Source organism: Streptomyces sp. NPDC001851 (assembly GCF_040297165.1).
Classification (GTDB): domain Bacteria; phylum Actinomycetota; class Actinomycetes; order Streptomycetales; family Streptomycetaceae; genus Streptomyces.
In genome coordinates this window covers 226,432-338,358 of sequence record NZ_JBEOYR010000007.1, presented here as the reverse complement: position 1 = coordinate 338,358, position 111,927 = coordinate 226,432, and the positions used below count along the sequence as shown (strand labels likewise).

Genomic DNA, 111,927 nt, shown 5'->3' with positions numbered 1-111,927 from the left:
TGCCCTTCCCATCCGCCGTCCCCGAACAACGGGTCCTGCGGATGCCACGGTTGGGAGCCTGGGCTCCGGCCATACTCAGTCATCGATCCCCTAGTGCCGCGAGGCCGACCGGTCACGTGGCCGGTGGGCCTCGCTTCCGTTCCGCCTCTCTTGCTGTGCGCCGGCTGTTCGAACACCGGCGCATCGCGCGGAACGTTACCGTATCGCGATCAGATGACCACTTCGACGCCCTCGCCGGGTGCTTTACCTGACACCCGTTCGGATTCGAGGGCCTGCTGCAGGATGATGACGGCGGCGGCCTGATCGATGACGGCCCGCCCCTTCTTGGACTTCACGCCGGAGGCACGCAGCCCCTGACTGGCCGTCACGGTCGTCATCCGCTCGTCCACCAGGCGCACCGGCACCGGCTTGATGCCCTTGGCCAGCTCCTGCGCGAAGGCGCGGACCTTGACGGCGGCCGGGCCCTCGCCCCCCTTGAGGGAGCGAGGGAGGCCCACGACGACCTCGATCGGTTCGTATTCCTCCACCAGTTGCCGCAAGCGGCGGTGGGCGGCGGGGATGTCCCGGCCGGGGACGGTCTCCACCGGTGTGGCGAGGATCCCATCGGGGTCGCACGAGGCGACCCCGATCCGGGCGTCCCCGACGTCGATCGCGAGTCGACGTCCTCTGCGCATGTTCCGACCGCTTCCCTGCTCAGCCGTCACTTGGCGGTCTCGGCGACGAGGCGCTCGACAGCCTCGACGGCCTCACCGACGGCGGCCGGGTTCTGGCCGCCGCCCTGGGCGACGTCCGGCTTGCCGCCACCGCCGCCGCCGAGGGTCTTGGCGGCGGTGCGGACCAGGTCACCGGCCTTGAGGCCACGCTCGCGGGCGGCGTCGTTGGTGGCGATGACCGTGAGCGGCTTGCCGTTGTTGACCGTGAAGAGGGCGACCACGGCGGCCCGGCCGCCCTGGATGCGGCCGCGCACGTCGAGGACCAGCTTGCGCAGGTCGTCGGGGGTGGTGCCGTCCGGGACCCGGCCGGTCACCACGGCCACGCCGCGGACGTCCTTGGCGGACTCGGCGAGACCGGCGGCGGCCTGCAGCACCTTCTCGGCGCGGAACTTCTCGATCTCCTTCTCGGCGTCCTTCAGCTTGCCGAGCATCGAGGAGACCTTCTCCGGCAGCTCCTCGGGGCGGCCCTTGAGCAGCTCGGTCAGCTGGTTGACGACCGTGTGCTCGCGGGCGAGGAAGGTGTAGGCGTCGACGCCGACCAGGGCCTCGATACGACGGACACCCGAGCCGATGGAGGACTCGCCGAGCAGCTTCACCAGGCCCAGCTGGGCGGTGTTGTGCACGTGCGTGCCGCCGCACAGCTCCTTGGAGAAGTCGCCGATGGTCACCACGCGGACGCGCTCGCCGTACTTCTCGCCGAACTCGGCGATGGCGCCCTGCTTCTTGGCCTCGTCGATGCCCATGACCTCGGCGTGCACGTCGAGGTCGCGGGCCAGCACCTCGTTGATCTTCTGCTCGACGTCGGTCATCACGGCCGTCGGGACGGCGGACGGGGAGCCGAAGTCGAAGCGGAAGCGGCCGGGCTGGTTCTCGGAGCCGGCCTGGGCGGCCGTCGGGCCGAGGGCGTCACGCAGCGCCTGGTGGGTGAGGTGGGTGGCCGAGTGGGCGCGGGCGATGGCCTTGCGGCGGCGGGCGTCGATCGAGGCGTGGGCCTTGGCGCCGACGGTCACCTCGCCGACCTGGACGACGCCCTTGTGGACGTACACGCCCGGCACCGGCTTCTGGCAGTCGCGGACCTCGATGACGGCACCGGAGTCCACCCTGATGCGGCCGGTGTCGCCGATCTGGCCGCCGCCCTCGGCGTAGAACGGGGTGCGGTCGAGGACGATCTCGACCTCGTCGCCCTCGGTGGCGGCCGGGGAGGAGACGCCGTCGACCAGGATGCCGACGATCGTGGTCTCGCCCTCGGTGTCGCTGTAGCCGATGAAGTCGGTCTCGCCGGCGGTGTCGGCGATCTCACGGTAGGCGCCCATGTCGGCGTGGCCGGTCTTCTTGGCCTGGGCGTCGGCCTTGGCGCGCTCCCGCTGCTCCTTCATCAGGCGGCGGAAGCCGTCCTCGTCCACCGAGAGGCCCTGCTCGGCGGCCATCTCCAGGGTGAGGTCGATCGGGAAGCCCCAGGTGTCGTGGAGCAGGAACGCCTTGTCGCCGGGCAGGACGGTGGAGCCGGCCTGCTTGGTCTCGGTGACGGCGGTGTCGAGGATGTTGGTGCCGGCCTTCAGCGTCTTGAGGAAGGCGTTCTCCTCGGCGAGGGCGACCTTCTCGATGCGCTCGCGGTCGGTGATCAGCTCCGGGTACTGCTGGCCCATCATGCCGATCACGGTGTCGACCAGGTCCTTGACGACCGGACCGGTGGCGCCGAGCAGGCGCATGTTGCGGATGGCGCGGCGCATGATGCGGCGCAGGACGTAGCCACGGCCCTCGTTGCCCGGGGTGACGCCGTCGCCGATCAGCATGGTGGCGGTGCGCATGTGGTCGGTGACCACGCGCAGGGACACGTCCGAGGCGTGGGCGTCGCCGTAGCGGACGCCGGTCAGCTCGGTGGCCTTCTCGATGACGGCCATGGAGGTGTCGATCTCGTACATGTTCTGCACGCCCTGCAGAATCATGGCGAGCCGCTCCAGGCCGAGGCCCGTGTCGATGTTCTTGCTCGGCAGGTCCCCGAGGATCTCGAAGTTGTCCTTGCCGATGCCCTCGCCCCGCTCGTACTGCATGAAGACGAGGTTCCAGATCTCCACGTACCGCTCGTCGTTGACGGCGGGGCCGCCCTCGACGCCGAACTCGGGGCCGCGGTCGTAGTTGATCTCGGAGCAGGGGCCACAGGGTCCGGGGACGCCCATGGACCAGTAGTTGTCCTTCATGCCGAGGCGCTGGATGCGCTCCTTCGGCACACCGACGACCTCGTGCCAGATGCGCTCGGCCTCGTCGTCGTCCTTGTAGACGGTGATCCACAGGCGCTCGGGGTCGAGGCCGTAACCGCCCTTGTCCTGGGGCGTGGTGAGCAGCTCCCAGGCGTACTTGATGGCGCCTTCCTTGAAGTAGTCACCGAAGGAGAAGTTGCCGCACATCTGGAAGAACGTGCCGTGGCGGGTGGTCTTGCCGACCTCTTCGATGTCCGGCGTGCGCACGCACTTCTGCACGCTGGTGGCGCGCGGGAACGGCGGCTTGACCTCACCCAGGAAGTAGGGCTTGAAGGGCACCATGCCGGCGGGGACGAGGAGCAGAGTCGGGTCGTCCGCGATGAGCGACGCCGAAGGGACGACGGTGTGCCCGCGCTCCTCGAAGAAGCTCAGCCAGCGGCGGCGAATCTCGGCCGACTCCATCAGTGGTCCTCATTCCGGTTGTACGAGTACATCGGGGCTTCGATGTACTTCGGGTTGCTGCTGTTGTCGCTGCGGTGGTTCTCGACGGCGGCGTGCCGCCAGGGTGCGGGGAGTTCGGGGTTCTCGTGGATCCCGAGGACCTCCGCCAGCTCGGCCTCCCGCTGGGCCATGTTGTCGCGGACGTCGAGCGCGAAGCCCACCGCGCGGTCCTTGAGCCGCTGACCGGTCTCCAGCGCCTTGTTCGCCGCGGTGGCGGCGAGGCTCTCCGGGGTCAGCTGCTTCAGCTTGCGGTTGACCTTGGTGGTGGCCCACACACCGGCGGCGACACCGGTGGTGAACCAGAACGTACGGCGGAACATCGCTCGGTCTCAGTCCTTACTTCCGCTTGCGTCGTGCGGCGGGAACCGTGCGGCCCACGATCACGGTACGCCGGGGCGCCTTCGCGGGCACGTCCTCCCTGCGGCCGCCCAGCGCCCGGCGGACGCCGTAGCCGAAGGCCGCGACCTTGACCAGCGGGCCGCCGAAGGTGGAGGCGACGGTGGTCGACAGCGCGGAGGCGTTCGACGTGACCTCCTGGACGTCGGAGGCGATCGCGTCGACGCGGTCGATCTGGGTCTGCGCGGAGCGCACCGCCTGGGAGGCGTCGGCGAGCAGCGGGACGGCCTGGTCGGTCACGTCCGCCACGAGCTTGGTCGTCGCCTTGAGCGTCTGGGCCAGCCTCGCGAGGGCCACCGCGAGGAAGGAGACCAGGATCGCCCAGAAGACGGCCACCAGGATCCCGGCCACCTCTCCACCGGACACTGTGCGCACCCGCTCCCTGAAACGTGCCTCACCATCGAAAAGTCGAGTCCGAGCCTATCGCGCCGGGGCGGGGGCTCCGTACCGGATTACCGCGGTCGCGGGGAGCGGAGTGGCGGGAAGGGATTGTACGCGCTGAACACACTTCAGTACGCTCCGTGTCCCATGCGAGGTCCTCAGCGCCCAGATCCCCTCTCCGACGGCGATCCGCCCCTGGAACTGACCACGTTCGTCGGGCGCTCGGCCGAACTCGCCGGGCTGGGCGCCGCCCTCGGCCAGGCCCGGCTGGTGACCGTCACCGGGCTCGGCGGTGTCGGCAAGTCCCGGCTGGCCGCGCGGGTCGCCGCCGGGTGGGAGCCGGGGTGCGGGCGGGTGGAGCTGGCGCCGGTGCGCGATCCGCAGTTCGTGGAGTACGCGGTCGCGGAGGCGCTGGGCCTGACCGACCACACCGCCCGGCCGCCCCGGCAGACGCTGCTGGAGCATCTGGCCGGCCGTCCGGCCCTGCTGGTGCTGGACGGGTTCGAGCATCTGGCGGAGGCCTGTGCCGAGTTGACGGCCGACCTGCTGCGGAGGCTGCCCCGGCTGCGCGTGCTCGCCGTGGGCCGGCGTCCGCTGGGGCTGGCGGGCGAGCGGCTGTTCCCGCTGGCGCCGCTCGGCGAGGACGAGGCGGTGGAGTTGTTCACCGACCGGGCCCGGGAGCAGGGCCTTGGGGTGTGCGACGGGGCCGAGGTGCGCGAGCTGTGCCGGCGCCTGGAGGGGATTCCGCTGGCGCTGGAGCTGGCGGCCGGGCGGCTGCGGGCGCTGTCCCCGGCGCAGCTGCTGCAGCGGCTGGACGACCGGTTCCGGTTGCTGACGTCGGGCTCCGGGCCGGCTTCCGTTCCGGGCGGAGCTCCGGCCCGCCACCAGACGCTGCGCACGGCGATCGGCTGGAGTCACGAGCTGTGCACGCCCGCCGAGCGGCTGCTGTGGGCGCGGCTGTCGGTGTTCGCGCAGACCTTCGACCTGGAGGCGGCCGAGTACGTGTGCAGCGGGGACGGGCTGCCCGCCGAGGACGTCCTGGACGTGCTCTCGGAGCTGCTGGCCCAGTCGGTCGTCACCCGCGAGGAGACACCGGCCGGCCCGCGCTACCGGATGCTGGACACCGTGCGGGCCTACGGCGCCGACTGGCTGGAGGGGGTCGGGGACGCGGGGCGGCTGCGCAGGCGGCACCGGGACTGGTACCTGGGCCTGGCGACCTCGTGCGAGCTGGACTGGTTCTCGCCCCGGCAGGGCGAGGTCGCCGCGCGGGTCGAGGCGGAGCTGCCCAACCTGCGGGCGGCCATCGAGTGCTGTCTGACCGAGCCGGAGGGAGTCCACCTCGGCCAGTACCTGGCCGGGTCCCTGTGGTTCTGCTGGGTCGGCTGCGGGCGGCTCGCGGAGGGCCGCCGCTGGCTGACGCGCTGCGTGGAGCTGGAGTCGGGGTACGAGCGGTCGCGGCTGAAGGCGCTGTGGGTGCTCGGCTATGTGGCGATCCTCCAGGGCGACACCGTGCCGGCCCTGGCGGCCTTGCGGGAGTGCCGGGAGCAGGCGGAACGGGCGGCGGATATGACGGCGGTGGCATACGCGGAGCACCGCACCGGCTGTCTGGCCCTGGTCACCGATGACATGGGCCGTGCCGAAACGCTGCTGCGGTCGGCGTTGCACCGCTATCAGGAGCTCGGCGAACTCAACAGCAACGTGCTGATGGGCCAGGTGGAGCTGGCAATGGCGCGGGCCTTCCAGGGGGACCTGCCGGACGCGGTGCGGCTGTGCGAGGACGTGCGCCGGGTGTGCGAGGACCACGGGGAGCGCTGGGCGCGTTCGTACGCGCTGTATGTGCTGGCGTACGCGGCCTGGCAGGACGGCGTCCAGGACAGGGCGCGGGAGTTGCTCGGGGACTGTCTGCGCAACGCGCACGCCTTTCAGGATCTGCTCGGCTCGGTGCTGTCCCTGGAGCTGCTGGCGCTGGTGACGGCGGCCCAGGGCGAGCCGGCCGAGGCGGCACTGCTCCAGGGGGCCGCGGGCCGGATCTGGCCGTCGGTGGGGCTGCCGCTGTTCGGCTCGGCGTACTTCAACGCCCCGCACGAGCGCTGCGAGGCGATGGCGCGGCAGGCACTGGGGGACGCGCGGTACGAGGAGTGCGTGCGGGAGGGAGCCCGCCTGGACCGTGCGGCGGCGGTCACCCGTGCGCTGGGGCAGGGCGGGGTACGGCCACTGGACGCGGTGCCCGGCCCACGGGAGCCGGGGTCGCAGGAGGGCGGGGGGAGCAGCCGGGGCGAGGGCGGAGAAACCGCTGATCAGGCCTCCGGGGCCGGGCGAGACGGTGCCGCGGGGCGGGGAAGCCGCTCGGGAGGCGGGCGACGGGAGACGCGGCGCGGCCGTTGAGGGCTGGACGGGCACGGAGGGGTGCGCCACGCCGGCCGGCACCGGCTCTGGCTGCCCGACCTCCGCCGGGCCCCACGGCGGGGGACGTCGGAAACGCAAACCCGCCGTCTCCCCGCCCGGCAGGGCCGGGGGGGAGACGGCGGGCTGAGTGGCTGCGCCGGGGCTGGGGTCAGCGGGCGTAGTACTCGACGACGAGCTGCTCGTCGCAGATGACCGGAACTTCCTTGCGGTTCGGCTCGCGGTCCAGGCGGAACGCCAGGGCCTTGAGGTTCACCTGCAGGTAGCGCGGGGTCTCACCCTCGGGGGCGAAGCCACCCTCACGGGCGATCTGGAAGAGCGTCTTGTCCTTGGAGCGGTCGCGGACCTGCACGACGTCGTCCGGGCGGACGCGGAAGGACGGCTTGTCGACCTTCTGGCCGTTGACCTGGATGTGGCCGTGGACGACCATCTGACGGGCCTGGTAGATGGTGCGGGCGATGCCCGAACGCAGGACCAGGGCGTCGAGACGGCGCTCGAGCTCCACGATCAGGGCCTCACCGGTCTTGCCCTGGACCTTGGACGCGCGCTCGTAGGCGCGGACCAGCTGGCGCTCGGAGATGTCGTACTGCGCGCGCAGACGCTGCTTCTCCAGCAGACGGACCTTGTAGTCCGAGTTCTGCTTGCGGCCACGGCCGTGCTCACCCGGCGGGTAGGGACGGGCCTCGAAGTACTTGACGGCCTTCGGGGTCAGCGCGATGCCGAGGGCACGCGACTTCTTGACCTTGGGGCGGGACTGGTTCGCCACTGTCTTTCGTCTCTTTCGTAGTGTTCGGCTCGTCAGGGTTAGGGAGGTCGCATCCGCAGCCGGGAAAACCCGCCGGGTCCCAAGGGGACCTGTCGGGCAGCCGCTTCCCTGGTCTGGGCACATACGTGCAGCACGCGAGTGGCCCACCGACCGCTCCCGGAACCCGGGTGGTGGTGGGCTGCCCGCGACACCGTTCGACGGTGCGCGACGCTCCTGGAGTCCGTCCGCGGAGGATGGCGCTCCGGCTGGCTGTCCCGCTCTGACAGCACGGGACTCAGCACTTCGGGGAAGTCTACAGGGCGCTCAGGGCCGTCTGCGACCGAGGTGCTTCCTGGTCCACTCCACCGCGTCCGCGTACCGCGCCTCGGCGCCGTGCCGGCCCGGGGTGTAGTACTCGCGGTCCTTCAGGGCGTCCGGTGCGTACTGCTGCGGGGCGATGCCCTCGGGCAGGTCGTGCGGGTACACGTACCCCTGGGCGTGGCCCAGCTTGGCGGCGCCCTGGTAGTGGCCGTCGCGCAGGTGCGGCGGGACCGGGCCGGCCAGGCCCTTGCGTACGTCCTCCATGGCGGCGCCGATCGCGGTGGTCGCCGAGTTGGACTTGGGGGCGAGCGCGAGGGCGATGGTGGCGTGGCTGAGGGTGAGGGCGGCCTCGGGGAAGCCGATCATGGCGACGGCCTGGGCCGCGGCGACCGCGATGGGCAGGGCGTTCGGATCGGCCAGGCCGATGTCCTCGCTGGCGGAGATCATCAGGCGGCGGGCGATGAAGCGGGGGTCCTCGCCGGCCTCGATCATGCGGGCCAGGTAGTGCAGGGCCGCGTCGACGTCGGAGCCCCGGATGGACTTGATGAGGGCGCTGGCGACGTCGTAGTGCTGGTCGCCGTCGCGGTCGTACTTCACCGCGGCCCGGTCGACCGTCCGCTCCAGCGTCTCCAGACTGATCGCGCTCTCGCCCTTGTCGAGGGCCGCTCCGGCGGCGGCCTCCAGGGCGGTCAGGGCCCGGCGGGCGTCACCGCCCGCGATGCGCAGCAGGTGTTCCCCGGTGTCCTCGGGGAGGGTGACGGCGTTCTTCAGACCGCGCTCGTCGGTCAGGGCGCGCTTGAGGAGGCCCCGGATGTCGTCGTCGGTGAGGGGTTCGAGGGTCAGCAGGAGCGAACGGGACAGCAAGGGCGAGATCACCGAGAAGTACGGGTTCTCGGTGGTGGCCGCGATCAGCGTCACCCAGCGGTTCTCGACCGCCGGGAGCAGGGAGTCCTGCTGGGCCTTGCTGAAGCGGTGGATCTCGTCCAGGAAGAGGACGGTCTCCTTGCCGAAGCCGCCGGTGGCGCGGCGGGCGCCGTCGATGACCGCGCGGACCTCCTTGACGCCCGCGGTGATCGCAGACAGCTCCACGAACCGCTTGTTCGTCGCCTTGGAGACCACGTAGGCGAGGGTGGTCTTGCCGGTGCCGGGCGGGCCCCAGAGGATCACCGAGGAGGGGCCGGCCGGACCGCCGGAGCCCTCGCCGACCAGCCGGCGCAGCGGGGAGCCGGGCATCAGCAGATGCTGCTGGCCCACGACCTCGTCGAGGGTGCGCGGGCGCATGCGCACCGCCAGGGGGCTCGCTGCCGGATCCTTCTCCTGGCGTTCTTCTGCCGCGGCGGTGAACAGGTCGGGTTCCACGTCCCACACAGTAATTCACCGCACTGACAACGCGGCCGGGCCGGGGTTCAGGCCCAGAGCTGGCTGCCCCAGCGGGTCAGGATCAGCATGGCGATGACGCCGCAGTGGGTGACCGGGACGACCCAGGTGAACTCGGCGAGGAACCGCTTCAGCCAGCCCGGCGCGGGCAGGAAGCCGTTGCGGACGTTGAACGAGGTCACGTACCAGAACATGGTGATGGTGGCGACCCAGGCCAGCGAGCACCACAGGCACAGCGCGTTGATCTCGTACAGGGACTGGTACTGCAGCCAGGTGACGAAGCAGACGCCGAAGAGCGTGCCGGAGTTGAAGGTCAGCCAGTACCAGCGGGGGAAGCGGGCACGGCCCAGCAGGCTCATGCCGACGCAGATGACGATGCCGTAGCAGACCAGGCCGAGCCAGGGGTTCGGGAAGCCGAAGGCGGCCGCCTGCTTGCTCTCCATGACGCTGCCGCAGGACACGATCGGGTTGACGCTGCACCCGGGTGTGAACGTCTTTCCGGCGATCTTCGCTTCGAGGATCTTGTTCTTGTCGAGCGTGATGACCCAGGCGGCCAGCAGCCCGGCCGCGCCGGTGATCACCAGGAGGAGAGCGAAGGCACGGCTGCCGCCCACCGTGCGCGGGCCGTCGGCGGCACGCTCGGGACCGGACTCCGCCGAGACGTCGTTGACTGTCGTCTTGCTCATCACGCCGATTCCGTCATTTGAGAGTTGGACCATCTTCGGGCACAGCTCATTGTGCCGCACCCGCGTCCGTGTCCACCGTTCGAAGGACATAAGGAGGTACGCACGGTGGTCACGGATCGTTCGGTTCCGGCCGATGCTCGGGGGCATGACAGCACACGCGAACGAACTCGCGGTGGACGTCCGGGGGCTGCGCAAGCGGTACGGGGACGTCACCGCGGTGGACGGCCTCGACCTCGGCATCCGGCGCGGTGAGGTGTTCGGCCTGCTCGGACCCAACGGCGCCGGCAAGAGCACGACGGTGGAGATCCTTCAGGGCAATCGGTCACGGGACGGGGGCGAGGTGTCGGTCCTCGGCGCGGACCCGGCGACGGGCACGCGCGCGTGGAGGTCCCGTGTCGGAATCGTCTGGCAGGACGAATCGGCGCCCGCCGAGTTGACGGTGGGCGAGACGGTACGGCACTTCGCCCGCTACTACCCGCGCCCGCGCGACCCGCAGGAGGTCATCCGCCTGGTCGGCCTGGAAGCGACGGCGAACAGCCGGGTCAAGGCCCTCTCCGGCGGCCAGCGGCGCCGCCTCGACGTGGCGCTCGGTGTGATCGGCGATCCGGAGCTGCTCCTCCTCGACGAGCCGACCACGGGCTTCGACCCGGCCAGCCGGCGCCAGTTCTGGGACCTGATCCGGCTGCTCGCCGACGACGGCACGACGGTCCTGCTCACCACGCACTACCTGGAGGAGGCCGAGAACCTCGCGGACCGGCTCGCGGTCGTCGCGGGGGGCCGGGTCGTCGCCGAGGGCACACCCGCCGACCTGCGCCGACGGTACGGGGGTGAGGTCACCGTGGCCTGGACGGAACCCGACGGCTCCCCGCGCGCGGAGCACACCGCCACGCCGACGCGGACCGTCGCCGCCCTCATGCGCCGCTTCGACGGCGAGATACCCGGACTGACCGTGACCCGCCCCACCCTGGAGGACGTCTACCTCCGGCTGACCGGACAGGAGGCCGTGCGATGACCACGACCGCCGTACCCACCACCGCCCGCACCCCGGCCGGCTCCCCGCCCGGCGCCTGGTCGGTCGGGCTGCTGCGGGGCGGCCTGGAGATCAGGCAGTTCTTCCGCCAGCGCGAGCAGGTGGTCTTCACCTTCGCCTTCCCCGTCGTGTTCCTGTTCCTGTTCGCGTCGATCTTCCACGACGACGTCCGGGGCGCCGGGATCACCGCCTCCCAGCTGTACGTGCCCGCGATGACGGCGTCCGGGATCATGTCCACGAGCTTCCAGTCGCTCGGCATCTCGATCGCGGTCGAGCGGGACGAGAAGGTGCTGCGGCGCCTGCGCGGCACGCCGATGCCGCCCGCGGCCTACTTCCTGGGAAAGATCTGGCTGGTTCTGTTCACCGGCATCCTGGAGACCGCGCTCCTGCTGACCGTCGGCACGGTGTTCTACGGCGTCCAGCTGCCCTCGGACGCCGGGCGCTGGTTCGACTTCGCGTGGATCTTCGTGCTCGGGCTGACCGGCTGTGCGCTGCTCGGCATCGCCATCAGCTCCGTGCCCAGGTCGGCGAAGAGTGCCAGCAGCGTCGTCGTACTCCCCTTCCTGGTGCTCCAGTTCATCTCCGGGGTGTACATCGCCATCGGTACCATTCCGGGCTGGATGCTCGACATCGGCGCCGTGTTCCCGCTCAAGTGGATGTGCCAGGGGCTGCGGGGTGTGTTCCTGCCCGACTCGGCTCAGGTCCTGGAGCAGGCCGGGAGCTGGGAGTTCGGGCGGATCGCGTGGGTGCTGGGAGCGTGGTGCATCGGAGGACTGGCGCTGTGCTTGCTGACGTTCCGGTGGAAGGACCGGCGCGACGGGTGAGGGGGGACAGGGCGCGCGGTGTGCACGCCTGGGACCGCTCGCTCCTGGGCCGGACATCGTGCTGATGGACCTGCGCATGCCGGGCGGCTCGGGCGTGGACTCCATCGTGCGGATGACCGCGGCCGGGCTGCCGTGCCGGGTGATCGCGCTGACGACGTACGAGACGGACCGGGACATCCTGCGGGCCGTGGAGGCGGGCGCCGCGGGCTATCTGCTCAAGGACCTTCCGCGGCGCGAACTGGCGGACGCGGTACGGGCGGCCGCGCGCGGCGAGACGGTGCTCGCCCCGTCGGTGGCGGCCCGCCTGGTGGACCGGCCGCGGACCAAGCCGGAACGCCCCCGGCTGTCGGAGCGGGAGACGGCGGCACTGCGGCTGGTGGCGGAGGGCTGCACGAACGCGGAGACAGGCCGGCGCCTGTACATCGGGGAGTCCACCGTGAAGACCCATCTGCTGCGGGCCTTCGCCAAGTTGGGAGTCGACGACCGTACCGCGGCCGTGACCCACGCGGTGCGGTACGGCTTGCTGGAACAGTGAGCGGGCGCCGGGGGGCCGTCCCCGGCGCCCGCTCGTCGCCCCACTAGCCGAGCCGGGACTCCAGCTCCGCCACGATCTCGTTCACGCCGATCGCCGTCTGCTCGCCGGACTCCATGTCCTTGAGCTGGACGACGCCCTCGGCGAGGTCGCGTTCGCCTGCGACGATCGCGTACCGGGCGCCCGAGCGGTTGGCGTTCTTCATGGCCCCCTTCAGGCCCTTGCCGCCGTACGAGAAGTCCGCCGAGATGCCGACCTTGCGCAGCTCGGTGACCTTCGCGAAGAGCACGCGCCGGGCCTCCTCGCCGAGCGGGACCGCGAAGACGCTGGTGGTCGAGGGGAGCTGTAGCTCGACGCCCTCGGCCTCCAGAGCCAGGACCGTGCGGTCGACGCCCAGGGCCCAGCCGACGGACGGCAGCGCCGGGCCGCCGATCATCTCGGACAGGCCGTCGTAGCGGCCGCCGCCGCCCACCGCGGACTGGGAGCCCAGACCGTCGTGCAGGAACTCGAAGGTGGTGCGGGTGTAGTAGTCCAGGCCGCGCACCAGCTTCGGGTCGTCCTCGAAGGACACGCCCGCCGCCGTGATCAGCTCGCGGACCTCCTCGTGGTACGCCTTGCACGCGTCGCACAGGTAGTCGCGCAGCAGCGGGACGCCGGTCAGCTGCTTCTGGACCGACTCGCGCTTGTCGTCGAGGACCCGGAGCGGGTTGATGTCGACGCGGCGGCGCGTGTCCTCGTCCAGGTCCAGACCGCGCAGGAAGTCCTGCAGCGCGGCCCGGTACACCGGCCGGCACTCCTTGTCACCCAGGCTGTTGAGCAGGATGCGGAAGTTCCGCAGCCCGAGCGAGCGGTACGCCTGGTCGGCCAGGATGATCAGCTCGGCGTCGAGGGCCGGGTCCTCCGCGCCGATCGCCTCGGCGCCGACCTGGGAGAAGTGCCGGTACCGGCCCTTCTGCGGGCGCTCGTAGCGGTACTGCGAGCCCGAGTACCAGACCTTCACCGGGAGGTTGCCCGTCTTGTGCAGGTTGGCCTCCAGCACCGCGCGCAGCACGGGTGCGGTGGTCTCCGGACGCAGGGCCAGCCTGTCGCCGCCCTTGGTCTCGAAGACGTACATCTCCTTCGTCACGATGTCGGTGGACTCACCGACGCCGCGCGCGAACAGCTCCACGTTCTCGAAGCCGGGCGTCTCGATGTAGCCGTAGCCCGAGCTCCTGAGCGGCGCGGCGATCGCCTCGCGGACCGCCAGGAACTTGGCGCTGTCCGGCGGCAGCAGGTCGTACGTGCCCTTGGGGGCCTTGAAAGTGCTCACGGAAATCTCTCGTCACATTCCTCGTCGGGGAGCCGGTGAGGCTGCCTGGCCGGCGGCCACCTGCCGCAGATAGGGATTGGTGGCGCGCTCCTGGCCGATGGTCGTCTGGGGGCCGTGGCCGGACAGCACCACGGTGGAGTCGTCGAGCGGCAGGCACACGCGGGCCAGCGACTCGAGCATGTCCTCCATGGATCCGCCCGGCAGGTCGGTGCGTCCGATGGAGCCGGCGAACAGCAGATCCCCGGAGAAGAACACCGACGGGACGTCGGCGGTCTCGGGCATCCGGAAGGTCACCGACCCCTTGGTATGGCCCGGCGCGTGCGCGACGGAGAACTCCAGGCCCGCCAGTCCGAGGGTGGTGCCGTTCGTCAGCTCCCGGACGTCGTCCGGCTCCCCCACGGTCAGCTCGCCCATCAGGGGCATCCCGATGGACCGGCCGAGCGCCTTCTCGGGGTCGCTCATCATGTACCGGTCCTCGGGGTGGATCCAGGCCGGCACGTCGTGCGCGCCGCAGACCGGGACGACCGAGGCCACGTGGTCGATGTGCCCGTGGGTGAGGACGACGGCGACGGGCTTGAGCCGATGCTTCTTCAGTGCTTCCTCGACGCCTTCGGCGGCCTGGTGGCCGGGGTCGATGATCACGCACTCCTCACCGGCGGCGGGGGCGACGAGATAACAGTTCGTCCCCCAGGCCCCGGCGGGGAACCCGGCAATGAGCACGATCGTCCTTCGTTGTGTCGACACGGATGGCCACTGGCTGTGGTCCAGAGCCTACCGGCGCTGCCGTTTCCTCAGCGAACCCATATACGGTACGGGGCTACACACAGCGGTCGGCTCACGAGGACGCACGCGTACCGGTCGACACACGACACGCATGAGGAGAGAACCCGGTGGTCAGCCAGGAGCAGCGGCGGCGTCAGCTCGCCCGGGAGAAGTTCTTGCGGCAGCAGCAGCGGCGCACCAGCGCACGGCGCAAGGCCCGTGTGCGCAACTCCGCGATCGCGTCGGTACTGGGCGTGGTCGTGATCGGAAGTGTCGCCCTGTGGACGACCGGAGTGCTGAAGAACAGCGGCGACGACAAGGCCAAGGCCGGCGCCGACATCACGCCCAGTGCCTCGCCGACCAGCAAGGCCCCGGACCCGTGCACGAAGCCCGCGGCCGGCTCGGCGAAGAAGCTGAGCTGGAAGAAGGAGCCGGCGATGACGATCGACACGTCGGCGAAGTACACGATGAAGCTCGCGACGACGTGCGGTGACATCGACGTCGCGCTGAAGACGGCGGCGGCGCCGCACACCGTGAACTCGTTCGACTTCCTGGCCGGCAAGGGCTACTTCGACCACACCAAGTGCCACCGTCTGACCACGACCGGTATCTACGTGCTCCAGTGCGGCGACCCGCAGGGCACCGGCATGGGCGGACCGGGCTACACGCTCCCGGACGAGAACCTCAAGGACACGAGCCTCAAGGCCAACACGTACCCGGCGGGCACGGTGGCGATGGCCAACACCGGTCAGAAGCACACCGGCGGCAGCCAGTTCTTCCTGGTCTACAAGGACAGCCCGCTGCCGCCCCAGTACACCCCCTTCGGGACGGTCTCGGACGCCGGCATGAAGGTGCTGCAGAAGATCGCCGCCGCCGGTGCCCAGCCCGCCGACCCGACCACGCAGAACACCGCTCCGAACGCGACCGTGGTGATCAACAAGGCGACGGTGACGAAGTCCTGACCCTGCCCTGATGCCCGAGACGGCCAGCTGTGCAATTTCGGTCGCGCTGGATGCGGACAGGCAACCCGCTGGTCGCCTATGTTGGCCGTGACGAAACTGTGGACGATGCCCGGGGGTGCTGAGGCCCCCCGCAGGCATCATGTGGAGGAGGCGCTGTGAGCAGCGACCCGTGGGGCCGCGTCGACGAGACGGGGACCGTGTACGTGCGTACGGCCGATGGCGAGCAGGTCGTCGGATCCTGGGCGGCCGGCTCCCCTGAGGAGGCGCTTGCCTACTTCGAGCGCAAGTACGAGGGCCTGGTTGTCGAGATCGGCCTCCTCGAGAAGCGAGTGCAGACCACCGACCTGTCGGCGAAGGACGCCCAGGCCGCCATCGCCCACCTGCGCGAGCAGGTGGACGCACATCACGCGGTCGGCGACCTGGACGCCTTGCGCAAGCGGCTGGACAAGCTCGTGGAGACGGTCGAGGCGCGCCGCGAGGAGCGCAAGGCTCAGCGGGCCCGGCAGTCCGACGAGGCCCGCAAGGCCAAGGAGGACCTGGTCACCGAGGCCGAGCAGCTGGCCCAGTCCGACCAGTGGCGGGCCGCCGGTGAGCGGCTGCGCGCGCTGGTGGACACCTGGAAGGGGCTGCCGCGGCTGGACCGCAAGTCCGACGACGAGCTGTGGCACCGCTTCTCGCACGCCCGGTCGGCGTTCTCCAAGCGGCGCAAGGCGCACTTCGCGCAGCTGGACGCGCAGCGCGAGGAGGCGCGCCGCATCAAGGAGCGGCTGGTCGCCGAGGCCGAGGCGCTGTCGGGTTCGACGGACTGGGGCCCGACGGCGGCGCACTACCGCGAGCTGATGGCGCAGTGGAAGGCCGCGGGCCGCGCCCAGCGCGAGCACGAGGACGACCTGTGGAACCGCTTCCGCGGCGCCCAGGACGTGTTCTTCGCCGCCCGCAGCTCGGTGTTCGCCGAGCGGGACGCCGAGCAGTCGGAGAACCTGAAGCTGAAGGAGGAGCTGGCCGAGGAGGCCGAGAAGCTGCTGCCGATCGGCGATCTGAAGTCCGCGCGGGCCGCCTTCCGTTCGATCAACGAGCGCTGGGAGGCCATCGGCCACGTCCCGCGGGACGCGCGGCCGAAGGTCGAGGGCCGGATGCACGCGGTCGAGCGGGCGATCCAGGAGGCCGAGGAGGCCGAGTGGCGCCGGACGAACCCGGAGGCACGCGCGCGTGCCGAGGGCCTGACCGGTCAGCTTCAGGCCGCCGTGGACAAGCTGAAGGCGCAGATCGAGCAGGCTCGCGGCCAGGGCAACAACGCCAGGGCCGACAAGCTGGAGCGTGAGCTGGAAGGCCGTCAGGCGCTGCTGGACCAGGCTCTGAAGGGCCTGCAGGAGTTCGGCGGCTGAATCCCCCGCACCGCATGGGAGTGGCCCCGTACGCGCGCGTACGGGGCCACTCCCATGCGCGCATTACGACCGGCTGCGTCCCGACGTCACGCGGTACACGTCGTACACGCCCTCCACGCCCCGTACGGCCTTCAGGACGTGGCCGAGGTGCTTCGGGTCGCCCATCTCGAAGGTGAACCGGGAGGTGGCCACCCGGTCCCGGGAGGTCTGGACGGCCGCGGAGAGGATGTTGACGTGCTGGTCGGACAGGACGCGGGTGACGTCCGACAGCAGACGCGAGCGGTCCAGGGCCTCCACCTGGATGGCGACCAGGAAGACCGAGGACTGGGTGGGCGCCCACTCGACGTCGAGGATGCGCTCCGGCTCACGGGACAGCGAGTCGACGTTCAGGCAGTCGCTGCGGTGAACCGATACACCACTGCCTCGGGTGACGAAGCCGATGATCGGGTCGCCCGGGACGGGCGTACAGCAGCGGGCCAGCTTGACCCACACGTCGTCCACGCCCTTGACCACGACGCCCGGGTCGGCGCTGGAGCGGCGCTTGCGGCCCCGGCCGCGGGTCGGCGGTACCGATTCGTCGATCTCCTCGGTGGCGGCCTCCTCGCCGCCGAGGGCCTGGACCAGCTTCTGCACGATGTTCTGTGCGGAGACATGGCCCTCGCCGATCGCCGCGTACAGCGCGGAGATGTCCGAGTAGCGCATCTCGTGCGCGAGCGTGACGAGGGAGTCGCCGGTGAGGATGCGCTGGATCGGCAGGTTCTGCTTGCGCATCGCCCGGACGATCGCGTCCTTGCCCTGCTCTATCGCCTCGTCCCGGCGCTCCTTGGAGAACCAGGCACGGATCTTGTTGCGCGCCCGCGGTGACTTGACGAAGCCGAGCCAGTCGCGGGACGGCCCGGCGCCGGGCGCCTTGGAGGTGAAGACCTCCACCAGGTCGCCGTTGTCCAGGGTGGATTCGAGGGGTACGAGCCTGCCGTTGACCCGTGCCCCTATGGTGCGGTGGCCGACCTCGGTGTGCACGGCGTACGCGAAGTCGACGGGCGTGGCCCCCGCGGGCAGCGCGATGACGTCGCCCTTGGGCGTGAAGACGAAGACCTCGTTGCGGGACAGGTCGAAGCGCAGGGACTCCAGGAACTCGCCGGGGTCCTCGGTCTCCTTCTGCCAGTCCAGCAGCTGCCGCAGCCACGCCATGTCGTTGATGGCGTCCTTGTCCTTCGCGGACGTCTTCGGCGCGTCCGTACGGACCTTGGAGGCGCCGGCGACGGCCTCCTGCTTGTACTTCCAGTGCGCGGCGATGCCGTACTCGGCGCGGCGGTGCATGTCGAAGGTGCGGATCTGCAGCTCGACCGGCTTGCCGTTGGGTCCGATGACCGTCGTGTGCAGCGACTGGTACATGTTGAACTTGGGCATCGCGATGTAGTCCTTGAACCGGCCGGGGACCGGGTTCCATCGCGCGTGCACGGTGCCGAGGGCGGCGTAGCAGTCGCGGACGGTGTCGACCAGGACACGAATGCCCACCAGGTCGTAGATCTCCGCGAAGTCGCGACCCCGCACGATCATCTTCTGGTAGACGCTGTAGTAGTGCTTCGGACGCCCGGTGACGGTCGCCTTGATCCTCGCGGCGCGCAGGTCGGCCTGCACCTCGTCGGTCACTATGGCGAGGTACTCGTCCCGCTTCGGCGCCCGTTCGGCCACCAGCCGTACGATCTCGTCGTACATCTTGGGGTAGAGGATCGCGAACGCGAGGTCCTCCAGCTCCCACTTGATGGTGTTCATGCCGAGCCGGTGGGCGAGCGGCGCGTAGATCTCCAGCGTCTCGCGCGCCTTCTTCTCCTGCTTCTCGCGCTTGAGGTAGCGCATGGTGCGCATGTTGTGCAGGCGGTCGGCGAGCTTGATGACCAGGACGCGCGGGTCCTTGGCCATCGCTACGACCATCTTGCGCACGGTCTCGGCCTGCGCGGCCTCGCCGAACTTGACCTTGTCCAGCTTGGTGACGCCGTCGACGAGCAGGGCAACGGTGTCGCCGAAGTCGCGGCGCAGCTGGTCGAGGCCGTACTCGGTATCCTCGACGGTGTCGTGCAGCAGCCCCGCCATGAGGGTGGCCGGGTCCATGCCGAGCTCGGCGAGGATGGTGGTGACGGCGAGGGGGTGCGTGATGTACGGGTCGCCGCTCTTGCGCTTCTGCCCTCGGTGCCAGCGCTCGGCGACCTGGTAGGCACGCTCGATCTGCCGCAGAGTCGAGTTCTCGATCTTCGGGTCGTTGCTGCGCACTATCCGCAGCAGCGGTTCGAGAACCGGGTTGTAGGGGTTCGCGCGCTGCACGCCGAGGCGGGCCAGGCGGGCGCGGACGCGGTTGGAGGAGCCGGTACGGGTGGGCGGGGTGGCGGGCTGGCGCACCACCGGGGGCTGCACCGGGCGCTCGGGCGGGACCGGCTTGGGACGCGAGGCCTCGGCAGCCTTTTCGACGGGCGCGGACTGGGCGTGCTCGATCGGCCCGCGGGTGTCGTTCTTCGCGTTGGACGCGTGGGGCGCGGGCTTCGCCGCGGCGGCCGAGGCGGACTCGGGCTTTGCGGCGGTCAGGTGCTGGGCCTCGTCTGGCAAGAGGGCTCCTCGTGCGCGATCCGGGTCCCCCGGTCAGGCTCCGGAGACCCCATGGTAGCGATCCTGCGGCTGGTCATCGCCTTCAGGCGGACGTGAGGACCGTCCACCTGTGAAACACGGGGGGCTTCCGCCGGATTCCAGGAGGTGGAATCGAGGTGGTCGGGGGCCGTGCGACGGGTGTCCTGCGAGTGGCCTCGGCTGCGCCTTCGGCCGGATTCGTCAGGACGCCTCTCACAGCCGCCGGCGCCGAACCTTGCCCGAATGGTGCCGGGGGGAGCAGGGCGGGCGGAAGTGAAGGGGAGGCCGGCCGCTGGCGCCCTTGCGCAGCCGTCGGCGGCGAAGGCGCCCTGGCAGGGGCCACCGCACCCGGCGCCGAATCCTGTGGGGTGTCCTCGGCGGCGCTGTGGGAGGTCGGGGCGGGGACCCGGAGGCACGGGCCGTCGGCCGTGGCTGCGGGTGGTCGATCGCGGCTGGGAGGCGGGGCCGGCTGAGGATCGACGGGTGTTCCAGTCGGTGGGCGGTGAGGGGGCGTCGAGCGCCGCCCGCGGGGGGCGCGCGTGCCAGACGGCATGCCGTATGGCCGGTGCGGGTGGGAAGCACAAAGCGGCCTGCGGCGGAGCCGAGGCCGCTTTGTGTGGCGAGCGGGTCAGACCTGGAGCAGTGCCTCCAGCGGCGCCGAGCCGAGCGCCGGCTCCAGGCGGGCCCGGCCGCCCAGGAAGCCCAGCTCCATCAGCACCGCCAGGCCCGAGACCTCGGCGCCGGCGCGCTGGATGAGGTGGATGGCCGCCTCGGCCGTACCGCCGGTGGCCAGGACGTCGTCCACGATCAGCACCCGGTCACCGGAGGCCAGGTCCTCCGCGTGGACCTCGATCTCGGCGGAGCCGTACTCCAGGTCGTAGGCCTGGCGCAGCGTGGCTCCGGGCAGCTTGCCCGCCTTGCGGACCGGGATGAAGCCGAGGCCCGCGCGGACGGCGACCGGGGCGCCGAGGATGAAGCCCCGGGCCTCCAGTCCGACGATCTTGGTCGCGCCGGTGTTCGTCGCGATCTCGGCCAGCGCGTCGGTGAGCGCCGTGAACGCGGCCGGGTCCGCGAGCAGCGGGGTGATGTCCTTGAACATCACGCCCGGCTCGGGATAGTCGGCGACGTCACGGATGCGGCTGAGCAGCAGCTCCTGGATGTCGGTCATCGGCGCTTCCCGGAGGTGCGGCCGCGGCCCCGGTTGCGGGACGCGGGCTGGTTGCGGGGGCCCACGACGGCGGGGGCGGTGTCGTCGGAGTCGTCGTCGGTACCGTCGGCCACGAGGTTCTCCTCGGCGGCGGCCTGGGCACGCTTGGCCAGAACCCGCTTGGTGAGGGCCTTCATCGCCGGCTCCCGTTCCTTGAGGTCGGCGACGAGCGGCGTGGCGATGAAGATCGACGAGTAGGCACCGGCCGCGAGGCCGACGAACAGCGACAGCGAGATGTCGTTCAGCGTGCCGGCGCCGAGGAAGCCACCGCCGATGAACAGCAGGCCGGCGACCGGCAGCAGGGCGACGACCGTGGTGTTGATCGAGCGGACCAGCGTGCCGTTGATCGAACGGTTCGCGATGTCGCTGTAGGTCCAGCGGGTCTGCTTGGTGATGTCCTTCGTCTGCTCCTTGAGGCTGTCGAAGACGACGACCGTGTCGTAGAGCGAGTAACCGAGGATCGTCAGCAGACCGATGACCGTACCGGGCGTGACCTCGAAGCCGACCAGGGCGTAGATGCCGGTCGTGATGGTGATGTCGTGGATCAGCGCGACCAGGGCCGCGACGGCCATGCGCCACTCGAAGGCGATGGCCAGGTAGATCACCACGAGCACCATGAAGATGCCGAGGCCCTCCCAGGCCTTGTTGGCGATCTGCTCGCCCCAGCTCGGGCCGACCAGGTCGGCGGCGAGCTTCTCGGGATTGAGGTTGAGGTCCTTGGCCAGCTCCTGCTTGATCTTGTCGGACTGGCCGGTGTCGATGCCGGCGATCTGGATGCGCAGGCTGCCGTTGCCGAGCTTCTGGACGATCGCCTCATGACCGGAGGCGTCCTTGGCGTACGTCTCCGCCTGGGCCACCGAGGTGCTCATCTTGGTCGGCGTGGTGAAGACCGCGCCGCCCTGGAACTCGATGCCCATGTTCAGCCCGCGCACCGCCAGGCCGACGATGGCCGTGATGGTGATCAGGATGGAGATGCCGTACCAGATCTTGCGCTTGCCGACGAAGTCGTACGAGATCTCGCCGCGGTGCAGTCGAGCGCCGAGGTTGCCGAGTTTCGACATCGCTCACCCCTCCTTCGGGTCGACAGAGCCGGCGGCAGGACCGGCGGGACGGCGGGTGCGGCGCAGCGGCGGCTTGGCACCCAGGCTCTTCGGGTCGAGGCCGGACCACTTGTGACCGTTCGCGAAGAACGCGCGGCGGGCGAGCAGCGTCATCAGCGGCTTGGTGAAGAAGAAGACGACGACGACGTCGAGCAGGGTGGTCAGGCCGAGCGTGAACGCGAAGCCCTGGACCTTGCCGACGGTCACGATGAACAGGACGGCGGCGGCGAGGAACGACACGAAGTCGGAGACCAGGATGGTGCGCCGGGCGCGCGGCCAGGCCCGCTCGACGGCGGGGCGCAGCGAGCGGCCCTCGCGGATCTCGTCCCGGATGCGTTCGAAGTACACGATGAACGAGTCCGCGGTGATACCGATGGCCACGATGGCACCGCAGACGGCCGGCAGGTTCAGCGCGAAGTGGATGGCCGGGCCGAGCAGCGACATGATCACGTAGGTGAGCATCGCGGAGACCAGCAGCGAGGCCATCGCGACGATCGACAGGCCCCGGTAGTAGACGACCAGGTAGATCACGACCAGGGCGAGGCCGATCGCGCCCGCGAGCAGACCGGCGTGCAGCTGCTCACCGCCGAGCGCGGCGGTGACGGTGGTGACGGACTGCTCCTGGAAGGAGAGCGGCAGGGCGCCGTACGACAGCATGTTGGCGAGGCTCTGGGCCTCCTGCTGGGTGAAGCTGCCGGAGATCTCCGCCTGGCCGCCGGTGATCGCGCTCTGCACGAACGGGCTGGAGACGACCTCGCCGTCGAGGACGATGCCGAACTCGTTCTGCGGGGACTGGTTCTTCGCCAGCTGGCCGGTGATGTCCGCGAACTTCTTGGAACCGCTGGAGGTGAAGGTCATCTGGACCTGCCAGCCGGCGGCGCCCTGGGTGTCGAAGATGGCCTGCGCCTTCTTCACCTCGGTGCCGTCGACGGCGGCCGGGCCGAGCACGTACTTGTACCAGGCGTCCTTGACCTGGCCGCAGGCGACGGTGGGCTCGCCGGGCTTGGAGGCGCCTCCGACCTTGGCCCGCTCGGCGGGCTTGGTGCAGTCCAGGGTGGCGTACTGGGCCTGGAGCTTGGCGGCGGCCGCGTTGCCGGAGGCGGAACCGGACGGCTTGGCGGACGGCGTGGCCGACGGCTTGGAGCTGCCGCTGGAGGTCGCGCTCGGCGAGGGAGTGGAGCCGGCCTTCAGCGCGTCGGTGACGGCGCGGCCCTGGGAGGTCGCCGACCCCGTCGGGGACGGGGACCCCGAGGAAGAAGAGGACGCCTTCTCCTTGGCGGAGGAAGAGGCGGAGGGGCTCGTGCCCGGCTTCGGCGAGGAGCCGCTGCCGGAGGAGGCGCTCGGCGACGGGCTCTTCGCGGCGGCGGGGACGCTGGGCTCGCTGGCCAGGACCGGGCGGAAGTACAGCTTGGCGGTGGTGCCGACCTGCTGCTGGGCTTCCTTGGAGTTGGTGCCCTTGGGGATGTTGACGATGATGTTGTCGGTCCCCTGGGTCTGCACCTCCGCCTCGGAGACGCCGAGGCCGTTGACACGGCGGTTCATGATGTCGACCGCGGTGTCCATGTTGGCCTTGTTGATCGCGGACCCCTGGTCGGCCTTCGCCTTGAGCGTGATGCTCGTACCACCGGCGAGGTCGATGCCGAGACGCGGAGTCGTGTTCTTGGAAAGGAACATGCCTCCGGTGAGCGCCACGATGGCGATCAGGATGAGGGCCAGCGAGCGCCCCGGCTTGCTCTGGGCACTCGCGCTCCGGCCCCTCTTAGGTGCTGCCACCTTCTCGTACTCCCTCTCGGGCCGCCCCGCGCCCGGTCGGCGCGGTCGGCCATGACATGGTGTCGGGCTGTTCCGTGCGGGAAACAGACGCCCGGTGGTGCGCGGGGCGTGATTATGCCGCGTAGCGCACCACCGGGGCGTGACTACTTCGCGTCGGAGTCGCCGTCGGTCTTCTTCGGCTCGTCCTTCGCCTCGTCCGTCACCTTGGCCTCGGCGGCCTCGGCCGCGTCGGCGCCGTCCTCGTCAGCGTCCTTCTTACCGAGGTCGACGGCCTTGTCGTCGGAGGCGGCGGCAGCGGGCGAGTCGGACTCGTCGGTCTCGGTGAGGGAGGAGGCGTCGTCCGGGACGATGTCGGCGTCGGACTTCAGGTCGTGCTCGATGCCGTGGACGATGCGGTTGTACTCGTCGTCGGTGAGGACGGCGCCGATCGCGTTCTTGGCGAAGAGGAGCTCGACGCCCGGGCCGGCGTCGAGGAGGACCGTCTCCTCGTGGACCTCCTTGACCGTCGCGTAGACCCCCCCGATCGTGCGGACACCCGAGCCGGGCTGCATCTCGTTCCGCATGTTGGCAGCCTGCTGCTGCTTCTTCTTGGCCGAGCGCGTCATCAGGAACATGGCCGCGATGAGCACGATGAAGGGGAGAAGGGTAAAGGCATTCACGGGACGGGGTTTCCTTCGCGCGACCGCGACGGAGAGCGGCCTGTTTTCGGGGGTGTGGGTCGGCGCCACCCGCAAGGGCGGCATCGGCGGAGTCTAAGCGAGTCCGCGTGCATGGAACAACGCTCAGCATGGCACCTGGGTTCCTGCTGGTGCCAATGCCTTCGCCGTCCCGTATCCATCTTGGCGCCGTCAGGCCCCGAACAGGTCCTGTTGTCCGTTTCCCCCGGTCGCCGAGCGGGGCGGGGTGAGGCCGAGGTGCTCCCAGGCGGCCGGCGTGGCGACCCGGCCGCGGGGGGTGCGGGCGAGCAGTCCCTCGCGGACGAGGAAGGGTTCGGCGACCTCCTCCACGGTCTCCCGCTCCTCGCCCACCGCGACGGCGAGCGTGGACAGGCCGACCGGGCCGCCGCCGAAGAGTTTCAGCAGGGCTTGCAGGACGGCACGGTCGAGGCGGTCCAGACCGCGCTCGTCGACCTCGTAGACGGCGAGGGCGGCCGCGGCGATCTCGCGGGTGATCAGGCCGTCCGCCTTGACCTGGGCGTAGTCGCGGACACGGCGCAGCAGGCGGTTGGCGATACGGGGCGTGCCACGCGAGCGGCCGGCGATCTCGGCGGCGCCGTCCGGTTCGATCTCGACGTCCAGCAGGTTCGCCGAGCGGTGCACGACCCGCTCCAGTTCGTGCGGCTCGTAGAACTCCATGTGCGCGGTGAAGCCGAAGCGGTCGCGCAGCGGAGGCGGCAGCAGGCCCGCGCGGGTGGTCGCGCCGACCAGGGTGAAGGGGGGCAGCTCCAGGGGGATGGCGGTGGCGCCGGGCCCCTTGCCGACGATGACGTCGACGCGGAAGTCCTCCATCGCCATGTACAGCATCTCCTCGGCGGGCCGGGACATGCGGTGGATCTCGTCGAGGAAGAGGACCTCGCCCTCCTGCAGGGAGGAGAGGATCGCGGCGAGGTCGCCGGCGTGCTGGATGGCGGGGCCGGAGGTGATGCGGATGGGCGCGCCCATCTCGGCCGCGATGATCATCGACAGGGTGGTCTTGCCCAGGCCGGGCGCGCCGGACAGGAGCACATGGTCGGCGGTGGCGCCGCGCGCGCGTGCGGCCCGCAGGACGAGGTCGAGCTGTTCGCGGACTTTCTCCTGGCCGATGAACTCGCCGAGGTCCTTGGGGCGCAGGGCGGCCTCGACGGCCTGGTCCTCCCGGTCGGCGGACGCACCGACGAGCCGCTCGGGGGCGGGGGTGTCGGTGGTGTCGTCCCAGTTCATATGCGTGTGCCTCGATCGTGGTGGGGTCAGCGGGCGCGGTTCAGGGTCTGCAGGGCGGTCCTCAGCAGCTGGCCGACCTGCGGGTTGTCGCCTGCTGCCTCGGCCTGCGGGGTCACCGCGGCGACGGCCTCGTCGGCCTCGCGGGTGGCGTAGCCGAGGCCGATGAGGGCGGCGTGCAGCTGGTCGCGCCAGCCCTGGGTGACCGGGGCGCCGACCGCGGGGGCGCCGACGGGTTCGCCGAGCCGGTCCTTCAGCTCCAGGAGCAGTTTCTGCGCACCCTTCTTGCCGATGCCGGGCACGGCGGTGAGGGCCTTCTCGTCGCCGGTGGCGACGGCGCGGCGCAGCGCGTCCGGGGTGTGCACGGCGAGCATCGCCTGGGCCAGGCGCGGCCCGACGCCGCTCGCGGTCTGGAGCAGCTCGAACACCTGGCGCTCGTCGTCGTCGGCGAAGCCGTACAGGGTGAGGGAGTCCTCGCGGACGACCAGGGAGGTGTGCAGCTTGGCGGGCTGGCCCAGGCGGAGCGTGGACAGCGTGTTCGGCGTGCACTGGACGGCCATGCCGACGCCGCCGACCTCGACGACCGCGGCGTCGGGGGCGAGCGCGGCGACTGTGCCGCTGACGAAGGCGATCATGCCGTACGGCCTTTCGTTGTGCTGACGGTGTGGCGGGCGACCGCCTGCTGGAGCCGGTTCTGGGCCGGGGCGCGCCAGATGTGGCAGATGGCGAGCGCGAGCGCGTCGGCGGCGTCGGCCGGTTTCGGCGGTGAGGACAGCCGGAGCAGCCGGGTGACCATGGCGCCGACCTGGGCCTTCTCGGCGCGGCCGGTGCCGGTGACGGCGGCCTTGACCTCGCTCGGGGTGTGCAGGGCGACGGGGATGCCGCGCCGGGCGGCGCACAGCATGGCCACGGCGCTGGCCTGGGCGGTGCCCATCACCGTACGCACGTTGTGCTGGCTGAAGACGCGCTCGACGGCGACGTACTCGGGCCGGTGCTCGTCCAGCCACTGCTCCAGGCCCTGCTCGACGGCGAGGAGGCGGTGGCTGAGATCGGCGTCCACCGGTGTGCGTACGACACCGACGCCGAGCATGGTCAGCGGGCGGCCCGCGACCCCCTCGACGACACCGACACCGCACCGGGTCAGCCCGGGGTCCACCCCCAGTACACGCACGCCGCCCCTCCCTCTTCGCGGTGATCCACGGACGACGCCAGGCTAACGGCTGCCACTGACAACGCCGGCGGGCCGGTGGGACGTGTCCCACCGGCCCGCCGGAAAGCTCGCCGAATCCGTGGAGCGTTACGCGTCGACCTTCTCCATGATCTCGTCGCTCACGTCGAAGTTCGCGAACACGTTCTGCACGTCGTCGCTGTCCTCCAGCGCGTCGATGAGCTTGAAGATCTTCTTGGCGCCCTCCTCGTCCAGTTCGACCTGGACGGACGGCACGAAGCTGGACTCCGCGGAGTCGTAGTCGATGCCGGCTTCCTGGAGGGCGGTGCGGACCGCGACCAGGTCGGTGGCCTCGCTGATGACCTCGAAGGTCTCGCCGAGGTCGTTGACTTCCTCGGCGCCCGCGTCCAGCACGGCACCGAGGACGTCGTCCTCGGACAGCTCGCCCTTGGGGACGATGACGACACCCTTGCGGGAGAACATGTACGACACGGAGCCCGGGTCGGCCATGCTGCCGCCGTTGCGGGTCATGGCGACGCGGACGTCGGAGGCGGCGCGGTTGCGGTTGTCGGTGAGGCACTCGATGAGCACCGCGACACCGTTCGGGCCGTAGCCCTCGTACATGATCGTCTCGTAGTCGGCGCCGCCGGCTTCAAGACCACCGCCGCGCTTGATCGCGGAGTCGATGTTCTTGTTCGGAACCGACTGCTTCTTGGCCTTCTGGACGGCGTCGTAGAGGGTCGGGTTGCCGTCCAGGTCCACGCCGCCCATCCGCGCCGCGACCTCGATGTTCTTGATCAGCTTCGCGAAGAGCTTGCCGCGCTTGGCGTCGATCACGGCTTTCTTGTGCTTCGTCGTGGCCCATTTAGAGTGGCCGGACATCTGCCTGTCTCCTTCGCGTAACCAATCTCTGTCCGAACGTCAGAGATCCTACAAGGACTCTCACGCTCCGTTGGCGCGCACCATGTCGACGAACAGGGAGTGCACGCGGTGGTCGCCGGTCAGTTCCGGGTGGAACGACGTGGCGAGCGCGTTGCCCTGGCGGACGGCGACGATGTGGCCGTCGTGCTCGGCGAGCACCTCGGCCCCGGCGCCCACGGACTCCACCCAGGGAGCGCGGATGAACACGCCCTCTACAGGATCGCCGTCGATGCCCTGGACGTCGACCGCGGCCTCGAAGGACTCGTTCTGGCGGCCGAAGGCGTTGCGGCGCACGATCATGTCGATGCCGCCGATGGTCTCCTGGCCCGAGCGCGGGTCGAGGATCTTGTCGGCCAGCATGATCATGCCGGCGCAGGTGCCGTAGACGGGCATGCCGTCGTACACGCGCGCGCGGAGGGGCTCCATCACACCGAAGAGGATGGCCAGCTTGGAGATGGTGGTGGACTCGCCGCCGGGCAGGACGAGACCGTCGACCTCGGCGAGTTCCTCGGGGCGCCGCACCGGCCTGGCCACGGCGTCGGCCGCGGCCAGGGCGATGAGGTGCTCCCGTACGTCGCCCTGGAGGGCCAGGACGCCTATGACGGGTGCGTCAGTCATCTGTTTCGTGCAGTCCTCTGGAGGTGGGCTTACCAGCCGCGGTTCGCGTAGCGCTCGGTCTCGGGGAGGGTGTCGCAGTTGATGCCGACCATGGCCTCGCCGAGGTTGCGGGACGCGTCCGCGATGATCTTCGGGTCGTCGTAGAAGGTGGTGGCCTTCACGATGGCGGCGGCGCGCTTGGCCGGGTCGCCGGACTTGAAGATGCCGGAGCCGACGAACACGCCCTCGGCGCCGAGCTGGCGCATCAGGGCGGCGTCGGCCGGGGTGGCCACGCCACCGGCGGAGAAGAGGACGACCGGGAGCTTGCCCAGCTCGGCGACCTCCTTGACCAGCTCGTACGGGGCGCGCAGCTCCTTGGCGGCGGCGTACAGCTCGTGGTTGTCGAAGCCGCGCAGCCTGGCGATCTCGTTCTTGATCTGGCGCAGGTGGCGGACGGCCTCGACGACGTTGCCGGTGCCGGCCTCGCCCTTGGAGCGGATCATGGCCGCGCCCTCGGCGATGCGGCGCAGGGCCTCGCCGAGGTTGGTGGCACCGCACACGAACGGGGTGGTGAAGGCCCACTTGTCGGAGTGGTTGACCTCGTCGGCCGGGGTGAGGACCTCGGACTCGTCGATGTAGTCGACGCCGAGGGACTGCAGCACTTGGGCCTCGACGAAGTGGCCGATGCGGGACTTGGCCATGACCGGGATCGAGACGGCGTCGATGATGCCCTCGATCATGTCCGGGTCGGACATACGGGCCACGCCGCCGTCCTTGCGGATGTCGGCCGGGACCCGCTCCAGGGCCATGACGGCGACGGCGCCCGCGTCCTCGGCGATCTTCGCCTGCTCCGGCGTGACGACGTCCATGATCACGCCGCCCTTGAGCTGCTCGGCCATACCGCGCTTCACGCGGGCGGTGCCGGTCTCGGGAGCCTGGTTCTCGATGGTGGACACGGGTGACCTCACTGATGGGAAAGAGGGTTTCTGCACCGATGAGGAAACGCGAGTGGACCAGGCCACAGCAAGGGCCAATGGCAAGCCGGTGGATCCTTTTCGCCGGCCGGCCCTCAGGAGACCCGCTCGACCAGGGCGGTCGGCGGCTCGTCGTCCATCTCGAAGGCCAGCGGGAACGGGGCGTGGCCGGCCAGCCGGAACCAGCGGACCTTGCGGTGCTCGCGGAGTCTGCGGGCGGCGCCTACGGCGTCGTTGTGGAAGCGGCGGGCCATCGGGACCCGGCGGACCGCCTCGGCCAGCTCACGGGCCGCCTCCTCACCGCCCGGGGCCGCGCGTACGGCCTCCACCTGGCCCGGGTCCCCGAAGACCGCGCGCAGCGCCTGGCTCAGCTCGCTCTCGGCGACCTCCCGCTGCTCCTCCTCGGCCTGCCGGGCCGCGTGGGCGGCCTCGTACAGCACGATCGAGGCGGCCGGGTCCAGCACTCCCGAGGTGGCGAGTTCCTGGGCGACGGAGGCCCGGCGCAGCAACTGTGCGTCGAGCGCCGCCCGCGCGGCGTCCATCCGCACGTGCAGCCGGTCCAGCCGCCCGGCCGTCCAGCTCAGGTACACGCCGATCGCGAGGAGCGCGACGACGATCCAGATGAGGGTTGCGGTCACGGCGGAAGGCTATCGGCTGCCGGAACACGCCCCCGGCGTCGGCCACGGGCCGGTCCGGAGACCCGCGGCCTCAGGCCCTGTCGTCCGGATCAGGCCGGCGTCGCGGGGTCTGCGGCCTAGTCCCGTGCCAGACCGAACCGTGCCCGCAGTCCCGCCGTCCGCTCGTCCGCGCCGACCGCCGCCGCGCCGGCCGTGACCGTCTCGTAGACGGACAGGATGTCCGCGCCGACCGTCGACCAGTCGAACCGCCGCACGTGCGTGCTCCCGCGCCGGCACAGCTCCGCCCGGCGCGCCGGGTCCTTCAGCAGGCGTACGGCCGCCCCGGCGAGCGCGTCGGCGTCCTCGTTGGCGAAGACCTCGCCGGCCTTGCCCTGGTCCAGGACCTGGACGAAGGCGTCGAGGTCGGAGGCGAGCACGGGGGCGCCCGCCGACATGGCCTCGACCAGGATGATGCCGAAGCTCTCGCCACCGGTGTTGGGCGCGACGTACAGGTCGACGCTGCGCAGGAGGCGCGCCTTGTCCTCGTCGCTGATCATGCCGAGGAACTCCACGCGCGCGTGGAGCTCCTTCGGCAGGTCCTCCACGGCCGCCTCCTCGTCGCCGCGGCCGGCCACCAGCAGGCGGGTCTGCGGGCGGGCGGCGAGGATCTTCGGCAGGGCCTTCATCAGCACGGGCAGGCCCTTGCGGGGCTCGTCGATACGGCCGATGAAGCCGATCGTGTCCCCCTGCCACTCCGGCTTGGGCTCGGCCTTGGCGAAGAAGTCGACGTCGACGCCGTTGGGGATGACCACCGCGTCCCCGCCGAGGTGCTCGACCAGGGTGCGGCGGGCGTACTCGCTGACCGCGATCCGCGCGCTGATCTTCTCCAGGGCGGCCTGGAGGATGGCGTACGCGGCGATCATCGCCCGGGAGCGCGGGTTGGAGGTGTGGAAGGTGGCCACGATCGGCCCGGAGGCCGCCCAGCAGGTCAGCAGGCCCAGGGAGGGCGAGGTCGGTTCGTGGATGTGGACCACGTCGAAGGCGCCGTCGTGCAGCCAGCGCCGCACCCGCGCGGCCGACAGGAAGCCGAAGTTGAGGCGGGCCACCGAGCCGTTGTACGGCACCGGGACCGCGCGGCCGGCCGAGACGACGTACGGCGGCAGCGGGGTGTCGTCGTCGGCCGGGGCGAGGACGGACACGTCGTGGCCGAGGCGGAGGAAGTACTCGGCGAGGTCGCGGATGTGGAACTGGACGCCCCCCGGCACGTCCCAGGAGTACGGGCAGACGATCCCGATTCTCACGAGGGCCCCTTCGCGGGGTCGAGGTCGGCGAGCCACAGCCGCTGGAGCATGTGCCAGTCCTCCGGGTGGTCGGCGATCCCGCCGGCGAAGGCGTCGGCCAGCGCCTGTGTCATGACTGACGTCTTCTCGGCCCGCGCACCCGACGCGGGTACGTCGATCGGGGGGTGTACGCGGCCCTGCATGACGGGTGAGTCGTCGTACCAGAGGGTGACCGGGAGCAGCAGCGCGCCGGTCTGCTGGGCGAGCAGGGCCGGCCCGGCCGGCATCCGGGTCCGCTCGCCGAAGAAGTCGACCTCGACGCCGGAGGCGGACAGGTCCCGGTCGGCGACCAGGCAGACCAGGCCGCCGTCGCGCAGCCTGCGGGCCAGGGTGCCGAAGGCGGAGCCGCCGCTGTGCGGCAGGACCTCCATGCCGAGACCCTCGCGGTAGGCGACGAAACGGTCGTACAGCGTTTCCGGCTTGAGCCGCTGGGCGACCGTGGTGAAGGGCGTCTCCAGCTTGGTGGTGACCCAGGCGCCGGCCAGGTCGTAGTTGGCCATGTGCGGCAGGGCGAGGATCACGCCTTTGCCGGCGGCCAGCCCGTCGGTCAGGAAATGGAGGTCCTTGGGGTCGAAGCCCGACTTCACGCGCTCACGGCTCCAGGCCGGCAGCCGGAAGCACTCCATCCAGTAGCGCAGGTAGGAGCGCATGCCCGCGCGGGACAGCTCGCGCAACCGCTCGGGGCCGGCGCCGGGCAGCACGCGCGCGTAGTTCGCCTCCAGCCGCTGTACGCCCTTGCCGCGCTGCTTCCACGTGACGTCGGCGATCGTGCGGCCGAGGCGGACCGCGGCCGGTTCCGGGAGCCTTTTGACGGTGCTCCAGCCGGCGCCGTACAGCGCGTCGGCGAACCGGTCGGCGGCGCTCACTGCGCGGCCTCGGCGCTCTGCTGGGCCGCCGCCTCCGCCTCGGCGGACTCGCGGCGGACCGTGACGACCCGCTGGACGAGCGTGACGAGGCTGCCGACGGCGACGATCCACAGCGCGATCGGCAGCAGCCACTGGATGCCCGGTACACCGAACTTGTGCAGGCCCGCGAAACCGGCCGCGACCAGCGAGATCACCAGCCGCTCGGCGCGTTCGACAAGGCCGTTGACCGCGACCGGCAGTCCGATGGACTCGCCGCGCGCCTTGGTGTACGAGACCACCTGGCCGCTGGCCAGGCAGAAGATCGAGACCGCGCACAGGACGTTGTCGTGTCCGTTGCCCGCGTACCAGAGCGCGAAGCCGCCGAAGATGGCGCCGTCGGCGACCCGGTCGAGGGTGGAGTCCAGGAAGGCGCCCCAGCGGCTGGAGCGGCCCAGCTGACGGGCCATGTTGCCGTCGACCAGGTCCGAGAAGACGAACAGGGTGATCACGACCGTGCCCCAGAAGAACTCGCCCCGGGGGTAGAAGACCAGCGCGCCCGCGACCACACCGGCCGTGCCGATGAGCGTGACCGTGTCGGGGCTCACGCCCCGGCGGATGAGAAACGCGGCGAACGGCGTGAGGACACGCGTGAAGAATGCACGCGCGTACTTGTTCAGCATGGCCTTCCCGACGGTCGGTGTCGCCGCGGCCCTGGTGGCCTCCGGCTGGCCCATCGTAGCCACGCGCGCGTGTGTGTGACGGGCGGGCACCCGCGGCCCGTGGAACGAACCGGCGTGCGCCGCCGCGCGCGGGCGCGCGGGACGCGATCGGCGTCCGCGGCTGTCGTTCGTATGGACGCAGCGTGACGGGAGTGGAAAGCTCGAATAACCGCGGGCGTCGCCGGAGCCGCCAGTGCACGCGGGTCCCGCGTGTCCGCGCCCACAGTGACCTCACCGTGCACGGGAGGCAGGATCATGGGCGACAAGACTCAGACACACCACCCCGGGGCCGCCGGCAGGGCTCTGGAGGCCGACCAGCCCGCGTCCGTACGGAACGTGGTGCTGGTCGGCCACTCCGGTTCGGGCAAGACGACTCTGGTGGAGGCCCTCGCGCTGACCGCGGGGGCGGTGAACCGGGCGGGCCGCGTGGAGGACGGCGGCACCGTGTCGGACTACGACGACATCGAGCACCGGCAGCAGCGCTCCGTACAGCTCTCCCTGGTGCCCGTCGAGTGGAACGGCATCAAGATCAACATCCTCGACACCCCCGGATACGCCGACTTCGTCGGGGAGCTCAGGGCCGGTCTGCGCGCCGCGGACGCGGCCCTGTTCGTGGTCTCCGCCTCGGACGGCGTGGACGGCTCCACCCGGATGGTCTGGGAGGAGTGCGCGGCCGTCGGCATGCCCCGCGCCATCGTGATCACGCACCTGGAGGCCGCGCGCGCGGACTTCGAGGAGATGACCCGGATCTGCGCGGAGGCCTTCGGCGGCGACGACCCCGACGCCGTGCTGCCGCTGTACCTGCCGCTGCGCGGCCCCGAGGGCCCCGACGGGCACGCCCCCGTGACCGGGCTGATCGGGCTGCTGTCGCAGAAGCTGTTCGACTACTCGACCGGCGAGCGCAAGGAGTCCGAGCCCGGCGAGGACCAGCTGCCGGACATCGAGGAGGCCCGCAACCGGCTCATCGAGGGGATCATCGCCGAGAGCGAGGACGAGACCCTCATGGACCGCTATCTCGGCGGTGAGCAGGTCGACGTCACGACGCTGGTCCAGGACCTGGAGCGGGCCGTCGCCCGCGGCTCCTTCTTCCCCGTCCTGGCCGCCGCGCCCGCCGCCGAGGGCGCCAAACAGGGCCTCGGCACGGTCGAGCTGCTGGAGCTGGTCACGGGCGGCTTCCCGACCCCGTTCGAGCACCCGCTGCCCGAGGTCACCACCGTCGACGGCAAGCCGCGCGAGCTGAAGCCGTGCGACACCGGCGGTCCGCTGGTCGCCGAGGTCGTCAAGACCTCCTCCGACCCCTATGTCGGCCGGGTCTCCCTGGTCCGCGTGTTCTCCGGCACCCTGCGCCCCGACCAGACGGTGCACGTCTCCGGGCACGGGCTGGCCGACCGCGGCCATGAGGACCACGACGTCGACGAGAAGGTCGGCGCCCTGTCCATGCCGTTCGGCAAGCAGCAGCGCCCGGTGACGCAGGCCGTCGCCGGCGACCTGGTGTGCGTGGCCAAGCTCGGCCGGGCCGAGACCGGGGACACGCTCTCCGCGAAGGACGACCCGCTGCTGATGGAGCCGTGGCGGATGCCCGACCCGCTGCTGCCGCTCGCCATCCAGGCGCACAGCAAGGCCGACGAGGACAAGCTCTCGCAGGGCCTGTCCCGGCTGGTGGCCGAGGACCCGACGATGCGTCTGGAGCAGAACCAGGACACCCACCAGGTGGTCCTGTGGTGCCTGGGCGAGGCGCACGCGGACGTCGCCCTGGAGCGGCTGCGCAACCGGTACGGCGTCCAGGTCGACGTCGTCCCGCACAAGGTCTCCCTGCGGGAGACGTTCGCGAACAGGGCCACCGGACGCGGGCGGCACGTGAAGCAGTCCGGCGGGCACGGGCAGTACGCCATCTGCGAGATCGAGGTGGAGCCGCTGCCCGGCGGCTCGGGCATCGAGTTCGTGGACAAGGTGGTCGGCGGCGCCGTACCGCGGCAGTTCATCCCGTCCGTGGAGAAGGGCGTGCGGGCCCAGGCCGCCAAGGGGGTCGCCGCCGGCTATCCGCTCGTGGACGTACGGGTCACGCTGCTCGACGGCAAGGCGCACTCGGTGGACTCCTCCGACGCCGCGTTCCAGACCGCGGGGGCGCTGGCGCTGCGCGAGGCCGCGGCGGACGCGAGGATCCATCTGCTGGAGCCGGTGGCCGAGGTGTCCGTGCTGGTCGGCGACGACTACGTGGGCGCCGTGATGAGCGACCTGTCCAGCCGGCGCGGCCGGGTGCTCGGCACCGAACAGGTGGGCTCGGGCCGGACGGTGATCCGGGCCGAGGTGCCCGAGTTCGAGATCGGCCGGTACGCCGTCGACCTGCGCTCACTGTCGCACGGCACGGCGCGCTTCGACCGCTCCTACGCCCGGCACGAACCGATGCCGCCGCAGATCGCCGAGCGGATCCGCGAACAGGCGGGCGACAACGGCTAGCTGACGACGCGTCAGGGGGCGCACAACCCGGCGCACGGGCGGGCGGCTTCGGCCGTCCGCCCACGGGCTGTCAGTGGCGGCGGATACGCTGATCGCAACGAGCGCCTGTTCAACAGGTGTGCGGAGCGAGGAAGTCGGGAAGGCCGCAGAAGCGACACCGGCGGCGATGGGGGCGGGAATGTCGTTGGGAACGGAGTGGGACGGGCCCCAGGTGCCCGTGTCGGGCGACGAGGGCCAGGCGGCGACCTCCGCGCTGGCCTCCGCGGCCTACCGGGACAGCCCGATCGAGGAGATCAAGAAGGCCGACAACGAATGGCACCAGTCGACCGTCAAGGCCGGCAAGATCGCACTGCTGAGGCCCAATCTCGGTGAGGCGTTCTCCCGGGCCGTGGTCGCCCGGATGCTCGCTCCCGGCCGCAAGCCGCTCATCCAGTCCTTCGGCACCGAGCCGCAGTTCGTGGTCGAGCACTGCCTCGCGGCCAACAACATCCGCCGGGAGCGGGACAACCGCCTGACCGCCGTGACGGTCCTGTGCGGTGTGCTCTTCCTGCCCGGGCTGATCACCTGGCTGCTCGTCTTCCAGCTGCGCACGTTCGTCGCCAAGCGTGACGACAGGCGGGCCGGGACGCTCGCCACCGTGCTGCTCCTCGGCGTCGGCGTACTCGCCGCGCTGTTCCTGGTCAAGATGCCGTTCAGCGGCTTCTGGGCGTGGTACGCCCGGGCGTGCGTCGTGCTGCCCGTGCTCGGCTGGTTCTGGGCCAAGCAGATCTGCGACCGCACGGCCAGGGACCTGCGGGCCCGCTGGGGGGGCCTGCTCTCGGGCACCAGCGTCGGCGCCAAGGTCCCCGAGGCCGTGCCGCGCGGCCCCAACCAGACGGCGGCCGAGGAACTGCGCCAGTCACTGGCCCGGCTCAGCGCCGAACAGCAGTCGAACTCGGTCTTCTACGCCGGCCCCAAGGGCATACTCGGCATGGGCACCCGCTGGGGCGCCTGGCAGCTCGCCGAGGACCTGGTCCCCGCCGACCCCACCCGGGAGATCCACCCCTTCCGCAGCTGGGACGTCGTACGCGCGATCCATGACCAGCTCGCGCTGCTGGAGCGCGGCCCGCTGAACACCGGCGGCTTCCCGAAGCCGTCGATAAAGCACTGGATCGTCACCCCGATCGGCGAGAAGGCCGGGGAGGTGGCCCGGCCCGAGGGCACCGACGTCGAGGCCTTCCAGGTCAAGCCGCACGCCATACAGGAGATCTGCAACAAGCAGCAGTTCGGCAGCGGCGACCGGCACTATCTGGGCGTGCAGTGGACGCTGTGGGACGGACAGCTGGTCCTCACCATGCTGATCACGGTGACGGTGCTGCACGAGACGCTGCGCATCGAGGTCACCGGGCATGCGCTGGGGCCGGTGAACCCGCTGTTCACCTCCAAGCCGGAGCCGCCGAGCAAGGAGGTCGCCAAGTCCCTCAAGCCCTGGGAGACCCGGAAGGTGATGCTGCCGCTGGTCACCACCGACGAGGTGGTCAGGCTCGCCGCGCGCGCCCCGCTGACCTGGTACCCGCCGCTGCTCAACTGGCTCGGCGGCTCACTGGTCCTGCCGGAGCCGTTCGGTCTGCGGCACGCCTGGGCCGACCAGCCGTGGCGGCACCGCTTCATGGCCGACGACGCACTGCGCGCGGCCACCCCGGTGCTGCGGGTGGTGCACTCGGCGGCGATCCGGGTGCTGCGGGAGAACGGCGTGGACACGGAGAAGTTCGGCACCCGGTCGGGCGTCCTCAGCGGACTGGTCCAGGACCCCACACCGCGGAAGGCGGACCTGTACGACGCGTGAGCGGTGCCCTCCCCAGAGGGCACCTCGGACCTACGCCGGCCACGCCTCCGCCAGCATCTTCCTCGTGTCGGCCAGGAGCTGGGGCAGCACCTTCGTGTGGCCCACGACCGGCATGAAGTTCGTGTCGCCGCCCCAGCGCGGGACGATGTGCTGGTGGAGGTGGGCGGCGATGCCGGCGCCGGCGACCGTGCCCTGGTTCATGCCGATGTTGAAGCCGTGCGCACCGGACGCGGTACGCAGGGCCGTCATCGCCTGCTTGGTCAGCTCGGCCAGCTCGGCGGTCTCCGGCGCGGTCAGCTCGGTGTAGTCGGCGACGTGCCGGTACGGCACGGTCATCAGATGGCCGCCGTTGTACGGGTACAGGTTGAGCACGGCGTACACATGCTCGCCGCGCCGGACGACCAGCCCGTCCTCGTCGGACTTGGCCGGGATCGCGCAGAAGGGGCAGCCGTCGTCGGCCCCCGGGCCGGTCGGCTTGTTCTCGCCCTGGATGTACGCCATCCGGTGGGGCGTCCACAGGCGCTGGAACGCGTCCTGCGTCCCCACTCCGATCTGCTGCTCCGGCTCAGTCGTCATGCTGTGCAGCATATGGCGTCCCGCCTGCCGACAGGGAAGGCCCCCGGGGAGACGATCCCCGGGGGCCCTTCCGAGACGGGTGGGTCAGACCTGGACCCGGTCCTCCACCACCTTCGCGATCTTCGCGATGGCCTCGTCGAACGGGATGCCGTTCTCCTGGGAGCCGTCGCGGTAGCGGAAGGAGACCGAGCCGTTCGACATGTCCTCGTCGCCCGCGATGACCATGAAGGGCACCTTCTGCTTCTGGGCGTTGCGGATCTTCTTCTGCATGCGGTCCGAGGAGGAGTCCACCTCGACGCGCAGGCCCTTCTTCCGGGCCGCCGCCGCGAACTTCTCCAGGTAGTCCACGTGCGCGTCGCCGATCGGGATGCCGAGCGCCTGGACCGGGGCCAGCCATGCCGGGAAGGCGCCCGCGTAGTGCTCCAGGAGCACCGCGAAGAACCGCTCGATGGAGCCGAACAGCGCGCGGTGGATCATGACCGGGCGCTGCTTGGAGCCGTCGGGGCCGGTGTACTCCAGGTTGAACCGCTCGGGCAGGTTGAAGTCGAGCTGGATGGTCGACATCTGCCAGGTCCGGCCGATCGCGTCCTTGGCCTGGACGGAGATCTTCGGGCCGTAGAAGGCGGCGCCGCCCGGGTCCGGCACGAGGGGCAGGCCCTGCTTCTCGGCGACCTGGCGCAGGGTCTCGGTCGCCTCCTCCCAGACCTCGTCGGAGCCGACGAACTTCTCCGGGTCCTTGGTGGAGAGCTCCAGGTAGAAGTCGGTCAGGCCGTAGTCGCGCAGCAGGCCGAGGACGAAGGTGAGCGTCTTGTCCAGTTCCTCGGACATCTGCTCACGGGTGCAGTAGATGTGCGCGTCGTCCTGCGTGAAGCCGCGGGCGCGGGTCAGGCCGTGCACGACGCCGGACTTCTCGTACCGGTACACGGTCCCGAACTCGAAGAGGCGCAGCGGCAGTTCGCGGTAGGAGCGGCCGCGCGCGTCGAAGATCAGGTTGTGCATCGGGCAGTTCATGGGCTTGAGGTAGTAGTCCACCCCCTCGTCGAGCTGCATGGGCGGGTACATGCCCTCGGCGTACCAGTCCAGGTGCCCGGACGTCTCGAAGAGCTTCCCCTTCGTCGCGTGCGGGGTGTAGACGAACTCGTAGCCCTCCTCCTCGTGGCGGCGCCGCGAGTAGTCCTCCATGACCCGGCGGACGATGCCGCCCTTGGGGTGGAAGACGGCGAGGCCGGAGCCGATCTGCTCCGGGATGGAGAACAGGTCCAGCTCGCTGCCGAGCTTGCGGTGGTCGCGCTTCTCCGCCTCGGCGAGGAAGTCGAGGTACGCCTTCAGCTCGTCCTTGGACGGCCAGGCGGTGCCGTAGATGCGCTGGAGCATCGGGTTCTTCTCGCTGCCGCGCCAGTAGGCGGCCGCGTTGCGCATCAGCTTGAACGCCGGGATCAGGCGGGTCGAGGGCAGGTGCGGACCGCGGCAGAGGTCCTTCCAGCACAGCTCGCCGGTCTTGGCGTCCAGGTTGTCGTAGATCGTCAGCTCGCCGGCGCCGACCTCGACGTCCGCGCCGTCGTCGTGCGACGCCGAGCCCTTGAGGCCGATCAGCTCCAGCTTGTACGGCTCCGCGGCCAGCTCCTCGCGAGCCGCCTCGTCGGTGACGACACGGCGGGAGAAGCGCTGCCCGCGCTTCTGGATCTCCTGCATCTTCTTCTCGATGGCCTTGAGATCCTCGGGCGTGAACGGCTTCTCGACGTCGAAGTCGTAGTAGAAGCCGTCCTTGACGGGCGGGCCGATGCCCAGCTTGGCCTCGGGGAACAGCTCCTGCACGGCCTGCGCCATGACGTGCGCGGTGGAGTGGCGCAGGATGTTCAGGCCGTCCTCGGACGAGATCTCGACGCCCTCGACCTCGTCGCCGTCGGACAGCTCGTACGCGAGGTCCTTCAGCTCGCCGGCCACACGCGCGGCGATGATCGAGCGCTCGCCCGCGAAGAGGTCGGCGGCCGTAGTGCCCGTCGTCACCACGCGTTCTTCCCGCTCGGAATCGCGTTGGATGATCACACGGACGTCTGACACCGGTCTCTCCTGACTGAAGGTGGGTGCGGCGCCATACCAGGAACGCGCGCACAGGCGATCGTACCGACCCGACGGCACCGACCGCTAAACGGTCACCCTCAGTCCTCGTCCCCGTACCCTCCCGCCTCCCTGTCGCCGCAGGCCTCCTCGAAGAAGTCGAGGTTCTCCTGCAGGGACTTCATCAGCCGGTCCCGCTCGCCCTGGTCCACCTGCACGGGTACGACCCCGGAGGCACCGGTGAGCCGGCGGAAGCCGCCCCGGCGCTCCAGCCGGCCGTGCACGCGCACCGGGAGTCCGACGAGATGGGCGTGGCCTGCGATGCGGTAGTCCTCCTCGTCCAGCGTGACCCGGATGTGCGGGACGTCGGCACCGGAGAGGACGCGCAGCCGTACCGTGCCCTCCCCGCCGGGTCCGGAGCGGCGCATGCGGACGACGGCGCCGGTGACGCGGACCGGCACGGAGGGTTCCTCGCGCAGATAGCGGGCGGCGGCCTCGCGCAGGGCGGGCAGGTCCCCGGGCGAGAACTCGACGGGTTCGGCGGAGGGGGCGCAGCCCTCGGGGACGCCGGCGCCGGGGGCCCAGGCGACGGCGATCCGGGCGCCCTCGGTGCCCCGCACCAGCGCGGCGAGCGCCTCGGTCAGTTCGCGGCTGACCCCGGCTTCGACCGCGCCGTCGAAGGCGTCCATGCCGCCGGTGGCCCGCTGGTAGTCGATGGCCTCGCGGGCCGCGTACAGGGCCTGGTGGAGGCGGACGGCGAGGGGACGGCCGGTGGGCACGGGCACGAACGCGGTGAGGTGGCGGCCCTCGGTGGCGGGGCCGACGAGGACGTCCTGCAGAAGCACGGCGGCGGAGCGGCGGTGGCGGGCGCCGTAGTAGCCGGCACGCGCGCGTGTGGCGAGCGCGGCGGCGAGCAGCATCTGCCGGGCGCCGCCGCGCAGCTGCTCGTCGGCCGTCCAGGGCGCGGCGCCCACCGGTCCGCCAGGGGTGTCGCGCCACCAGCGGATCTCGTCGCTGGGCACGGCGAGGGCGATGAGCACCTCGCGCGCGGCGGCGGTGTCGCTGCGGGCGAGGGCGTCGAGGGCCTCGCCGAGCAGGTCGTCGCTGTCCGGGAAGGCCCGGCTCTCCGGCACGAGGAGGCTGGTGGCGCCGCCGCCCGGGCCGGGCGGGGTCCAGCGGCCGTACCGGCCCGCCGCTCCCCCGCGCCGCTGCCAGCCGTGCCGGTGCAGCAGGGCGCCGAGCACGGCGGGGTCGACCTGGGCGGCGTCGGGGGGCCGGTGCCAGGCGGGGTCGTCGGGATGCGGCCGGACCTGGCGCGGCAGCTCCTCGTACGGACGACTCCTCATGGCCTGCCTCCCGTCCCGACCCGCGTCATGATCTCGCACAGCGCCCGGTCGTCGAAGATGCGCGTGGTCGGGATCCGCACGGTGGTCCGGTGCCGGCCGGTGACGGGGTGGCCGGCGAGGTTGACCCAGTAGCAGCAGTGCCTGAGGTCGAGCCGGTCGTGGCTGGCGCGCAGCCAGTCGTCCTGGGCGCGCGGGACGAGCATGACGACCAGGATCTTGTGCACCGAGACGGGTGTGCGGGCGAGCTTGCGCAGATGGTCGTTGTCGAGGGTGAAGGAGAAGGAGCGTCCCGGAGGGTTCGGCGCGATCTGGTAGGTGGCCTTGAGCTGCACCTTGATGGTGACCTCGTCGTCGACGGTGTGTCCGGGCGCGCTGTGGCTGACGTGCCAGTCGATGCCGTTGTCCGGGAAGGGCTGGGACAGGGAACAGCCGGCCGCGGCGGCGACCGCGTGCAGATAGCCGACCTGCAGTGTCTCCATGCAGGCGGTGGTGGCGAGCGTGCCGCGGACGGTGCCCGGGCGATCGGGCAGCAGCCCGCCCCGCTCGGGCTGCAGAGTGGCCATGACCAACAGCCTTCCAAGCCAAGAGTTTCCCCGCTGTGGGCCGCTGAACTGCAAAGACCCGTACTCCTGTTGTCTCCTCGCGGCGTACGGCGCAAACGGCCCGGGTATCACCAAACGGGCAGAAGACGGAACGTCACCTGCCCTGGGTGAACGAGGAGTTGGGTTGGGATGACGTACTGGTACGAGGGGCCGCTGGCCGCCTTCGACACGGAGACGACGGGCGTGGACGTCGAGACCGACCGGATCGTGTCGGCCGCCGTCGTCGTCCAGGACGCGCCGGGAACCCGGCCCCGGGTGTCCCGCTGGCTGGTGAATCCGGGGGTGCCGGTGCCCGAGGAGGCGACGGCGGTGCACGGGCTGACGGAGGAGCACCTGCAGCACAACGGCCGCTGGCCGGCGCCGGTGATGTACGAGATAGCCGAGCAGCTGGCGGAGCACGCGGCGATGGGCCGCCCGCTGGTGGTGATGAACGCGCCCTTCGATCTCACGCTGCTGGACCGGGAGTTGCGCCGGCACCGGGCGTCCTCCCTGGACCGCTGGTTCGAGTCGGCGCCGCTCAGGGTGCTGGACCCGAGGGTGCTGGACAAGCACCTGGACCGCTACCGCAAGGGCCGCCGCACGCTGACGGACCTGTGCGAGCACTACGGCGTGACGCTGCAGGGCGCGCACGACGCGGGGGCGGACGCGCTGGCCGCCCTGGAGGTCGTACGGGCCCTGGGCCGCCGTTTCGCGACCCGTCTCGAACGCCTCTCCCCCGCCGAGCTGCACACGCTCCAGGCCAACTGGCACGCGGCCCAGGCACGCGGTCTGCAGGCGTGGTTCGCGCGCAGCGGGTCGGAGGAGATCGTCCCCACGGACTGGCCGCTGCGGCCGGAGCTGCCGGCGGCGGCATGAGACCGCCGAGCACGCAGAAGGCCGGTCCGCTGCTGCGGACCGGCCTTTCCCGGTGGGCGATACTGGGTTCGAACCAGTGACCTCTTCGGTGTGAACGAAGCGCTCTCCCACTGAGCTAATCGCCCGGGAACGCACTGAACAATACAGGTCCCGGCGCGGTTCGTTCAAACCGCTTCCAGGTGCCGCAGCAGCCCGCGCCGCCCGGCCCGCATCATCAGGCGGTGGTTGACGCGGAAGACGGGGCGGCCCGGTACCGCGAGCCGGCGCAGCAGCGGCTTGTGCACCCGGACCTCCTGGTCGTACCGGGCCAGGGTCCCGGAGCCCTCGGCGGTGACCGTCCAGCGCGCCCAGCCCTCGATGTCACCGGTCAGGGTGACCTGCAGCACACCGGCGTCGGGGTCGTGGCGGGTCCGGCGTGCCGTGAAGGTGATGTCGTACGGCAGCACGGACCGGATGGTGAGGACGCCGGTGGCGTCGTCCAGCCGGATCACCGACCGCACCTGGGGCCACCAGCGGGGATAGTCCTCGGGCCGCTCCAGCACCGTGTACACGGCGGCGGGCGGCGCGGGCAGGGACCACTGGCTGCGGAAGCGGTAGTGGGTCCAGTCCATGGGTCGAGTGTGCCCGTGCCCGGTGCGGTCCGGTGCGTGAAGCAGTGCACAAGTCTGAGTACGCGTACTCATGCGCCGCGCTCCGGCACCGGCCACACTCGGGGAGCGAGCGCCGCCGCCCGTGCGACGGCGCTCCACTTTTGCCGCCGGCCCGCCATGGGGAAGAACGCCTTGCCGTTCTGGCGGAGGCAGTCGTCCCTGGTCCACCCCGTGTGCGGCTCGACGCCGCCTTCCGGAACACCTTCTTGTCGATGACGAGCGCCATGGTGTCGGAACCGACGGGAATTCCGGGCTGCTTTCCGTCGCCCTCGCCCACCTTCACCACGCCGTCCCAGAAGTGATCCAGGGTCAGATTGCCTGCCCGAACGTGGGACTTGAGGTCGAGGAGAATTCCGCGCTTGTCGTACTTCCGGAGAAAGGTGACGGCCTTTTGGAAAACATCCGGGGGATTTCCGCCGGCGGCCCGGGCCTGGAACTTCTCCCAGAAGCCGTCGTACGTCTGGAAGTCGTCTTGACCCTGATCTTGGGGTACTTCTTCTCGAAGAGCGCGACGGTCCGGTCGATCTTCTTGGCCCGCTCCTCGGGGGCCCAACCGTGAGTAACTGATCGTCACCGTTCCGTCACCGGAACCGCCGGGCCGGTTCGGGCCCGCGTACGCCGACGGCCCACCTGCTGTCCTGCAGGTGGGCCGTCGGTCCGGGTGGGCGATACTGGGTTCGAACCAGTGACCTCTTCGGTGTGAACGAAGCGCTCTCCCACTGAGCTAATCGCCCGGGCGCAGGAAGAACATTACCCCATGTCAGGGGGTGCCTCCGACCACGCCCGGAGCGACGGGCGGCGGACTCCGGTCACTGGTCCTCGATCCGCCACGGCACGACGACGCCGAACTTCCACACATAGGCCCCCACCAGCGCGGCCACGATCACCAGCCCGATACCGGTCAGCGTGATGTTGCGGCGGCGCACCCTGGGGTCGAGGGCCCGCTGGGCGGCCTCGGTCACCTTGCGTTTGGTCCAGCGGAGCACGAGCTGCGCCCAGACGAACTCGGTCGCCCAGATCGCCATGCCTCCGAAGATCACCACCCAGCCGGGTCCCGGCAGCGGCAGCATGACGATGCCGGCGGCGACGACCGCGAGGCCGATCACGAAGACGCCGACCTGCCAGCTCAGATGCAGCAGTCGGCGGGCCTTGACGAATTCCGGCGCCCGGGAGCCGAGGCCGCCGTCCCCGCGCCCCGCTTCCGGTCCGGCTTCCCTCCGGTCCGCCTTCACCCTGTCCGCCGCCCCGGCGACGTCGCCCGGTTCGTCACTCCCCGTATTCATATGGACAAACCCTACCGGAGTGAATCCAGTCACCGGAATGGACGTAGGTCTCGTACGAGTTCTCGGCCGGAAGAGTTACGTAAAGACACGCAAAACGCTCAGAGGGGTTTACAACGGCACCGTAGGTGGCATGTCGATTTCGCCGACGTGCGAATCCCCGAGCGCACACTGAGCGAAAGGCCCTGGCGCTTATGAACACCACGGTCAGCTGCGAGCTGCACCTGCGCCTCGTTGTGTCGAGCGAGTCCTCCCTGCCTGTCCCCGCAGGCCTGCGGTACGACACGGCCGACCCCTACGCCGTGCACGCCACCTTCCACACCGGAGCCGAGGAAACCGTCGAGTGGGTGTTCGCCCGCGACCTCCTCGCCGAAGGGCTCCACCGGCCCACCGGCACCGGCGACGTCCGTGTCTGGCCGTCGCGCAGCCATGGTCAGGGCGTCGTGTGCATCGCCCTCAGCTCCCCGGAGGGGGAGGCCCTGCTCGAAGCCCCGGCGCGGGCCCTGGAGTCCTTCCTGAAGCGAACCGACGCCGCCGTGCCGCCCGGCACGGAACACCGGCACTTCGATCTGGATCAGGAGCTCTCGCACATCCTGGCGGAGAGCTAGGTCGCGGCCTCCGAAAGCAGCCCGGCGCCGTCCACTCGGGGAGACGGCTCGGGCCAAGACAGCCGCATACGGCACGGGCCGGCGCCGTCACCGTGAACGCTCACGGGGCGGCGTCGGCCCGTGCGCGCCCGCCGGCTCCGGGAACCGCCGCGGGCGCGGCGGCGTTCTCCCGGCAGGCGAGTCGGGCCGCGGACGGTGCGGCGGGCGGGGTTGTCGCTACCATCGGCCAGCATCGGCGGGCGTCCGCCCGACCCCCCAGGCCAGGGAGCGAAACGTGCTGATCACCCACGACGCCCGGTGTGCTCTCGACACCGTGGTCGATCTGGTGAACACCGCGCCGGAGGACGACACGGCGGCCGACGGGCTGCCCGATGTCCCGGCTCTCGCGGATTTCGTACGAAACCACGAGATCAGCGATGTCGGCGTGCTGTCGGAGTCCGACCTCTCGGCGGTGCGCAGGATCCGGGGGCGCTTCGCGGCGATCTTCGCCGCACCGGACGCCCGCTCCGCCGCCGGGCTGATCAACGAGCTGGTCGCCGCCGCGGGCACCACCCCGCGCCTGACCGACCATGACGGTTACGACTGGCATGTGCACTACTTCGCGCCCGGTGCCTCCGTGGCCGACCATCTCGCGGCCGACTGCGGGATGGCACTCGCCTTCTTCGTGGTGGCCGGGGAGCAGGAACGGCTGCGCCGCTGCGAGGCACCGGACTGCCGGCGCGCCTTCGTCGACCTCTCCCGCAACCGCTCCCGCCGCTACTGCGACAGCCGCACCTGCGGGAACCGGCTGCACGTGGCCGCGTACCGGGCCCGCCGCAAGGAGGCGACGGGATGATCCCGGAGGGAGCGCCGTAGGGGTTCCAGCTGGGCTCCGAGTGCCGGTGTGGCGGCCCGTGGCGACGTCGGTCCCGGCGGGTGGCGCCGGGACGGACGTGTACGGCTCACAGCAACAGCAGATCGTGCAGCGCAGCCATGAGGAGCAGACACCCGATCACCGCAAGGAAGATCATCAGCGGTGGCTGGGATAGGGCGAAGAGGCACCCGCGCGGCTCATCCTCCGGCGGCGCGGCCTCGCTCTCTGTGTCCAGCATCTCGCGGCCGATGATGGCGCAGAACAGACCCCGTGCGCGATCAACGCGCTCGTGATATGCGGGAGTTACCGCATTCCGCACCGTCTCGTCCGACTTGAGTCGGCTTGTGAACGGTTCTGGACCTCATATGCCGTGCTTCTTGAGGATGGCCTCGATGTCGCTGAAGTCTTCGGCGGAGCCGGTGGCGCGTGGGGCGGTGGCGGATCCGGTCGTGGGCCGGGCGCCCGCGCCCAGGGAGGGTGCGGAGGCTCCCGGGGCCACGGCCTCGGACTGGTCGCCGCGGGCCGCTCTGCGCTGGGCACGGGTGCCGCCGCGCCGGCGTTCGACCGCCCGGGTGCCCGCGAACAGGAGCCAGGCCGCGCCCAGCACGCCGAAGCCGGCCCAGGCGGTGGGGCTGAAGGCGGTGTCGGCGAGCCAGCCGACGGCCCCGGTCATCACCAGGCCGACCGGCACCAGCGAGTAGGCGGCGATGCGGGCCGCCGCGAGGAAACGCCTGCGGTAGGCCGTGACCACCGCGATGCCCAGGCCCGCCGCGGACACGGCGGAGCAGACGGTCTCGGCAATCATCCGGTCCTCCTGGGCGGCTCGGTCGGGGAGAAGGCGCACAGTGCGCGGACGCGGCCACCGCCACGGCGCACCGCCTCCGTCCCCTCCATCCTGCACCGCCATGTCCTCGCGAGGCCACGCTCCCGGGGGACATCAGGGACATCTCCGGGTCACCTCCTACTGGAGTGCCGGTCCGGCGCCGTACCTTCCCCGCGCCCGGGCACGGCGGCCGTGCCGTTCCGATTGGGTCAGCCGCGTCCGGCCTGGGAGACTGGTCGGCATGAGCGACTCCTCCCCCGCACGCACCGACGCCCTCGTTCTCGACGTCTGGTGCGAACTGCAGTGCCCCGACTGCCGTACCGCCCTGGACGACGTCCGCGCCCTGCGCGCCCGTTACGGCGACCGGCTGGAGCTGCGACTGCGGCACTTCCCGCTGGAGAAGCACAAGCACGCCTTCGCCGCCGCGCAGGCCGCCGAGGAGGCGCTGGAGCAGGGCAAGGGCTGGCCGTATGTGGAGGCCGTGCTGGAGCGGGTCGAGGAGCTGGACCGTCAGGGAGAACCCTTCCTGGTCGGGGTGGCCCGTGAACTCGGGCTCGACGCCGAGGAGTTCGACACCGCACTGATCGACGGCCGGCACATCCTGATCGTGGACGCCGACCAGGCCGAGGGCAAGGCGATCGGTGTCACCGGCACCCCGACGTACGTCATCGGCGGCGAACGCCTCGACGGCGGCAAGAGCCAGGAGGGGCTGCGCGAGCGCGTCGAGGAGATCGCCGACCGGCTGCTGGGCGAGCAGGACGCCTGAGCCCCCGGGGCCCCTGGCCCTACAGCAGGGGCTTGGCGAGGGAGCGTTCCGTGGTCTCGTAACCGAGCGACTCGTACAGCCGCTCGGCCGGGGTGTTGCCCGCGAACACATTGAGGCCGAGGACCCGTCGGCCGGCCTCGATGGCCTGGCGCTCGGCGAGCAGCATGAGCGTGCGGCCGTGGCCCCGGCCGCGGTGGGCCGGGTCGGCCGCGACGTCGAAGACGAACGCCTCGCCGTCCCGCAGGGCCACCCACAGGGTGCCCACCCGGGCCCCTTCGTGCTCCAGGACGCTGAAGAGCATGCCGTCGGTGCCGAGCCCGTGCGGCAGCAGTCGTTCGTGGTCGCTGCGGGCCTTGGCGTGGGCCGCGTCCGCGGAGAGGCCGCGCTCGGTCCACATGCGCGCGTACTGCTCGCGCTCGTACTCCTGCCAGGCGTCGAAGTCCGCCTGGGTCATGGGTCGCGCGCTGCTGCCGGGCGGCAGCTCGGGCGGGGCGGTGCCGAGGCGCTTCTCCATGCCGCGGTTGCGCAGGGTGTAGCCCAGGGCGCCGAAGAGCGGCAGGGCCATGTCAGCGGAGGCGGGGACGCGGATCTCGATCTGGGTGCAGCCCCAGCCGCGCGCCACCTCCTCGGCGGCGAGCGCGGCCACCGTGCCCCGGCCGCGCCGCCGGTCGGGCTCGGCGATCCACAGATCGATGACGCGGGCCACCGAGTCGCCGAGGGACGGCGAGGTGCCGAGGTGGATCTCGCCGACGGGACGGCTGTTCACGCACACCTGGTAGCGGCGGGAACGGGTGCCGTCGGCGTTGCGCTGGAGCGGCTCGACCGGCCGCAGGGTCGTGGTCATCACAGGTGTTCTACCCGCAGCCGGCCACCCAGTCAGCCCGTTTTGCGGCGCGCCCCGGCCCAGTCCCGGGCTCGGACCCGGCTCAGGGGTCCAGGTCCTGTCCGGCCCGCTCGTCGAAGATCTGCATCGCCTTCGCGGTCACCGGGCCCGGAGCGCCGGGCAGCTCCCGGTCGTCGACCCGGTGCACGGCCTGGATGTCGCGCAGGGTCGAGGTGAGGAAGACCTCGTCCGCGCGCTCCAGCACGTCCAGCGGCAGATCGGTCTCCTTGGCGCCCGTCCACTCGACGGTCAGCGCACGGGTGATGCCCGGGAGGCAGCCGGAGGCGACCGGCGGGGTGTGGATCTCGCCGTCCAGGACGACGAAGACATTCGACCCGGTGCCCTCGCAGAGCTGTCCGACGGTGTTGCCGAACAGCGCTTCCGAGGCGCCGCGTTCATGGGCGCGGGCGAGGGCGACGACGTTCTCGGCGTACGAGGTGGTCTTCAGGCCGGTCAGCGCACCGCGCTCGTTGCGGGTCCACGGGACGGTGATCACGGCGGTGGTGTCCGGGCGGCGGGTGGTCTCGCCGAGGGCGACCACGAGGGTCGGGCCGTGCTCACCGCGGTCGGAGCCGAGCGGTCCGTGACCGCCGGTGTAGGTGATCCGCAGCCGGCCGAGCGGCATCGGGTTCGCCTCCAGGACGGCCGCGCAGGCCTCCCGTACCTCGTCGTGGTCGGGCTCGGGCAGGCCCAGGCCACGGGCCGAGCGGCTCAGCCGGTCCAGGTGCCGGGTGAGCGCGAAGGTCCTGCCGTGGACCGCCTTCACCGTCTCGAAGACGCCGTCGCCGACGGTCAGCCCGTGGTCGAAGACGGAGACCCGGGCGGACTCCAGGTCGCGCAGCCCGCCGTCCAGCCAGATCCTCATGAGTACACCCCTCCACTTGCCGCGTACGCTCCCGACGCTACCGCGAGCAGCCGGGACGCCTTCAGTTCGGTCTCCCGCCACTCCCCCTCGGGGTCGGACCCCCACGTGATGCCGGCGCCGGTGCCGAAGCGCAGCACGGCCGTACCGCCGTCGGGCCGGTCGATCCAGAAGGTGCGGATGCCCACGGCCAGCTCGCCCGTGCCCCGGTCGGCGTCCACCCAGCCGATGCCCCCGCAGTACGGCCCGCGCGGGGCGGTCTCCAGGGCCTCGATGATCCGCAGGGCGCTCGACTTCGGCGCGCCGGTCACCGAGCCGGGCGGGAAGGCGGCGGCGAGGAGGTCCGGCCAGCCGGCCGTGTCCCGCAGCTCGCCGCGGACGGTGGAGACCAGGTGGACCAGGCCCGGGTGCTTCTCCACGGCGCACAGGTCGGGGACGGTCACGCTGCCGGTCGTACAGACACGCCCGAGGTCGTTGCGGACCAGGTCCACGATCATCACGTTCTCGGCGTAGTCCTTCTCCAGGAGGTCCGCCTCCGTGCGCCCGGTGCCCTTGATGGGCCCCGACTCCACGACACGGCCGCGGCGGCGCAGGAACAGCTCGGGCGAGGCGGTGGCGATCTCCACGCCGTGCTGCGGCAGCCGGATCGTTCCGGCGTACGGCGCCGGGTTGCCGCGGGCCAGCAGGGCGGTCAGGGCGTCCACGTCGGCGTCCGGGGGAACCGGCGCGCTGAGCACCCTGCAGAGGTTGGCCTGGTAGACCTCACCGGCCGCGATGTGCTCGCGTATGCGGCGGACGGCCGTCGTGTACGCGGCCCGGTCCAGGGAGGAGGTCCAGTCCTCCACCGCGGGCCCCCGCCAGCCCCCCGGCACCGGCGCGGGCACCGGCGCCTCGTGTACGTCCGCGAAGCGAGCGCAGGTCAGCCGGCCCTCGAAGTCCGCGCAGACGGCCCAGAAGCCCGCGGAGTCCAGGGCGGCCGGGTCACTCGTGACGTCCAGGAGTCCGGTGGCGACGCGGTCGCCGAAGCGGGCCAGGGCAGGGAGCGGGGAAGGATGGTGGAGCACGGGGTCGAGTCTAGGTCGGGTGTCCGAGAGGTGGCCCTGGGATGACCCCGAGGGGGCCTTGACCACGTGGTCCGCCGGAGGCACCGCAGCACGCTGCGCAAACGCGTTTTTGTGCTGGCCCGGGAATCCGCTAGAGTTCAACACGTCGCCGGGACGCGGAAGCGGACCGAAACGACAAGCGGACGTAGCTCAGTTGGTAGAGCGCAACCTTGCCAAGGTTGAGGTCGCGAGTTCGAGCCTCGTCGTCCGCTCGAAGGAAGAAGGGGTCATCCCGATCCCCTACACTCCTGGTGGAGTGGCCGAGAGGCGAGGCAACGGCCTGCAAAGCCGTCTACACGGGTTCAAATCCCGTCTCCACCTCCAAGGACGATTAGCTCAGCGGGAGAGCGCTTCCCTGACACGGAAGAGGTCACTGGTTCAATCCCAGTATCGTCCACTGGATCTTCTCGCAAGATCCACGGGTCTTCTCGAAGATCCCACCCGCGCGATTAGCTCAGCGGGAGAGCGCTTCCCTGACACGGAAGAGGTCACTGGTTCAATCCCAGTATCGCGCACTGACTGTGACCCCAGGGTCACGGCCCGCGGACGATTAGCTCAGCGGGAGAGCGCTTCCCTGACACGGAAGAGGTCACTGGTTCAATCCCAGTATCGTCCACACAGCAAGGAGCCCCCGGCCGTCTCGTACGGCCGGGGGCTCTTTCGTGCCCCGCGCCGCTCAGCTGGAGAAGAGCATGTGGGCCCAGCTCTTGTGGCCGTGGTGCCCGTGGTGGCCGTACTGTCCGTGGCCGCCGTGGTGACCGCCGTGCGGGGCGCCCCAGGCGGGCGCGGGCGGGGCCGGGTACGGCTGCGGGGCGGCGGGCGGGGCCGGCGGGACGGGCTTGGACCACTGGGACTCCAGCTGGGTCAGCGCCTCCAGCTCCCCGTAGTCCAGGAAGATGCCCCGGCAGCCGCTGCACTGCTCGATCTGGACGCCGCTGCGGTTGTAGGTGTTCATCGGGGCGTGGCACTTCGGACAGTGCATGGTCGGCTCAACTCCTCGCCGGTCGGTCCTGCTTCGTGTTTCCCCAGGACAGACTCCGTCCAGCCCCGGTCGGTTGCAGCCTAGCCCGTGTGTCTGTTCGTGTCTGCGGACGCCAACTGGTGCGGAATCGGAGCCATTCGGGCGCATGCGTCGACGAGTGCCTGTTCCACCTCGTCCAGCGGCCGGCCGGCCGTGAGCGCCTTGGCGAGGGCGAGGGCGGCCGTCTGTACGGTCAGTGCGCGGGCCGGGACGTCCAGGGCGGGCCAGGGGTCGCCGGCCGAGGGTACGGCGGGGCCGCCCGAGCGCTGGTACGCCCCGAGGAGACGGGTCCATGCGTCGGGCGGGAGCAGTCCGCAGGCGTACCAGGCGGCCGGGCGGGCGAGGTCCCAGGCGGGGACGCCGGTTCCCAGGTCATCCACGTCGATCAGCCGCCAGGGGCCGCCCGGAGCCGGGTGGCGGACGAGCTGGCCGAGGTGGAGGTCGCCATGGCAGAGGGCCGGGGTGCCGGGCATGGGGGCCTCGGCGCGGGCCCAGGCGGGCAGGGCGGCCCAGGCGGCGAGAACGGGGCCTGCTGCCAGGTGGAGCCCGGCGCGGGGTTCAGCAGGGGGCTCGGGGCGGGGTTCGGCAGGGTGCTCGGCGCGCAGGGCCGTGCGGAGCCGGGTGACGGCGCGGGCTGCCTTCTCCGGACCGCGCATCGGGGGCAGACCGTCGGGCGGGGAGGCCCGGTGCAGGCGGGCGAGAAGGGTGGCGGTGGCTTCCCAGGGGGCCGCGTCCGGGGCGTCGGGGTCCACGGGGGCGCCGTACGGCCAGAAGGTGACCAAGCGGTCCTGCAGGAGGGTGGGTGTCGGGGTGAGCGGAGGCAGGAGGACGTCCGGGAGACGAGCGGCCACGGCCAGGCGGAGGGTCAGCGCGGCGGGGTCGGTACCGGGGGCGTGGGCCTTTGCGACGGTGTCGGCGTGCCGTACGACGGTGGCGTCGGGGCGGTCGGCGAGCGGGGCGGGTGGCTCGCCGCAGGCGCAGGGGGCTCCGCCGGGGACCGGGTGGGCGGCGGCTCTGGCCTGGGCGGTGAGAGCGGGGAGCAGGGTCAACGGGGGCCTCGGTGGTCGGGTGTCCCGGTGAGCGTACGGGGATGGGGGGCGCGGTGCTTCATCGGTGCGCGGTGTTGGGGCCGGGGGGTGGCTGCGGGGGGCGGTTTCCTCGGCGCCGGTGCCGGTGCCCGGGCGGGGCGGGGGGTGGGGTCGCTTGCCCGCGCCGGCGGGGTGCCGCGTGCGCCCGTCCGTGCCACCGCGGGGTACCTCCTGGGCCCTTGAAGCACGGGCACGACTGCCCGCGGCTGGGTACATGGGTCGCTGAGAGCGAGCGGCGGCCTCACGGCACGACCGCCTGGAGCTGCCGGGTCAAGGCAACCCCCGCCCAGCCGGCACCGGCCCCGGCACCACTGCCCACAGCTGCGACAGGCACGCGGCCCACTGACAGATGCGCGACCTTCTCGCCGCACGACCGCCCACAACCGCCCGGGCCAGGACAGCCACCGCCGAGGCCGCACCAGCCCCCGGCACCACTGCCCGCAGCTGCGACACGTACGCGCACGCCGGGGCTCTGCCAGGCGGCGGGCCGGGGCCGGAGAAAGCAATGCCGGCGCAGCTCCCCAGCTGCGCCGGCATCATGCCGTCCGTCGCACCCCCGTCCCCACGGGGTTTCCTGGATGGATGTCCCCGCCCGGACCGCTCTTCCGGGCCTGGGGCGCCGCTCAGCGCCCCAGCATCGCACCCACGGACGACGCCTGTGTGGCCACCGTCTCCCAGCCGTCGAAGACGAGCAGGAGCAGGGCCGCCAGAGGAAGGGCCATGAGCGTCGCCACCAAGGGGTGGCGGCGGCCCGTCCGGCGCGGCGCGAACGCCGGGCTTCGCGGTGCCGTGTGGGCCATGGTCCCTCTCCTGACCGTGTCTCTTGTGGTCGGCAGCGGCGGGCGCCTGACCTCGGGGGACGAGTGCTGCACCCGCCGCTTGACCTCAAATCTAGGCGGGGGGCGAGCGACGGGCGTCATGCCCTCGTACCGATTGCCGGGCCTCCCGGAGGATGAGCCATGACCTGGGATGTACTCCCCTGGGTGGAGACGCGGGTCCGGGCCTAGGGGTCTTCCCGGAGGGGGGCCCGCTGTGTCCGGTCATGCCGGAAGCGTCCAGCGGGCCGGAAGGAGTGACTTCGATCACTCCGGAGGGGTGGTGGCGGTGTGGTGTGTGCGGGCCGTGGTCCGCACCGCGGCCTGGCCTCTCGTCGCTACCAGGTGTCCGCCGGGTGGAGACATGAACCGGCACCGGCTGCCCCCTCGCACTCTCAACGCCCGTTCGGTGGAGATCGGTTGGGAAAGCGGATGGCTCAATGCCCCGACGCCCGCCGTCTTCCTGACCGCACATCACCTCGTACCGGCGGGCGGCACAATCCGTCGGCCCCGGAGGGCGCGGCCTCTGCGCGCAGGCGGCCGTGGAAACGTAAGCTGTGCCACGTCACAGGGACCGGGCAGCGGGGATGAACATGGCGATGATGCGCCTGAGGCGCGAGGACCCGCGCGTCGTCGGCTCGTTCAGGCTTCACCGACGGCTCGGCGCGGGCGGGATGGGTGTGGTCTACCTCGGCTCCGACAAGAAGGGGCAGCGGGTCGCCCTGAAGGTGATCCGGCCCGATCTCGCGGAGGACCAGGAGTTCCGGTCGCGGTTCGCCCGTGAGGTCTCGGCGGCCCGGCGGATCAGGGGCGGCTGCACCGCCCGGCTGGTCGCCGCGGACCTGGAGGCGGAGCGGCCCTGGTTCGCCACGCAGTACGTCCCCGGACCCTCCCTGCACGACAAGGTCGCCGACGAGGGCCCGCTGGGCGCGGCCGACGCGGCGGCGATCGGCGCGGCGCTGTCCGAGGGGCTGGTCGCCGTGCACGAGGCCGGTGTCGTCCACCGGGACCTCAAGCCCTCCAACATCCTGCTGTCCCCGAAGGGGCCGCGGATCATCGACTTCGGTATCGCCTGGGCCACCGGCGCCTCCACGCTCACGCACGTCGGTACGGCGGTCGGCTCCCCCGGCTTCCTCGCCCCCGAGCAGGTGCGCGGCGCGGCCGTCACCCCGGCGACGGATGTCTTCTCCCTGGGCGCGACCCTCGCCTACGCATCCACCGGGGACTCACCCTTCGGGCAGGGCAGTTCCGAGGTCATGCTGTACCGGGTGGTGCACGAGGAACCGCACCTGCACGGCGTACCCGACGCGCTCGCCCCGCTGGTCCGGGCCTGTCTGGCCAAGGACCCCGAGGAGCGGCCCAGCACGCTGCAGCTGTCGCTGCGGCTCAAGGAGATCGCCGCGCGTGAGGCACAGGGCCTGGCCGACGTACGGCCGCCCGCGCCGCGCGCCGCGGAGGCGGACCGGCCCACCGGACGGCTCGCCGACACCTACCCCGAGCAGCAGCGCACCCAGCGGCGTACGTCCCCCGGCACACCGGTGCCGCGCGGCGGCGCCCCCTCCCGGGGCGGTGCACCGGCCCGTGGCTCAGTCACTTCGCGGGGTGGCAGCGGCGCGCGCGGCGGTGGCACGGGTGCTCCCGCGCGGCCGGGTGCGGCGCGCCCGACCCCGCCGCCGCGCGGCGGCCGGCGCTCGGGCGGTGGGCACCACCCCGCTCCGCGCAACGGTGCCGGGCGGCCCGCGCGGCGTACGGCGGGCGGCGGGCGCCGGCCGGCCAATCCGCGTCTGCTGCGCCAGCGGCTGTTCGTGTTCGTGGTGGTGACGCTGCTCGTCGCGCTCGGCATCGCGGTGGCGCAGGGCTGCCAGGGACCGGCGCGCGGACTCGGCGGCGACGGCGACCGGCAGCAGCGGCACGCCCAGCCGGACTACCGGCCGGCGGACGCCGACCAGCCGGTGTCCGGCCAGCACGAGCCGACCCTGAGCCGCGACTTCGGCAACTGACGGCGCCTTCGGCGAGCAGGACGGCGGTGACCCGGGCGGCCTGGGCCCGGGGGTGGCGGCGTCCCGGAAGGGAACGCGGGGCGGGAGGTCAGGGGCGGGGGCGCCCGGTGGCCACCGCGTAGAAGGCGACCGCCGCGGCCGCGCCCACGTTCAGTGAGTCGACGCCGTGGGACATCGGGATGCGGACCCATTCGTCGGCGGCGACCAGGGCCTGCCTGGACAGCCCGTCACCCTCGGCGCCGAGCATCAGGGCCACCCGGTCCATGGTGTGCGGAGCGGCCTCGTCGAGCGAGCGCGCCTTGTCGTCCGGGGTGAGCGCGAGGAGGGTGAAACCGGCCTCGCGGACCGAGTCCAGGCCCTTCGGCCAGGTCTCCAGCCGGGCGTACGGCACCGAGAACACCGCGCCCATGGACACCTTGACGCTGCGCCGGTACAGCGGGTCGGCGCAGTCGGGCGACAGCAGGACCGCGTCCATGCCGAGCGCCGCCGCCGAGCGGAAGATCGCGCCGATGTTGGTGTGGTCGTTGACCGACTCCATGACCACGACCCGGCGGGCCGAGCGCAGCAGCTCGGCGGCCGTCGGCAGCGGTTTGCGCTGCATGGACGCCAGCGCGCCGCGGTGCACGTGGTAGCCGGTGACCTGCTCGGCGAGATCCGGACTCACCGCGTAGACCGGGGCGGGGAGTTCGTCGATGACGTCGCGCATCACGTCGACCCACTTGGCCGAGAGCAGCATGGAGCGCATCTCGTAGCCCGCTTCCTTGGCTCTGCGGATGACCTTCTCGCCCTCGGCGATGAACAGGCCCTCGGCGGGCTCGCGCTTGCGGCGCAGCTCGACATCGGTCAGGCCTGTGTAGTCGCGCAGGCGCGGGTCGTCGGGATCCTCGACGGTGATGAGATCGGCCACAGAGTGATACTGCCTTGTCCTCGGTGCGGTGCCAACGGCTCGGAACGGGTCGTGTTACCCGGGGTTACGCATGATCAGGGTCGGTGATCAAGCGGCGGGCTGCGGGCCGACCCGTACGACCTCGCCGATGACGATGACCGCCGGCGGCTTCACGTCCTCGGCGCGCACCGTCTCGGCGACCGTGGCGAGCGTGGCGTCGACACGTCGCTGCGCGGCCGTCGTACCCTCCTGGACCAGCGCGACGGGGGTCTGCGGGGACCTGCCGTGCGCGACGAGCGTCTCGGCGATCTTCCCGATCTTGTCGACGCCCATGAGGATCACGAGTGTGCCGGTGAGCTTGGCGAGGGACGGCCAGTCGACCAGGGAGCGCTCGTCGTCGGGCGCCACGTGCCCGCTGACGACGGTGAACTCGTGGGCGACCCCGCGGTGGGTGACCGGGATGCCGGCCGCGCCCGGGACCGAGATCGAGCTGGAGATGCCGGGCACCACCGTGCAGGGGATGCCCGCCTCGGCGAGCGCCTGCAGTTCCTCCATGCCGCGGCCGAAGACGTACGGGTCTCCGCCCTTGAGCCGGACGACCGACTTGCCCTGCTTGGCGTGCTCGATGAGCGCGTTGTTGATGGCCTCCTGGGCCATGAAACGGCCGTACGGGATCTTCGCCGCGTCGATCACCTCGACGTGCGGCGGGAGTTCGGCGAGCAGGTCGCGCGGGCCGAGCCGGTCGGCGATGACGACGTCCGCCTCGGCGAGCAGCCGCCGGCCGCGGACCGTGATCAGGTCGGGGTCGCCGGGGCCGCCACCGACGAGCGCGACGCCGGGTGTGCGGCTGCGGTGGTGGGGCGCCACCAGGGTGCCGTCGCGCAGGCCCTCGACGACCGCGTCGCGGATGGCGGCGGTGTGGCGGGGGTCGCGGCCACGCGCGTCCGTGGTGAGGACCGCGACGGTGACGCCCTCGCTGTGGCCGGTCGCGGGAGTCCAGGCGGTCGCCTGGTCGGCGTCGTCGGAGCGGACGCACCAGACGCGGTGCCGCTCGGCTTCGGCGGAGGCCTGAGTGTTGGCCTCGGGGTCGCTGGTGGCGATGAGGGCGTACCAGGCCTCGGCGAGGTCGCCGTCCTGGTACGGGCGCCTGACCCAGCCGATCTCGCCCGCGTCCGCCATGGCCTCGACGGAGGGGGTCGCCTCGGGGGACACGAGGACGATGTCCGCGCCTGCCGCGATGAGCGCCGGGAGGCGGCGCTGGGCCACCTGTCCGCCGCCGAGGACGACCACGCGGCGGCCGGAGAGGCGGAGGCCTACGGGGTAGGCGGGGTGTTCGGCCATGAGGGCGGCTCCTCTTGAGGCTGCGGTGCGATAGCCCTGACGTGCGGATTTTATGGGGCGCGGAGTTTCGGCGGGTCAGGTGTCCGGTGGCTGGGCATCGCCTCCGGGTGCGGGTGCGTGGGTGCGTGCGCACCCGTTCCGCGGGATGGCTGCCCACGGACCCACGGGTGTCTGCCGGGTGCCCGGAACCGCCGTCCCGGGCGCCCACGCCGGCAAGGGGGCCGGCGCTGCGGCCCGGGACCCCCTGCACAACGTCACTACTTCTCGGTAACTCCCGCCGAATCGAACGTGGCCACCTCGTGCATCGCCCGCGCCGTGCTCTGGACCAGCGGAAGCGCCAGGAGCGCGCCCGTGCCCTCGCCCAGGCGGAGGTCGAGGTCGACCAGGGGGCGCAGGCCCAGCTTGTTGAGGGCGGCCACGTGGCCGGGCTCGGCGCTGCGGTGGCCGGCGATGCAGGCCGCGAGGACCTCGGGAGCGATCGCGCGGGCGACCAGGGCCGCGGCACCGGCGCTGACGCCGTCCAGGATCACCGGCGTACGCAGCGAGGCGCCGCCGAGGAGCAGCCCGACCATGGCCGCGTGCTCGAAGCCGCCGATGGCCGCGAGGACGCCGATGGGGTCGGCCGGGTCCGGCTGGTGGAGTTCCAGGGCGCGCCGGACGACCTCGGTCTTGCGGGCCAGCGTCTCGTCGTTGATGCCCGTGCCGCGGCCGGTCACCTCCGCCGGGTCGGCACCCGTGAAGACCGAGATGAGGGCAGCCGAAGCCGTGGTGTTGGCGATGCCCATCTCGCCGGTGAGCAGCGCCTTGTTGCCGGCCGCCACCAGGTCGCGGGCGGTCTCGATGCCCACCTCGATGGCCTGCTTGGCCTCCTCGCGGGTCATCGCGGGGCCGGTCGTCATGTCGGACGTGCCACCGCGGATCTTGCGGGGCAGCAAGCCGGGGGTGGCCGGGAGGTCGGCGGCGACGCCGACGTCCACGACGCACACTTCGGCGCCGACCTGGGTGGCGAAGGCGTTGCAGACCGCTCCCCCGCCGAGGAAGTTGGCCACCATCTGGGCGGTGACCTCCTGCGGCCAGGGGGTGACGCCCTGGGCGTGCACGCCGTGGTCGCCGGCAAAGATGGCGACGGCTGCGGGCTCCGGGATCGGCGGCGGGCACTGCCGGGACAGCCCGGACAGCTGTGCGGAGATGATCTCCAGCATGCCGAGCGCGCCGGCCGGCTTGGTCATGCGCTTCTGGCGCTCCCATGCCTCGCCGAGCGCCTTGGCGTCGAGCGGGCGGATCTGTGCGACGGTCTCGGCAAGCAGGTCGTGGGGTTCCTCTCCGGGCAGGGCGCGGCGGCCGTACGTCTCCTCGTGCACCACCCAGGACAGGGGGCGTCGCTTGGACCAGCCGGCCTGCATCAGCTCGGGCTCGTCCGGGAACTCGTCGACGTACCCGACACACAGGTAGGCGACGACCTCCAGGTGCTCGGGCAGGCCGAGCGCGCGGACCATCTCCCGCTCGTCGAAGAAGCTGACCCAGCCGACGCCGAGGCCTTCGGCGCGGGCGGCGAGCCAGAGGTTCTCCACCGCGAGCGCCGAGGAGTAGGGCGCCATCTGCGGCTGGGTGTGACGGCCGAGCGTGTGCCGGCCGCCGCGGGTGGGGTCGGCGGTGACGACGATGTTGACCGGGGTGTCGAGGATGGCCTCGATCTTCAGTTCCTTGAACTGCTTGGCCCGGCCCTTCGGCAGCGACTTGGCGTAGGCCTCGCGCTGACGCATCGCCAGTTCGTGCATCGTCCGCCGGGTCTCGGCGGAGCGGATGACGACGAAGTCCCAGGGCTGCGAGTGACCGACGGAGGGCGCGGTGTGCGCGGCCTCCAGGACTCTGAGCAGCACCTCGTGCGGGATGGGGTCGCTGCGGAAGCCGTTGCGGATGTCCCGGCGCTCGCGCATGACCTTCAGGACGGCCTCACGCTCGGCGTCGGCGTAGCCGGGCGCGGCGGGGCCGGTGGACTGTCGTGGCTCGGCCATGGCAGCCGTCTCTGCTTCCTGGTCGTCGGGCGCTGTCTGCAGGTCTTCCGCACGTTGTACGGCATCGGGGGCCGGCTCGCCCTCGCGCGGCGCCGGCACCATGGCCACCGGCTCCTGTGCGCCCTCTGCGGGCAGGACCAGGGGCTGCGGCGGGGTCGGCGCCAGATGCGGGGCGGTGGGCACCTGGCCCTCGACCTGCACGAACTGCCCGAGCGGCTCCTGCGGAGCGTCGTGGCCGGCCGGTGCGGCGCCGGCCTCGGCGGGCTGTGTCTGCGGGCCGGCGGGTGCGCCGGGTCCGGTGGCGGTGACCTGGGCGGTCGGCTGGGGCTGGGCCGACGGCACGACGGCGGCCGGGGCCTGCGGGGCGCCGACTGCGGACGCCGCGGGGTCGGCCAGCTGGGGGCCCTGGGCGGGGTAGGGCTGCGGCTCGGGCACGGCGGCGGCCGGGACCGGTACGGCGTCCTGGGCCGGGGCGGCGGCAGGGGCCTGGGGTTCCGTCGCCTCCGGCGCGGAGCCCGGGGTACCGGACTCGGGCGCGGCCACCGGCTCGGGGGCCGGTACGGCCCCCTCGGCGGGCGCGGGCTGAGCCGCGGGCGGTGCCGCCACCACGCCGGGCTGCGGCTCCACTGCGACCGGGGTGTTCGGACCGGCCTGCGCGGGGGCGGCGGCCTGCGCCGCGTCCGACGCCTCGGGCGCCGGGGCGGTGCTCGCGCTGTCGACGGCAGCACCGGCCGCCGCAACAGCCTGCCCGGCGTCGGCGGCGACGGTCACATCCTGCACCTGCGGCACGGGCACGCCCTCGCCGGGCTGAGCGGCGCCGGTTGCCTGAGCGGCCGCGGACAGCTGATCGGCCTCGGACGGCTGTGGGCCCTCACCCGGCTGCGTAGCTCCAGACGCCTGAGCAACCCCGCTCACCTGAGCACCCCCGGACTCCTGCACCGCCTCGCCCGGCTGTACGACCTGGCCCGGCTGTACGACCTGGCCCGGCTGTACGACCTGGCCCGGCTGAACAGCCTCCGACGGCTGAGCGGCCACGGACGACTCCGAGCCCTCGCCCGGCTGCACGGCTCCAGACGGCTGAGCAACCCCGGACTCCTGCACCGCCTCACCCAGCTGAGCGGCCTCCGACGGCTGAGCGGCCACGGACGACTCCGGACCCTCGCCCGGCTGCACGGCTCCAGACGGCTGAGCAACCCCGCCCGGCTGAGCATCCCCGGACTCCTGCACCGCCTCGCCCGGCTGTACGACCTGGCCCGGCTGAGCGACCGCACCCAGCTGAACAGCCTCCGACGGCTGAGCGGACCCGGACGACTCCGAGCCCTCGCCCGGCTGAGCCGCTCCAGACGGCTGAGCAACCCCGGACTCCTGCACCGCCTCACCCGGCTGCACGACCTCGCCCGGCTGAGCGACCTCGGACGGCTGAGCGGCCACGGACGGCTGTACAACTCCGCCCGGCGCAACGCCTTCGGCCGGCTGTACACCCCCGCCCGCGTGAGCACCCTCCGGCGTCTGCGTCCCCTCCGCCGGCTGAGCGGCCCCGGACGCCTGAACAGCCCCGGACGCCTCGATGGCGGAGTCGGCCTGTGCGTCCTCCGGTGCCTGTTCCGGCACCGGGACGGCACCCTGCTCGCCCGGATGTGCCGGCGCCTCCTCGGCGACGGGCGGTGTGGGTCCGGGCTCGGCCGGTCCGGCCTCCGTCACCGGCGTCTCGGCCGCGAGACCGCTGTTCCCGGCGGCCGTACCGTCGACAGGCTGTACGTCCTCGGCAGCGACCCGGTGGACACCCTCCGGCCCCTGCCCTTGCTCCGGTCCTTGCTCTGCGGCGAACGGCTCGGCGCTCTCGGGGGCCGTGTACACGCCGTCGTGGCCGTGCGCGGGCTGCACGCCGTCGTGGCCGTGCACCACCTGCGCGGTACCCGGTGCCTGCCCGGCCGCCTGGTTCGTGAGGCGGGCGACGGCGGCCTGGGCGGCGTCGGACGGTTCGGCCGGTGCGGCGGCGTCAGCGGGGGCGGCGGGGGCGGCGGCCGGGTCAACCGTTTCGGCAGCCGGTGCCCCCGTGCCGGCCTGGGCCACGGCGGGGGCGGCGGGCGCCGCGCCCCACGGGGCCGCGCTCTGCGGGGCCATGTCGTGCAGCGGCTGGGCGTCGAGGTACTCGGGGCCGGCCGGCGGCGGACCGGGCTGCCGTACCGGCGCGCCGGCCGGGCCGCGGTCGGCGAGGGAGCGGACCGGGCTGGCGGAGGCATCGGGGATCGGCGGCCCCAGGTGCAGTGGACGGCGCGGCGGCTGCGGCGCGGCCTGCTGGTCCTGCGGGGCCGCGAGGATGGGCGACGGCGGCACGGAGGCCGGGGCCTGGTTCGGCAGGCGGACGCCGCTGAGGTCGACGGAGCCGCTGTCCCGGCCGGCCGTCTCGTGCGGGCCCGGCTCGTGGACGGCCTCCAGGACCGGTTCCGGAGCGGGTGGCGGCACCTCGTTGCCCCACGCGCCCTGGGCACCCGGCAGCAGCAGGTCTTCGTCCTCGGCGGGTGCCTCGGAGAGGTAGGCGTACGCACCGTGCGCGGCAACGCCCGGCTGCTCCACCATGCCTGCGCTCTCCGGCTGCCCCTCGGCCGGGACCTGGCCGGTGTCGGTCATGCGTACCCCTCGCCCATCGGTTAGTGCTCCTACGACCAGCTCACCCGGAACGGCGCACCGACCGCCCGTAGTGAAGAACGAGCGTCCGTGCCCAGCGGCACGAACGACCCGCCGGAAAAGGCGACAAAGCCATTCAGTGGCATTGTCCCGGCCGTTCCGCCGTCACGACAGCATGATCCGCGACAGCCCGCTGTGGACTGCGCCACGTTGCGCGTCCTCCGGTTCCGCAGTACCACACCCACCCCAAAGCGGGCGCGCTTTCCGGACATTGGCGAACGAAAGTCCGGGCCACCGGTGCGGTACAACGATCGGCCAGCCTACCGCGCGCGGTACGACAACAGGATCACGGGGCACGGTCGGGGAGAACCCCGCTGAGCAGGAACGCGACGCTCCGCTCGGTCTCGGTCCAGGCGCGGGTGTCGAGTTCGACGGACTGCAGCAGGGCGCACTCGACGCGGTACCCGTGCTCGGTCAGGTCACGGCCGACCAGTTCGGCCGCGTCGCGGGTCGCCGCGTGGGTGACGATGCGCTGCGGGCGCCGGTCGGCGACCGCGGAGACGACGGCCGCTCCTCCGCCGCCCACCCGGACGACGTCCGGCTCGGGCAGGTTCTCCAGGACCTGCGGGGCGGTGCCCTGGACCACGTGGAGCTGTACGCCGTACCGCCGCGCGGCCGCGTCGGTCCGGGCACAGGCCCGGGGATCCCGGTCGACGGCGATGACGGCGGCCCCGGCGCGCGCGGCCTCGGCGGCGAACGCGCCGGAGCCGCAGCCGATGTCCCACACGAGGTCGCCGACTCGGGGGCCGAGGCGGGCGAGTTGGGCGGCGCGCAGCAGTTCCGTCTCGCCCTCGCCGAGGCGGCTGCCGGGCCCGTCGCCGTAGGTCTCGTCGGGCTGCACCCAGCCGCGCGGCCCGGCGCCCGGTTCGCGGCCGGCGATCCAGCCGCCGCCCTCCCCCGCGCCGGCCGGGCCGCCGATGACGATGACGACGTTGGGGTCGCGCCAGGTGTGGTCGGGGGCCTTCTCGGAGGTGACGACCGTGACCTGCTCGCGTTCGGTGCCCAGTTCCTCGCAGATGACGAAGGTCCGGTGCACGCCCTCCAGCAGCAGCCCGAGTTCGGCGGGTCCGGCGCCCGGTGCGGTGAGGACGGCGACCTTGGAGTGGGCGCGGCAGACGTTCACGGCCCGGCGCAGGGTGCGCGGGTGGGCGACGACCACCTGGGCGTCGTCCCAGGGCATGCCGGCGCGGGCGAAGGCGGCGGCCACGGCGGAGACGGCGGGGACGACCTCGACCTCCAGGCCGAACTCCGGTGCGCGCAGGGTGCGTACGACGCCGAAGAAACCGGGGTCGCCGTCGGCGAGCACGACCGCGGTGCCGCGGTGGGCGGCGATGCGGCGGGCGGCGAGCGCGACGCTGCCCAGGCGGACGCGTTCGGCGGCGGGCGGGACCTCGGGCAGCGCCAGGTGGTGGGCGGCACCCGCCACGAGCGTGGCGGCGCCGAGGGCGGCGCGTGCCGCGTCGGTCAGCGGCGAGCCGTCCCAGCCGATCACCGTGACCCGGTCGGCCATCGTCGTCTCTCCAGGTCTTCGCAGGTCGTCATGGGGGTGGGGCCCGTGTGCGGACTCCGTGAGGGTACCTGGTGAGGGCCCGAGGGCTCAGTTCCAGTCCGAGTGGGACGTGAAACCGCGCGTGTCGGCCAGGTCCTCCGGCAGCAGGCTCCAGACGATGACATCGGTGCGGACATCCGCCCATGTGCCGTCGCCGGACCTGCTGCGCGCTATCCAGGCGTTCCGCAGGACGCCCTCGCTGATGCAGCCGATCTTCTGGGCGACCTGCTGGGAGGCGGTGTTGTCGGCGGTGGTGCGCAGCTCCAGGCGTTCGAACTTCTGGGTGTGGAACAGCCACTGCGCGGTCGCCAGGGCCGCCTCGGAGGCATAGCCCTCGCCGCGGGCCCACGGCGCGATGACGTAGGCGATCTCGGCCGAACGCACCCGCCAGTCGGTGTTCTGCAGATGGACGATGCCGACCAGGCGCTGGGTGAGGAACTCGTCGACGGCGAACACGATGCCGCGGCCCTCGGTGCGTTCGGCCGGGGCGAGTTCGGTGATCCAGTGCCGGGCGTCGGCCTCGGTGTAGGGGTGGGGTACGGAGGTCCAGGCGGTGACGAGTTCGTCGTTCATCATCTCGGCGTAGGCCTCGATGTCGGACTCCTCGAAGGGGCGCAGCACCAACCGCTCCGTGCTGATGGAGACGTTGGGAAAGGTGCCAGTCATGCGCCGCTCCGTTACTTCGGTAAATCTTCAGGGCCTGCGAACTGCCCAGCATGCAGCATGAAGCCACTGAATCGCACGACGGGGTCCACCCCGGGTGAGGGGGTGGACCCCGTGCGTCACGAAACGTCGTGTACGTGCCGGCTCAGAAGGACGGGATGACCGAGCCCTGGTACTTGTCCTCGATGAACTTCTTGACCTCGGGCGAGACGAGGAGCTTGGCGAGCTTCTTGACCCGCGGGTCCTTCTCGTTGCCCTTCTTCACGGCGAGGAAGTTGGCGTAGGGGTTGTCCTTGGCGGACTCCAGCAGGATCGCGTCCTTGGCGGGCTTCAGACCGGCGGAGATGGCGTAGTTGCCGTTCACGACGGCGGCGTCCACGTCGTCCAGGGAGCGCGGGGTCTGGGCCGCCTCGACCTCCTTGAACTTGAGGTTCTTGGGGTTCTTGGCGATGTCCTGCGCGGTGGCCTCGTTGCCGGCGCCGTCCTTGAGGGTGATGAGCCCGTTGGCGGCGAGCAGCTTCAGGGCGCGGGCCTCGTTGACGGCGTCGTTCGGGACGGCGATGGTCGCACCGCTCTTCAGCGCGTCGGCCTTCTTGACCTTGTGGGAGTACAGGCCGAGCGGCTCCAGGTGCACCGTGACGACCGGCACGACGTGGGTGCCGTGCTTGCTGTTGAAGTCGTCCAGGTACGGCTGGTTCTGGAAGTAGTTGGCGTCCACCGAGCCGTCCTCGGTCGCCGTGTTCGGCGTGATGTAGTCCGTGAACTCCTTGACCTCCAGGTCGAGGCCCGCCTTCTTCGCCAGGTTCTTCTTGACGAAGTTCAGGATCTCGGCGTGCGGGGTCGGGCTGGCGGCGACGACCAGCGGGCCGCTGTAGTCGTGGGAGGCGGAGGAGCTGCCGGAGCCGCAGGCGGTCAGCCCGAAGGTGAGGGCTCCGGTGGCGAGGACGGCGGTGGTGAGCTTGGCGGTGTTACGCACGAAAAGTGCCTTTCCTTAAGGGTGGTGCGACCCCGTGTACGGGTGAACGGGGAGATCAGGGGTGCTTCAGGCGACCTTGCCGACGTCGGCCGCGGCCGGCTCCTTCGCCTTCAGCAGGCGGAGCTTCGGCGCCGGGCCGGAGCGGCCGCCGCGGCTGTGCAGGGAGCGGGCCGCGAAGTCGCCGGCGAACTGGATGAGGGAGATGACGACGGCGAGGATCGCGACGGTGATCCACATCAGCTGGGTCTCGAAGCGCTGGTAGCCGTAGCGGACGGCGAGGTCGCCGAGGCCGCCGCCGCCGACCGTGCCGGCCATGGCGGAGTAGCCGATGAGCGCGATGACCGTGGTGGTGGTGGAGGCGATCAGCGAGGGCAGGGCCTCGGGTACGAGGACCTTGCGGACGATCGTCCAGGTGTTGCCGCCCATGGACTGCACGGCCTCGACGAGACCGTGGTCCACTTCGCGGACGGCCGTCTCGACCAGGCGGGCGAAGAACGGGATGCCGCCGATGGCGAGCGGCACGATCGCGGCGGTCGTACCGATCGTCGTCCCGGTGACCCAGCGGGTGAAGGTCATCAGGGCGACCATCAGGATGATGAACGGCATGGACCGGCCGACGTTCACTATCTGGCCGATCACCTTGTTGGCGAGGACGTTCTGCAGCAGGCCGCCCCGGTCCGTGAGGACGAGGAGGAGGCCGAGCGGGAGGCCGGCGGCGACGGCGATCAGGGTGGACCAGAGCACCATCTGGAAGGTCTCGGTACACGCCTGCGACAGCAGCGGCTGCATCTCGGACCAGGTCACTTGGCACCTTCCTTCACCAGCAGGGCCTCCTGGCCCACCACGTCGATCTGCAGGCCCTGTTCGCGCAGGAAACCGATCGGCACCACGTTGTCCTCGTAGCGGCCGGGCAGTTCGATGCGCATCCGGCCGATCTGGAGGCCGCCGACGGTGTCGATGGCGGCGCCGAGGATCGAGATGTCGATGTTGTAGGTGCGCGCGAGCTGGGAGATGACCGGCTGGGTGGCGGCCTCGCCGTGGAAGGTGACGTCGATGACGGTGCGGTCGGCGCCCGTGCGCTCCCCGCTCACCGGGAACAGCGCGGCGGCGAGCTCCGAGCCGGGGGTGGCCAGCAGCTCGCTGACCGTGCCGGACTCCACGATCCGGCCCCTCTCCATGAGGGCGGCGGAGTCGCAGATCGACTTCACGACGTCCATCTCGTGGGTGATGAGCAGGACGGTCAGGCCCAGCTGCCGGTTCAGGTCGCGCAGCAGCTGGAGGATGGAGCGGGTGGTCTCCGGGTCGAGGGCGCTGGTGGCCTCGTCGGACAGCAGCACCTTGGGGTCGCCGGCGAGGGCGCGGGCGATGCCGACGCGCTGCTTCTGGCCGCCGGAGAGCTGGGCCGGGTGGGCCTTGGCCTTGTCGGCGAGGCCGACCAGGTCGAGGAGTTCGAGCGCCTTGCGGGAGCGTTCCCTCCCCGACTTGCCGAGGATCTCCAGCGGCAGCTCGACGTTGTCCTGCACGGTGCGCGAGGCGAGCAGGTTGAAGTGCTGGAAGACCATGCCGATCCGGCTGCGCGCCCGGCGCAGCTCCTTGCCGGCACGGGGGCCGCGACCGGCGAGCGCGGTGAGGTCCTGCCCGGCGACGGTCACGGTGCCGGAGGTGGGGCGCTCCAGCAGGTTGACGCAGCGGATGAGGGAGGACTTGCCGGCGCCGGACTGGCCGATGACGCCGTAGACCTCGCCTTCGCGGACGTGCAGGTCGACGCCGTCGAGGGCGGTGACCTCACGGCCGCGGGAGCGGTAGACCTTGGTCAGGCCCGAGGTGGTGATCACAGGATTTCCGTCACTGTCGAGTGCGCGGGCGTGGGTGTGCCCGGGCACGGGTGCATGCGGTTCAGGCATGGTGAGTGGATGTGCGTCTCGTACGGCTCACGGCGCACGGACATGCCACGGCTCTCGCTTCGGGGCGCGAGGCTCAGCTGATGCGGGGGCCCTCTAGCAGGCGCACATTCGACACATCAGGCGACACATACAACGAGCACCGGGCGTCGGGGTCGCCTCGGTCGCAAGGATGCGGCAGCTCGTCGTGGTCATGCGATCAGTAAAGCAGACGTACGGTCCTGACCGGCCGCCGCCGTCCGCATAGTGGACAGCGGCGGACAGCCGGTGCGGTGGGGTCAGCGGCGGACGGAGATCTCCACGCCCCCGTCGGTCACCAGTGCCGACAAGGCCGACAGGTCCTCGACCACCAGGTCGGCGTCCAGGTCCTCGGCGCGGTGGGTTGTGGCCAACGCCACGGTGGTCATTCCGGCGGCCCGGCCCGCCTGGAGTCCGGCCGGGGCGTCCTCGAAGACGACGCAGCGGGCCGGGTCGACGCCGAGCCGCCGGGCGGCGAGCAGGTACGGCTCGGGGTCGGGCTTGCCGCGCGTGATGTCGTCAGCGGCGATCAGTGTCTTGGGCAGGATCCCGACGGCGTCCAGGCGGGCCTCGGCGAGCCGCCGGGTGGCGGAGGTGACGACGGCCCACCGGTCGGCCGGCAGGGAGTCCAGGAAGTCCCGCGTCCCGGGCAGGAGCCGCACGCCTCCGTCGGGTACGTCGTCCACCTCCAGCTGCTCGACCCGTGCGACCGCCTCTGGTACCAGGTGGGCGGGCAGCAGGTCGGCGACTATCTCGGTGGCGGGCCGGCCGTGCAGTGCCACGCGCCGGAACTCCTCGGCGGTGACGCCGTATTCCCGGGCCCAGCGGGTCCAGCAGCGCTCGACGGAGTGGAGGGAGGAGACGAGGGTGCCGTCGTTGTCGAACAGGAGGGCGTGCGCGTGGATCGTCATGCCTAGACCCTACGGTGTGGTCTAGACCCTGTGGCCCACGGGCGGGGTCGGCGCCAGGCGCCCGTTTCGGCCGTAATAAGGTCACCGCATGCTCAATGCCCTGACGCTGGCGACCGGGGTCGCCGCGCTGCTTCTCGCCGCCTGGTGCGGCTGGGCCGCCTATCGCGACCAGCCGACCAAGGACTGGCACTTCATCGGCATGGCTGTGGTGTCGTTGCTGGCCGTGGTCCAGCTGGTCGTCGGCATCGTGCAGCTGGCGCGGGGCGAGAAGCCGGAGCAGGGTACGACGATCTTCGTGGCGTATCTGCTGGGCGCGTTCGCGTGCGTTCCGGCGGCGGGGTTCATGTCCCTGGCCGAGCGGACCAAGTGGGGTTCGGTGACGGTGGCCGCGGGCGGTGTGGTGCTGGCCGTGCTGGAGGTGCGGCTCTATGACATCTGGGGAGGCTGAGATGACGGCGGTGGAGGAGAAGCCGACCCGGTTGACCAGCGGGCCGGGCATGCTGCTCGTCTGGTTCTACGGCGTGATGGTGGTCGGCGCGGTGTCGCGTTCGGCGTTCGAGATCAGCACGGAGTTCGATCGGGCGCCGCTGGCGTACTCCTTGTCGGCCGTGGCCGGGCTCGTGTACGCGTTCATCACGTACACGCTGGTCCGGGGCGGGGAGACAGCTCGGCGGGCGGCCATGGTGTGCTGCGCCGCCGAGCTCTCGGGCGTGCTGGTCGTCGGTTCGTGGACGATCGCGGACCCCTCGGCGTTCCCCGACTCGACCGTGTGGTCGAAGTACGGGATGGGCTACCTCTTCATTCCCGTTCTGCTGCCGCTCTCCGCGATGTACTGGCTGCGGAAGGCACGGACCATCGTCAAGCCGTAGCCGCGTAGGTCCCGGCCTGCTTCTCCAGGACGATCATCTCGACCCCGTCCGCACCCTTGGAGCGGCCCACCGTCTCGTAGCCCGAGCGGCGGTACAGGCGGAGGTTGCCCTCGCTGCGGTGGCCGGTGAAGAGGCGGAAGCGGGTGGCGCCGCGCTCCTCCACCAGCGCCGCTTCAGCCGCGCGCAGCAGACGTGCGCCTATGCCGTGGCCCTGAAGGCGCGGGTGGACGCAGAGCTTGCCGATGGCGGCCGTGCCGTCCTCGGTGGTCTTGCCGCGCACCGAGCCGACCACCTCCTCGCCGAGCCGGGCGACGAAGACGCAGTCGGAGGCGACCTCCTGACGGACGGAGTCCAGGGTCTGGACCAGCGGGTCGATGCGGTAGTTGCCGTACAGCGCCGCCTCGCTCTGGAAGCACAGGTACTGGAGCCTGAAGATCTGCTCCGCGTCCTGCTCGGTCGCCACCGAGATGGTCACGCTCATGCCCATGTGCGCATGCCTCCCGCTCACCTGATCACCTGTCGTCCCTCACTCCTATCCCCGCACTTCGCCGGAAGCAACCTCCGGTGTGAGCAATCGGCGCAGACAACCCAGACATCTGGAGCGTTCCGGGCCGAGGCTGCCCTGTGAGATACCCAACTCCCCCGCGATCTCCCGGTATGTGAGGTCCTTCGGGGACAGCAGGGCCTCGATGAGCCGGGGGCAGCGGCCGGGCAGGCGGCGCACCGCGTCGCGCAGGGCGCGGTGCCGGGCGGCGGTGAGGACGTGCTGCTCGGGGTCGGCGCGGGCCTCATCGGCCGGTTCGGTGCCGTACGGGCGTTCCCGGCGGCTGGTACGGCGGCTGCGGCGGGCCTCGGCGCGCACCGCCTTGCGCAGCCAGCCCTGCGGGTCCGGTGGCGGACCGTCGGTCTCCAGGCGCTCCAGCAGGCGGAGCCAGACGGCCTGCTCCAGGTCGCCGGGCTCACCTCCGGCCGCATATGCCTCGGCCGAGGCCTCGGCGGTGAGCAGCGGGTGCAGGGCGGCCACCAAGTCATACGTCATATGCGGAACGACGTACCGCCCCGGGAGCAGGTTTCCGGGGCGGCGCACGGCCACCCGAACGGGTGCGGGAAGGGCTGTTCGTTGACCGGGTCAGCCCGCCAGGAAGTCGGCGCGGGCGAGCACACCGGTGTCGGCGTTGTCGGTGAAGACGCCGTCGATGCCGGTCGCGAAGTACGTCTTGAACGCGCCGAAGGGGTCGCCGTAGGCGTCGGCCGCGCTGCCCTTGCGGTACTCGGCCGGGAGGAAGGGGTTCTCGTTGCGCATGGTGTACGGATGCAGGATCAGGCCCACCTTGTGCGCGTCGGCGACCAGGGTGGTCGGCTTGCCCAGGGTGCCGTCGGCGTTCTTGGGGATGACCAGGTCCAGGGTCGGGCCGATGCCCTGCGCGTAACCGGCGATCTCCCGCAGGCCCTTGGGGGTGATGAGGTCGGCGACCGTGCGCGGGTCGCCCGACGCGACGAAGTCGTAGGGGCGGCTGTCGGCCGTGGAGAGCAGCACGACGAGCGGGTTGTCGACCAGCTGGTTCAGCTTCTGGATGCTGGTGGGCTCGAAGGACTGGAGGATGACCGGTGAGTTCCGGCCGTCCTTGCCGTACTTGCGCAACAGCTTCGCGACCCGCTCCTCCAGGCCGAGGCCGAGCCGCCGGAAGTACGTGGGGTGCTTGGTCTCGGGGTAGATGAAGACCTGCTTGCCGCGCTTGCGGGTCTGCTCGTCCTGCCACTTCAGGACCTCTTCGAAGGTGGGTATCTCCCAGCGCCCGTTGTAGAGGGTGTTGTGCGGCCGGTTGGCCGGGATGCGCTCGACGGCGCGCAGCGTCTTCAGCTCGGCGAGCGTGAAGTCCTCGGTGAACCAGCCGGTGGTGGAGACGCCGTCGAGGACCTTGGTGGTCCTGCGGTCGGCGAACTCGGGGTGGGAGGCGACGTCCGTGGTGCCGCCGATCTCCGGTTCGTGCCGGCAGACGAGATGACCGTCCTTGGTGGGCACCAGGTCACCGGCCTCGACCACGTCGGCGCCCAGGTCCAGGGCCAGTTCGTAGGAGCCGAAGGTGTGCTCGGGGCGGTAGCCGCTCGCCCCGCGGTGGCCGATGATCGTGGGCACCGGCAGGCTCTTCAGCCCCCGGCCGCCGTGCCCGCCCGTCCGGGCCCCGGCGGCCTCGGCCACGTCCGGCAGCCCGAGCACCGCTCCGCTCGCACCGAATACCGCCGCGCCGAGGATCGCCCGCCGTCCGGTGCCCTGCGTCTTCTCATTCGCCTGGTCGCTGCCCATCAGCGCCCTCCTGCCGTCTGATCGTGAGTGCGGCCCGATCGTAGGGGCCCGGACATGACCGAAGGGAGTCCTGGGCCGGAACAGGCGGGTGTTGCCGGGTGTCCTGTGGAAGGCGCACGGTGAGGACCGTCGGGGGGCGCGCTGGGTGACGGGCCGGGGGGGATGTGCAGGGTGGGGCTGTCGGGGGACGTGCCGGATGAGGGCCGTCGGGTGAGGTGCCGGATGACGGGTGTCCGGGGATGTGCAGGATGAGGGGTGTCCGGGGATGCGCAGGGCGGGGGCGGTCGAGGGAGCGCAAGGTGACGGGCCGTCGGGGTGGTGTGGAAGGTGACGGCCGTCGGGGGGACGCGCAAGGTGACGGGTGCCCGGGGACACGCAAGGTGACGGGTGCCCGGGGACACGCAAGGTGACGGGTGTCCGGTGATGTGCCGGGTGAGGGCCGTCGGGTGAGGTGCCGGGTGACGGGTGCCCGGGGATGTACAAGGTGACGGCCGGCGGGGGATCCGCAGAGTGACGGGCCCTGGTGCCGGTGACGACGGCTGGCCGGGGAGGCGAGTGCGGGGGGCCATCGGGGACGCCCCTGAGGACCGGCTGCCCGTGGAATCGAGTGGGCAGCCACCGGGGACGCCCTTGACAACGGGCCGCCCGGGGAAGCGAGTGCAGGCCACCACCAGGGACCCGGGATCCCCCTGGTGACCGGCCGCCGAGGGAAGCGACTGCAGGCAGCCACCCGGGATCCCCTTGATGACCGGCGCCCAGGAAAGCAAGTGCAGGCAGCCGCCGGGATACCGGCACCCCCGGGCCGCCCACGGAAGCGAGTGCGGGCAGCCGCCAGGGGGTACCCGTGATGACAGCCGACTGGATGGCGGTCGGGGGGGTGTCGCCGGCCGGAGGGGTGGCTCGCGCGATCTCCGTCACACCGTCACCGGCGCGTTACGGCTCGTCCCCGTCGCGCCACCGCAGGTAAACCCGCGTCAACTCTTCGTAAGACCTCGGTGAACCGGGCGTACCCGATGTGCGCCCGCCCGGCACCCGCGAGTAATGTCCTCACCTGCACAGACTCATATCGATCCCCTCGACATCGGAGGACCCGTTGTCCCGCTTCGCGCTCATCAAGGCAGTGCTCGGACCGATCATGCGCCTGATGTTCCGCCCACAGGTGGAGGGCGTGGAGCGCATTCCGGGAGACGGTCCGGTCATCCTGGCCGGCAACCACCTCACGTTCATCGACTCGATCGTGCTGCCGGTGGTCACCAAGCGGCAGGTGCACTTCATCGGCAAGGACGAGTACGTCACCGGCAAGGGCTTCAAGGGCCGCCTGATGGCCTGGTTCTTCACCGGTGTCGGCATGATCCCGGTGGACCGGGACGGGGCCAACGGCGGCGTGGCCGCGCTGATGACCGGGCGGCGGATCCTGGAGGAGGGGAAGATCTTCGGGATCTACCCCGAGGGCACGCGCTCGCCCGACGGCCGGCTGTACCGGGGCCGCACCGGGATCGCGCGGCTGACCCTGATGACCGGTGCACCGGTGGTTCCGTTCGCGATGATCGGCACCGACAAGCTGCAGCCGGGAGGCAAGGGCATCCCGCGGCCCGGCCGGGTCACCGTCCGCTTCGGCGAGCCCATGGAGTTCTCGCGGTACGAGGGGATGGACCGGGACCGCTATGTGCTGCGGGCCGTGACCGACTCCGTGATGGCCGAGGTCATGCGGCTGTCCGGACAGGAGTACGTGGACATGTACGCCACGAAGGCGAAGGCCGCCTAGACCTTCCGGTGGACCCGCCGGCGGGCCGGCTCCGTCCGCCTGCCGGTGGAATCTGCTCCGACACTTCAGCCATTCCGCCGCATTTACCGGCCATATGAGCGCACAACATGTCTTATTCAGACATGCAGAAACCTTCGCGGCGTACCCTGCTCCGTGCTCCGATCGCCACCGCCGGGGCGGGGCTCCTGGCGGCCTGCTCCGGTTCCGGCTCCAAGCCCCCGCACCACGGGAGCGGTGCGGGCAGGTTCGTGCCACCGGGGCCCAAAGGGTACGTGAATCCGTCGGATCCGGAGGTTCTCGCCGCCGAGCGGAAGCGCGGGGCAGGTCCCGTACGCACGTTCAGGTTCACCGCTGCCGAGTCGACGCTGGACCTGGGCGGGAAGTCCGTCCGGAGCTGGGCGTACAACGAGGTGCTCCCGGGGCCGCTGGTGCGTGTCACCGCCGGTGACGTCCTCGACCTCACCCTCACCAACCGGCTTCCCGTCACGACCACGCTGCACTCCCACGGGGTGCGTCTGCGCTGCGACATGGACGGCACTCCGGACCTGACCCAGAACGCCATTCCCTCCCGGGCGGACTTCACCTACCGCTTCGTCGCCGCTCACCCGGGCACGTATCTGTTCCACTCGCACGTCGGGCTGCAGCCCGACCGCGCCCTGTACGCGCCGTTCATCGTCGACGATCCCAAGGAGTCCCTCGCCTACGACAAGGAATGGGTCGTCGTCCTGGACGACTGGGTGGACGGGGTGGACGGCTCCACCCCCGACCAGGTGCTCGCCCAGCTCAAGCCCGGCGGGAGCGATGCCGCGATGCCGGGCATGGCCATGGGCCCCGGACACGGCACCCCGAGTCCCCGTCGGTCGTCGTCCCGCGGGCGTGCGGCGGGCCCCTCCCGGGTGCTGCGCGATTCGCACAGCCGCATGCTGCACGGCGAGGGCGGCAGCGTCGCCTATCCCCTCTACCTGGCCAACGGGCGCCTGGGCAGCCGTCCCTCCGTCTTCCGCTGCCGCCCCGGCGACCGTGTCCGGCTGCGGCTCATCAACGCGGGCTCGGAGACCGCCTTCCGGGTCGCGCTCGGCGACCACAGGATGACCGTCACCCACACCGACGGCTATCCCGTGGTGCACCAGGAGACCGACGCCCTGCTCATCGGCATGGCGGAGCGGTACGACGTCCTGATCACCGCCAAGGACGGCGTCTTCCCCCTCGTCGCCCTCGCCGAGGGCAAGAAGGGAAAGGCGCTCGCCGTCCTGCGCACCGACAAGGGGAAGAACCTTCCGGCGCCGGACGTGCACCCGGACGAACTCGACGGAAAGGTCGTCCCGGCCCGCCGGCTCAAGCCCGCCGACTCCGTCGCCCTCGCCGACCGCCACCCCGACCGCGAGATGCGCATCCGGCTCACCGGCAGCATGGAGAAATACGACTGGGCGTTCGACCACAAGCCCTACGACGTGCGGCAGCGGCATCCCGTCCGGGCCGGCGAGCGGGTCCGGCTCACCCTCATCAACGCCACCGACATGTGGCACCCCGTGCACATGCACGGCCACACGTTCGCGCTCACCGGACTGGACGCGGTGGGGGCCCGCAAGGACACCTCGATCGTGCTGCCGCACCGCAAGCTGGTCGTCGAGTTCGACGCCGACAATCCCGGGCTGTGGATGCTGCACTGTCACAACCAGTACCACTCGGAGAGCGGGATGATGACGGTGCTCGGCTATCTCCGCTGACCCCAGGGGCCCTGCGGAGCCGCGCTCAGCCCGCGCTTTCCAGTTTCTGGTTCTTCAGCATGAACCACGCCGCGATCGACGTCAGCAACAGGACCACCGCTCCCACGCCCGAGGCCAGGGTCAGGCCGTGGACGAAGGATTCCCGTGCTGCGGACAGCAGGGCCTCCGCCGTGGGCGTCGGCATGTGCGCCGAGGCCTCGACCGCCGCGCCCAGCGACTCGTGGGCCGCGGCGGGGGTGCCCGCGGGGCCGGTGAAGTCGCGGTAGACGCCCGTCACGATGGAGCCCAGCAGGGCGATGCCGAGCGCCGCGCCCAGTTCGTACGCCGTCTCGGAGACCGCCGAGGCGGCGCCCGCCTGGTCCTTGGGGACGCTGGAGAGGATGACGTCCGCGGTGACCGTGAAGGAGAAGCCCGCGCCGATCCCGACGACCAGGAGGGCGGCGCCGAGGACCGGGTAACCGGTGGACTGGCCGAGCGCCGTCAGCACGGCGAGGGCCAGGCCGACGGCCGCCAGACCGCCCGATACCACCGCCCGGACCGAGAAGCGGCGGGCCACGCGGCCCGCGACGAGACCGGCCGCCACCGCGCCGACGGCGGCGGGCAGTTCGGCCAGGCCCGCCTCGAACGGGCGCCTGCCCTGGACGAGTTGCAGGTACTGGGAGAGGAAGAACACCAGGCCGGACAGGCCGAGCACGGTCAGCAGGTCGGCGAGGACCGCTCCGCTGAAGCCACGGCGCCGGAACAGACGCATGTCCAGCAGCGGGGCGGGCATGGTGAGCTGGCGGTGTACGAATCCGTGGAGCGCGGCGGCGCCCAGCAGGCCGGCGGCGGCTGTGGGCCAGGTGAAGCCGTGGGTCGCGGCCTCCTTCACGGCGTACACGATGCCGATCATGCCGACCAGCGACAGGACGACACTGCTCAGGTCCCAGGGCCCGGGAGCGGGGTTGCGGGACTCGGGCAGGGTGCGGATGCCGACCAGGACCAGGACGGCCATCACGGGCAGGTTGATCAGGAAGACCGAGCCCCACCAGAAGTGTTCGAGGAGGAAGCCGCCGGTGATCGGGCCGACGGCCGTGCCGGCGGAGGCGGTCGCGCCCCAGATGCCGACGGCGAGGCTGCGCTCGCGCGGGTCGTGGAAGATGTTGCGGATCAGGGCGAGGGTCGCGGGCATCAGCGTGGCGCCCGCGACACCGAGCAGCGCCCGCGCCAGGATCATCAGTTCGGGAGTCGTCGCGTAGGCGTTCAGGACGGACAGCGCGCCGAACGCCGTGGCGCCGACGAGCAGGATCCGCTTGCGGCCGATGCGGTCGCCGAGGCTGCCCATGGAGACGAGCAGACCGGCGATGACGAAGGAGTAGACGTCCCCGATCCACAGGAGCTGGGTGCCGGAGGGGTCGAGGTCTTCGCTGATGTACGGGGTGGCCAGACCGAGGACGGTGGCGTCGACGGCCACCAGCAGCACGGCGAGGACGAGGACGGAGAGCGCGAGCCAGCGGCCCGGGCGCTTCACCGCCTCCGTCGTCGTGGCCGGCTGCAGGGTGCTGGTCATGATTCCTCTCTTCGTAGCGCGCCGCCGAGCAGCAGCTCGGCGACCATGGTCGGAAAGTCCCGGGCGGCCACACGGCCGTCCAGGGTGGCCCAGGCGCAGGAGGCGGTCAGGCCGTACAGCGCCTCGGTGAGCCAGACGGGAGTGAGGTCGATCCGGAACTCTCCACTCCGCTGCCCGCGCTGGAAGACCGCCCCGATCCGGGCGTCCAGCCGCTGCCAGCCCTCGTTCTGCCGGTCGCCCTCCCAGAGCTGGCTCTCGCCGTACAGGAAGGCGAGCAGTCCGGCGGCGGGCTGGATCTCCCGCACCAGTCTGCGTACGGCCTCCGCCGCCGGCCCCTCGTCGAGCCGGGCCGCGTCCACCGCCGCCTCGCACTCCTCGATGCCGAGCGCCTCCAGCGCCCGGACGAGCGCGTCGCGCCCGGCGAAGTGGCGGTGCAGGGTGGCCCGGCTGATACCGGCGGCCTTGGCGACCTCGTCCATGGTCGCGGTGGACTTACGGGTCAGCAGGGCGGCCGCGCTGCGCAGCACCTGGTCACGATCGAGGGCCATGAGACAAGGGTAGCCCATGTGAGACATTCATGTCTCATTCCAGGCATGGATGACTCGTCGCTGCTGGTCAGAGCGCTGATCGTCAGTGCCAGGGCAGCTGTCCGCGCCGCTCCCAGTAGGCGCGCGGGTCCTCGGCGAGCGAGGCGAGACGCGTCAGCCGGTCCGTGTCGAGGTCGACGGCGGGAGCGTGCAGGTTGGAGGCGAGCTGGGTGACGGTCGCGGCGCCGGACAGGACCACACCCGCCCAGGGCTGGCACAGGATGAAGGCGAGGGCCACGGCGTCGCAGCCGAGGGAGGTCTCCTCGGCGACGGTCTTCAGCGCCTCCGGCGCGTGCGGCGCGGCCAGCCGGCCGTTGGCCATGCCCTCCTTCACGATCACCGTGAGCCCGGCGTCGTGCGCCTCGGCGAGCGCGGGGGCCGCCGAGGTCTCCAGCACGTTGTAGGTCGACTGGACCGTACGGAAGAGCGGCTCGCCGTCGACGGTCACGGCGAGCGCGGCGCGGACGGCGTCGGCCTGGGCGGGGCCGCTGGTGGAGAAGCCGATGGTCAGACCCTGGGCGGCGGCCTCGGCGAGCCGGGCGTGCAGGTCCTTGTCGGTGAGGGCCGGACTGTCCGGGGTCACCGAGTGGATCTGGTAGAGGTCGAGCCGGTCGCCGAGCAGCGCGTCGGTCTCGGCGCGCTGCCGCTCGTACGTGGCCAGGCTGTGGTCCTTGACCTCGTGCGTCTCGGCGTCCGCCGACCAGCCCGCCGTGTAGGTGTAGCCCCACTTGCTGCCGATGACCACGTCGTTCGCATGGGGGCGGGCGTTCAGCCAGTCGGCGAGGAACTCCTCCGAGCGGCCGTAGGAACGCGCGACGTCGAAGTAGCGGACGCCCTGGGCGTACGCGGCGTCGAGGAGGTCGTGGGTACGGCTGCGCATCGCCTCGACGCTGCGGTCGTCTCCGAGGTCGTGGTCGCGCCCCAGGTTGATGTAGCCGGGGCGGCCGACGGCGGCGAGACCGAGGCCGATGTGGCAGGTCGGGGTGGTTGCTGTGGCCAGTCGGGCGAAGGGCATGGGGAGTTCCGTTCGGTCGGCTCCGGTACGGCTTCGACCAACGTAACCCCCGATGCCCTTGAGGTCAGCCCGTGTCTGTCGGGGCGCTGTGGCTCAGCCCCGCTGCTTGGCGTGCGCCCACTCGTGCTGGGCCGCCACGTCCGCCTTGACCTCGGCCAGCTGGACGGCGACCGCGCTCGGGGCCGTGCCGCCCCGGCCGCTGCGGGACGCCAGCGCGCCCGGGACGTTGAGGACGGTCCGCACCTCCGGAGTGAGGTGGGCGGAGATCTTCGCGAACTGTTCGTCGGTGAGGTCGTCCAGTTCCTTGCCCTCGGCCTCGGCGACCTTCACGCACTCGCCGGCCACCTCGTGCGCCACGCGGAACGGCACGCCCTGCTTGACCAGCCACTCGGCGATGTCGGTGGCGAGCGAGAAGCCGGCCGGGGCCAGCTCCTCCATGCGCTCGCGGTGCACGGTGAGCGTCGCCATCATGCCGGTGAACGCCGGGAGCAGGATCTCCAGCTGGTCGACGGAGTCGAAGACCGGCTCCTTGTCCTCCTGGAGGTCGCGGTTGTAGGCGAGGGGCAGCGCCTTCAGGGTCGCCATCAGCCCCGTCAGGTTGCCGATCAGACGGCCGGACTTGCCGCGTGCCAGCTCGGCGATGTCCGGGTTCTTCTTCTGCGGCATGATCGACGAGCCGGTGGAGAACGCGTCGTGCAGGGTCACGAAGGAGAACTCCTTCGTGTTCCAGATGATGATCTCCTCGGCGATCCGGGAGATGTTCACGCCGATCATCGCGGTGATGAAGAGGAACTCGGCGACGTAGTCCCGGGAGGCCGTGCCGTCGATGGAGTTGCCGGCGCTGCCGTGCTCGAAGCCGAGGTCCCGCGCCACCGCCTCGGGGTCCAGGCCCAGGGAGGAACCGGCGAGGGCGCCGGAGCCGTACGGGGAGACCGCCGTGCGCTCGTCCCACTGGCGCAGGCGCTCCGCGTCCCGGGACAGGGACTGGACGTGGGCCAGTACGTGGTGGGCGAACAGGACCGGCTGGGCGTGCTGGAGGTGGGTGCGGCCGGGCATCGCGACGTCCGGGTGCGCCTCGGCGAGGCCGATCAGGGCGTCCTGGAGGTCGGCGATCAGGCCGCCGATGATGCGGGCGTGGTCCCGCAGGTACATCCGGAAGAGGGTCGTCACCTGGTCGTTGCGGGAGCGGCCCGCGCGCAGCTTGCCGCCGAGGTCGGGCCCGAGGCGCTCCAGCAGGCCCCGCTCCAGGGCCGTGTGGCAGTCCTCGTCGGCCATCGTGCCCACGAACGAGCCGTCGGCCACATCGGCTGCGAGCTGGTCGAGGCCGGCGATCATCCGGGTCAGTTCGTCGTCCGTGAGGAGCCCGGCCTTGTGCAGCACGCGCGCGTGGGCACGCGAGCCGGCGATGTCGTACGGCGCGAGCCGCCAGTCGAAGTGGACGGACGCGGACAGCTTCGCCAGGGCCTCGGCGGGACCGTCGGCGAAACGGGCGCCCCAGAGCCGTACGTCACCGCTGTTGCTGCTCACTTGCGCTGCTCCTAGAGAGATTGGTGGATGGACCGTACTCACGCGAGGTCTCGCCTGGCGGCGATCTTCGACGACAGGCTGTAGATGTCGATGAAGCCCTTGGCGGCGGCCTGGTCGAAGGTGTCGCCGGTGTCGTAGGTGGCGAGGTTGAAGTCGTAGAGCGACGACTCGGAGCGGCGGCCGGTGACGACCGCGCGGCCGGCGTGCAGGGTCATCCGGATGTCACCGGTGACGTGCTGGTTGGCCTCGTTGACGAAACCGTCCAGGGCGCGCTTGAGGGGGGAGAACCACTGGCCGTCGTAGACGAGTTCGCCCCAGCGCTGCTCGACCTGCCGCTTGTAGCGGGCGAGTTCGCGCTCGACGGTGACGTTCTCCAGCTCCTGGTGAGCGGTGATCAGGGCGATCGCGCCCGGGGCCTCGTACACCTCGCGCGACTTGATGCCGACGAGGCGGTCCTCGACCAGGTCGATCCGGCCGACGCCCTGGGCGCCGGCGCGGTCGTTGAGCTGCTCGATGGCCTGCAGGACGGTGACCGGCCTGCCGTCGATCGCGACCGGGACGCCCTGCTCGAAGGTGATGATCACCTCGTCGGGCTCGTGCGGTGCGGCGGGGTCGTCGGTGTACTCGTAGATGTCCTCGATCGGGGCGTTCCAGATGTCCTCCAGGAAGCCCGTCTCGACGGCGCGTCCGAAGACGTTCTGGTCGATGGAGTAGGGGGACTTCTTGGTGGTGGCGATCGGGAGCTGCTTGGCCTCGCAGAAGGCGATCGCCTTGTCCCGGGTCATCGCGTAGTCGCGGACCGGGGCGATGCACTTCAGGCCGGGGGCGAGGGCGGCGATGCCGGCCTCGAAGCGGACCTGGTCGTTGCCCTTGCCGGTGCAGCCGTGGGCGACGGTCGTGGCGCCGTGCTTCTGCGCGGCGGCGACCAGGTGCTTGACGATCGCGGGCCGGGACAGGGCGGAGACCAGCGGATAGCGGTCCATGTAGAGGGCGTTGGCCTTGATCGCCGGGAGGCAGTACTCGTCGGCGAACTCGTCCTTGGCGTCGGCGACCTCGGCCTCGACGGCCCCGCAGGCGAGGGCGCGCTTGCGGATGACGTCCAGGTCCTCGCCGCCCTGGCCGACGTCCACCGCAACGGCGATGACCTCGGCGCCCGTCTCCTCGGCGATCCAGCCGATGGCGACGGAGGTGTCCAGACCGCCGGAATAGGCGAGTACGACGCGCTCGGTCACGGGATTCTCCTCACACTGCACGTGCTGTCATGCATGAGTATGCAGACCTCTGCATGATTCGTCAATCCTCGGAGTTCTTGAACAGCAGCAACCGCTTTCCCGTACTCACCGGCAGACGCAGGCGCCGCGTCGGTCACCGCTGAACCCACTCCTGACCCAAGTGAGGCATCCGCATGTCCAGGGCTCTTCCGAAGTACAACAAGCGTCGCGTGGCGATCATCGGCGGTGCTGCCGCCGTGGCGCTCTCCGGCGCGGTGATCGCAGGCTCGGCCCTCGCCGGAACGCCCGACAAGAACAGCGGCACCACGAACGCCCGCACCCTGGCCAGTCCCGGCACCATCACCTGCCCCGACGTCGCCTCCAGGCTCCCCGCCGTCCCCGCCACCGCCAAGGCCGAGGTCGACCGCAACCTCACCCTCCTCCAGACCCAGATCCAGGAAGCCGACAAGCGCCTGCAGACCACCGTCGGCCAAGGCGGACCCAACTTCGTCAACAACGCCATCCTCGGCCCCCTCAAGGACAAGCGCGTCTCCACCATCGACCGCATCGCCACCGCCATCGGCCGCACCACCACCAAGCCGACCGGACTCGACTCCCTGGCCGCCTGCGCCCTGAACGGGAGCGGGGGTGCGGCGGCCGGTTCCGGCGCACCGAGCACGGCCGCCTCCCAGCAGGCGGGCACCGGCGCGAAGACCGCAACCGGCACCATCACCTGCCCCGACGTCGCCTCCAAGCTCCCCGCCGTCCCCGCCACCGCCAAGGCCGAGGTCGACCGCAACCTCACCCTCCTCCAGACCCAGATCCAGGAAGCCGACAAGCGCCTGCAGACCACCGTCGGCCAAGGCGGACCCAACTTCGTCAACAACGCCATCCTCGGCCCCCTCAAGGACAAGCGCGTCTCCACCATCGACCGCATCGCCACCGCCATCGGCCGCACCACCACCAAGCCGACCGGACTCGACTCCCTGGCCGCCTGCACGCTCACCCGGTGAGGTAGCGGGCGGCCGTGTGCCGCCCCGCCCGGGGCGGCACACGGCCACGGCGAGTCCGGATGGCGGGCTTTCCCGTGAATTCCTTAGACAGGCGAACGAGTTGCGCCCATAATCGTTAGACATGGGAAAGACCTATGAGCGCATCGACGGCAGGCTCCGCACGTTCATCGAGGAGCAGCCCCTCTTCTTCACCGCGACCGCCCCGCTGTCCGGCGACGGCACGGTCAACCTCTCCCCCAAGGGCCTCAAGGGCTCGTTCGCCGTCATCGACGAACTGACCGTGGCCTACCTGGACTTCGCCGGGTCCACCGCGGAGACCATCGCGCACCTCAGGGAGAACGGCCGGATCACCCTGATGTGGTGCGCCTTCCAGGGCCCGCCGAACATCGTCCGCGTGCACGGCCGGGGCGAGCCCGTCTTCCGCGACGACCCTCGCTTCAAGGGGCTGCTCGGTCACTTCCCTGACATCGACCCGACCCGGCACGGACTGCGCGCGATCATCGTCGTACACGCGGACCTGGTCCGGGACAGCTGCGGGTACGCCGTCCCCCGCATGGCGTACGAGAGCGACCGCGACCTGCACGGAAGGCGTTTCGCACGGGACGACGACGCCTCGCTGAGCGCGTACTTCGAGAAGAAGGAGCATGTCGCGACGAGCCTGGACGGACTACCCGGGCTGCCGTTGCCGCTTCCGCCGTCTACCGTCTGAGCCATGCGCCCCGGTGTCGTGCTGGCCCTCGTGTCCGCGTCCTCGCTCGCCCTGCTCGGCTCCGCCCCGGGCGCCGGGTCGGAGCCGTTGCCCGTGCGGATGGCGGACACCGGCGGCGGCAGCCAGCTGATCATCGCGCAGGCGGACAGCGCCGGCTCCTCCTCGGGCACGCTCAGCTGGTGGGACCTGAAGGACGGGCAGTGGGTGCGGGCCGGCACCGCACCGGCGCGGTTCGGAGAGAACGGGCTCGTCGACGGCGGCTCCCGGGTGCAGGGCACGAACACCACACCGACGGGGCTGTACGGCCTCCCGTTCGGCTTCGGGATCAAGGCACCGCCGAGCGGGACGAGCGTCGAGTACCGGCCGGTGAAGGAGAGTTCGTGGTGGTGCCAGGACAATGACTCGGCGGCGTACAACCGGTGGGTGGATCCGTTGCCGGGCGACTGCCGGGCGTCCGAGTCGGAGCACCTGATCTCCTACGCGACGCAGTACGCGTACGCGCTCGTCATCGGGTTCAACTACGACCAGCCGGTGCGCGGGCGTGGCGCCGGCATCTTCCTGCATGTCAACGGGCAGGGGGCGACGGCCGGTTGCGTGTCGGTGCCGGAGGACGCGATGCAGCGGATTCTGCGGTGGGCCGACCCCGGGAAGGAGCCGCACATGGCCATCGGGACCGCGGACGGGGTGACGGCTCTCACCCGGTACTGAAGGCCGGCAAGCGCACCCGGAAGGTCGTGGAGCCCGGTGTGCTCTCCAGGTCCACACCGCCTCCGTGAGCCTCCGCCACCGCCGCCACGATCGACAGGCCCAGGCCCGCTCCGGCGCCGGGGGCGTCCGCGCGGCGGCGGTGTTCTGCTCGGGTGAAGCGTTCGAAGACCTCGGGCTGGATGCCCTCGGGGACGCCGGGGCCGTCGTCGTGGACGGACATGAGGGCCGAGTCGGTGGTGGTCTCCAGGGTGACGGTGACCTCGGTGCCGACGGGCGTGTGCAGACGCGCGTTGGCCAACAGGTTGGCCAGCACCTGGTGGAGTCGGTGGGCGTCTCCCGGTACCGTCACCGGTTCCTCCGGGAGGTCCAGGGTCCAGCGGTGGCCGGGGCCGGTGGCGCGGGCGTCCGTGACCGCGTCCAGGACGACGTGGGTCAGGTCGACCGGGCGGCGCTCCAGCGGGCGGCCCGCGTCGAGGCGGGCCAGCAGGAGCAGATCGTCGACCATCTCGCCCATACGGGCGGACTCGGCCGTGATGCGCCGCAGGGCGCGGGTCACCTCCGGTGGTACCGGGCCCGGGTGGAGGAGGGCCAGTTCGGCGTGGCCGCGGACCGAGGCGACCGGGGTGCGCAGCTCGTGGCTGGCGTCGGCGGCGAAGCGGCGCAGCCGTTCCTCGCTCGCGTGCCGCTTGGTCAGCGCGTCCTCGACATGGCCGAGCATGCGGTTGAAGGCCCCGCCGACCCGGCCGACCTCGCTGTCCGGGTCGGTGTCCGGAGCGCGCGCCGGCAGCGCCACCTCCCCGCTGGCCAGCGGAAGCTCACTGACCCGCGTGGCGGTGGCGGCGACCCGGCTGAGCGGGCGCAGCGACCAGCGCACCCAGAAGGCGCCGGCCACGCCGGTCACCACGAGCGCGAGCCCGAAGACGATCCCGGCGACCAGTTCCAGGTGGTGGACCGTGGCCTGGACCGGCTCCAGCGGCAGGCCGACGATCAGCACGTCCCCGTCCCGGCCGGCGGTGGCGATGACCCGGTAGTCGCACAGGGCGGAGAGTTCCACCGTGTGCGGTCGGCCGTCGACGGGCACGGCGGCCAGCCTCCCGGCGTCCTGTGCGGTCAGGTCGACGCTCAGGTCCGCCGCCGGGTCGCCGGAGCGGATGAGGCCGTTGTTGGTGACCGTGCCGTCCAGCAGGCGGGCGCCGAAGGTGCCGGTGGCCATCCGGCGGGTGTCGGCGTGCTCGTCCCCGTCGTGGTCGCTCGGCAGTGTGCCGTTGCGTTCGAGGCTCTCCGGGAACCGGGTGCCGACCTGGGCGAGCTGTTCGTCCAGGCGCTGGGTGAGGGAGCCGTTCAGCTCGACGACCGCCGCCAGGCCCACGGCCGCGCAGCTCACCGCCAGCAGCACCACCAGGCCGAAGGTCAGCCGGGCGCGCAGGGTGCGGAGGCGGGGCAGGCGCGGGTGCCGTACGGACCTCACCGGGGCACCGGCTTCAGGACGTAGCCCGCTCCGCGCACCGTGTGGATCATGGGCTCGCGGCCCGCGTCGACCTTCTTGCGCAGGTAGGAGATGTACAGCTCGACGACATGGGCGCGGCCCCCGAAGTCGTACGACCACACCCGGTCGAGTATCTGCGTCTTGCTCAGCACCCGGCGCGGGTTGCGCATGAGGAAGCGGAGGAGTTCGAACTCCGTGGGTGAGAGTTCGATCAGTTCGCCGGCCCGGGTGACCTCGCGGGCCTCCTCGTCCATCACCAGGTCGCCGACGATCAGCCGCGGCCCCTCTTCCTGCTGCCGGGCCATGCCCGCCCGGCGCAGCAGGCCGCGCAGCCGGGCGACGACCTCCTCCAGGCTGAAGGGCTTGGTGACGTAGTCGTCGCCGCCCGCGGTGATGCCCGCGATACGGTCCTCGACCGCGTCCCGTGCCGTGAGGAAGAGGACACAGACGTCCGGCTTCACCTCGTGCAGCCGGCGCAGCACCGCGAAGCCGTCGGTGTCCGGGAGCATCACGTCCAGGACGACGGCGTCGGGCAGCAGCTCGCGGGCGGTGGCCAGGGCCGAGGCGCCGTCGCCGGCCGCGCGGACCTCCCAGCCCTCGTAGCGCAGGGCGCCGGTGAGCACCTCCGCGAGGTCGGGGTCGTCGTCGACGACGAGGACGCGCAGCGGGGTGCCGTCGGGTCGGGTGAGGGCCGGGCGGCCGGAACGGGTGGTGTTCATCGCGCTTACCAGCATCACCCACGTGGCCGGGTCGGACGTACCGCCCGCCCTCTGAGTTTTCTCTGAGTGCGCTCGCCCGTCAGGTACGGCCGACGAGGGGACAGCCACTGATGACCACCGTGGATGCGGGGCCGCTGAACACCCACCGCATGCGGCACGTATCTCTGGGCCAAGGGTCAAGTCCCCACGGAGGAACCGTGACCACCACGCTCGCAGGCGGACGTGCCGCCCGCCGACAGACGATGCGCCGCATCCGCCCGCGCCGCTCCCCGGCCGTCCCGCTGCTGCTCGCCGTCTGGGCGGGCGCGGCGGCCGTGCTGTGGCTCTGGTGGCACAACACACCGTCGGTCGCCGACGACAGCAGCAGGATCCTCAACGCGGGCCGGATCACCGGTCTGCTGGCCGGCTATCTGGTCGCGCTGGTCGTGCTCCAGATGGCGCGCGTGCCCGCACTGGAGCGGCGGGTCGGCTCCGACCGGGTGGCCCGCTGGCACGCGATGAGCGGCCGCTACACGCTCTGCCTGATCGTGGCGCACGTGTTCCTCACCATGTGGGGGTACGCGCTGCAGGCGGGCAAGTCGCTCGGCGACATCGTGCAGCAGACCACCGACTCCATCAACCAGCTGCCGGACGTGGGCAAGGCGGCCATCGGCACCGGCCTGTTCGTGCTCATCGGGCTGACGTCGATCGGCGGGGTCCGCCGCCGGATGCCGTACGACACCTGGTACCACGTCCACCTGCTGACGTACGCGGCGGTGTTCCTGACGTTCTGGCACCAGATCACCACCGGCAACGACTTCGCGGTCGAGCCCGCCGCCAAGACCTTCTGGTACGGCCTGTACGGCACGGTCACCGCGCTGGTGGCCTGGTACCGCATCCTCACCCCGATCCGGCTGAACCTGCGGCACCGCATGCGGGTGGAGGCGGTCATCGAGGAGACGCCGGGCATCGTGTCGGTGCTGATCGGCGGGCGGAGGCTGCACCGGATGGGCGCGGAGGCGGGCCAGTTCTTCCGCTGGCGGTTCCTCGCCCCCGGGATGCGGTTCAGCTCGCACCCGTACTCCCTGTCGGCGGCGCCCCGCCCGGACCTGCTGCGGATCACGGTCAAGGCCATCGGCGACCACAGCGAGCGGCTGCGCGAGCTGACGCCCGGCACCCGGGTGTGGGCGGAGGGCCCGTACGGCGCGATGACCGCGCAGCGCCGCAGCCGGGGCAAGGTGCTCCTGGTCGCGGGCGGCGTCGGGATCACGCCGATGCGCGCGCTGTTCGAGACGCTGCCCGGCGCGGCCGGCGACATCACCCTGCTCTACCGGGCCAACAGCACCCAGGACCTGGCGCTCTGGGACGAGCTGGCGAAGATCGCCGACGAGCGGGGCGCCCGGCTGATGTACGCGGTGAACAGCCCGGAGGGCGAGCGGCCGGACATCTCCGCGGAGAACCTCCAGCGGAAGATCCCGGACATCGAGCGCCACGACGTGTTCATGTGCGGCCCGGCCGGGTTCGCCCAGTCGGTGTACGAGGCGCTGCGCGGCGCGGGGGTCCCCGCCCGCCGCATCCACCACGAGTCGTTCGAGATGTGAGCAGGAGCTGCGAAGCGATGAGGAAGAGCCACCCGATCCGCCGGGTCGTCCTGGCCACGGCCGCCACCGTGTCCGGTGTCGTACTGCTGCTGGCACTGAAGCCGGCCTCCGGCCCGGCCTCCGCGTCGGCGGTGGGCGCGGCGCCGTCGCAGGGCGCGGGGGCGCAGCAGTCACCGCAGGGCGGCACCGCGGGCGGCGCGCAGGCCTCCACCGGTTCCGGCACGGTGACCGGTGACGCGGCGCAGACCCAGTACGGGACCGTGCAGGTACGGCTGACCGTGGCCGGCGGCAAGGTCACCAAGGCGGAGGCGGTACAGGCACCGAAGGGCGGGCTCAGCGACCAGAAGACCGCCATGGCGGTCCCCAGACTCAACCAGGAGGCCGTCGCGGCGCAGAGCGCGCGGATCGACTCGGTGTCGGGGGCGACGTACACGAGCGCGGGATACAGGAAGTCGCTGCAGTCGGCGCTGGACAAGGTGAAGTCGGCGCCGGCGTCGCACGCCGGGTCCTCGGGGGCCGCGCAGGCGCGCACCGTCACCGGGAAGGTCGCGCAGACGCAGTACGGTCCCGTCCAGGTGCGCGTCACCGTCGCCGGCGGCAAGGTCACCGAAGCCGAGGCGGTACAGGCGCCCAAGGGCGGGCTCAGCGACCAGAAGACCGCCATGGCGGTGCCGAAGCTCAACCAGGAGGCGGTGGCGGCCGGCACCGCGGACATCGACGCCGTCTCCGGCGCCACCTACACCAGCACCGGCTACCGGCAGTCGCTGCAGTCCGCGCTGGACCAGGCCGGTGGCTGACACCATGACCGGGCCGGCCGAGGCTCCCGCCGCGGTGCGTCACGCGGAGGAGGTCATGGGGACCGTCTTCTCCTTCGACGTCCGCGGCGGGGATCAGCGTGCGGTACGTGAGGTGCTGGCCGAGGCGGTCGCCGGGCTGCACCGGGCGGACGCGGTGTTCAGCACCTACCGGGAGGACAGCGAGATCGCGCGGCTGGCCCGGGGTGAGCTGACCGCGGCGGAGTGCGCGCCGGAGGTCGCCGAGGTGCTGGACCTCGCGGCCGAGGCGGAACGCACGAGCGGGGGCTGGTTCAGCGCCCGGTACCGGGGTGCGCTGGATCCCACCGGGATCGTCAAGGGCTGGGCGGCGGAGCGGGCCGCGCGGCTGCTGGCAGGGGTGCCGGGGGTGTGCGGGGTCAGCGTGAACGGCGGCGGGGACGTGCAGATGCTGGGCGCGCCGGAGCCGCACCGGCCGTGGCGGGTGGGGGTGGCGGACCCGCTGCGCCCGGGCGGTCTCGCGGCGGTGATCTCGGCGGCGGGAGCGGACGAACTCTCGGTGGCGACGTCGGGCACGGCCGAGCGGGGCGCGCACATCGTGGACCCGCGCACGGGCCGGCCGGCGGTCACGGACCTGGTGTCGGTGACGGTCGTGGGGCCGCGGCTGACCTGGGTGGACTGCTGGGCGACGGCGGCGTTCGCGATGGGGGCGCGGGCGGGCCTGGCATGGCTGGAGTCGCTGCCGGACGTGGAAGCGCTGCTCATCACGGCCGGCGACGAGGTGCGGTGCACCGGGGGGCTGGCCGCCAGGTTGGGTTGAAAAGGGAATTTTTTTCTGAAAACAGCCATCCGATGTCCACCCTGACACGTATCCCGTGTGCAGAAAGTTTCGGGAGGAACGCAATGGCTATCTTCAGCAGTCTCATGCCGGCCATGCGCCGGGACCACGGCGATGACTCGTCGGGCGGCAACGACTTCTCGGGGCACGGTCACGACCACGGTGACCACGGCGACCACGGCGACCACGGACACGGTCACGGACACGGTGACCACGGTCACGGCGGCCACGGACACGGCGGTCACGGCGGCCACGGCGGCCACGGCGGCTACTGATCACCCACGAGGGCTGAGCGGACCGGGAACCGGAGGACCCGGTCCGCTCCGCCGCACTCCGAGGAACTCGTCCCATGGCGCGTCTGCTGCGGCGTCTGCTGGCGGTCGGCGAGGGCTCCGACGCCGTCGTCGCGGCCGCGCCCACCGTCTCGCCGCGTGAGGTGTTCCGCCGGTTCTGGCCCTACACGCGCGGGGGCCGCCGATGGCTCGTGCCCCTGCTCCTGTTCAGCCTGTTCGGCCCGGCCGTCGACGCCGCGGAGATCTGGCTGTTCAAGTCCGTCGTGGACGGCGTGCTCGTCCCCCGCGACCTGCGGCCCCTGGAGTGGATCGCACCCGCCTACCTGGGGCTCATCCTCTGCTCCGGGGTACTGGGGTTCGCCGACGACGTGACGTCCACCTGGGTCGGCGAGCGCTTCTTGCTCTCGCTCCGCTCCGCCGTGTTCCGGCACGTCCAGGGGCTGTCGCTCGGCTTCTTCGAGCGCCGGCGGCTCGGGGACGTGCTGTCCCGTGTCACGGGCGACGTCGACGCGGTCGAGACGTTCCTGCTCTCCGGGGTGGCGGACGCCCTGTACTACGTCATCTGCCTGGGCGTCTATCTGGGGCTCCTGCTCTACCTGCGGTGGGACCTGACCCTGCTCGCCCTCGCCGTCGTACCGCTGTTCTGGGCCACCGCCCGGCACTTCTCACGGCTGGTCAAGACGGCGTCGCGGGAGCGCAGGCGCCGCAGCGGCTCGCTCAGCGCGGTCGCCGAGGAGGCGCTCGGCAACGTCGCCCTGGTGCAGGCCTACAACCGGCAGGGCTGGGAGGCGCACCGCTTCGACCGGGAGAGCATGGGCAGGTTCCGGGCGGCGATGGCCTCGGCGCGGATCCGGGCCGTCTACGCGCCCGTCGTCGAGATCATCGAGGTGACCGGCGGCCTGGCGGTGATGGGCCTCGGCACCTGGAAGCTGGCCCAGGGGCAGCTCACGCTGGGCGGACTGCTCGTCTTCCTGGCGCTGATCGGCAAGCTGTACGGCCCCGTCCACGGTCTGTCCCGGCTCGGCACCGGCTTCTACTCCGCCTCCGCCGCCGCCGAACGGATCATCGAGTTGCTGGACCAGCAACCGCAGGTGGCCGAGCCGCCGGCCCCCCGGCGGATCGGCCGGGCACGGGGCGATGTGTGCTTCGACGGCGTCTGGTTCCGTTATCCCGGCACCTCCCCGTGGGCGCTGTCGGACGTCTCCTTCCAGGCGGCGCCCGGCGAGACCCTGGCGCTGGTCGGGGCGAGCGGAGCCGGCAAGTCCACGGTCGCCAAGCTCCAGTTGCGGTTCTACGACCCCGACCGGGGCGCGGTCCTGCTCGACGGCACCGACCTGCGGGAGCTGAGCCCGACCGCCGTACGGGAGAACATCGCGGTGGTGCTCCAGGAGACGCTCGTCTTCCACGGCACCGTGCGGGAGAACATCGCCTACGGCCGGCCCGGCGCGAGTGAGGCGGACATCGTGGCGGCGGCGCGGGCCGCCGACGCCCACGAGTTCATCGAGCGGCTCCCGGAGGGCTACGACACGCTGGTCGGCCAGCGCGGCCGGACGCTGTCCGGCGGGCAGTGCCAGCGGCTGGCGATCGCCCGCGCGATGGTCAGGGACGCCCCGGTGCTGCTGCTGGACGAGCCGACCACGGGGCTGGACGCCCGGTCCGGCCGGCGGATCATGGACCCGCTGCGCCGGCTCATGGCCGGGCGGACCACCGTCGTCATCTCCCACAACCTGCTGACCGTCCGCGACGCCACGCGGATCGTGGTGCTCGACCACGGCCGGGTCGTGGAGTACGGCGCCCATGCCGACCTGCTCCGCGCCGGGGGCACGTACGCCCGGCTGCACCGCCTCGGCGCGGGCGCGGTGCTGTCATGAGCGGCCCCGAGCCCCTCGCACCGGGCACCAGGCCGGCGCCGGGATACGAGATCCTGGCACAGCTGGCGCGCACCGGATGGCAGGACGTGTACGACGCCTGGAGCGAGGAACGGTCCTGCCGCTGTGTGCTCAAGGTCGTGCGGCCGGACCGGCGGGACGAGGCGCAGCTGGGCGAGCGGCTGCTGCGGGAGGGCCGGTGGCTGCGGGAGTTCAGCCATCCCCATCTGGTCCGGGGCTACGACGTCTTCGCGTCGCCCGAGCCGCTCGTCGTCCTGGAGACGCTGACCGGTGAGACGCTGGCCCACCTCGTGCACCGGTTGCGGCGCCGGCCGGGCGCGGCGGACGTGGCGCTGCTCGGCGTGCAGCTGTGTTCCGCGGTGCACTACCTGCACGGCCGGGGCCTGCTGCACCTGGACCTCAAGCCGGCCAACGTGGTGGTGGAGCGTGGCCATGCGAAAGTGCTGGACCTGAGCGTCGCGCGGCCGCCCGGACCGGCGCCCGCGGGCGTGGGCACCCGCTGCTACCTGGCTCCGGAGCAGGCCCGCGGGGGGCCGCTCACGGCCGCCGCCGACGTGTGGGGCATCGGCGTCACACTGTTCGAGGTCGCGTGCGGTGAGCCGCCGTTCAGCCGCGCCGGGACGGGATCCCGGGGCCGGGCCGAGGCGGCCGACGCCGCCACCGGGGACCCGGACGGCCGGTATCCGCAGACGGAGGGGACCGCCCCGCCGATCGCCTCCCGGCGGCGGCTGCCGCCCGCGCTCGCCGCCGCCGTCGACGCCTGCCTGCTGATCGACCCGGCGAGCCGGCCCACGGTCGCCGAACTCGCCGCCGCCCTGGCAGCGACGCTGCCCCCGGCGCACCGTCCGTGAGCCGGACGGGCGGTGTCTCAGGCGCCCTCCGGTTCGACCACCTGGCCCTTCTCCAGTTGAGCCGTGGCGAGGACGGTGCCGTCCGGGGACGTCAGCCGGGCGCGGAGGACGGCCGACAGGTCGCCGGGGGCCCCCACGCCCCAGTCGCCGCGACCGCCACGCACGGAGAAGCTCCCGACGTCGACCATGCTGCCGTCCGCTCGCTCGAGAAGACAGGAGACCGTTCCGGTGTAGGAGCTGCGGCGCCCGGCGAGATCGACGGACATGAAGACCCAGGCATGGCTGCCGGGGTGGGCGTAGAACTCGCCGACCGACCGGCCGCTGGCCGCGATCATGTCGCCCACCAGCATGGGCTCGGACACGGTGGCGGGCGCGCTCACCGTGGCCTCCTGGACGGCGGTGCCGACCGCCCAGCCGGCGAACCCGACGGCGACCGCGAGCGTGCCGGCGACCGCCGCGAGCCGCAGCCGGGCCCTGCGGGCGCGGCGGGCACGGTCACGGAAGCGCCGGGGCGTACGGCCGGACGCGCGCGCGGGTCCGCCGCCCTCCTGCGCCGCCGCCTGCTGGGCCAGGCTGCGCGCCACCCGGGCCTCGAACCCGGAGGGCGGGTCACTGCACGGCAGCAGGCCGATCAGCCGGTCGCCGACCAGGGTCAGTTGCCGGACGTACTCCCGGCAGTCCGCGCACCGGTCCAGGTGGGCGACCGCTTCGGCCCGCTCGCTGCCGCACAGCACGCCCAGCGCGAGCTCGGCGCCGATCTCCCGCAGCGTGTCGCAGTTCGGGTCACTGGACATGGTCGCCTCGCTGCGGAGACGCGAGGGTGGTGCGCAGCTTGGCCATCGCGGCCCTGACCCGCGTCTTCGCGGTGCCCAGCGGGATCCCCTCCCGCTCGGCGATCTGCTGCGCCGTCAGTCCGTAGATGCCCGCCATCACCAGGGCCCGGGCCTGTTCCCGGGGCAGCCGCGCCACGGCGGCCCGCAGCTGGGAGGAGGCCTCGTCGGCCAGCGCCCACCGCTCGGGGGTCTGGGTGACGACAGCGAGCAGGGCGTCCAGGTCCTCGGACGCCATCGGCTCGGTCCGCTGTGCGCGCACGGCGTCGACGGCCAGGTTGTGCGCGATGGTCGTCAGCCAGGTGGCGACCGAGCCGCGCCGCGAGTCGTAGATCTGGGCGTGCCGCCAGGCCCGCTCGAACGTCAGCTGGGCGACGTCCTCGGCGAGCTGCTGATCGCGCGTGACCGCCATGGCGACTCCGAAGACCCGGTACTGGAACCGTCGTACGAACGTGTCCGCGAGTTCCGGATCACCGGTGGCCAGCCCGGACAGGAGAGCCTCGTCCGAGAGGCGGCTCACGGGGAACCGGAATCCCGACACACCTCTGTATACGGTCGAGGGCCGCCATGGGATTGCCGACCCACCTCTCCCCCCGCCGCGGAAGATCACATGCCCATTCTGCGCCGACCGGCGGGCCCCCGCATGCGGGGTCAGTGGCCGTTCTGCGCCAGCCGCAGCAGATGGTCCGCCAGAGCCTGCCCCCCGGTCGGGTCCCGGCTGATCAGCAGCAGCGTGTCGTCGCCGGCGATCGTGCCCAGGATGTCGTGCAGTTCGGCCTGGTCGATGGCCGAGGCGAGGAACTGGGCGGCACCGGGCGGGGTGCGCAGGACCACGAGGTTGGCGGAGGCCTCCGCGGAGATCAGCAGCTCCTGGGACAGGCGCCGCATCCGCTCCTCCTTCGCCGACTCCCCGAGCGGTGCGCGCGGGGTGCGGAATCCGCCCTCGCTGGGCACCGCGTAGATCAGCTCGCCGTCGGTGTTGCGGATCTTCACCGCGTTCAGCTCGTCGAGGTCCCGGGAGAGCGTCGCCTGGGTGACGCTCAGCCCGTCGTCGGCGAGCAGCTTCGCCAGCTGGCTCTGCGAGCGCACCGGCTGCCGGTTGAGGATGTCCACGATCCGGCGGTGCCGCGCGGTACGGGTCTGCGGCACGGCCGGTCCGGCACCCGCCGCCTGCTCGTGGTCCTGCGCCTGGCTCATCGTCGTCCTATTCTCCGGATCGTCCGTCCCCATCCACTGGGTTCGCTGCGTCGAGGATCCCGGGCAGCGCCTGGAGGAAGGCACCCACCTCGGCGTCGGAGAGGTTCAGCGGCGGCATGAGCCGTACGACGTCGGGGGCGGGCGCGTTCACCAGGAACCCGGCCTCCTGGGCCGCCTGCTGCACCTGCTGCGCGCGCGGCCCGGTGAGCACGATACCCAGGAGCAGGCCGGCACCCCGCACATAATCGATCAACGGGTGGCCCAGTCCCTCGATTCCCTCGCGCAGCCGCTCGCCCTGCCGCTTGACGTTCTCCAGCAGTCCTTCGTCCGCGATGGTGTCGAGGACGGCGAGTCCGGCGGCGCAGGCGACCGGGTTGCCGCCGAAGGTGGTGCCGTGGTGGCCGGGGTGGAGCAGTTCGGCGGCCCGGCCGAAGGCCACGGTGGCGCCGAGCGGCAGTCCGCCGCCGAGCTGCTTGGCGAGGGTGACGACATCCGGCAGCACGCCCTCGTGGGCCTGGTACTCGAACCAGGTGCCGGTACGGCCGATGCCGGTCTGCACCTCGTCCAGGACCAGCAGGGCGCCGGTGGCGGCGGTGATCGCGCGGGCGGCCTTCAGGTAGCCGGCCGGCGGCACCACGACCCCGTTCTCGCCCTGGACCGGCTCGATGACGACCAGCGCCGTCTCCTCGGTGACCGCGGCGGCGAGCGCCTGGGCGTCGCCGTAGGGCACATGGGTGACGTCGCCGGGCAGCGGCCGGAAGGGGTCCTGCTTGGCGGGCTGGCCGGTGAGCGCGAGGGCGCCCATCGTACGGCCGTGGAAGCCGCCGCTGGTGGCGACCATATGGGTGCGCCCAGTGAGCCGGCCGATCTTGACGGCGGCCTCGTTCGCCTCGGCCCCGGAGTTGCAGAAGAAGACCCGGCCCTCCCGGCCGAAGAGCTGCAGCAGCCGTTCGGCGAGGGCGACCGTGGGCTCGGCCATGAAGAAGTTGGAGATGTGGCCGAGCTGCCCGATCTGCCTGCTGACGGCCTCGACGATCGCCGGGTGGGCGTGCCCCAGGGCGTTGGTCGCGATACCCCCGACGAAGTCGTGGTACTCCCGGCCCTCGGCGTCCCACACCTTCACACCCTCGCCGCGCACGAGGGGCAGGCGCGGGGTGCCGTAGTTGTTCATGAGCGCGCCCCGCCAGCGCTCGGTCAGCTCCTGGTTGCTCATGACTCCCCCTGTTCGACCGGGATGTCGTCGGGCACGACCATGGTCCCGATGCCTTCGTCGGTGAAGATCTCCAGCAGGATCGAGTGCTGGACCCGGCCGTCGATGACGCGGGCGGTGTGCACGCCGTTGCGCACGGCGTGCAGGCAGCCCTCCATCTTCGGCACCATGCCGGAGCTCAGCTCCGGCAGCAGCTTCTCCAGCTGGGAAGCGGTGAGGCGGCTGATCACCTCGTCGGAGTTCGGCCAGTCCTCGTAGAGGCCCTCGACGTCGGTGAGGACCATGAGGGTTTCGGCGCCCAGTGCCGCAGCGAGTGCCGCAGCCGCCGTATCAGCATTGACGTTGTAGACATGGCCGTCGTCCTGACTGCGGGCGATGGAGGAGACGACCGGGATCCGGCCGTCGGCGAGCAGCGCCTCGATGGCGCCCGTGTCGATCGCGGTGATCTCGCCGACCCGTCCGATGTCGACCAGTTCGCCGTCGATCTCGGGCTGGTGCCTGGTGGCGGTGATGGTGTGCGCGTCCTCGCCGGTCAGGCCGACGGCGAGCGGCCCGTGCTGGTTGAGCAGACCGACCAGCTCGCGCTGCACCTGGCCGGCGAGCACCATCCGTACGACGTCCATGGCGTCCTCGGTGGTGACGCGCAGGCCCGCCTTGAACTCGCTGACGATGCCGTGCCGGTCGAGGGCGGCGCTGATCTGCGGGCCGCCGCCGTGGACGACGACGGGCTTCAGCCCGGCGTGGTGCAGGAACACCACGTCCTGGGCGAACGCGGCCTTCAGCTCCTCGTCGATCATGGCGTTGCCGCCGAACTTGATGACGACGGTCCTGCCGTTGTGCTTGACCAGCCACGGCAGCGCCTCGATGAGGATCTGGGCCTTGGGGAGCGCGGTGTGCTTACGCGTGGTGCTCATGACGAGTAGGCGCTGTTCTCGTGGACGTAGTCGGCAGTGAGGTCGTTGGTCCAGATGGTCGCGGTCTCGGTGCCGGCGGCCAGATCGGCGACGATGTGCACCTCGCGGTAGCGCATGTCGACCTTCTCGCGGTCCTCGCCGACCGAGCCGTTCTTGCACACCCAGACGCCGTTGATGGCGACGTTGAGCCGGTCGGGCTCGAAGGCGGCCCTCGTGGTGCCGATCGCGGAGAGCACGCGGCCCCAGTTGGGGTCCTCGCCGTGGATCGCGCACTTGAGGAGGTTGTTGCGGGCGATGGAGCGGCCCACCTCGACGGCGTCCTCCTCGCTGGCCGCGTTGACCACCTCGACCTTGATGTCCTTGCTGGCGCCCTCGGCGTCGCCGATCAGCTGCCGGCCGAGGTCGGCACAGACCTGCCGTACGGCGTCGGCGAACTCCGCGTACTCCGGGGCGATGCCGGAGGCGCCGGAGGCGAGCAGCAGCACGGTGTCGTTGGTGGACATGCAGCCGTCGGAGTCGACCCGGTCGAAGGTGACCCTGGTGGCGGCGCGCAGGGCCTTGTCCAGGGTCTCGCTGCCGAGGTCGGCGTCGGTGGTGAGGACGACGAGCATGGTGGCGAGGCCGGGGGCGAGCATGCCCGCGCCCTTGGCCATGCCGCCGACGGTCCAGCCGTCCTTGGTGACCACGGAGGTCTTGTGCACGGTGTCGGTGGTCTTGATGGCGATGGCGGCCTTCTCGCCGCCGTGCTCGGACAGCTGTGCGGCGGCCGTCTCGACGCCGGGCAGGAGCTTGTCCATGGGGAGCAGGACGCCGATGAGGCCCGTGGAGCAGACAGCGACCTCGATGGCGCCCCGGCCGAGCACCTCGGCGGCCTTCTCGGCGGTGGCGTGGGTGTCCTGGAAGCCCTTGGGGCCGGTGCAGGCGTTGGCGCCGCCCGAGTTCAGTACGACGGCGGAGACCTCACCGCTCTTGATCACCTGCTCGGACCACAGCACCGGTGCGGCCTTCACACGGTTGGAGGTGAAGACGCCCGCGGCGGCACGGCGGGGCCCGTCGTTGACCACGAGGGCCAGGTCGGGGTTGCCGTTCTCCTTGATCCCGGCGGCGATACCCGCCGCCGTGAATCCCTTGGCTGCCGTGACGCTCACGGTGCGACTCCGATCGTGGAAAGACCCGTGGTCTCGGGAAGACCCAGGGCGATGTTCATGCTCTGGACGGCACCGCCGGCGGTGCCCTTGGTCAGGTTGTCGATGGCGCTGATCGCGATGATGCGGCCCACGGACGCGTCGTACGCGACCTGCACCTGAACGGCGTTGGAACCGTGGACGGACGCCGTCGCGGGCCACTGGCCCTCGGGGAGCAGACGGACGAAGGGCTCGTCGGCGTAGGCCTTCTCGTAGGCGGCGCGGACGGAGTCCGCCGTCACCCCCTCGACGGCGGACGCGCTGCACGTGGCAAGGATCCCGCGGGGCATCGGCGCGAGGGTCGGCGTGAAGGAGACCTTCACGGCTTCACCGGCGGCGCCGCTGAGGTTCTGGACCATCTCGGGGGTGTGCCGGTGGCCGCCGCCGACGCCGTACGGCGACATGGAGCCCATGACCTCGCTGCCGAGCAGGTGCGGCTTGGGTGCCTTGCCCGCGCCGGAGGTGCCGGACGCAGCGACGATCACCGCCTCGGGCTCGGCCAGTCCGGCGGCGTAGGCCGGGAAGAGAGCCAGGGACACGGCGGTGGGGTAGCAACCGGGCACCGCGATGCGCTTGGACCCCTCCAGCGCGGCGCGGGCACCCGGAAGTTCGGGGAGGCCGTAGGGCCAGGTACCGGCGTGCTCGGAGCCGTAGAAGGCCTCCCAGTCTGCCGGGTCCTTCAGCCGGAAGTCGGCGCCCATGTCGACCACGAGGACGTCCGGGCCGAGTTGCTCGGCGACGGCGGCGGACTGTCCGTGCGGCAGCGCGAGGAAGACGACGTCGTGCCCGGCGAGCGCCTCGGCCGTGGTCGGGGCGAGCACGCGGTCGGCCAGCGGCAGCAGATGCGGCTGGAGCGCGCCGAGCCGCTGGCCTGCGTTGGAGTTCCCGGTCAGGGCACCGATCTCGACCTCGGGGTGCGCGAGGAGCAGGCGCAGGAGCTCTCCGCCCGCGTATCCGCTCGCTCCGGCAACCGCCGCACGTACCGCCATGTCCATCCTCCTCGTGATGGCATGACTATACGTAGCACTGCACTTTTATGCAACGGCTCTGCACGCTGGGCCACTCGTTGCATCCCGTGCAGGCCGGGATCTCGGGAGCCCTAGACGGCACCCTCCTGAACGGGGGCCCGGGATTCCGGGTGGTCTGGATCAACAGCCGGGGCGGCGGCACGCAGCGCCGCCTCGACCCGGCGGTTGCTGGTCATGGTCGCCGTGACGGCGGTCATGGTGAGGAGGAGGCCGGCGGCGGCGCAGAGCGGGGTGCGTACGTCGTAGGCGGTGGCCAGCCAGCCGCCGAGGAAGGCGCCGAACGGGGCGGCGCACATGGCGAGCATGCGGGAGGTGGAGGCGACCCGGCCCATCAGGTGGGCGGGGACGATCGCCTGCCGGAGGGAGGGGCCGAGCACCATCGTGGCACCCATGCCCGCTCCGCAGACGGCGAGCGCGAGGCCGGCGACGTACGGGTTCGGGGCGGCGGCAAGGCCCAGGACGGCGAGTCCCTCGACTGCGGCCGTGCAGGTCAGCGCGGCGCCCGTGCCGAGTCGCCGGCCGAGGAAGGAGGCGATGCCCGCGCCGAGCAGACCGCCGGTGGCCTCCGCCGTGAGGAGCAGGCCGAAGCCGAAGGCGCCGATGCCGAGCCGGTCGTGCGCGAAGAGGGCGAGTACGGTCTCCACGGCGAGGAAGGCGATGTTCCCGACCGCCGGACGCAGCGCGAGCCCGAGCAGCAACCGGTCCCGGAAGACGTACGAGGCGCCGGCCCGCGCCTGCCGCAGCAGAGACTCACGGGCCTGCGGTACGGGCCGGGATGCGGCAGGCAGCGACCGTACGAGCAGTGCGGAGAGCGCGAACGACACCGCGTCGGCGAGCAGCGGAAACGCCCGCCCGAGCGCGAGCAGGGCACTGCCCGCAGGCGGCCCCGCGAAGCCGGACGCGGCGGTCTGGGCGCCGCGCAGGCGGGAGTTGGCGCGCTCCAGGAGCGCTGGGGCGCGGCCGAGCAGATCCGGCAGATAGGCCGTGGCGGCCGTGTCGAAGAAGAGCCCGCCGAGGCCGAGCAGGAAGGCGACGGCCGCGAGCAGCGGAATGCTCAGCACGTCGAGCGCGGCCGCTGCCGCCGGTATGGCGAGCAGCACCGCACGCGCCGCGTCCGTGACCCACATCGTGCGCCGGCGGTCCCAGCGGTCCACCAGCGCACCGCCGAGCACCCCGAAGAGCAGCCACGGCAGCGTTCCGGCGGCCGAGACGACGGCGAGCGCCATCGGATCCCGCGTCAACGTCAACGCGAGCAGCGGCAGCGCGGCATGCGTCACCCCGTCACCGAGCGAGGACACCGTCTGGGCGGTCCACAGCCGTCCGAACCCGGTCGGCAACTTCCGGTCGTCCGAGGTCACTTGGCGTCTCCTTCGGTCTGCGCGTGCCGCGCCGGGTGGAACAGCGCGAAGACGAGTGACGCGTCCGGCAGCGACGGGTCGGACAGCTCCCGGTACTCGTCCGCCAGCGCCTGCAGTCGCGCCCCCAGCTCCGCGAACTGCTCATCGGTGAGCCGCAGATGCGCCATCCGCACGTGCCGCTCACTGTCCGCCGGCGCGGCCTCCAGGTCCGCCACCGCGTGCCGCATCAGCACATCCGGCCCGCCCTCGCCCGGATCCGGCAGCACGATCGCCCGCGCGGCCATCGCGTAGTACCGCTCGGTGACCCCCCGGACCTTCCGCGTGCGTACCACCTTCACCAGGCCGGCCCGTTCGAGCAGCCGTACGTGGTAGCTGGAACTCCCCTTCGCGAGGCCCACTCGCTCGGCGATCTGCGTGATCGTCGCGGGCTCGAAGCGGAGCACGGCCATGATCCGGTGACGCGTGAGGTTGGAGACGGCGCGTAGCTGCTCGTCGGTGGTGACGTGGAACGTCTCGGGAACATCATCGGTAGGCATGGAGCTAATGGTCAACGTTTCTTGACCATTGCGCAAGGGGTTTGGCCCGGCAAGAGTTGGGAGCCACCCTCACGCGTCGCGCATGTCTTCGTCACACAGATCTGGGGAGCATCACCCAGCGCGAGACGACGAAGGTGACCGGGATCGCCGCGGCGGACGCGAGCAGCGGGGCGAGACGGTTGCCGGTGTGCAGGACGTCGACGATCACATACACGCCGGCCGTGGTGATGAGGAAGTTGGTCACATTGGTCAGCGGGAACAGCAGGAACTTCCGCCAGGTGGGGCGCGTGCGGTAGGTGAAGCGGGCGTTCAGGAAGAAGGAGCCGACCATGCTGAGCGCGAAGGCGAGAACATGCGCGGCCAGGTAGGGCAGCCACGTGAGGAACATCAGGTAGAGGCAGTAGTAAGCGGCGGTGTTGAGGACGCCGACCAGCGCGAAGGTGAGGATCTGCCGTTTCAAGGAGTGAGGTCTTTCGTCCGTTCCGCAGGGGTCCTCTCAGCATGACCATGTACACGCCCGCCAGGGCGGTGACGGCGGTGATGATCGTCACATGGCCGGGGTCCGGACCGTCACGGCTTAAGCTCGATCGCGCCTGAAGGGGAAACGGAAGGGCAGTGCGGTGAACGAGGAGTTCTGGCCGGTGGCCGACCTGCTGGCGCACCTCACCGGCCGCTGGCGCGTCGAGCGGGACGTGCGGGATCTGGCGAGCGGGGACGAGGGCCGCTTCGAAGGGGTCGTCCGCTTCACCCCGCTGACCGGCGGAGGCCTGCTGCACGAGGAGTCCGGCGCGTTCACCTGGCAGGGCGTGACGCGCCCGGCGGCCCGGACGCTGCGGTTCCTGCCGGGGCCCACGCCGGGCACCGCCGACGTGCGGTTCGCGGACGGGCGGCCCTTCCACCAGCTGGACCTGACCTCGGGGCGGTATGTCGCCGACCACCCGTGCGCGGCCGACCTCTACCGGGGTGAGTTCACCGTCCAGGACGCCGACCACTGGCGCACGGTGTGGCGGGTCGGCGGTCCGGCGAAGGATCTGGTGCTGACCACGGACTATGTGCGGGGCTGAGCACGGAAGGCGTCCAGGCGGAGGTTCCAGCGGCCCGTGCGGCCGGTGACGGTGGACGTGGACAGGGGGCGCACGTCGATGTTCCAGTAGGTCGCGGGCGGCGCCTTCAGGGCGTAGACCAGGGCCGCGCGGATCACGGCGGGCTCGGCCACGGCGACGATCCGGCCGGCGTCGTCCGCCGGCCGGGTGTCCAGCCAGCCGCCGACCCGGGAGATGAAGGCCAGCAGGGACTCGCCACCGTGCGGGGTGGCGCGCGGGTCGGCGAGCCAGGCGTCCACCGCCTCCGGCTCCCGGGCCATCGCCTCGCCCAGCGTCATCCCGCGCCAGCGGCCCATGTCGCACTCCCGCAGGGCCAGTTGGACCAGCGGGGCATATCCGAGCGCGTCGCCGGTGGCCCGGCTGCGCGGGGTCGGCGAGCAGTAGCGCAGCTCGGCCGCCGCCAGCGGCAGCAGGTCCCCGGCGGCGCGCTGGACCTCGTCCCAGCCGGCCTGGTCCAGCGGCCGGTCGTCCTCGAAGCGCTCCGCGAGCAGCGGCGAACTGCGCGCGGCGGCGACGAACGTCACCCTCAGTGGCATGCGGTGATGGTGAGCCCGGAAGGTGCGCAGGTCAAGGGCTGTTGCCCAGGAGTTGTCAGTGGTATGCGCATGCTGACTCGAAGGGGTGGACCATCCACGCCATGGCCCGCTCGTGCTTCTCGCGGGTCCGGCCGATCGCCCAGTAGGCGTCGGCCGACAGCCGGCCGTGGACGCGGTCGACGTCGACGCGGCCGGTGCCGGCGGATTCACCCGCGCCCTAGAACACCTCGTCGCAGGCCGTCCGCAGGCGCCGTACCCCCTCGGTGATCTCGCCGGTTCCGGCGACCGCCGCGAAGCTCAGGCGGAGGTGGGCGGCGGGGGGCTCGGCGCTGAAGTAGGGGCGGCCGGGGGTGAGGGCGACGCCGGCGCGGAGGGCGGCCGCGGTGAGGGCGGCTTCGTCGGCGCCGTCGGGCAGGCGGAGCCAGAGGTGGTAGCCGCCGGACGGGATGTGCGGCAGGGCGAGTTCGGGCAGATGGGCGGTGAGTGCGGCCGCCATGGTGTCGCGGCGGGTCTTCAGCTCGGCCGACAAGTTGCGCAGATGACGGGGCCAGGCCGGGGAGCCGACCAGTTCAAGGGCCGCCTCCTGCAGCGGCCGGGGGACGAAGAAGCTGTCCACGACCTGGATGGCGCGCAGCCGTTCCAGTACCGGGCCGCGTGCGGCCAGTGCGCTCACCCGGAAGCTGGGCGAGGTCGCCTTGGTCAGCGAGCCGACGTGCACGACCACGCCGTCCGGGTCGTCGGCGGCCAGCGGGCGGGGCAGCGGGCCCGCGTCGGCGTGCACGAGGCGCCGGACGAAGTCGTCCTCGATGACGAACGCGCCCGCCTCGCGGGCGATGCGCAGCACCTCGGCGCGCCGGGCGGGGGCCAGGACGGCACCGGTGGGGTTCTGGAAGAGCGGCTGGCAGACGAACACCCGGGCGCCGCTGGCCCGGAAGGCGTCGGCGAGCAGGTCGGGGCGTACCCCGTCGGGGTCGACGGGTACCGGTACGGGGCGCAGTCCGGCGGCGCGGGCGAGGGCCAGCATGCCGGGGTAGGTGGGCGACTCGACGAGGACCGGGGCGCCGGGCTGGGCGAGCGCGCGCAGGGCGGTGGCCAGGGCGGACTGGCCGCCGGCCGCGATCAGCACCTCGGCGGCCGTGACGGCGCCGCCGATGCCGCGGGCGAACCACTCCCGCAGTTCCGGCAGTCCCTCCAGTGGCGGCCTCCCCCAGGCGCCCGGCCGCCGCCCGGCCCGGGCCAGGGCCGCCGCCATGGCCCGCTCCGGCTGCAGGGAGGGATGCGGATAGCCGCCGTTGAACTCCAGCACGCCGGGTGGCGGCGCGGCCAGTGACACGGTGACCCCGGAGGCGTCGACCGTGCGCGGTACGAGCTCGGCGGCACCGTCGGCGCTCAGCGCGACCTCCTGCCAGGAGGTGTCCCCGGCGGGCGTCTCCGCGGTGCGCGGTCCGGCCCGGAACGCACCGGCTCCGGGCCGGGTGACGACCAGCCCCTCGGCGGCCAGCTGGGCGAGGGCCCGCGAGACGGTCACCGGACTCACACGGAACCGCTCGACCAGCGCCCGGCTCGACGGGAGCTTTCCACCCGGGGAGTAGCGGTTGAGGTCCCGGCGGAGCTCTTCTGCCAGTTCACTGACGCTGCTACGCTGGTACATGAGAGCACAGAGTAGCGCTACTGTTCCGAGCACGATAGCGGTCACCGTTCCCCGCGAGCGGCGCGGCCTCGGCACCGGCCTCGCCGCCCTCGGCGTCGCCTCCTTCTCGCTGACCTTCCCCGCCACCGCCTGGGGCCTGGAGAGCTTCGGCCCCTGGTCCCTGGTGGCGGTGCGCAGCGTCCTCGCCGCGCTCGTCGCGGGCGGTTGTCTCCTCGCGCTCCGGGTCCGGCTGCCCGAGCGCCGGCATCTGCCGGGTCTCGCCGTCGTCGCCGCCGGCGTCGTGCTGGGCTTCCCGATGCTGACCACGCTCGCCCTGCAGACCTCCACCACGGCGCACGCCGCCGTCGTGGTGGGGCTGCTGCCGCTCACCACCGCCGTGTTCTCCGCCCTGCGCACCGGCAGCCGGCCCTCGCGCCGGTTCTGGCTGGCCGCGCTGGCGGGGGCCGCGGCCGTCGTCGCCTTCACCGTCACCCAGAGCGGCGGCGCGCTCACCGTCGCCGACGGATACCTGTTCGCGGCCCTGCTGGTGTGCGCGGCCGGCTACACCGAGGGCGGCCGGCTGGCCCGGGTGATGCCGGGCTGGCAGGTGATCGGCTGGGCGCTGGTGCTGTGCCTGCCGCTGAGCGTGCCCGCCGCCGCGGTGGCGCTGTCGTACGAGCCCGTGCACGCGACCGGGCACGGCGTCGCCGGTCTGCTGTGGGTGGCGCTCGGTTCGCAGTTCCTCGGTCTGGTCGTCTGGTACCGGGGCATGGCGGCCATCGGCATCCCGCGGGCCAGCCAGTTGCAGTTGGCTCAGCCCCTGCTCACACTGGTGTGGTCGGCGCTGCTGCTGGGCGAGCACTTCACGGCGGCCGCCCCGGTGACCGCCGTCGCCGTGCTCGTGTGCATCGCCGTCACACAGCGGTCGTGATCATGAGGAGGACCTGTCAGATGCGTGCATCCAAGGGCGACCGTCTTGTCCAGCACGGCAGGGTGGTCGGCCAACACGACCAGGTCTCTGAGGTAGTCGAAGTGCTGGGTTCCGAGGGCAACCCGCCGTACCGCGTCCGGTTCGAGGACGGGCACGAGGCGATCATGTCCCCCGGACCCGACTGCCAGGTCAAGCACCAGAACGCGCAGGCGATGGATCAACGGGGCGGCTTCGCCGATCGCCCGTAGTGGTCGGCGATCACGCGTGACATCGCCCCGATGGGGTCGGCCGCCACCTCCGTGGCGGCGAAGAACACATGCCCGCGCACCTGCGGGTGGCGAGCGGCGAGGGTGAGGTGCCGGGACAGCTCCACCGGGTCCTGCCAGGCCGAGGGCTGCCCGGCGGCCCCGGCCTTGTACAGGGCCTCGCCGAGGTACAGCCGCGTCCCGGTGCCCTGCGCGACCGACGCCCACCAGTCGGCCAGCTTCGCGTAGTCGGCGTCCGCGAAGCCGATGTTCCAGTACAGCTGCGGGACGATGTAGTCGATCCAGTGCTCGCGCACCCAGGTACGGGTGTCCGCGTACAGGTCGTCGTACGTCTGCACGCCCGCCCGGGTGTCCGAGCCGCGCGGGTCGGTCGAGGCGTTGCGCCAGACGCCGAACGGGCTGATCCCGAACCGGGTGCCGGGCCGGACCCGCTGGATGCCGACTGCCATCTCCCTGACCAGCGTGTCGACGTTGTCCCGCCGCCAGGCGGCCCGGCTGGAGAAGTCGTCGCCGTACCGGTCGTAGGCGTCATCGTCGTCGAAGGTCTGGCCGGCGACCGGGTACGGGTAGAAGTAGTCGTCGAAGTGGACGGCGTCGACCGGGTACGCGGCGACGGCGTCGAGCATCGCCTGCTGGACGAAGGCGCGGACCTCCGGCAGGCCGGGGTTGTAGTACAGCTTCCCGCCGTAGCGCACCACCCAGTCGGGGTGCTCCCGGGCCGGGTGCGAGGCGGCGAGCCGGCCGGGGTCGGCGTGGTTCGCGATCCGGTACGGGTTGAACCAGGCGTGCAGCTCCAGGCCCCGGTCGTGGGCCTCCCGCACCGCGGTGCCCAGCGGGTCCCAGCCGGGGTCGCGGCCCTGGGTGCCGGTGAGGTACCCGGACCAGGGCTCGTACGGTGACGGCCACAGGGCGTCGGCGGTGGGCCGAACCTGCAGGATCACCGTGTTGAGCCGGTCGCGGGCCGCCCTGTCGAGATGGGCGATCAGCTCCGCCCGCTGCGCGGCCGCGGGGAGACCGGGCCGGGACGGCCAGTCCCGGTTGGACACCGTCGCGATCCACACCCCCCGCATCTCGGCGGCCGAGCGCTGCCGACCAGCCGGTGCCGCGACCGCGAACGGCGCCGTGACCAGCGAGGACAGCGCCGCCAGGAGGAAAGCCCGCCGTGCCGGCCGCCTCATCCGCACACCCCCGTACGCTAGGGATCCGCTCCATCACGGATCGTTCCGCGCCCCAGGATGCACCGACCCGGGCGATCGATCATCGATACTTGGCGGTAACGTGCACGATCGGAGCAGGCGCCGAACCCGGAGGTCTGCCAGCGAGAGCCGGAACACCAGCGAAGGGGACGATGTCATGGGCTTCCCATCGGGAGACATTGCGCGGGTCGGAGTCGTGGGCTGCGGCCAGATGGGCGCGGGCATCGCCGAGGTGTGCGCCCGCGCGGGGCTGGACGTGAAGGTCGCCGAGACCACCGGCGAGGCCCTGGAGATCGGCCGTACCCGGCTGCTCAACTCTCTGACCAAGGCCGCCGAGCGCGGCAAGATCACCGAGGAGGAGCGGGACTCCACGCAGGCGCGCCTCAGCTTCACCACGGACCTCGGCGAGTTCGCCGACCGGGACCTCGTGATCGAGGCCGTCGTGGAGAACGAGCAGGTGAAGACGGAGATCTTCCAGGTGCTCGACCAGGTGGTGACCCGCCCGGACGCGATCCTCGCCTCCAACACCTCCTCCATCCCGCTGGTGAAACTGGCGGTCGCCACCTCCCGCCCCGACCACGTCGTCGGCATCCACTTCTTCAACCCGGCCCCCGTGCAGAAGCTCGTCGAGCTGATCCCGGCGCTCACCACCTCCGAGGGCACGCTGAGCCGCGCCCAGGTCTTCGCCGAGAAACTGCTCGGCAAGCACGCCATCCGCGCCCAGGACCGCTCCGGCTTCGTGGTGAACGCGCTGCTCGTGCCGTACCTGCTCTCCGCGATCCGGATGTTCGAGTCGGGCATCGCCAGCCGTGAGGACATCGACAACGGCATGGAGATGGGCTGCGCCCACCCGATGGGCCCGCTGAAGCTGTCCGACCTGATCGGCCTGGACACCATCGTCTCCATCGCCAACTCGATGTACGCCGAGTACAAGGAGCCGCTGTACGCCGCTCCCCCGCTGCTCCAGCGCATGGTCGAGGCGGGCCGGCTGGGCCGGAAGACCGGCTCGGGGTTCTACACCTACGGCTGATCGCCGAAGGTGACGTCCGTGGGCCCGGCACCCGGTGTGGGTGCCGGGCCCGTCTGTTTCACACACGGTGTGCGCGCCGGGCCCGCATATGCCCGTCACACACACTATCCAGCCGCCCACCAGGCGAGTTCACTCTTTATGCCCATGCAAGGAATGCGGGACCCACACGTTCGACTACGAAAAGGAGTGGACACGTGACCGCCGACCGGGAGCATCCCGTGGTCCATGGAGAACTCGCAGAGTTACGGCGCCGCCTCGACGTGGCCTACGCCCGCGTCGAGGGAGGGCTGGCGCTGCTCAGTCACCGCACCGAGGAGACCACCAAGGAGCTGGACGAGTTGAACACGCGCTTGACCTCGCTGGAACAGACACGCTGGCCGCTGCCGTCGCTCGCCGCACTCACCTCGCTGGCCGCCCTGTTCGTGACGGTCTGGCAGGCGCTGGGACGCTAGCCGTCAGCCGGCCTGAGGTGGTGCAGCAGGAGTAACGCGGCCGCCATGTTGGCGGCCGGAACCTCCCCACGGGCGATCAGGTCGGGGACGACTTTGAGGGGGACCCATTCCCTGCGGTCCGACTCGAAGTCGTCCACGGGGTGCCCCACATACTCACCCTGGTCGGACCAGTAGATGTGGTGCTGGGCGTCGGTGAGGCCGTTGGACGGCTCCACGGTCATGAGGTGGTGCAGCGGCCCCGGCCGCCAGCCTGTCTCCTCCTCCAGTTCCCGGGCCGCCGCGCCCGCGATGTCCTCGCCGTCCTCGACGACGCCCGCGGCCAGTTCCCAGCCCCAGCTGTCGGTGATGAAACGGTGCCGCCACAGCAGGAGAACCTCGTTCGCCTCGTTGACCACCGTGGCCACGGCCACCGGCCGCATCCGGATCAGGAAGTGGTCGAGGTGCCTGCCGTCCGGCAGCTCCACATCCGCCAGATTGACGCGGAACCACCGGTTCTCATACACAGTTTGTTCGCTCTGTTTCGTCCACTGCACGGTTCTGCCACCTTCCGCCGCGTAAGTGGCAATATGGCAGCAGAGACTTGTCCAGGCCTACAGCACGGCCGATGGAGTCCTAAAGCGGTACGCGCAGTGCCCCGTCGATGAGTTCGGCCGCCTCGGCGGTGTCGGCCGAGTCGCAGCGCGCCAAGTGGTCCCGGACCGCGCGGAGTCTGTCGCGCAGCCGCTGGGACTCCATCCCGCGGGCCTGCTCGGCCATCTGCACGGCGGTCGCCACCGCCTTGTCGGCGTTTCCCTGGCGCAACTCGATGGTGCTGAGCATGGCGAGCCGGTGCACCCGCCCCCGGTCGTGGGCGGGGTTGTCGACCGCCGCCGCGGCATGCTCCCGGGCGGCGGCCAGCTCACCGAGGCTCAGCAGCGCCTCGGCCACCTGCACATTGACCAGGCCCGGCTGGACATACCCCGTCTCGTCGGGCTCGTAGCCGCGCCGGATCCGCTCGGCCGCCCGCTCCGCGCGCCGGATGCAGGACAGGGCGCTGCCGGAGTCGCCGAGGTGGGCGTACGCCTTGGCCTGCATCGCGTACAGGTCCGAGGCGAGCGCCGGGGTGATGTGCTTGCCGGCGGCCCGCAGCGCGGCCTCGGCGAAGGCGACGGCCTGCCGGTACTCCCGCATGAACAGCGACTGGTTGACCAGCAGCGCTATGACGTAGGCGCCAAGTCCCCGGTCCCCGCTGGCCTTTGCCAGCCTGAGGGCCTGGTGGAAGTAGCGCTGGGCGAGTCCGTGCGCGTCGGAGTCGTAGGCGCAGATGCCCGCGATGGCCACCAACCCGCCCGTGGCCCGGTGCAGTTGGCGCCCGGTGGCGTCGGTGTAGCCGCCGCGCAGCAGCGGCGCCGCCTCCGCGTTCAGAAAGCCGACGATCCGGGTCCGGGTCGCGACGCCGCCGGCCTTGCGGTACATCTGCTCGTAGTGCGTCCGCGCGGCCCGCAGCGTCTCGATGTCGGCCGCGGTGACCCGGTGCCGGCCGCCGCGCGAGACGTCGACGTCCTCGGGCGGGTTCTCCCACTCCCACACCGGCATGACGGCCGGGGTCCCGGTGACGGCCGGAGCGCCCAGCACATGCGGCCGCTGCTGTTCGTCGGAACGCCACAGGGCGGTGGCGCGCTCGACGAACCCGTTGAGCGAACCGGCGTGCGGTGCGCTCGGCTGACCCGGCACTCCGAGGCCGATGTCGTCCAGCGTGACCGGCCGGTGCAGGCGCGCGGCCAGCACTTCGCAGATCAGGTCGGGCACCTGGCTGCGCGGCCGCTGGCCCTTCAACCAGCGTGCCACGGCGGTGTGTTCGTACCGGAGCGCGAGGCCCCGTCTCCGGCCCGCCTGGTTGACATGGGCGGCGAGACCGGCGTGCGAGATCCCCGCCTCGTCCAGGATCGCGTCGAGCAGAGTGTTGGGCTGCATGGGATGCCCCCCGAGTGGCCTGGTGCGGTCAGCGTAGTGGCTCCCCCTTCACACGGGGTGTGAACGGAGTGCTCGCATCCGGGCTGTACACGCGCTGTCGCTCAGCGTGTTGCGCCGGTTGACTGGGGATCCGGCCAAGCCGCCGGCTCCCCCTCGAAACATCGGTGGCTTGGCCGGGCGGCCGGCGGCTACCGGCGCGTGGTGGCCGGGCGCGTCCGCGGGGCGGAGCCGCATGTGTCACCGCGGCTGGACTTTCCCCGGTCGTTCCGCAGGACCAGCACAGCTATGTCGTCCGCGTGCTTGCCGCCCGTGTGGTGCAACAGGGCCGCGAAGAGGGTGCGCAGGATCGTCTGGGGCGAGACCGGGGTGTCCCGTACGGCCTCCCGCAGTGTTCCCGCCAGCGAGAAGAACCGACCCCGGCTGTCCCGCGCGTCCTCCACCCCGTCCGTGAAGAGGACCAGGGACTCGCAGGGACGCAGACGACCACAGGGCTGGCTCTCCAGCTCGGCCGGTAGCGGGAAGGGGCCCAGCGGCGGCAGGGGGTCCGCCCGGCTCAGCGGCTCGACCCGCGCATCGCTGATCCGATACGGCCACGGGTGACCGCAGTTGAGGGCGAACAGTGCACCCTCCCCGTCGATCTCCAGGAGCAGGAGGGTGACGAACTCCTCGGCGACCGGGTGGTCGGGGTCCGGGCCGCCGTGCGCGGGGTGTTCGGCGCGGGCCCGTTCGCGCAGGTGCCGGGCGAGGGCTCGCTCCAGCCGGCGCAGGACGCCGTCGAGTCCGGGCTCGTCGTGGGCCGCCTCACGGAAGCTGCCGAGGACGGCGGCGACGGTCCCGAGGGCGGTCAGACCGTGCCCGCGCACGTCCCCCATCACCACCCGCACCCCGTGCTCGGTGGCGATCGCCTCGTACAGGTCACCGCCGATGCACGCGCCCCGCTCCGCGGACAGCTGGGCGGCGGCGAGGACCAGCCCGTCGAGGCGGGGCGGCAGCGGACGCAGGACGACGCTCTGCGCTGCCCTGGCCACCCGGCGGGCCTGCCGCAGCTCACGCAGCAGCGCGCGGCGGACGTGGAATATCAGCCCGACACCGACGGCGAAGAACACGGCGCTGGTGACGACACGCGCGCCGATCCCGTCCTGCCGGGCGACCGGGCAACCCCACTTGTAGCCGACCGCCACGGCTCCCCAGGCCATGGTCAGTGCGACTCCACGCGCGGTGGGCGCCCGTGCCTTGGTGCGGTTCATGCCTCTGGTCCCCCAAGTGGGCCTGACGGAGCAGACGGACCGACCTCGAAAGGCCGGTCCGATTCTGTCTACGCCATGGCACGGAAGGACCAGATCGCCTCCCATTCCCACCCGAACGAGTGAGGCAACCCCAGCCAACCTGCATTTATGCAGCCGACGGCGGGGTCATGCGCCCCCGAAGGGGCGCGGGGTACCGCGCGACCGGCCGCAGAGAACCCGCAGCCGGCCGTGCACAGCACCCCTTACGGCGACTAGCCCCGAAGCACAGCCCCGGTCCGCTCGCCCGCGAGGGCAACAGCCGCGTCCCTCGCGGCCGAGGCCTCGTCCACGGTCAGCGTCCGGTCACCCGCGCGGAAGCGCAACGCATACGCCAGCGACTTCTTCCCGTCCCCCAGCTGCTCGGCGTTCTCGTAGACGTCGAACAGCCGGATGGACTCAAGAAGCTCGCCCGCGCCTTCCCGCAGCGCCGCCTCGACCTCCGCCGCCGGGACGGGCAGGTCGACCACGAGGGCGACATCCTGCGTGGCGACCGGGAACGTGGAGATGCCCGGCGCCTGCGGGGCACCGTCGCCCACCGCCTCCAGGGCGTCCAGGTTCAGCTCCATCGCACAGGTGCGCTCGGGCAGACCCAGGGCCTTCAGGACCCGCGGGTGCAGCTCTCCCGCGTGGCCCACGACCTTCTCCGTGCCGTCGGCGCGGACCACCAGGTCGGCGCAGCGGCCGGGGTGCCAGGGACCGTACCGGCCCTTGCGCACGACCAGTTCGGCACCGGCCTCGCGGGCGACCACACGCGCCGCCTGGACCGCGTCGGCCCACCCGGCCGGACGGCCCTTGCCCCACCAGCCGGCCTGTTCACGGGCGCCGGTGAGGACCACGGCGACGTGCCGCGGCTGCTCGGGCAGCGCGGCGTTCAGCGCGGCGATCTCGTCCTCGGTGGGACGCCGGTCGACGGGCAGGTGCCCGGCGACACGCTGCTCCGGGGCGGGGTGGAACACCAGCCCGGTCTCGAAGAGGGCCAGATCGTGCGAGCCCCGGCCGTCATTGCGCCGCAGGGCACCCAGCAGGCCCGGCAGCAGCGTGGTGCGCAGTGCGGGCTCCTCGTCGCTGAGCGGGTTGACCAGCTTGACGACCTGGCGGGCCGGGTCGTCGGGCTCCAGGCCGAGCTGGTCGAAGACCTGCTCGCTGACGAAGGGGTAGTTCGGCGCCTCGACGTAGCCCGCTCCGGCCAGCGCGCGGCCGACCCGGCGGTGCAGCCGCTGGCGGTGGGTCAGACCGCGGCCCGAGGGGAGCTTGGGCAGCGTGGAGGGCAGGTTCTCGTAGCCCTCCAGGCGGATGACCTCTTCGGCCAGGTCGTTCGGGTCCACGAGGTCGGGCCGCCAGGACGGCACGGTGACGATGAGCTCGTCCTGCCCGTACACGTCGCAGCCGACCTGCTGCAGGCGGCGGACGACCGTCTCACGGCCGTACACCACACCCGCCACCTTGTCCGGGTGGTCGGCCGGGACGGTGATGGTGTGCGGGGCCGAGGGCGCGATGACCTCGGTGACACCTGCCTCGGCCGTGCCGCCCGCGAGCAGCACCAGCAGGTCCACGGTGCGCTGCGCCGCGGCCGCGGCGGCCTGCGGGTCGACGCCGCGCTCGAAGCGGCGGGAGGCCTCGGACAGCAGCTTGTGGCGGCGGGCCGTACGCGCGATGGAGACGGCGTCGAAGTGGGCGGCCTCGATGACGACGTCGGTCGTGCCGTTCACGCCGTCCTCGGTGACCTCGTGGTCGGCGATCTCCGTGTTGGCGCCGCCCATCACGCCGGCGAGGCCGATGGGGCCGCGGTCGTCGGTGATGACCAGGTCCTCGGCGTGCAGCTTGCGCTCGACGCCGTCGAGGGTGACGAGCTTCTCGCCCTCCTGCGCGCGGCGCACTCCGATGGTGCCCTGGACCAGGGACCGGTCGTAGGCGTGCAGCGGCTGGCCCAGCTCCATCATCACGTAGTTGGTGACGTCGACGGCGAGCGAGATCGGGCGCATGCCGACCTTCTGCAGCCGGCGCTGCAGCCAGATCGGGGAGCGGGCCTCGGGGCGCAGGCCGGTGACCGTGCGGGCGGTGAAGCGGTCGCAGCCGAACGGCTCGGAGACCTGGACCGGGTAGCCGAAGGCGTTCGGGGCCGGTACGTCGATC

105 protein-coding genes, 7 tRNA genes and 2 pseudogenes (2 of these 114 cut by a window edge) are annotated in these 111,927 nt (G+C 71.8%); 36 read left to right on the top strand and 78 right to left on the bottom strand.

Going from position 1 to position 111,927, the window contains the following annotated elements:
* The 5 genes from mltG to ABT171_RS13190 form a co-directional block, all read right to left on the bottom strand.
* A protein-coding gene (gene mltG, locus ABT171_RS13210) for an endolytic transglycosylase MltG (protein ID WP_351242930.1) crosses the window boundary here: on the bottom strand, positions 1–83 show its 5' end (the start). It extends 1,579 nt beyond the left edge of the window; the window shows 83 of its 1,662 coding nt (coding positions 1–83); its start codon is at positions 81–83; the stop codon falls past the left edge of the window.
* Positions 84–209: 126 nt separating this feature from the next.
* Positions 210–674, bottom strand: coding sequence for a Holliday junction resolvase RuvX (gene ruvX / locus ABT171_RS13205; RefSeq protein WP_351242928.1), 465 nt, complete (start codon positions 672–674; stop codon positions 210–212).
* 26 nt (positions 675–700) lie between these two features.
* Positions 701–3,373: an alanine--tRNA ligase gene (gene alaS / locus ABT171_RS13200; RefSeq protein WP_351242926.1), complete on the bottom strand. Its 2,673-nt coding sequence runs from the start codon at positions 3,371–3,373 to the stop codon at positions 701–703.
* Entirely contained in the window at positions 3,373–3,732 is a 360-nt protein-coding gene (locus tag ABT171_RS13195) for a hypothetical protein (protein ID WP_351242924.1), read from the bottom strand. Before ABT171_RS13195 ends, alaS begins: the two co-directional genes overlap by 1 nt.
* A gap of 16 nt (positions 3,733–3,748) precedes the next feature.
* Complete coding sequence (locus tag ABT171_RS13190; protein ID WP_190015863.1) at positions 3,749–4,174, bottom strand: DUF948 domain-containing protein; 426 nt, start codon at positions 4,172–4,174, stop codon at positions 3,749–3,751.
* Between the two features lie 162 nt (positions 4,175–4,336).
* On the opposite strand from ABT171_RS13190, the gene ABT171_RS13185 reads away from it, so the two are divergent.
* The gene (locus ABT171_RS13185; RefSeq protein ID WP_351242922.1) at positions 4,337–6,574 is read left to right on the top strand and encodes an ATP-binding protein; all 2,238 of its coding nucleotides are present in this window, start codon (positions 4,337–4,339) and stop codon (positions 6,572–6,574) included.
* A 169-nt stretch (positions 6,575–6,743) separates the two neighbouring features.
* On the opposite strand, the gene rpsD is transcribed toward ABT171_RS13185, so the two are convergent.
* The 3 genes from rpsD to ABT171_RS13170 form a co-directional block, all read right to left on the bottom strand.
* Complete coding sequence (gene rpsD, locus ABT171_RS13180) at positions 6,744–7,358, bottom strand: 30S ribosomal protein S4 (protein WP_228618885.1); 615 nt, start codon at positions 7,356–7,358, stop codon at positions 6,744–6,746.
* A 303-nt stretch (positions 7,359–7,661) separates the two neighbouring features.
* Positions 7,662–9,017 (bottom strand): replication-associated recombination protein A, encoded by a 1,356-nt coding sequence (locus ABT171_RS13175; protein ID WP_351242919.1) that lies wholly within the window; start codon positions 9,015–9,017, stop codon positions 7,662–7,664.
* Between the two features lie 47 nt (positions 9,018–9,064).
* Entirely contained in the window at positions 9,065–9,721 is a 657-nt protein-coding gene (locus tag ABT171_RS13170; protein WP_351242917.1) for a vitamin K epoxide reductase family protein, read from the bottom strand.
* 145 nt (positions 9,722–9,866) lie between these two features.
* On the opposite strand from ABT171_RS13170, the gene ABT171_RS13165 reads away from it, so the two are divergent.
* The 3 genes and pseudogenes from ABT171_RS13165 to ABT171_RS13155 form a co-directional block, all read left to right on the top strand.
* A complete protein-coding gene (locus tag ABT171_RS13165) occupies positions 9,867–10,733 on the top strand; it encodes an ABC transporter ATP-binding protein (RefSeq protein ID WP_351242915.1) in 867 nt (288 codons plus the stop codon).
* Entirely contained in the window at positions 10,730–11,575 is an 846-nt protein-coding gene (locus tag ABT171_RS13160) for an ABC transporter permease (protein ID WP_351242913.1), read from the top strand. The genes ABT171_RS13165 and ABT171_RS13160 overlap by 4 nt, the downstream gene beginning before the upstream one ends.
* 49 nt (positions 11,576–11,624) lie before the next feature.
* Positions 11,625–12,110 (top strand): annotated as a pseudogene (locus ABT171_RS13155) (response regulator); the annotation flags it as partial.
* A 43-nt stretch (positions 12,111–12,153) separates the two neighbouring features.
* On the opposite strand, the gene hisS reads toward ABT171_RS13155, so the two are convergent.
* A complete protein-coding gene (hisS, locus tag ABT171_RS13150) occupies positions 12,154–13,416 on the bottom strand; it encodes a histidine--tRNA ligase (protein WP_351242911.1) in 1,263 nt (420 codons plus the stop codon).
* A gap of 12 nt (positions 13,417–13,428) precedes the next feature.
* On the bottom strand, positions 13,429–14,136 hold the full coding sequence (locus tag ABT171_RS13145; protein ID WP_351242909.1) for an MBL fold metallo-hydrolase: 708 nt from the start codon (positions 14,134–14,136) through the stop codon (positions 13,429–13,431).
* Between the two features lie 170 nt (positions 14,137–14,306).
* Between ABT171_RS13145 and ABT171_RS13140 the strand changes: the two genes are divergently transcribed.
* Positions 14,307–15,140 carry a peptidylprolyl isomerase gene (locus ABT171_RS13140; RefSeq protein ID WP_351242907.1) on the top strand — a complete coding sequence of 278 codons (834 nt, stop codon included), beginning with the start codon at positions 14,307–14,309 and terminating at the stop codon, positions 15,138–15,140.
* A 155-nt stretch (positions 15,141–15,295) separates the two neighbouring features.
* Positions 15,296–16,525, top strand: a complete 1,230-nt coding sequence (locus tag ABT171_RS13135; RefSeq protein ID WP_351242906.1) for a DUF349 domain-containing protein — start codon at positions 15,296–15,298, stop codon at positions 16,523–16,525.
* A 63-nt stretch (positions 16,526–16,588) separates the two neighbouring features.
* On the opposite strand, the gene relA is transcribed toward ABT171_RS13135, so the two are convergent.
* The 15 genes from relA to pgsA form a co-directional block, all read right to left on the bottom strand.
* On the bottom strand, positions 16,589–19,126 hold the full coding sequence (gene relA, locus ABT171_RS13130) for a GTP pyrophosphokinase (protein WP_351242904.1): 2,538 nt from the start codon (positions 19,124–19,126) through the stop codon (positions 16,589–16,591).
* Between the two features lie 646 nt (positions 19,127–19,772).
* Positions 19,773–20,312 carry an adenine phosphoribosyltransferase gene (locus ABT171_RS13125; protein ID WP_351242902.1) on the bottom strand — a complete coding sequence of 180 codons (540 nt, stop codon included), beginning with the start codon at positions 20,310–20,312 and terminating at the stop codon, positions 19,773–19,775.
* Complete coding sequence (secF, locus tag ABT171_RS13120; RefSeq protein WP_351242900.1) at positions 20,309–21,412, bottom strand: protein translocase subunit SecF; 1,104 nt, start codon at positions 21,410–21,412, stop codon at positions 20,309–20,311. Before secF ends, ABT171_RS13125 begins: the two co-directional genes overlap by 4 nt.
* 3 nt (positions 21,413–21,415) lie before the next feature.
* On the bottom strand, positions 21,416–23,224 hold the full coding sequence (gene secD, locus ABT171_RS13115; RefSeq protein WP_351242898.1) for a protein translocase subunit SecD: 1,809 nt from the start codon (positions 23,222–23,224) through the stop codon (positions 21,416–21,418).
* A 143-nt stretch (positions 23,225–23,367) separates the two neighbouring features.
* Positions 23,368–23,883, bottom strand: a complete 516-nt coding sequence (gene yajC, locus ABT171_RS13110; RefSeq protein ID WP_351242896.1) for a preprotein translocase subunit YajC — start codon at positions 23,881–23,883, stop codon at positions 23,368–23,370.
* A gap of 189 nt (positions 23,884–24,072) precedes the next feature.
* A complete protein-coding gene (gene ruvB / locus ABT171_RS13105; RefSeq protein ID WP_351242894.1) occupies positions 24,073–25,143 on the bottom strand; it encodes a Holliday junction branch migration DNA helicase RuvB in 1,071 nt (356 codons plus the stop codon).
* A 26-nt stretch (positions 25,144–25,169) separates the two neighbouring features.
* Complete coding sequence (gene ruvA, locus ABT171_RS13100; RefSeq protein WP_351242892.1) at positions 25,170–25,775, bottom strand: Holliday junction branch migration protein RuvA; 606 nt, start codon at positions 25,773–25,775, stop codon at positions 25,170–25,172.
* The gene (gene ruvC, locus ABT171_RS13095; protein WP_351242890.1) at positions 25,772–26,311 is read right to left on the bottom strand and encodes a crossover junction endodeoxyribonuclease RuvC; all 540 of its coding nucleotides are present in this window, start codon (positions 26,309–26,311) and stop codon (positions 25,772–25,774) included. The genes ruvA and ruvC overlap by 4 nt, the downstream gene beginning before the upstream one ends.
* A 126-nt stretch (positions 26,312–26,437) precedes the next feature.
* Positions 26,438–27,190: a YebC/PmpR family DNA-binding transcriptional regulator gene (locus ABT171_RS13090; protein WP_351242888.1), complete on the bottom strand. Its 753-nt coding sequence runs from the start codon at positions 27,188–27,190 to the stop codon at positions 26,438–26,440.
* 60 nt (positions 27,191–27,250) lie between these two features.
* Positions 27,251–27,847, bottom strand: a complete 597-nt coding sequence (gene pdxT, locus ABT171_RS13085; protein ID WP_351242886.1) for a pyridoxal 5'-phosphate synthase glutaminase subunit PdxT — start codon at positions 27,845–27,847, stop codon at positions 27,251–27,253.
* A 29-nt stretch (positions 27,848–27,876) separates the two neighbouring features.
* Entirely contained in the window at positions 27,877–28,782 is a 906-nt protein-coding gene (pdxS, locus tag ABT171_RS13080; RefSeq protein WP_014671557.1) for a pyridoxal 5'-phosphate synthase lyase subunit PdxS, read from the bottom strand.
* Positions 28,783–28,895: 113 nt separating this feature from the next.
* The gene (locus ABT171_RS13075; protein WP_351242884.1) at positions 28,896–29,438 is read right to left on the bottom strand and encodes a LemA family protein; all 543 of its coding nucleotides are present in this window, start codon (positions 29,436–29,438) and stop codon (positions 28,896–28,898) included.
* A gap of 116 nt (positions 29,439–29,554) precedes the next feature.
* Entirely contained in the window at positions 29,555–30,718 is a 1,164-nt protein-coding gene (locus ABT171_RS13070; protein ID WP_351242882.1) for a glycosyltransferase family 4 protein, read from the bottom strand.
* Positions 30,715–31,623: a phosphatidylinositol mannoside acyltransferase gene (locus ABT171_RS13065; protein WP_351242880.1), complete on the bottom strand. Its 909-nt coding sequence runs from the start codon at positions 31,621–31,623 to the stop codon at positions 30,715–30,717. The genes ABT171_RS13070 and ABT171_RS13065 overlap by 4 nt, the downstream gene beginning before the upstream one ends.
* The gene (pgsA, locus tag ABT171_RS13060; RefSeq protein ID WP_351242964.1) at positions 31,620–32,336 is read right to left on the bottom strand and encodes a phosphatidylinositol phosphate synthase; all 717 of its coding nucleotides are present in this window, start codon (positions 32,334–32,336) and stop codon (positions 31,620–31,622) included. Before pgsA ends, ABT171_RS13065 begins: the two co-directional genes overlap by 4 nt.
* 240 nt (positions 32,337–32,576) lie before the next feature.
* Here pgsA and ABT171_RS13055 point away from each other — a divergent pair, with 240 nt between their 5' ends.
* Together ABT171_RS13055 and ABT171_RS13050 are read left to right on the top strand one after the other, a co-directional pair.
* Complete coding sequence (locus tag ABT171_RS13055) at positions 32,577–34,778, top strand: elongation factor G-like protein EF-G2 (protein WP_351242878.1); 2,202 nt, start codon at positions 32,577–32,579, stop codon at positions 34,776–34,778.
* Between the two features lie 178 nt (positions 34,779–34,956).
* The gene (locus ABT171_RS13050) at positions 34,957–36,603 is read left to right on the top strand and encodes an AbeC-like domain-containing protein (protein ID WP_351242876.1); all 1,647 of its coding nucleotides are present in this window, start codon (positions 34,957–34,959) and stop codon (positions 36,601–36,603) included.
* Between the two features lie 30 nt (positions 36,604–36,633).
* Here ABT171_RS13050 and ABT171_RS13045 read toward each other — a convergent pair whose 3' ends face one another.
* The 4 genes from ABT171_RS13045 to ABT171_RS13030 all read right to left on the bottom strand — a co-directional run bounded on the left by ABT171_RS13045 (position 36,634) and on the right by ABT171_RS13030 (position 41,146).
* Positions 36,634–37,191 carry an HIT family protein gene (locus tag ABT171_RS13045; protein ID WP_351242874.1) on the bottom strand — a complete coding sequence of 186 codons (558 nt, stop codon included), beginning with the start codon at positions 37,189–37,191 and terminating at the stop codon, positions 36,634–36,636.
* Between the two features lie 72 nt (positions 37,192–37,263).
* Entirely contained in the window at positions 37,264–39,240 is a 1,977-nt protein-coding gene (thrS, locus tag ABT171_RS13040; RefSeq protein ID WP_351242872.1) for a threonine--tRNA ligase, read from the bottom strand.
* A gap of 98 nt (positions 39,241–39,338) precedes the next feature.
* Positions 39,339–40,583, bottom strand: coding sequence for a hypothetical protein (locus ABT171_RS13035; protein ID WP_351242870.1), 1,245 nt, complete (start codon positions 40,581–40,583; stop codon positions 39,339–39,341).
* A complete protein-coding gene (locus ABT171_RS13030) occupies positions 40,580–41,146 on the bottom strand; it encodes a DUF4365 domain-containing protein (protein WP_351242868.1) in 567 nt (188 codons plus the stop codon). Before ABT171_RS13030 ends, ABT171_RS13035 begins: the two co-directional genes overlap by 4 nt.
* Before the next feature lie 168 nt (positions 41,147–41,314).
* On the opposite strand from ABT171_RS13030, the gene ABT171_RS13025 reads away from it, so the two are divergent.
* The gene (locus ABT171_RS13025) at positions 41,315–42,040 is read left to right on the top strand and encodes a 3'-5' exonuclease (protein WP_351242866.1); all 726 of its coding nucleotides are present in this window, start codon (positions 41,315–41,317) and stop codon (positions 42,038–42,040) included.
* A 53-nt stretch (positions 42,041–42,093) separates the two neighbouring features.
* Here the strand turns inward: ABT171_RS13025 and ABT171_RS13020 are convergent.
* The 5 genes and pseudogenes from ABT171_RS13020 to ABT171_RS13000 form a co-directional block, all read right to left on the bottom strand.
* A tRNA-Val gene (locus ABT171_RS13020) sits at positions 42,094–42,165 on the bottom strand.
* A 39-nt stretch (positions 42,166–42,204) separates the two neighbouring features.
* Positions 42,205–42,651 (bottom strand): SRPBCC family protein, encoded by a 447-nt coding sequence (locus ABT171_RS13015; protein ID WP_351242864.1) that lies wholly within the window; start codon positions 42,649–42,651, stop codon positions 42,205–42,207.
* 280 nt (positions 42,652–42,931) lie between these two features.
* Positions 42,932–43,264, bottom strand: a pseudogene (locus tag ABT171_RS13010) (sugar ABC transporter substrate-binding protein); the annotation flags it as partial.
* A gap of 88 nt (positions 43,265–43,352) precedes the next feature.
* Positions 43,353–43,424 (bottom strand) — tRNA-Val (locus tag ABT171_RS13005).
* A gap of 75 nt (positions 43,425–43,499) precedes the next feature.
* Positions 43,500–43,973, bottom strand: coding sequence for a TIGR02611 family protein (locus ABT171_RS13000; RefSeq protein ID WP_351242862.1), 474 nt, complete (start codon positions 43,971–43,973; stop codon positions 43,500–43,502).
* A 191-nt stretch (positions 43,974–44,164) separates the two neighbouring features.
* Here ABT171_RS13000 and ABT171_RS12995 point away from each other — a divergent pair, with 191 nt between their 5' ends.
* On the top strand, positions 44,165–44,578 hold the full coding sequence (locus ABT171_RS12995; RefSeq protein WP_004002642.1) for an SsgA family sporulation/cell division regulator: 414 nt from the start codon (positions 44,165–44,167) through the stop codon (positions 44,576–44,578).
* 274 nt (positions 44,579–44,852) lie between these two features.
* Complete coding sequence (locus ABT171_RS12990) at positions 44,853–45,413, top strand: CGNR zinc finger domain-containing protein (protein ID WP_351242860.1); 561 nt, start codon at positions 44,853–44,855, stop codon at positions 45,411–45,413.
* Between the two features lie 106 nt (positions 45,414–45,519).
* Here the strand turns inward: ABT171_RS12990 and ABT171_RS12985 are convergent, their stop codons facing one another.
* Positions 45,520–45,669 carry a hypothetical protein gene (locus tag ABT171_RS12985; protein WP_351242858.1) on the bottom strand — a complete coding sequence of 50 codons (150 nt, stop codon included), beginning with the start codon at positions 45,667–45,669 and terminating at the stop codon, positions 45,520–45,522.
* Between the two features lie 123 nt (positions 45,670–45,792).
* Entirely contained in the window at positions 45,793–46,236 is a 444-nt protein-coding gene (locus ABT171_RS12980; RefSeq protein WP_351242856.1) for a hypothetical protein, read from the bottom strand.
* Between the two features lie 259 nt (positions 46,237–46,495).
* Between ABT171_RS12980 and ABT171_RS12975 the strand changes: the two genes are divergently transcribed.
* Positions 46,496–47,020, top strand: a complete 525-nt coding sequence (locus ABT171_RS12975) for a DsbA family protein (RefSeq protein ID WP_351242854.1) — start codon at positions 46,496–46,498, stop codon at positions 47,018–47,020.
* A gap of 19 nt (positions 47,021–47,039) precedes the next feature.
* On the opposite strand, the gene ABT171_RS12970 is transcribed toward ABT171_RS12975, so the two are convergent.
* From ABT171_RS12970 to ABT171_RS12960, 3 genes are all read right to left on the bottom strand, one after another.
* Positions 47,040–47,864 carry a GNAT family N-acetyltransferase gene (locus ABT171_RS12970; protein WP_351242853.1) on the bottom strand — a complete coding sequence of 275 codons (825 nt, stop codon included), beginning with the start codon at positions 47,862–47,864 and terminating at the stop codon, positions 47,040–47,042.
* A gap of 82 nt (positions 47,865–47,946) precedes the next feature.
* On the bottom strand, positions 47,947–48,768 hold the full coding sequence (locus ABT171_RS12965; RefSeq protein ID WP_351242852.1) for an aminotransferase class IV: 822 nt from the start codon (positions 48,766–48,768) through the stop codon (positions 47,947–47,949).
* Positions 48,765–49,829 (bottom strand): chorismate-binding protein, encoded by a 1,065-nt coding sequence (locus tag ABT171_RS12960; protein ID WP_351242850.1) that lies wholly within the window; start codon positions 49,827–49,829, stop codon positions 48,765–48,767. Before ABT171_RS12960 ends, ABT171_RS12965 begins: the two co-directional genes overlap by 4 nt.
* A 178-nt stretch (positions 49,830–50,007) precedes the next feature.
* Here ABT171_RS12960 and ABT171_RS12955 point away from each other — a divergent pair.
* From ABT171_RS12955 to ABT171_RS12935, 5 genes are all read left to right on the top strand, one after another.
* Positions 50,008–50,080, top strand: a tRNA-Gly gene (locus ABT171_RS12955).
* Between the two features lie 38 nt (positions 50,081–50,118).
* Positions 50,119–50,192: transfer RNA gene (locus tag ABT171_RS12950), tRNA-Cys, on the top strand.
* 1 nt (position 50,193) lies between these two features.
* A tRNA-Val gene (locus ABT171_RS12945) sits at positions 50,194–50,265 on the top strand.
* A 46-nt stretch (positions 50,266–50,311) separates the two neighbouring features.
* Positions 50,312–50,383, top strand: a tRNA-Val gene (locus ABT171_RS12940).
* Positions 50,384–50,412: 29 nt separating this feature from the next.
* Positions 50,413–50,484: transfer RNA gene (locus tag ABT171_RS12935), tRNA-Val, on the top strand.
* Positions 50,485–50,544: 60 nt separating this feature from the next.
* Here ABT171_RS12935 and ABT171_RS12930 read toward each other — a convergent pair.
* From ABT171_RS12930 to ABT171_RS12920, 3 genes are all read right to left on the bottom strand, one after another.
* Positions 50,545–50,850, bottom strand: coding sequence for a TFIIB-type zinc ribbon-containing protein (locus ABT171_RS12930; protein WP_351242848.1), 306 nt, complete (start codon positions 50,848–50,850; stop codon positions 50,545–50,547).
* 80 nt (positions 50,851–50,930) lie between these two features.
* On the bottom strand, positions 50,931–51,938 hold the full coding sequence (locus tag ABT171_RS12925; RefSeq protein ID WP_351242846.1) for a phosphotransferase: 1,008 nt from the start codon (positions 51,936–51,938) through the stop codon (positions 50,931–50,933).
* 662 nt (positions 51,939–52,600) lie between these two features.
* Positions 52,601–52,777: a hypothetical protein gene (locus ABT171_RS12920; RefSeq protein ID WP_351242844.1), complete on the bottom strand. Its 177-nt coding sequence runs from the start codon at positions 52,775–52,777 to the stop codon at positions 52,601–52,603.
* A 602-nt stretch (positions 52,778–53,379) separates the two neighbouring features.
* Here ABT171_RS12920 and ABT171_RS12915 point away from each other — a divergent pair.
* A complete protein-coding gene (locus tag ABT171_RS12915; RefSeq protein WP_351242842.1) occupies positions 53,380–54,792 on the top strand; it encodes a serine/threonine-protein kinase in 1,413 nt (470 codons plus the stop codon).
* 88 nt (positions 54,793–54,880) lie between these two features.
* Here ABT171_RS12915 and ABT171_RS12910 read toward each other — a convergent pair whose 3' ends face one another.
* From ABT171_RS12910 to ABT171_RS12870, 9 genes are all read right to left on the bottom strand, one after another.
* A complete protein-coding gene (locus ABT171_RS12910; RefSeq protein WP_351242840.1) occupies positions 54,881–55,699 on the bottom strand; it encodes a TrmH family RNA methyltransferase in 819 nt (272 codons plus the stop codon).
* A gap of 87 nt (positions 55,700–55,786) precedes the next feature.
* Entirely contained in the window at positions 55,787–57,019 is a 1,233-nt protein-coding gene (gene cobA, locus ABT171_RS12905) for a uroporphyrinogen-III C-methyltransferase (protein ID WP_351242838.1), read from the bottom strand.
* A 257-nt stretch (positions 57,020–57,276) separates the two neighbouring features.
* A complete protein-coding gene (gene cobT / locus ABT171_RS12900; RefSeq protein WP_351242836.1) occupies positions 57,277–61,665 on the bottom strand; it encodes a nicotinate-nucleotide--dimethylbenzimidazole phosphoribosyltransferase in 4,389 nt (1,462 codons plus the stop codon).
* Between the two features lie 343 nt (positions 61,666–62,008).
* Positions 62,009–63,232, bottom strand: a complete 1,224-nt coding sequence (cbiE, locus tag ABT171_RS12895) for a precorrin-6y C5,15-methyltransferase (decarboxylating) subunit CbiE (RefSeq protein WP_351242834.1) — start codon at positions 63,230–63,232, stop codon at positions 62,009–62,011.
* 87 nt (positions 63,233–63,319) lie between these two features.
* A complete protein-coding gene (locus ABT171_RS12890; RefSeq protein ID WP_351242832.1) occupies positions 63,320–63,937 on the bottom strand; it encodes a GNAT family N-acetyltransferase in 618 nt (205 codons plus the stop codon).
* A gap of 142 nt (positions 63,938–64,079) precedes the next feature.
* A complete protein-coding gene (locus tag ABT171_RS12885) occupies positions 64,080–64,910 on the bottom strand; it encodes a MetQ/NlpA family ABC transporter substrate-binding protein (protein ID WP_351242830.1) in 831 nt (276 codons plus the stop codon).
* Positions 64,911–64,976: 66 nt separating this feature from the next.
* Positions 64,977–65,714, bottom strand: a complete 738-nt coding sequence (locus ABT171_RS12880) for a methionine ABC transporter permease (protein WP_351242828.1) — start codon at positions 65,712–65,714, stop codon at positions 64,977–64,979.
* Positions 65,711–66,745 carry a methionine ABC transporter ATP-binding protein gene (locus ABT171_RS12875; RefSeq protein ID WP_351242962.1) on the bottom strand — a complete coding sequence of 345 codons (1,035 nt, stop codon included), beginning with the start codon at positions 66,743–66,745 and terminating at the stop codon, positions 65,711–65,713. Before ABT171_RS12875 ends, ABT171_RS12880 begins: the two co-directional genes overlap by 4 nt.
* Positions 66,746–67,089: 344 nt before the next feature.
* Positions 67,090–67,740, bottom strand: coding sequence for an HAD family hydrolase (locus ABT171_RS12870; RefSeq protein WP_351242826.1), 651 nt, complete (start codon positions 67,738–67,740; stop codon positions 67,090–67,092).
* An 88-nt stretch (positions 67,741–67,828) separates the two neighbouring features.
* On the opposite strand from ABT171_RS12870, the gene ABT171_RS12865 reads away from it, so the two are divergent.
* Both ABT171_RS12865 and ABT171_RS12860 read left to right on the top strand, forming a co-directional pair.
* Positions 67,829–68,188, top strand: coding sequence for a hypothetical protein (locus tag ABT171_RS12865; RefSeq protein ID WP_351242824.1), 360 nt, complete (start codon positions 67,829–67,831; stop codon positions 68,186–68,188).
* A 1-nt stretch (position 68,189) separates the two neighbouring features.
* Positions 68,190–68,609: a hypothetical protein gene (locus ABT171_RS12860; protein WP_351242960.1), complete on the top strand. Its 420-nt coding sequence runs from the start codon at positions 68,190–68,192 to the stop codon at positions 68,607–68,609.
* Here the strand turns inward: ABT171_RS12860 and ABT171_RS12855 are convergent.
* The 3 genes from ABT171_RS12855 to ABT171_RS12845 all read right to left on the bottom strand — a co-directional run bounded on the left by ABT171_RS12855 (position 68,599) and on the right by ABT171_RS12845 (position 70,914).
* Positions 68,599–69,096: a GNAT family N-acetyltransferase gene (locus ABT171_RS12855; protein ID WP_351242958.1), complete on the bottom strand. Its 498-nt coding sequence runs from the start codon at positions 69,094–69,096 to the stop codon at positions 68,599–68,601. The two genes, ABT171_RS12860 and ABT171_RS12855, sit on opposite strands and share 11 nt — an antisense overlap.
* 45 nt (positions 69,097–69,141) lie before the next feature.
* The gene (locus ABT171_RS12850) at positions 69,142–69,648 is read right to left on the bottom strand and encodes an RNA polymerase sigma factor (RefSeq protein WP_351242822.1); all 507 of its coding nucleotides are present in this window, start codon (positions 69,646–69,648) and stop codon (positions 69,142–69,144) included.
* 90 nt (positions 69,649–69,738) lie between these two features.
* Positions 69,739–70,914, bottom strand: a complete 1,176-nt coding sequence (locus ABT171_RS12845; RefSeq protein ID WP_351242820.1) for a glycerophosphodiester phosphodiesterase — start codon at positions 70,912–70,914, stop codon at positions 69,739–69,741.
* Positions 70,915–72,049: 1,135 nt separating this feature from the next.
* Between ABT171_RS12845 and ABT171_RS12840 the strand changes: the two genes are divergently transcribed.
* Both ABT171_RS12840 and ABT171_RS12835 read left to right on the top strand, forming a co-directional pair.
* A complete protein-coding gene (locus ABT171_RS12840; protein ID WP_351242956.1) occupies positions 72,050–72,679 on the top strand; it encodes a lysophospholipid acyltransferase family protein in 630 nt (209 codons plus the stop codon).
* A gap of 122 nt (positions 72,680–72,801) precedes the next feature.
* Entirely contained in the window at positions 72,802–74,406 is a 1,605-nt protein-coding gene (locus ABT171_RS12835) for a multicopper oxidase family protein (RefSeq protein ID WP_351242818.1), read from the top strand.
* Between the two features lie 25 nt (positions 74,407–74,431).
* On the opposite strand, the gene ABT171_RS12830 is transcribed toward ABT171_RS12835, so the two are convergent.
* The 5 genes from ABT171_RS12830 to ABT171_RS12810 all read right to left on the bottom strand — a co-directional run bounded on the left by ABT171_RS12830 (position 74,432) and on the right by ABT171_RS12810 (position 80,316).
* Positions 74,432–75,955 carry an MFS transporter gene (locus tag ABT171_RS12830; RefSeq protein ID WP_351242816.1) on the bottom strand — a complete coding sequence of 508 codons (1,524 nt, stop codon included), beginning with the start codon at positions 75,953–75,955 and terminating at the stop codon, positions 74,432–74,434.
* Positions 75,952–76,503, bottom strand: coding sequence for a TetR/AcrR family transcriptional regulator (locus ABT171_RS12825; RefSeq protein WP_351242814.1), 552 nt, complete (start codon positions 76,501–76,503; stop codon positions 75,952–75,954). Before ABT171_RS12825 ends, ABT171_RS12830 begins: the two co-directional genes overlap by 4 nt.
* An 82-nt stretch (positions 76,504–76,585) precedes the next feature.
* Complete coding sequence (locus ABT171_RS12820; RefSeq protein ID WP_351242812.1) at positions 76,586–77,557, bottom strand: aldo/keto reductase; 972 nt, start codon at positions 77,555–77,557, stop codon at positions 76,586–76,588.
* Positions 77,558–77,650: 93 nt separating this feature from the next.
* A complete protein-coding gene (gene argH / locus ABT171_RS12815) occupies positions 77,651–79,084 on the bottom strand; it encodes an argininosuccinate lyase (protein WP_351242810.1) in 1,434 nt (477 codons plus the stop codon).
* A gap of 38 nt (positions 79,085–79,122) precedes the next feature.
* The gene (locus tag ABT171_RS12810; protein ID WP_351242808.1) at positions 79,123–80,316 is read right to left on the bottom strand and encodes an argininosuccinate synthase; all 1,194 of its coding nucleotides are present in this window, start codon (positions 80,314–80,316) and stop codon (positions 79,123–79,125) included.
* A 173-nt stretch (positions 80,317–80,489) separates the two neighbouring features.
* Between ABT171_RS12810 and ABT171_RS12805 the strand changes: the two genes are divergently transcribed.
* The 3 genes from ABT171_RS12805 to ABT171_RS12795 all read left to right on the top strand — a co-directional run bounded on the left by ABT171_RS12805 (position 80,490) and on the right by ABT171_RS12795 (position 82,725).
* The gene (locus ABT171_RS12805) at positions 80,490–81,308 is read left to right on the top strand and encodes a hypothetical protein (protein ID WP_351242806.1); all 819 of its coding nucleotides are present in this window, start codon (positions 80,490–80,492) and stop codon (positions 81,306–81,308) included.
* Positions 81,309–81,429: 121 nt separating this feature from the next.
* Positions 81,430–82,017: a pyridoxamine 5'-phosphate oxidase family protein gene (locus ABT171_RS12800; RefSeq protein ID WP_351242804.1), complete on the top strand. Its 588-nt coding sequence runs from the start codon at positions 81,430–81,432 to the stop codon at positions 82,015–82,017.
* A 3-nt stretch (positions 82,018–82,020) separates the two neighbouring features.
* Positions 82,021–82,725 carry a L,D-transpeptidase family protein gene (locus tag ABT171_RS12795; RefSeq protein ID WP_351242802.1) on the top strand — a complete coding sequence of 235 codons (705 nt, stop codon included), beginning with the start codon at positions 82,021–82,023 and terminating at the stop codon, positions 82,723–82,725.
* On the opposite strand, the gene ABT171_RS12790 is transcribed toward ABT171_RS12795, so the two are convergent.
* Both ABT171_RS12790 and ABT171_RS12785 read right to left on the bottom strand, forming a co-directional pair.
* Positions 82,712–84,193: a sensor histidine kinase gene (locus ABT171_RS12790; protein WP_351242800.1), complete on the bottom strand. Its 1,482-nt coding sequence runs from the start codon at positions 84,191–84,193 to the stop codon at positions 82,712–82,714. The genes ABT171_RS12795 and ABT171_RS12790 overlap by 14 nt on opposite strands.
* The gene (locus tag ABT171_RS12785; RefSeq protein WP_351242798.1) at positions 84,190–84,930 is read right to left on the bottom strand and encodes a response regulator transcription factor; all 741 of its coding nucleotides are present in this window, start codon (positions 84,928–84,930) and stop codon (positions 84,190–84,192) included. The genes ABT171_RS12790 and ABT171_RS12785 overlap by 4 nt, the downstream gene beginning before the upstream one ends.
* 197 nt (positions 84,931–85,127) lie before the next feature.
* Between ABT171_RS12785 and ABT171_RS12780 the strand changes: the two genes are divergently transcribed.
* From ABT171_RS12780 to ABT171_RS12755, 6 genes are all read left to right on the top strand, one after another.
* Positions 85,128–86,510, top strand: coding sequence for a ferredoxin reductase family protein (locus ABT171_RS12780; RefSeq protein WP_351242796.1), 1,383 nt, complete (start codon positions 85,128–85,130; stop codon positions 86,508–86,510).
* Positions 86,511–86,527: 17 nt separating this feature from the next.
* Positions 86,528–87,307, top strand: a complete 780-nt coding sequence (locus tag ABT171_RS12775) for an FMN-binding protein (RefSeq protein ID WP_351242794.1) — start codon at positions 86,528–86,530, stop codon at positions 87,305–87,307.
* 4 nt (positions 87,308–87,311) lie between these two features.
* Positions 87,312–88,103, top strand: coding sequence for an FAD:protein FMN transferase (locus ABT171_RS12770; protein ID WP_351242954.1), 792 nt, complete (start codon positions 87,312–87,314; stop codon positions 88,101–88,103).
* Between the two features lie 83 nt (positions 88,104–88,186).
* A complete protein-coding gene (locus tag ABT171_RS12765) occupies positions 88,187–88,396 on the top strand; it encodes a hypothetical protein (protein ID WP_351242792.1) in 210 nt (69 codons plus the stop codon).
* Positions 88,397–88,470: 74 nt separating this feature from the next.
* Complete coding sequence (locus ABT171_RS12760; protein WP_351242790.1) at positions 88,471–90,285, top strand: ABC transporter ATP-binding protein; 1,815 nt, start codon at positions 88,471–88,473, stop codon at positions 90,283–90,285.
* The gene (locus ABT171_RS12755) at positions 90,282–91,154 is read left to right on the top strand and encodes a serine/threonine-protein kinase (protein ID WP_351242788.1); all 873 of its coding nucleotides are present in this window, start codon (positions 90,282–90,284) and stop codon (positions 91,152–91,154) included. Before ABT171_RS12760 ends, ABT171_RS12755 begins: the two co-directional genes overlap by 4 nt.
* 17 nt (positions 91,155–91,171) lie before the next feature.
* On the opposite strand, the gene ABT171_RS12750 is transcribed toward ABT171_RS12755, so the two are convergent.
* The 10 genes from ABT171_RS12750 to ABT171_RS12705 form a co-directional block, all read right to left on the bottom strand.
* Positions 91,172–91,948: a hypothetical protein gene (locus tag ABT171_RS12750; protein WP_351242786.1), complete on the bottom strand. Its 777-nt coding sequence runs from the start codon at positions 91,946–91,948 to the stop codon at positions 91,172–91,174.
* The gene (locus ABT171_RS12745) at positions 91,938–92,525 is read right to left on the bottom strand and encodes an RNA polymerase sigma factor (protein WP_351242784.1); all 588 of its coding nucleotides are present in this window, start codon (positions 92,523–92,525) and stop codon (positions 91,938–91,940) included. The genes ABT171_RS12750 and ABT171_RS12745 overlap by 11 nt, the downstream gene beginning before the upstream one ends.
* Before the next feature lie 110 nt (positions 92,526–92,635).
* Positions 92,636–93,181: an arginine repressor gene (locus ABT171_RS12740; protein WP_351242782.1), complete on the bottom strand. Its 546-nt coding sequence runs from the start codon at positions 93,179–93,181 to the stop codon at positions 92,636–92,638.
* Between the two features lie 7 nt (positions 93,182–93,188).
* Positions 93,189–94,394, bottom strand: a complete 1,206-nt coding sequence (locus ABT171_RS12735) for an acetylornithine transaminase (RefSeq protein WP_351242780.1) — start codon at positions 94,392–94,394, stop codon at positions 93,189–93,191.
* Positions 94,391–95,305, bottom strand: a complete 915-nt coding sequence (gene argB / locus ABT171_RS12730) for an acetylglutamate kinase (protein WP_351242778.1) — start codon at positions 95,303–95,305, stop codon at positions 94,391–94,393. The genes ABT171_RS12735 and argB overlap by 4 nt, the downstream gene beginning before the upstream one ends.
* A complete protein-coding gene (argJ, locus tag ABT171_RS12725) occupies positions 95,302–96,453 on the bottom strand; it encodes a bifunctional glutamate N-acetyltransferase/amino-acid acetyltransferase ArgJ (RefSeq protein ID WP_351242776.1) in 1,152 nt (383 codons plus the stop codon). The genes argB and argJ overlap by 4 nt, the downstream gene beginning before the upstream one ends.
* A complete protein-coding gene (argC, locus tag ABT171_RS12720; protein WP_351242774.1) occupies positions 96,450–97,478 on the bottom strand; it encodes an N-acetyl-gamma-glutamyl-phosphate reductase in 1,029 nt (342 codons plus the stop codon). The genes argJ and argC overlap by 4 nt, the downstream gene beginning before the upstream one ends.
* A gap of 110 nt (positions 97,479–97,588) precedes the next feature.
* The gene (locus tag ABT171_RS12715) at positions 97,589–98,875 is read right to left on the bottom strand and encodes an MFS transporter (RefSeq protein WP_351242772.1); all 1,287 of its coding nucleotides are present in this window, start codon (positions 98,873–98,875) and stop codon (positions 97,589–97,591) included.
* Positions 98,872–99,411, bottom strand: coding sequence for an ArsR/SmtB family transcription factor (locus ABT171_RS12710; RefSeq protein WP_351242770.1), 540 nt, complete (start codon positions 99,409–99,411; stop codon positions 98,872–98,874). Before ABT171_RS12710 ends, ABT171_RS12715 begins: the two co-directional genes overlap by 4 nt.
* Before the next feature lie 91 nt (positions 99,412–99,502).
* The gene (locus tag ABT171_RS12705) at positions 99,503–99,871 is read right to left on the bottom strand and encodes a GtrA family protein (protein WP_351242768.1); all 369 of its coding nucleotides are present in this window, start codon (positions 99,869–99,871) and stop codon (positions 99,503–99,505) included.
* A gap of 160 nt (positions 99,872–100,031) precedes the next feature.
* Between ABT171_RS12705 and ABT171_RS12700 the strand changes: the two genes are divergently transcribed.
* The gene (locus ABT171_RS12700) at positions 100,032–100,475 is read left to right on the top strand and encodes a DUF6314 family protein (protein ID WP_351242766.1); all 444 of its coding nucleotides are present in this window, start codon (positions 100,032–100,034) and stop codon (positions 100,473–100,475) included.
* Here the strand turns inward: ABT171_RS12700 and ABT171_RS12695 are convergent.
* Together ABT171_RS12695 and ABT171_RS12685 are read right to left on the bottom strand one after the other, a co-directional pair.
* Complete coding sequence (locus ABT171_RS12695) at positions 100,460–101,050, bottom strand: histidine phosphatase family protein (RefSeq protein ID WP_351242764.1); 591 nt, start codon at positions 101,048–101,050, stop codon at positions 100,460–100,462. The two genes, ABT171_RS12700 and ABT171_RS12695, sit on opposite strands and share 16 nt — an antisense overlap.
* 217 nt (positions 101,051–101,267) lie before the next feature.
* Positions 101,268–102,701: an aminotransferase-like domain-containing protein gene (locus ABT171_RS12685; RefSeq protein ID WP_351242762.1), complete on the bottom strand. Its 1,434-nt coding sequence runs from the start codon at positions 102,699–102,701 to the stop codon at positions 101,268–101,270.
* Between ABT171_RS12685 and ABT171_RS12680 the strand changes: the two genes are divergently transcribed.
* Both ABT171_RS12680 and ABT171_RS12675 read left to right on the top strand, forming a co-directional pair.
* On the top strand, positions 102,700–103,611 hold the full coding sequence (locus ABT171_RS12680) for a DMT family transporter (protein ID WP_351242760.1): 912 nt from the start codon (positions 102,700–102,702) through the stop codon (positions 103,609–103,611). The two genes, ABT171_RS12685 and ABT171_RS12680, sit on opposite strands and share 2 nt — an antisense overlap.
* 20 nt (positions 103,612–103,631) lie before the next feature.
* Positions 103,632–103,859: a DUF1918 domain-containing protein gene (locus ABT171_RS12675; protein WP_351242758.1), complete on the top strand. Its 228-nt coding sequence runs from the start codon at positions 103,632–103,634 to the stop codon at positions 103,857–103,859.
* Here ABT171_RS12675 and ABT171_RS12670 read toward each other — a convergent pair.
* Positions 103,829–105,055 carry a glycoside hydrolase family 10-like protein gene (locus ABT171_RS12670; RefSeq protein ID WP_351242756.1) on the bottom strand — a complete coding sequence of 409 codons (1,227 nt, stop codon included), beginning with the start codon at positions 105,053–105,055 and terminating at the stop codon, positions 103,829–103,831. The genes ABT171_RS12675 and ABT171_RS12670 overlap by 31 nt on opposite strands.
* A 175-nt stretch (positions 105,056–105,230) precedes the next feature.
* Between ABT171_RS12670 and ABT171_RS12665 the strand changes: the two genes are divergently transcribed.
* Positions 105,231–106,103 carry a 3-hydroxybutyryl-CoA dehydrogenase gene (locus ABT171_RS12665; RefSeq protein ID WP_351242754.1) on the top strand — a complete coding sequence of 291 codons (873 nt, stop codon included), beginning with the start codon at positions 105,231–105,233 and terminating at the stop codon, positions 106,101–106,103.
* Positions 106,104–106,297: 194 nt separating this feature from the next.
* Entirely contained in the window at positions 106,298–106,555 is a 258-nt protein-coding gene (locus ABT171_RS12660; RefSeq protein WP_351242752.1) for a hypothetical protein, read from the top strand.
* Here the strand turns inward: ABT171_RS12660 and ABT171_RS12655 are convergent.
* The 4 genes from ABT171_RS12655 to pheT form a co-directional block, all read right to left on the bottom strand.
* Complete coding sequence (locus tag ABT171_RS12655) at positions 106,552–107,088, bottom strand: NUDIX hydrolase (protein ID WP_351242750.1); 537 nt, start codon at positions 107,086–107,088, stop codon at positions 106,552–106,554. The genes ABT171_RS12660 and ABT171_RS12655 overlap by 4 nt on opposite strands.
* Positions 107,089–107,167: 79 nt before the next feature.
* Positions 107,168–108,508, bottom strand: a complete 1,341-nt coding sequence (locus tag ABT171_RS12650) for an NsdA family TPR-like regulatory protein (protein ID WP_351242748.1) — start codon at positions 108,506–108,508, stop codon at positions 107,168–107,170.
* Between the two features lie 188 nt (positions 108,509–108,696).
* Positions 108,697–109,755 carry a PP2C family protein-serine/threonine phosphatase gene (locus ABT171_RS12645; protein WP_351242746.1) on the bottom strand — a complete coding sequence of 353 codons (1,059 nt, stop codon included), beginning with the start codon at positions 109,753–109,755 and terminating at the stop codon, positions 108,697–108,699.
* Positions 109,756–110,006: 251 nt separating this feature from the next.
* Positions 110,007–111,927, bottom strand: partial view of a phenylalanine--tRNA ligase subunit beta gene (pheT, locus tag ABT171_RS12640; protein WP_351242744.1) — the 3' portion only. It continues 602 nt past the right edge of the window; the window shows 1,921 of its 2,523 coding nt (coding positions 603–2,523); its start codon lies off the right edge, out of view — the gene reads right to left on this strand; the stop codon is at positions 110,007–110,009.

Excerpts from the sequence above, each read along its gene's own strand:
- ABT171_RS12765 (WP_351242792.1), top strand. The coding sequence starts at position 88,187 with ATGGCTATCTTCAGCAGTCTCATGCCGGCCATGCGCCGGGACCACGGC.
- ABT171_RS12710 (WP_351242770.1), bottom strand. The coding sequence starts at position 99,411 with ATGCCTACCGATGATGTTCCCGAGACGTTCCACGTCACCACCGACGAG.
- ABT171_RS12750 (WP_351242786.1), bottom strand. The coding sequence starts at position 91,948 with ATGTCCAGTGACCCGAACTGCGACACGCTGCGGGAGATCGGCGCCGAG.
- cobT (WP_351242836.1), bottom strand. The coding sequence starts at position 61,665 with ATGACCGACACCGGCCAGGTCCCGGCCGAGGGGCAGCCGGAGAGCGCA.
- ABT171_RS12860 (WP_351242960.1), top strand. The coding sequence starts at position 68,190 with ATGACGGCGGTGGAGGAGAAGCCGACCCGGTTGACCAGCGGGCCGGGC.
- pgsA (WP_351242964.1), bottom strand. The coding sequence starts at position 32,336 with ATGGGCCAGCCGGAGGCCACCAGGGCCGCGGCGACACCGACCGTCGGG.
- argC (WP_351242774.1), bottom strand. The coding sequence starts at position 97,478 with ATGGCGGTACGTGCGGCGGTTGCCGGAGCGAGCGGATACGCGGGCGGA.
- ABT171_RS12680 (WP_351242760.1), top strand. The coding sequence starts at position 102,700 with ATGAGAGCACAGAGTAGCGCTACTGTTCCGAGCACGATAGCGGTCACC.
- ABT171_RS12930 (WP_351242848.1), bottom strand. The coding sequence starts at position 50,850 with ATGCACTGTCCGAAGTGCCACGCCCCGATGAACACCTACAACCGCAGC.
- ABT171_RS12740 (WP_351242782.1), bottom strand. The coding sequence starts at position 93,181 with ATGAGCCAGGCGCAGGACCACGAGCAGGCGGCGGGTGCCGGACCGGCC.
- ABT171_RS12735 (WP_351242780.1), bottom strand. The coding sequence starts at position 94,394 with ATGAGCAACCAGGAGCTGACCGAGCGCTGGCGGGGCGCGCTCATGAAC.
- ABT171_RS12985 (WP_351242858.1), bottom strand. The coding sequence starts at position 45,669 with ATGCTGGACACAGAGAGCGAGGCCGCGCCGCCGGAGGATGAGCCGCGC.
- argB (WP_351242778.1), bottom strand. The coding sequence starts at position 95,305 with ATGAGCACCACGCGTAAGCACACCGCGCTCCCCAAGGCCCAGATCCTC.
- ABT171_RS12980 (WP_351242856.1), bottom strand. The coding sequence starts at position 46,236 with ATGATTGCCGAGACCGTCTGCTCCGCCGTGTCCGCGGCGGGCCTGGGC.
- ABT171_RS12685 (WP_351242762.1), bottom strand. The coding sequence starts at position 102,701 with ATGTACCAGCGTAGCAGCGTCAGTGAACTGGCAGAAGAGCTCCGCCGG.
- secF (WP_351242900.1), bottom strand. The coding sequence starts at position 21,412 with ATGTCGAAACTCGGCAACCTCGGCGCTCGACTGCACCGCGGCGAGATC.
- ABT171_RS12970 (WP_351242853.1), bottom strand. The coding sequence starts at position 47,864 with ATGACCACGACCCTGCGGCCGGTCGAGCCGCTCCAGCGCAACGCCGAC.
- ruvB (WP_351242894.1), bottom strand. The coding sequence starts at position 25,143 with ATGAACTGGGACGACACCACCGACACCCCCGCCCCCGAGCGGCTCGTC.
- ABT171_RS12995 (WP_004002642.1), top strand. The coding sequence starts at position 44,165 with ATGAACACCACGGTCAGCTGCGAGCTGCACCTGCGCCTCGTTGTGTCG.
- ABT171_RS12820 (WP_351242812.1), bottom strand. The coding sequence starts at position 77,557 with ATGCCCTTCGCCCGACTGGCCACAGCAACCACCCCGACCTGCCACATC.
- ABT171_RS13035 (WP_351242870.1), bottom strand. The coding sequence starts at position 40,583 with ATGAGGAGTCGTCCGTACGAGGAGCTGCCGCGCCAGGTCCGGCCGCAT.
- ABT171_RS12650 (WP_351242748.1), bottom strand. The coding sequence starts at position 108,508 with ATGCAGCCCAACACTCTGCTCGACGCGATCCTGGACGAGGCGGGGATC.
- ABT171_RS12670 (WP_351242756.1), bottom strand. The coding sequence starts at position 105,055 with ATGAGGCGGCCGGCACGGCGGGCTTTCCTCCTGGCGGCGCTGTCCTCG.
- ABT171_RS12755 (WP_351242788.1), top strand. The coding sequence starts at position 90,282 with ATGAGCGGCCCCGAGCCCCTCGCACCGGGCACCAGGCCGGCGCCGGGA.
- ABT171_RS12915 (WP_351242842.1), top strand. The coding sequence starts at position 53,380 with ATGAACATGGCGATGATGCGCCTGAGGCGCGAGGACCCGCGCGTCGTC.
- ABT171_RS12665 (WP_351242754.1), top strand. The coding sequence starts at position 105,231 with ATGGGCTTCCCATCGGGAGACATTGCGCGGGTCGGAGTCGTGGGCTGC.
- ABT171_RS13050 (WP_351242876.1), top strand. The coding sequence starts at position 34,957 with ATGTCGTTGGGAACGGAGTGGGACGGGCCCCAGGTGCCCGTGTCGGGC.
- ABT171_RS12675 (WP_351242758.1), top strand. The coding sequence starts at position 103,632 with ATGCGTGCATCCAAGGGCGACCGTCTTGTCCAGCACGGCAGGGTGGTC.
- ruvA (WP_351242892.1), bottom strand. The coding sequence starts at position 25,775 with ATGATCGCCTTCGTCAGCGGCACAGTCGCCGCGCTCGCCCCCGACGCC.
- ABT171_RS12965 (WP_351242852.1), bottom strand. The coding sequence starts at position 48,768 with ATGAGGATCTGGCTGGACGGCGGGCTGCGCGACCTGGAGTCCGCCCGG.
- ABT171_RS12840 (WP_351242956.1), top strand. The coding sequence starts at position 72,050 with ATGCGCCTGATGTTCCGCCCACAGGTGGAGGGCGTGGAGCGCATTCCG.
- ABT171_RS12775 (WP_351242794.1), top strand. The coding sequence starts at position 86,528 with ATGAGGAAGAGCCACCCGATCCGCCGGGTCGTCCTGGCCACGGCCGCC.
- ABT171_RS13125 (WP_351242902.1), bottom strand. The coding sequence starts at position 20,312 with ATGACCGACATCCAGGAGCTGCTGCTCAGCCGCATCCGTGACGTCGCC.
- ABT171_RS12855 (WP_351242958.1), bottom strand. The coding sequence starts at position 69,096 with ATGGGCATGAGCGTGACCATCTCGGTGGCGACCGAGCAGGACGCGGAG.
- ABT171_RS12890 (WP_351242832.1), bottom strand. The coding sequence starts at position 63,937 with ATGACTGGCACCTTTCCCAACGTCTCCATCAGCACGGAGCGGTTGGTG.
- pdxT (WP_351242886.1), bottom strand. The coding sequence starts at position 27,847 with ATGACTGACGCACCCGTCATAGGCGTCCTGGCCCTCCAGGGCGACGTA.
- ABT171_RS12785 (WP_351242798.1), bottom strand. The coding sequence starts at position 84,930 with ATGAACACCACCCGTTCCGGCCGCCCGGCCCTCACCCGACCCGACGGC.
- ABT171_RS13015 (WP_351242864.1), bottom strand. The coding sequence starts at position 42,651 with ATGGACTGGACCCACTACCGCTTCCGCAGCCAGTGGTCCCTGCCCGCG.
- ABT171_RS12760 (WP_351242790.1), top strand. The coding sequence starts at position 88,471 with ATGGCGCGTCTGCTGCGGCGTCTGCTGGCGGTCGGCGAGGGCTCCGAC.
- ABT171_RS12845 (WP_351242820.1), bottom strand. The coding sequence starts at position 70,914 with ATGGGCAGCGACCAGGCGAATGAGAAGACGCAGGGCACCGGACGGCGG.
- alaS (WP_351242926.1), bottom strand. The coding sequence starts at position 3,373 with ATGGAGTCGGCCGAGATTCGCCGCCGCTGGCTGAGCTTCTTCGAGGAG.
- ABT171_RS12870 (WP_351242826.1), bottom strand. The coding sequence starts at position 67,740 with ATGACGATCCACGCGCACGCCCTCCTGTTCGACAACGACGGCACCCTC.
- ABT171_RS12830 (WP_351242816.1), bottom strand. The coding sequence starts at position 75,955 with ATGACCAGCACCCTGCAGCCGGCCACGACGACGGAGGCGGTGAAGCGC.
- ABT171_RS12835 (WP_351242818.1), top strand. The coding sequence starts at position 72,802 with ATGCAGAAACCTTCGCGGCGTACCCTGCTCCGTGCTCCGATCGCCACC.
- cobA (WP_351242838.1), bottom strand. The coding sequence starts at position 57,019 with ATGGCCGAACACCCCGCCTACCCCGTAGGCCTCCGCCTCTCCGGCCGC.
- ruvX (WP_351242928.1), bottom strand. The coding sequence starts at position 674 with ATGCGCAGAGGACGTCGACTCGCGATCGACGTCGGGGACGCCCGGATC.
- ABT171_RS13090 (WP_351242888.1), bottom strand. The coding sequence starts at position 27,190 with ATGTCCGGCCACTCTAAATGGGCCACGACGAAGCACAAGAAAGCCGTG.
- ABT171_RS13170 (WP_351242917.1), bottom strand. The coding sequence starts at position 9,721 with ATGAGCAAGACGACAGTCAACGACGTCTCGGCGGAGTCCGGTCCCGAG.
- ABT171_RS13185 (WP_351242922.1), top strand. The coding sequence starts at position 4,337 with ATGCGAGGTCCTCAGCGCCCAGATCCCCTCTCCGACGGCGATCCGCCC.
- ABT171_RS13000 (WP_351242862.1), bottom strand. The coding sequence starts at position 43,973 with ATGAATACGGGGAGTGACGAACCGGGCGACGTCGCCGGGGCGGCGGAC.
- ABT171_RS12645 (WP_351242746.1), bottom strand. The coding sequence starts at position 109,755 with ATGAACCGCACCAAGGCACGGGCGCCCACCGCGCGTGGAGTCGCACTG.
- ABT171_RS13030 (WP_351242868.1), bottom strand. The coding sequence starts at position 41,146 with ATGGCCACTCTGCAGCCCGAGCGGGGCGGGCTGCTGCCCGATCGCCCG.
- ABT171_RS13160 (WP_351242913.1), top strand. The coding sequence starts at position 10,730 with ATGACCACGACCGCCGTACCCACCACCGCCCGCACCCCGGCCGGCTCC.
- ABT171_RS12795 (WP_351242802.1), top strand. The coding sequence starts at position 82,021 with ATGCGCCCCGGTGTCGTGCTGGCCCTCGTGTCCGCGTCCTCGCTCGCC.
- ABT171_RS13045 (WP_351242874.1), bottom strand. The coding sequence starts at position 37,191 with ATGCTGCACAGCATGACGACTGAGCCGGAGCAGCAGATCGGAGTGGGG.
- ABT171_RS13055 (WP_351242878.1), top strand. The coding sequence starts at position 32,577 with ATGGGCGACAAGACTCAGACACACCACCCCGGGGCCGCCGGCAGGGCT.
- ABT171_RS12850 (WP_351242822.1), bottom strand. The coding sequence starts at position 69,648 with ATGACGTATGACTTGGTGGCCGCCCTGCACCCGCTGCTCACCGCCGAG.
- ABT171_RS12865 (WP_351242824.1), top strand. The coding sequence starts at position 67,829 with ATGCTCAATGCCCTGACGCTGGCGACCGGGGTCGCCGCGCTGCTTCTC.
- ABT171_RS13025 (WP_351242866.1), top strand. The coding sequence starts at position 41,315 with ATGACGTACTGGTACGAGGGGCCGCTGGCCGCCTTCGACACGGAGACG.
- ABT171_RS12920 (WP_351242844.1), bottom strand. The coding sequence starts at position 52,777 with ATGGCCCACACGGCACCGCGAAGCCCGGCGTTCGCGCCGCGCCGGACG.
- ABT171_RS12975 (WP_351242854.1), top strand. The coding sequence starts at position 46,496 with ATGAGCGACTCCTCCCCCGCACGCACCGACGCCCTCGTTCTCGACGTC.
- ABT171_RS13195 (WP_351242924.1), bottom strand. The coding sequence starts at position 3,732 with ATGTTCCGCCGTACGTTCTGGTTCACCACCGGTGTCGCCGCCGGTGTG.
- ABT171_RS12825 (WP_351242814.1), bottom strand. The coding sequence starts at position 76,503 with ATGGCCCTCGATCGTGACCAGGTGCTGCGCAGCGCGGCCGCCCTGCTG.
- ABT171_RS13165 (WP_351242915.1), top strand. The coding sequence starts at position 9,867 with ATGACAGCACACGCGAACGAACTCGCGGTGGACGTCCGGGGGCTGCGC.
- ABT171_RS12800 (WP_351242804.1), top strand. The coding sequence starts at position 81,430 with ATGGGAAAGACCTATGAGCGCATCGACGGCAGGCTCCGCACGTTCATC.
- ABT171_RS12770 (WP_351242954.1), top strand. The coding sequence starts at position 87,312 with ATGACCGGGCCGGCCGAGGCTCCCGCCGCGGTGCGTCACGCGGAGGAG.
- ABT171_RS12695 (WP_351242764.1), bottom strand. The coding sequence starts at position 101,050 with ATGCCACTGAGGGTGACGTTCGTCGCCGCCGCGCGCAGTTCGCCGCTG.
- ABT171_RS12805 (WP_351242806.1), top strand. The coding sequence starts at position 80,490 with ATGTCCAGGGCTCTTCCGAAGTACAACAAGCGTCGCGTGGCGATCATC.
- cbiE (WP_351242834.1), bottom strand. The coding sequence starts at position 63,232 with ATGGCCGACCGGGTCACGGTGATCGGCTGGGACGGCTCGCCGCTGACC.